Here is a 115,343-nt window from a genome sequence, read left to right on the forward strand (position 1 = left end):
CGCGGCGAACGCGATCATCGGACCGGACACCACCCTGACCGACTGCGAGGTCGGCGAGGGGGCGCACATCCGACGCAGCGAGGCGAGCCTCGCGGTCATCGCGGCAGCGGCAACCGTGGGACCCTTCGCCTACATCCGGCCCGGCACCGAGCTCGGTGCCGGCGGCAAGATCGGGGCCTTCGTCGAGGCGAAGAACGCGAAGATCGGCGACGGCAGCAAGGTGCCGCACCTCAGCTACGTGGGCGACGCGACGATCGGGACCGACAGCAATATCGGTGCGGGAACCATCTTTGCCAATTACGATGGCGTGCAGAAGCATCAGGCAACGGTGGGAGATGGGGTGCGCGTGGGGTCAAAGAACGTCCTGATCGCGCCCGTTACCATTGCAGACGGGACCTACACGGCAGCGGGTACGGTCGTCCGGAAGAACGTTCCCTCGGGGGCGCTGGCGCTGAACGTAGCGCCGCAGCGCAACATCGAGGGATGGGTGGCCGAGCATCGGCCGGGGACGAGCACCGCGGACGCGGCTGAACGCTCCGGTCGCGCGAACGCCGAATAAGCGCGGAACCGCGGGAGAACAACGAGTGAGGACGAATCAGCACTGATGAGCACGATCGAGATGGCGGGGCAGAAGAAGCTCGTCTTGATTTCGGGCCGGGCATACCCCGAGCTCGCCGAGCAGGTGGCCGCCGAACTCGGCGCCGAGCTCGTTCCGACCGACGCACGCACCTTCGCCAACGGTGAGCTGTACGCGCGGTTCGACGAGAGCGTGCGCGGATCCGACGCCTTCGTCATCCAGTCGCACACGAACCCGATCAACGAGTGGCTCATGGAGCAGCTCATCATCGTCGATGCGCTGAAGCGCGCCTCGGCGAAGCGGATCACCGTCGTGGCGCCGTTCTACCCCTACTCGCGTCAGGACAAGAAGGGACGCGGCCGCGAGCCGATCTCGGCACGCCTGGTCGCGGACCTCTTCAAGACCGCCGGCGCGGACCGCATCATGTCGGTCGACCTGCACGCCCCGCAGATCCAGGGCTTCTTCGACGGCCCGCTCGATCACCTCTTCGCGATGCCCGTGCTGCTCGATCACTTCGAGAAGCACCTGAACCGTGACGACCTCACCGTCGTCTCGCCCGACATGGGCCGTGTGCGCGTCGCCGACGTGTGTAGCGACCGCCTCGGTGCCCCGCTCGCGATCATCCACAAGCGCCGCGACCCGTCGGTGGCCAACCAGGCCTCGGTGCACGGCATCGTGGGCGATGTGAAGGACCGGTGGTGCGTCATGGTCGACGACATGATCGACACGGGCGGCACGATCTCGAAGGCCGCGATGGCGCTCAAGGAGGCGGGTGCGCGCGGCGTGACCATCGCCGCCACCCACGCGATCTTCTCCGGCCAGGCGACCACGCACCTCTCCGCGGACTTCATCGACCAGGTCGTCGTCACCGACACGCTGCCGGTGCCCGAGGAGAAGCGCTTCGACAAGCTCACCGTGCTCTCGATCGCACCGCTGCTCGCGAAGGCGATCCACGAGGTCTTCGAGGACGGCTCCGTGACCTCGATGTTCGAGGGCGCCGCCTAAGCGCCTCGGCCGCGGCCCCGCGCCGCGCACGCCACCTCCCGGACGGGACCCGACGCCCTGCGTTGGCCCGGCCGGGAGGTGTCGTCGTTTTCGGGCCCCGCGGTCCGGCGCGCCGGCCCGGCCGCCCGGCCCTGCCGCTGCCGCCTGCCGCTGCCGCCCGGCGCCTGCCGCTGCCGCCCGGCTGCATCTCAACCGACGCAATTTATCCAGCGGGAGCCATTTTCTGCCGCATTTGGGTCGGTCCAGATAATTTGACTCGGTTTCGGTGGGGGATCGGGGGTGGGGTGGCACCGGGGCTGGGGTGGTGCTGGGGCTGGGGCGTACGCCGGATCCCGGATCCCGGGGCGCGCAGAAATGTCGACGGCCCCGCCTCCCGCGCGGTGCGGGGAGGCGGGGCCGTACGTGAGTACCCGCTACGGGCGTTCGAGCTCCACGACATCGACAAGCTCCGTGCCGTACGCGCCGGGCTCGGTACCGTGCCCGATCTGCGCGTAGGTCGCGGGCTTTCGCGCCTTGATCGCCAACGCCCAGATCACGCCGATAATACCGGCCGCGAAGATGAGCCCCGGAAGCACGAAGGTGGACGCGCTGGGCTCGTCCTGGTCGAGCATCAGCTGGAAGTTCATCAGGATCATGACGAACACCCAGAGCAGCGCGATGCCAGACACGAGCGGAGCGACCACGGTGGTCCACACGCTGAGGCCCCGACGGTTCCGCCGGAAGAAGCCGATCACGGCGGCGGCGATCACTGCCATGAGGAGCACGAGCCCCATCGCGCCGGTGTTCGTGAGCCAGGTGAACATGGTCAGCACCGGGTAGAGGAATGCGGCGTCCCCGAGCGCCGCGGCACCGCCGAAGGCATCCGCCGCGAGCGCGAAACCGATCACCACCACGAGCGCGATGATGGTCTGCGCGACCGAGCCAGCCCACGGGGCACCGGCGCGGCTGGTGCGTCCAAACCACGCGGGGAGCACCCCCTCGCGTCCGAGGGAGAAGAAGTAGCGCGCGACCGCGTTGTGGAACGACTGCTGCGCGGCGAAGAGGCTCGTCAGGAACAGCAGCGTCATGATGTCGGAGAACAGTACCCCTACATGGTCGGTCATGAACACGAACATGAGATCGGGGCCGAACTCCTGCGACGACGCGACGATCTCGGAGGGCCCGATGCCCACGGAGAACGCCCACGCGCTGAACGCGTAGAAGACGCCAATGATGGCGACCGCGGCGTAGGTTGCGCGCGGCACGGTCCGCTTCGGGTCCTTGGCTTCCTCGCCGTAGATCGCGGCACCCTCGAAGCCCATGAAGGCGGCGACGCCGAACACGAGGATGATGCCGAGCGACGGGCCGAACAGGGCGCTCGGGTTGAGGGTCGCGGTCGAGACGCCCTCGGGAGCCGCGGCGATCGCGACGATGTCGAAGATGATGACCACGAGGAACTCGAGCCCGACCAGGATGCCGAGCACCTTCGCGGAGAGATCCACTCGGTTGACGCCGAGCACGCCCACGACGACGATGCAGAGCAGGATCCAGAGCCACCACGGCGAGGCGAAGCCGAACTTCGCCTCGAGGAACATGGAGAGCTGGAAGCCGAAGAGACCGTAGATGCCGATCTGCATGGCGTTGTAGGACACGAGGGCGATCAGCGAGGCCCCGACGCCGAGGGGTCGGCTCAGGCCCTGCGACACGTAGGCGTAGAACGCGCCCGCGTTCGTAATGTGGCGGCCCATCGCGGTGAAGCCGACCGCGAAGACGGTGAGGATCACGGCGATGAGGAGGAAGCCGAGGGGCACACCCAGCGACTTGGTGACCGCGAAGGACGTGGTGACGCCGCCCGCCACGACGGTGAGCGGCGCGGACGCGGCGATGATCATCAGGGTGATGGCCGGCACGCCGAGCGTGCGACGACTGAGGCCCGGAGCCTGTCCGGCCTCGGGCGTTGAAGCGGTGGTGGTCATGTGGATTCCCTCCCGGTCTTGCGGCGTTGCCGACCTTGCCAGCGACCCTTGCTGGCAGCACATGCGACTTGAGTCTAGGTACGGGAACGGGGGAGGTGAAGCGAGAAGCTGTGCCGTGCGCGCACGGGACATGACCGCGCGCGCACGGCTATCCAAATGGACAGTGCGTGCAGCTGAGTGCCTCGGTGGTGAGGGCTGAGTGGAATCGCGCTAATTGCCGCCGAATGCCGCGCGCACCTCTCCGTGTGGGAGCGCAAAACTCGTGTGTCCGGCACGGCCGACCGTGTCACGCGCCGCGACCAGCGCGTTCACCACGGCCTCCTCGGTGGCCTCGACAACAGCGGCGAAGAACGGGTCGATGCTGCCCCATGCGACATGCTCCACGGACTCGGTGATCACCGCATCGGACCCCATGCGCGAGCCGAGCCCACCCACGTTGGCGGTCGAGAATGCCAGGAAGATGTCGCCCGAGAAATGGCTGCCGGTGGTCCCCGTGCGCGCCAGCCCGAGTGGCACACGGCGAGCGAGGGCGCGGCACTGGTCGGGGAGCAGGGGGGCGTCCGTCGCGACGATCACGATCACGCTGCCCGCGCCCGGGGTGGCGCGTGCGACCGGCAAGCTGCCGGGTTCTGCGGTGCCGGATCCGGCACCCTGCAGATCCAGCTGGAACCAGTTCTCGGTCTCCATCGGATTGGGGACCTGCGATTCCCGCCCGAGTGGGCGGCCCTGCACGCGAAGCTCGGTGCGGGAACCGAAGTTTGCCTGGAGGAGGACGCCGACGGTCCAGTGCTGCGACCCGGAGCGGACCACGCGCGAGGCGGTGCCCGTGCCGCCCTTGAAGCCGTAGCAATTCATGCCCGTGCCGCCCCCGACATTGCCCTCCGCCAGCGGCCCCCCGCGCGCGTCGTCCAGGGCGCGCGCCGCGTGCTCGGGGTGGACCGTGTTCGCGTTGATGGAGTTCAGGTAGCCGTCCCAGGTCTCGCCCACCACGGGGAGCATCCAGGCGGCGGCGCTCTCCGGGTGATGCTCGGCCATCCACGCGTCCACGCCGCGATGCACGGCGCCGACGGCGTGCGAGTTGGTGAGCGCAATCGGGGCCTGGAGCTGCCCGGACTCCTCGATCCAGCTGCGGCCGGTGAGTTCGCCATTGCCGTTCAAGACCGCGACGCCCGCGGCGCAGGGGCTGCCCGCTCGTTCGCGGCCGCGCGGCAGGATCGCCGTGACGCCGGTGCGGACAGTGACGGGGGAGTCCTCGATGAGTGTGACGAACCCCACCTCGAGGCCGGGCACATCGGTGATCGCGTTCCAGGCCCCCGGAGTGCCGTCGAAGGGGACACCGAGCTCGCGAGCCCGTGGTGCGGGGGTGCGGCGTTCATCATTGAACATTGTTCTATCCGTTCACTCGTGCCTAAACTACGGAACACAAAAGTTCCGCGGTGAAATTCGATCGTTGTTCAAACATTACCCGGATCTCGTGGAGAGACAAAGGAGTCCGTATGTCCAGCTCACCCGCACCACCGATTTCCTCCGACGTGGGGTCGGCGGCGAGCTCCACCCAGCTCGCCGCCGGCCGCCTCGGCACCTGGGACATCATCTTCTTCGTGGTGTCCGCGGCCGCGCCGCTCACCGTTGTCGTGAGCGGTGCCGCGACCTCATTCCGGCTCGGCGGGCTCGGCGCCCCGGGCGCGATGGTGTTTAGCGGGATCGTCCTCATCCTCTTCGCGCTGGGGTTCACCGCGATGTCCAAGAGCGTGCGCAACGCCGGGGCCTTTTACGCCTACGTGTCCCGCGGCCTCGGAAAACCATTCGGACTCGGAGCCTCCTCGGTCACCGTGTTCGCCTATATCGCGCTCGTGATCTCCTTCTACGGTTTCATCGGCTTCTTCGCCCAGTTCACCTTCGCCGAACTGCTCGGCATCGACCTGCCCTGGGGTGTGTGGTCACTGATCGCGGTCGCCATCGTCGCGTTCCTGGGCTACCGCAAGATCGACGTCGGCGCGAAGGTTCTCGCGGTCCTGCTCACGCTGGAGGTCGGGATCCTGCTCGTGCTCGCGATCGCGACGATCGCAAACGGCGGCCCCGAGCCCTGGAGCGCCGCGCCGTTCAGCCTGGACAACGTGTTCTTCGCGCCCACCGCGGGGGCACTGTTTGTGGTCGGATTCGGCGCCTACCTCGGCTTCGAGAGCACCGCGATCTACGCCGAGGAAGCGAAACGTCCGGAGCGCACCGTGCCGCGCGCCACGATCATCGCGGTGGTGTTCCTCGCCGTGTTCTACGGCTTTACGTTCTGGATTCTCACCGTCGCCTTCGGCGTCGACGGGATCCTGCAGCTCGCCGCGAGCGACTCCTTCGAGACGATGGTGATCGACGGCACCGAGCAGATCGCGGGAGCCTGGGCGAGCTATGTGATGAAGATCCTCATCGTCACGAGCTTCTTCGCGTGCGTGCTGTCCTTCCACAACGCGAGCACGCGCTACCTGTTCGCCCTCGGCCGGGAGGGCCTGCTGCCGCGGGCGCTCGGCCGCACCACTGCGCGGACGCAATCGCCGGCGGTCGCCAGCCTCACGCTCTCCGTGTTCTCCGCGATCGGAGTGCTGATCGCGATCATCCTCGGCGCGGACCCGTTCCTCGGGCTTGCGCTCTGGACCTACGCGACGGGGGTGCAAGGCCTGGTGTTCGCGCAGGCGCTCGCGGCGATTGCCGTGGTGTGGTACTTCCTGCGGGATCGCCGCGGCCACAGCATCTTCCGGGTGGTCATCGCCCCCATCCTGGGTGCGATCGGGCTGGTGGTCGGCTTCACCCTGATCGTCACGAACTTCGAAGTCGTAACCGGCCTCGAGGGCCCGATCAATCAGGTGCTCCTGTTGCCAACGCCGATCCTCTTCATCGCCGGGATCATCGTGGGGCTCGTCATCAAGGCGCGCCGCCCCGAATACTACGCCGGGCTCACCGAGTCGGTCACGGTGCCCGTCGAGGCGCTGCCTGAGGAGCGAAGCTAGTGCCGTATGCGGGGCCGGTCGTGGGTTCTCGATCCGGCCGACCCCGGTGACGCGCCGGATCCTCTAGGCTGAGCCTCATGAATGCGACCGCGCGACGCCGACTGGAGCGCCGAGACGAGATCGTCCAGGCCTTCTGGCGGGTCGCGCGGACGCGGCCGCGCGGGGGCGTCAACGTCCGGGCCGTCGCAGCCGAGGCAACGATGAGCCCCGCGAACGTGCTGCACTATTTCGGCAGTTTGAACGAGCTGCAGATCACCGCGCTCGCCGGGGCGATGGAAGAATTCGCGGAGCGGCGGCAGGCGATCCTCGACCGTTCCGAAAGCGCGTCGGCCCGGGTCGCCGCCATGATCGAGGCTGGCGTCCCGGACGAGATCAGCGACGAGTTGCGGCACGTCTACGAGAGCGTCGCGATCCTGGCCGATCACCCGGAGTACCGGCCGGCGCACCGCGCGCTCGTGGAACGCCAGATCATGCTCTACCGCACCCTGATCGAGATCGGCGCGGGCACGGGGGAGTTCACGCTCGCCTCGCCGCCCGGCGTGATCTCCCGGAACCTGGTCGCACTCGAAGACGCCTACGACCTGTACCCGTTGATCGGCGACCGGACCCCGCGCGAAGAGTGCCGCGCCGCGGTGCGCAGCTACGCGGAACTCGCCCTGGGGCTCGCCCCGGGCGCTCTCCCCGCGGCGGCGAGTCGGCCGTAGCCGCCCGCCCGGGGCCGAGCTCCCGGCCCCGGACTCCCGGCCCCGGACTCCCGGCCCCGAGCTCCCGGCCCCGAGCTCCCGGCTCCGGCCCCAAGCCACTGCCCAAACCGAGTCAATTTCGCCAACACGAGCTGTTTTCGGCGGAATTATCATCGTCCTAGATAATTTGCCTCAGTTTGGGCGAGCCGGCCGGCCAGTGCGGCCAGGATTGGGTGCGCCCGGGAAGCCGGCGCCCGGTGCCCGGGTGGCCGGTGGCCGGCCCCGGCACACCTGGGCAGCCTCCCCGAGGCATTTTCCCCAGACCGAGCGATTTTCCGCGGTATTTTGCTCGGGAGAGATAAATTGGCTCAGTATGGGTGGGGGCGCTCAGCCGTGGCCCGCGAGCATCGCGAGCAGCATTGCGGCCATACCCCCGGCCTCCGCGGCGGAGAGGGCACGCCGGTCCCGGATGGCGAGCATCCCCAGCCCGAGGAGCGCGGCCACCAACATGACGACCGCTGCGAGGGGGAGTGCCGCGGTGAGTGTCGCCGCACCGTGATGCCCCGGAACTGCGGCCGCACCAGGAGAGGACCCCGCGCCGTCGCCGTGGCCGAGCACGAGCCAGGCGGTTGCGGGATATGCGAGTGCCGCGGCAACCATCACCGAGCGTGGCAGCCATGCGTACCGCCGAATCGGCGCTGACTTCCGCGCGGAGGGCAGGCGCGGATGGCGGATCAGCGCAGACCCCGGCGCTGGTACGGTTCCCGCTGCCCCCGGCCCCGGCCCCGCCGCCGGCCCCGCCGGCCCCGGCCCCTGCACCGCTGCCCCCGGCACCGCCGGCCCCGGCACCGCCACCCCCGGCACCGCCGCCGCATGAACCGGTGTGGAATCCGGCCTCACCGCACCGTCGCGCCGCAGCCCGAGACCCAGCAGCACCGCCGCCGCGATCAGAGCCCCAGCCCAGAGCACCGGCGCAACGATCCGGCTCACGGTGAGGTCGATCATGGCGAGCAACATGACGGTCGAGGCCAGGATCCCGATCCACCGCCTTCCGATGACGGCGCCGCCGAGGCAGAGCGCCCCGGCGGCGACCATCACGACCCCTGGGAGGAGCCCCACGGGTTACCCCTGGATGACCTGCGGCTGCGACACCGACTTCAACCCGGCGGTCCCGAACTCCTGGCCGTAGCCCGACTGCTTGGCACCGCCGAACGGGACCGCCGGGTGGATGCTGCCGTGCGAGTTGATCCACACCGTGCCCGCGGTAATGCGGGCGGCCACCTCGCGCGCGCGGTTCTTGTCCGCGGACCACACGGAGCCGCCGAGGCCCACGTCCAGCGCGTTGGCGAGCCGCACGGCCTCGTCGAGGTCGGTGTACCGCACGATGGGCAGGGCCGGGCCGAACTGCTCTTCGACCACGAGCGCGGCCGCGGGATCGATGTCGGCGACGAGGGTCGTCGGGTAAAAGAAGCCGGTCGCGTCCCGATCCGGCGTCCCGCCCATGACGACGCGGGCACCGGACGCCTTCGCCGACTCGACCAGGCGATCCACGACATCGAACTGCATCTGGTTCTGCAGCGGCCCCAGGAGATTCTCCTCCGACAGGCCGACACCCATGGGGACATTCGCGGCGAACTCCGCGAGCGCCGCGACGACCTCGTCGTAGATCGCGTTGGGAACGTAGAGCCGTTTCAGCGCCGCACAGGTCTGTCCCGTGTTGATGAACGCGCCCCAGAACAGGCCCTCGGCGATCGCCTTCGGATCGACGTCGTCGAGCACGATGCCGGCGTCGTTGCCGCCGAGCTCCAGGGTGAGGCGTTTCAGGTTGCCGGAGCTCGCCTCGACGATGCGCTTGCCGGTACGGGTTGACCCCGTGAACATGATCTTGTCGATGCGCTCGCTCGCGACGATCCGCGCCCCCAGCTCGCCGCCGCCGGAGACGGCGGTGAGGACGCCCGCGGGCAGCTCGGTGTTCAGCACGTGCACGAGGGCGAGCCCCGACAGCGGGGTGTACTCGGACGGTTTCTGCACCACGGTGTTCCCCATCCGGAGGGAGGGCGCGATCTGCCAGATCGCGATCATCATGGGCCAGTTCCAGGGGGTGATCGCACCGACGGTGCCGAGCGGGCGATAGTGCATCTCCGCGTAGGTGTCGCCGTCGTCAATGACGGTCTCCACGGGCAGTGGGGTGTCGGCGGTGACGCGGAGCCAGGTGACACACGCGCCCACCTCGAAGCGGGCGTTCGGGCCGTTGAGCGGCTTGCCTTGCTCGCGCGACAGGATCTCGACGAGCGCCTCGGCGTTCGCCTCGACCGCGTCAGCCGCGCGGTGCAGGATCGCCACGCGCTCGTCATTGCTGAGGCCGGCCCAGGATGCCTGCGCGGCGACCGCGGTGTCGATGGCCCGGTCGACGTCGGCATCGGTGTTGACGGGGGCGCGCCCGATCAGTTCGCCCGTCGCCGGGTCGAAGATCTCGCGGGAGTCGGGGCCGTCCGCGGTGATGGCGGCGAGCAGGGTGGAAGCGGTAAACATGAGGGATCCTTTCGGTCAGTCTCTGGGTAGGGGTGGAACGGCTACTTGCCGCACCCGCAGCTCGGGCTGCCGCAGGCGCAGCGCTCGCCGCCGCAGCAGCCGCAGCCGCCGCTCGAACAGCAGCCGTCCTCGTCCATCGCGCAGGAGGAGCGGGATTCGGCGGGCAGATCGAGGGTCGGATTCTGATCAAAGAAGCCCTGCGGCTTGAACCAGAACCCGGAGTAGTCCACGGGCATCACCGGCCAGTCCTCGGTGCGCGGGAAGTGCGTGAGCCCGAAGGAGTGCCACATGACGATGTCTTCGCCGTCGAGGCTGCGATCCGCTTTCGTCCAGGTGGGGAGGCCGTCCCAGCCCGAGCTCTGGTTCGGGTACAGGCCCGCCGGGTACAGCTCACCCTCCGCGAACTGGGTGCCCCACAGGTGCTTCGTGGCAAACGCGGCGCGCGCGTACACAGACGACCCCGGCTGCGCGAGGAGCAGCGATTTCTCCTCGGGGATCAGCCAGTACGCGGTGGGCTTGCCCACGATGTTCGTGCGATGGGCGCTCGCGACCTGCCAGACGCGGCTCATCGGTCCGTTGGCGAGGCGCTGAGCGCCCTGCTCGGTCGTCAGCTGAGTGTTCGACCAGGTGAAGGCATTGCCGTAGGGGTTGTCGGGACCCATGGGAATCTGCACCGCCTCGATCTCGTGCAGCGTGTTGTCTTCGCCGTCGATCGCGACGTCGAGCCGCGCGGAGAAGATGTGCTGGTGGATCGGCGTGAAGATCCCGGGGGAGATCTCGGTGTTGTGGGCGTTCGGGGTGCCCGGGATCCCGGCACCGGGGAACACGATGCCGGTGGCCTTGGCCTCGAACTGGATCGCGCCATCGAGGTAGAAGTACCAGAAGAAGCCGTAGTCGTAGTTGCCGATCGTCGCAAAGTAGCTGATGACCAGGCGGCGGCTGCGACGGGTCTCGGTCTCACCGTCGTCGTTCGTGTGCTTCCACTGGATCCCGTAATCTTCCTCGTGCATGCAGATCACCTGCGGAATCTTGACCGCGTGCCCGTGGTCGTCGTTCACGAAGCCGTCGAAGTAGTGGATCACCCCGAGGCAGTCGCAGCCGAGCGCGAGGGAGTTGGCGCAGCGGCTGAGCAGGTACTCGCCCGCGTCGAAGTAGCTGATCCAGTACCGGGTTTCGTCGGTGTCCCCGTAGGGGACGACCATCTCGGGCACGCTGGCGCGGGTCAGAATGGGGCGAAGCTCCTCGCCCTGGTGCCAGCCGATGTTGTTCAGGACGAGGCCCTCGCGGGAGTTGAAGCCGACGTGAAGGTCCCAGTTTTCCCACCGGACCCGGTTGCCGTCGACGGAAAAGCTCGGCCCCTCCGGCATCGTGATGTCGATGGGCTTCAGCGTGGTGCGGGCGGGGCCGTGCGCGTCGAGGCCGTAGTTGCCGTTGCGCATCGGCGTCGGGACATCGCCCTCGTCGAAGACGTCGATGACGCGCTGCGTGGTGAGATCGACCCGCACCAGCATGCCCTCGACCGGGTGCGCCCAGGGGCTGTCGCCCTCGTTGGGGGTGAGGTATACGAGCGAGCGCACGAAGCGGCGTCCCTGCTCGTCCTCCCGGCCGAAGTAGCCGGGCGCGAGCGGGGAGCAGTACGCGGTGTCGATGTACTCGCCCAGGCCGCGGCGCTCCATCGCGGCGCGCCACTCGGGGGACGCCTTCACGATGTCGCCGACGCCCGTGAACTCTTCCATGAGCACGGCGGCCTGGCCGTAGGGGGCTTCGGTCGTGGGGAGCGTTCGGGAGGATTCGATCTGCTCGGTGACGAGGGACACCACCACCTCGGTGTGCTCGATGGTGGCGCGATCGAGCAGTGTGAAGACCACTCGGCGCGGGATCGGATCACCCGGCTTCCACGCCGCGAGTTCGGGCTTCGGCGGCTCCTGCAGAAGGAGCATCGCGACGCGGACGTGCTCGGTGAGGAGGCCTGCCGCCTCGATCACGCGGCGGGCCGCCGTAATCTCCGCCTCGTTCAGCGGGTCGAGGGGATGCATCGCCGTGACGGGCGTGCTCACCCGCTTCCCGTGGGTGTGCGTCGTGTCGGGTGCGTGCGTCATGGGGTCCCTCACTCTTCATTGATGATCCGGATGGTCCCAGTATCGAGGTGACGCTGCCTCGGGGCGCGCGGTTCTGCACGCTCGTGCGCCGGGAGTCAAGAGCATCACGCCAGGAGGTGACTCCGGAACTGTCGGTGTCGGATCCTGCGCCGGCGCCACCTGCAAGCGCTCAGTCGGCAGACCGCCGCCAGCCGCCAGTTGCCCTCAGCTGTCGGCTGTCAGCCGACGGCTTCCGACAGCCGCCACCCGCGAGCTGTGAGCCGCCACCCGCGAGCTGTGAGCCGTCAGCCGCCGTGAGCCGGCCCCGGCCTCGCCGCTACCCCGCGGCCGCCTCCGTGCGCAGCTGCCGCGGGGAGACGCCGTACGCGGCTCGGAAATTCCGGCTGAAGTGGGCCGCATCCGGAAACCCCCAGGAGGCGGCGATCGCGGCAATCCCCGTGCCGGCGTGCGCGGGATCCAGCAGATCCGCCCGGCATTTTTCGAGCCGGCGCTCCTTGATCCACGCGGAGACGGAGGTGCCCGTCTTCTGGAACAGCGTGTGCAGGTGACGGGTGGAGATGAAGTGCGCCGCGGCGATCTCGTCGGGGGAGAGCGAGGGGGAGCGCAGGCGCGCCAGGATGAAGCCCGTGATCTCGCGCAGCAGCGCCTGATGCGGGTCCACCGTGGGGGCGTCGACGTCGAACACCGCGGCGAGCGCGGAGTTCAGGAGTTCGATGCTGGTGTGCGCGAGCTTGGTGCGGGCGGGCGCGGTGAGCTCGTGCAGGTGCGGTGCCGCGTTGGTGATGAACGTGGCCACCGCATCCGCGAGCGGGTGCTGGTCGCCGAGCGATACCGCGGTCAGCGAGTCGGTGAATCCGGCGGGGAACTCCAGGCGCTGCTTCGGGAACATCATGATCAGGTTGCTGAACGGGGTATCGAACAGCAGCGAGTACTCCTGCGAGGTGTCGTAGAAGCAGATGTCGCCGGGCCGCATCACGGCCTCGCGACCGTTCTGAATCAGGACGCCGGATCCGGCGAGCAGCAGACTCACCTTGATGTAGCCCGCGCCGCCGCGGGCGATGCCCCCGGCCGTCCGCTCAACGAGCTGCGGCCGGGCCCGGACCTCCGTGAACGCGACCTCGTCGGCGTTGACGCCGCGGAGCGCCCCCGCGAACGGGCCGGGGCCGGTCGGCGTGATCCTGAGCGGCACGAACGATTCGTCAACGGTGCGCTGGTACGCGTCGATATCGTGTGTGCGCGTTGGCAGTGACGCTGCCGTGCGTGAACTCTGCATTGCTGTTCCCTCAGGGCGGACCCGGACTCCTGTGTCGGCGGTGTGCGCCTGAGCTTAGCCCATGTTGCGGCGCGCGGCTATCCGCTTGGCAAGCGCGGTGCCCGTGGCACACGGCCTGCCGATCTTGCGCTGCGGTGTAGAAAACCCGCGGCGAACTTGTCTCTCCGCGCTCGATGGCCCGGGGCGGGCGCGCGATCCGGCACCGCGTGTGAGGATCTGCGTCAGGCTTCGCGGCGACGAGAGACGGTCGCGCCGAGCCCGCCCGGACGGCAACGACGCCGCCCGGACCCACCGGACAAAGGAGTTCCTCGTGACTGATCCTTCCCCAGGCGGCCTTGCGAAAAACCAGCTCGGCGTCGCTTCGATCGTGTTCCTCGTGCTGGCCGCGGTGGCACCCGTGACCGTGGGCATCGTCGTGCTCCCGCTCGCGATCTCCCACGGCAACGGCGGCGGCGTTCCGGTCGCGGTCATCATTGTCGCGCTCGCACTGCTCCTCTTCGCCGTCGGCTACGCGCAGATGACGAAAGAACTCACGAACGCTGGCGGTTTCTACGCGATCGTCGTCAAAGGGCTGGGCCGTGCGGCGGGCCTCATCACCGGCATCATCGCGACGATCGGCTACAACGTGTTCGTCGCGGGCGCACTCGGCACGATCGGGTTCTTCACCGGCGCGGTCGCCTTCCCCATGATCTTCGGCTTCGAGGTGAACTGGTTCCTGTGCGGATTCGTGCTGTTCACGATCGTGTTCCTGCTCGCCCGATCCGGCATTCACCTGAGTGCCGTGGTGCTCGGGGTCGCGCTCGTGCTGGAGATCCTGCTCCTCCTCGCGTTCGCGGTCTCGGTGCTCGTCCAGACGGGCTTTAGCGTCGAGGCGTTCACGCTCGCGTTCAGCCCGGAGATCCTGGTCGGCGGGTCGGTCTGGATCGGACTGTTGCTCGTGGCGACCGCCTTCATCGGCTTCGAAGCGACCGCGCTCTTCGGCGAGGAGGCGCGGGATCCGCGCCGCACGGTGCCCCGCGCGACCTATGTGGCGATCATCGTGATCGGGCTGCTGCACGCCTTCGCCGCCTGGGCGATCGTCAGCGCGCTCGGCGTGCGGGACGCGCAGGCCGCGGGCCTCGCACACGAGGAAGACGGCGACCTGACCCTCGCGCTGATCGGCGACTACCTCGGACCCTTCATGGGAATCGTGGCCGTGATTCTCCTGGTGATCAGCCTCTTCGCCGCGCAGCTCGCGTTCCACAATTCGGCGGCGCGCTACCTGTACGCGCTCGGCCGCGCGCACGTGCTCCCGCGGTGGCTGGCCCGCACCAATGCGCACGGCGCGCCGCAGCGCGGATTGTTCGTGAACTATGTCTTCGGGCTGATCGTTGCGGCGATCTTCGCGTTTGCCGTCGACACGGATCTGCCGCCGATCTTCACGCTCGTGCCCGTGGGACTCGGAATCGGCACGCTCTCCGTGATGATCGTGCAGGCGATCGCGGCCCTCGCGGTGGTCGTGTATTTCCGGCGCAGGCGCGATCCGCGGTGGTGGCGCACCTGCATCGCGCCCGGGCTCGGCTTCCTCGCGCTGCTCACGTTCAGCATCATGGCGCTCGCGAACTTCGACCTCGTGGCCGGATCCGACGCCGGGTATGTGCTTGCCCTGCCGGGGGTGCTGGTCGCCGCGATCGTGGGCGGGCTCGCGTATGCCTGGTACTTGCGAGCCCGACGCCCGGATACCTACGCGAGCCTGGTGCGCGATCTGGAGGACTTCACGGAGCTCCCGAGCTAGTCCTGGCGTGGCACCCGGCCGATTCCGGTCCCCGGGCGATTCCGGGCCCCGGCCGGTTCCGGGCCCCGGGCGATTCCGGCCTGGCCGCCGTCCGGCTGTCTCGCTGTCTGGCTGTCGCCTGGCTGTCTGGCTGTCGCCGAGCTGCTTGGCTGGCCGTCCTTACCGAGCCAATTTCGCCCAAACGACCCATTTTCTGCCAAATTTCCATCGCCGTAGATAATTTGGCTCGATTTGGGCGAGCCGGGGAGCCACGCCACGCCACGCCGCGCACGCAACGCAGTGAGGGGGTCGGGGCGCTCGCGCCCCGACCCCCTCACGGGTGATCCCGCCTTACAGCGTGTTGCCGAGCTTGAAGCCCTTCTCGCCGTCCTCGTCACGCGTGTACGAGAAGCCGTCGGCGCCGATGGTCACGGCCATCTCCGACGCGTCGGTGCGCGCGATCACGGGCTGCGGGTTGCCGTCGAGATCGAGCACGAGCGACGCCTCCGTGTACCAGGACGGCACAACCGGGTTGCCCCACCAGTCGCGGCGCTGGTTGTCGTGCACGTCCCAGGTGACGACCGGGTTGTCCGGGTCGCCGGTGTAGTAATCCTGGGTGTAGATCTCGACGCGGTGGCCGTCCGGGTCCAGGATGTAGAGGTAGAACGCGTTCGAGACGCCGTGGCGGCCGGGGCCGCGCTCGATCCGGTCCGACATGCGCAGCGCGCCGAGCTTGTCGCAGATCGCGAGGATGTTGTGCTTCTCGTGCGTGGAGAACGCGACGTGGTGCATGCGGGGGCCGTCGCCGCCCGTGGCTGCCGTGTCGTGCACGGTCGGCTTGCGGCGCAGCCACGCCGCGTAGACGGTGCCCTCCTCGTCCTGGATATCCTCCGTGACGCGGAAGCCGAGATCCTGGTAGTGGCGCACGGCGCGGGGCACGTCGGGGGTGACCTGGTTGAAGTGGTCGAGACGCACGAGCGCGCCCGGCGTGTAGAGGTCGTAGCGCCAAGCGAGCCGCTCGACGTGCTCGACGTCGTAGAAGAACTCGTAGGGGAAGCCCAGCGGATCCTCGACGCGCACCGAATCGCCGATGCCCTTGGTGAAGCCCTCGGCGCGACGCTCAACGCGGCAGCCCAGCTCCGTGTAGAACGCGACGGCCTTGTCGAGGTCCTCGGGGGTGCGCACGCGGTACGAGAACGCGGCGACCGCGGCGACGGGGCCCTTGCGGAGCACCAGGTTGTGGTGGATGAACTCCTCGAGCGAGCGGAGGTAGATCGTGGTGTCGTCCTCCTCGGTCACGGTCAGGCCGAGCACGTCCACGTAGAACGCACGCGAGGCCGCAAGGTCGGTGACCACGAGCTCCATGTACGCGCAGCGCAGGATGTCCGGTGCCGGTGCCGACGGGGTCGGGATCGGGTTCGCGGCGTTGATGGGGGCTTCCTTGGTGACGTAGAAGCCGGATGAGGTCTTTTCACGACCTGCGAGTTCAGACATATCGTTGTCCTTCAATCAATCTTCGGATGGATCCGCGCGACGGAGCGCGGTCGGGGGAAAGGGTCTTGCGAAAATCGTGGCCAGCGGGCTGGCGGTGGGGATCCGGCACCGGCCGCGAACGGTGCGCCGCCGGTGCCGGATCCCGGGCCGGTTACTTGCCGGCGCCGAAGCGCGGCGAATGCGCCTCGTTGAGGGTGATCTGGATCGACTGCGCGGTCGTGTAGAAGTCGACCGAGCGGTAGCCGCCCTCGCGGCCGAGGCCTGAGGCCTTGACGCCACCGAACGGGGTGCGCAGGTCGCGCACGTTGTTCGAGTTGAGCCACACCATGCCCGATTCGATGCCGTGCGCGAAGTTGTGGGCGCGCTTCAGGTTCGAGGTCCACACGTAGGCGGCGAGGCCGTACTTCGTGTTGTTCGCGAGCTCGAGTGCTTCTTCGTCGGTGTCGAAGGGGGTGATCGCGACGACCGGGCCGAAGATCTCCTCCTGGAAGATGCGCGCGTCGGGGGCGACGTCCGCGAACACGGTCGGAGCGACGTAGTTGCCCTCGGGGAAGCCCTCGGGGCGACCGCCGCCGGCGACGAGGCGGCCCTCGCTCTTGCCGATCTCGACGTAGCTCATGACCTTCTCGAAGTGGCTCGGGTGCACGAGCGCGCCGACCTCGGTGCCCGGATCGGAGGGCAGGCCGACGACGATGTTCTTCGCACGCTCCGCGTAGCGGGCCACGAAGTCGTCGTAGATCGAGCGCTCGACGAGCACGCGGCTGCCCGCGGTGCAGCGCTCGCCGTTCAGGCTGAACACGCTGAACACGGTGGCGTCGAGCGCCTCTTCGAGGTCAGCGTCGGCGAAGACCACCGAGGGGCTCTTGCCGCCGAGCTCGAGCGACAGGCCCTTGAGGAAGGGGGCCGCGTTCGTGGAGATCATCGCGCCGGTGGAGCTGTCGCCGGTGAAGGAGATCAGGGGCACGTCGGGGTGCTTGACGAGCGCGTCGCCGGCGACGCTGCCCGAGCCGAGGATCAGGTTGAACACGCCCTCGGGCACGCCGGCCTCGCGGAAGATCTCGGGCCACAGGGCCGCCGACAGCGGCGTGTAGCTCGCGGGCTTCAGCACGACGGTGTTGCCGGTCGCGATGGCCGGGGCCAGCTTCCAGGACTCCTGCATGAACGGCACGTTCCAGGGCGTGATCAGGCCCGCAACGCCCTTGGGCTTGCGGTTCACGTAGTTGATCTGGCGGCCCGGCACCTTGGTGACGTTGTCGTGCTCGGCGACGATCAGGTCGGCGAAGAAGCGGAAGTTCTCGGCCGCGCGACGCGCCTGGCCCTTGGCCTGGGTGATGGGCAGGCCGGAGTCCCAGCTCTCGATGAGCGCGAGCTGCTCGTCGCGGGACTCGACGATGTCGGCGACCTTGTGGAGGATCCGCGAGCGCTCGCGGGGGAGCATCGTCGGCCAGGGGCCCTCATCGAAGGCGCGCTTCGCTGCGGCGACGGCGAGATCGACGTCTTCCTTCTGGGCGGACGCGGCCGTGATGTAGACCTCGTTGGTGACGGGCTCGATCACGTCGAACTCTGCACCACTGATGGCGTCGACGAACTCGCCGTCGATGAAGAGCTGAATCTTCTCGGGCAGGCCTTCGGGCTTCTGGTGGGTCATGATCTCTGCTTTCTGAGGTGATACTGCGGGATTCGGATGGTTGGGGAGGATCCGGGCCGGGGGCGCCGGATCAGGCGGCCGGGGCCGCGCTCGGGTGCGCGGCCCCGGGCTGCGCGTGCTGGTGGTCGATGACCGCGTCGAGCGTGGCGGTGCGGTGCGCGCGGGCGGCCAGCTCGATCTCGAGGGCGGACGCGCCCTGCTCGATGAGCTGGAGGAGCCGCTCGTGTTCGTCCACCGATTCGCTGGCGCGGCCGGGGACGAAGCTGAACGACGAGTTGCGCAGCACCTTCATGCGGTTCCAGCCGCGGTGCACCAGGTCGAGGATGTGGGGGTTCGGGCAGGTCTCGAACAGCACGCTGTGAAACTCGAGGTTGAGCTCCGTGAAGCGCTGCGGATCAAAGGCGCTGAGCGACTCCCGCATCGTCTGGTTGACGGCGCGGGCACGGGCGACCTGGTCGGCCGTGATGAACGGCGCAGCGAGCCCGGTGGCGGATCCCTCGACGAGGGCGAGCGTCTGCATCGTGTGCAGGTACTCGGTCTCCTTGACGAGGGCGACCTGTGCGCCGACGTTGCGCTCGAACGTGACGAGCTGTTCGGCCTCGAGCCGGCGAATCGCCTCGCGCACCGGCACCACTGACATGTCGAGCTCCGCCGCAATCGGGGCGAGGACGAGCCGGTAGCCCGGCACGTACTGGCCGCTGTCGATCCGCTCGCGGATCAGGCGATACGCGCGTTCAGACTTCGACTCGGCGGACACGATTACGCCTGCGTTCCGGCCGTGCCGCGCGACGCCTCGTACTTGGCGCGCCACTCGGCGTTCATCGGGAACAGGCCGTCGACGGCGTGGCCCTCGGCGACGCGGTCCGCAACCCAGGCGTCCGCGAGCTCCTGCTCCGCGGCCTCAGCAGCGACCTCGGCGAGCAGGAACGGGGGGATCACGATCACGCCGTCGCGGTCGCCCATGATGACGTCGCCGGGCTGCACCGCGGCACCGCCGCAGGCGATCGTCACGTCGGTCTCCCACGGCACGTGGCGGCGGCCGAGCACGCTCGGGTGCGCGCCCTGTGAGAACACGGGGATGTCGAACTCCTGGACGGCCGCGAAGTCGCGCACGCCGCCGTCGGTGACGACCCCCGCCGCGCCGCGCACCTGGGCGCGGAGCGCGAGCACGTCGCCGACCGTGCCGGTCGAGGGGATGCCGCGCGCCTCGACGACGAGCACCTCGCCCGGGTTCACCGTGTCGAAGGCGCGCTTCTGGGCGTTGAAACCGCCGGCGTGCGCCGTGAACAAATCGGGGCGGAACGGGATGAAGCGCAGGGTCTTGGCCGTGCCGAGGATCCGGTCACCCTCGTGGTTCGGGTGCACCCCGTCGATGAAGATGTCGACGTAGCCGCGCTTGCGCAGTGCCGCGGAGACCGTCGCGACGGCGACGCCGTCGAGCAGCTCGCGGATCTCGTCGGTGAGCGGGCCGCTGGCGGCCGCATCGCCGTCGAGCGGCGTGGCGCGGCCCGCGGCCACGGCGGCGGCGTGCTCCTCCTCGCTGCCCCAGGCTTCGATGCGCTGCAGGTCGTCGGTCTTCGGGGTGTTGCCGAAGTCGCCGAAGGCCGTGGTGCCCTGGGTGACGGTGGTCACGAGCCGCCCGGTCGTCGGGGCGCCGGGGGCACCCGGGGCGTCGACCTCGACCTCGACCACATCGCCCGGGAGGACCACGGAGGATCCGGCGGGCGTGCCGGTGAGGATCACGTCGCCCGGCTCGAGGGTCATGTGCTGCGAGAGGTCGGCGACGAGCTGGCCGAAGGGGAACTTCAGCGTGTCGCTGGTGTCGTCCTGGACGAGCGAGCCGTTGACCCAGGTGCGTACGCGCCACGCGTCCTGACCGATGCCCTCGGTCGGGATCGCGGCGGGGCCGATGGGGGTGAAGCCGTCGCCGCCCTTGTTGCGCACGTTCGAGCCCTTGTCGGCGGCGCGCAGGTCGTAGAGGCCGAAGTCATTCGCGGCGGTGACCTGGGAGACGTAGTCCCAGCCGGCTTCGGGGGAGACCCAGCGTGCGGTCTTGCCGATCACGAGGGCGATCTCGCCCTCGAATGCGAGGAGCTCGGTGCCGGCGGGGCGTTCAATGGTGCCGCCGGTGGGGGCGAGCGAAGACGCCGGCTTGAAGAAGTAGGACGGGAACGCGGGCGTGCGGCCGCGCTGCGCGATCCTCGACGGATAGTTCAGGTGAACGGCAATGATCTTGCCGGGGGTGTCGATTCCGTACGTCATGGCAACCTCGCTCATCTCGTTGTATTTCTTATCGTATACGATCCGCGGGGATTTGGGAAGCGGACCCGGATCCCGCGGCTGGGGCAGGCCTGCCGCGAGTGCTGGGGTGCGTCTGTCGCGGGTGCTGGGCCAAGTCTGTCGCGGGTGCTGGGTCAGGTCTGTCGCGGGTGCTGGGCCAGTTCTGTCGCGGGTTCGGGGGCCTGCTTCCCGCGAGCCCCGCCCGCACAGCCATCCGGTTGCCCAGTCACCCGGCGCCTCGGCCACCCGCACCCGCGCGACCGCCCACCCGCGCTCACCAAAACCTCGGAGATCCTGCACCCATGCCCGGTTTCGGGCGGCACATCTCCTCGATCTTCGTGAATCTCCTGTGGTTTGGGTGATGTGGGACCGGGGTGAGCCGCGCGATCCCGCATCGATGCCGAGGCTGATTGCGTCGACCTCTGCGAATGCCAGTGCCCGTGCAGTTGCCGGGCAGCACCGAGGCCCACCCGGCGCTTCAGCCACCCACGCCCGCGCAGTCGCACGCACCCGCGCAGCCGCCCGCACCTGCGCAACCGCCCACCCGCCCTCACCAAAACCTCGGAGATCCTGCGCCCATGTCCGGTTTCGGGCAGCACATATCCTCGATTTTCGTGAATCTCCTGTGGTTTGGGTGACGCGGGTCCGCGTGTGCCGCGCGATCCCGCACCGATGCCGAGGCTGATTGTGTCGACCGGTGCGAGTGCCACTGCCCGTGCAGTCGCCCGGGAGCATCGATGCCCAGCCGGAGCCTCAGCCACCGACGCCCACGCAGCCGCCCGCACCTGCGCAACCGCCCGCACCCGCGCGACCGCCCACCCGCGCTTACCAAAACCTCGGAGATCCTGCGCCGATGTTCGGTTTCCGGGAGTGAATCTCCTCGATTTCGGTGAATCTCCTGCGGTTTGGGTGACGCGGGGCGGGGGAGGCCACGGGTTCCCGCACCCGCGCGCCCACGAACGGGCCGACGGACCGAGGCTACGACGGGACATCAACGTGACCCCACCTCCACCCCGCACCGCGCCACCCCGCACCATCGCACAGGCGCGTCTTAGTAGCTCGCGCGCGGGCCGTCAGCCGAATCGACCGCCCCGACGAAGCGCTCCACGAGCGCCTCCGTCTGGCGGGCGAGGATCGCGACGTCCGCGCCGACCGCGACAAACGACGCACCGGCGGCGATGTAGCGCTCGGCGTCGGCCGGCACAAACGCGTTGACGCCGACGGGTTTCCCCGCCGCAACGCCGGCCGCGATGGCGCGCAGTACGCCCGCGACCACGTCCGGGTGTCCCTGCTGGCCCAGCAGGCCCATCGAGGCGGCGAGGTCTGACGGCCCGACGAAGATCGCATCCACCCCGTCAACCGCGACAATCCGCTCCACGTCGGCGACGGCGGCCGCGGACTCGATCTGCACGGTCAGGCTGATCGTCTCGTTGGCGCGGCCGAGGTAGCCCTCGACCCGGTTCCAGCGTGCCGAGCGCGCAAGGGCCGAGCCCACGCCGCGGACGCCGCCGCCGGCGGTGCCGTCCGGGTAGCGCACCGCGCGCACGATCTGCTCGGCTTGCTCGGCGGAGTCCACCATCGGGATCAGGAGATTCTGTGCCCCGAGGTCCAGGAACTGCTTGATGGTGACCGTGTCGCCGAACGGGGGGCGCACGAGCGGGGCAACCGGATACGCCGACATGGCGTAGAGCTGTGCCAGCACGGACTCGAGCCCGTTGGGGGAGTGCTCGGCGTCGAGGAGGACCCAGTCGCAGCCGCTGCCAGCGACGATCTCCGCGGTGACGGGGCTCCCCGCGCACGCCCAGAGGCCGATCAGGGGGCGCTCGCTCGCGGCGAGGCGTTCGCGCAGGGTCGCGGGGAGCTCTACACGAATCGGCATGTCACCGAACCCAGCTCGTTGTAGTCGGCGTGGATCGTGTCGCCGCGCTCCACCCACATGGGCTTCGTGAACGATCCGGCGAGAATGATCTCCCCGGCCTCGAGGCTCTGCCCGTGCTGGGCGAGCTTGTTCGCGAGCCAGGCGACGCCCATCGCCGGGTGGCCCAGGATCGCGCCGGCCACGCCGGAGTCCTCGATCGTCTGGTTCCGGTACAGCAGTGCGGGGACCCAGCTGAGATCCACCTCGTCGACCTTGACCGGGCGGCCGCCGATGACCATGGCGCCCATCGCGGCGTTGTCGCTGATGGTGTCGACGATCGTGCGGCCCTCGAGCTCGAGGTGGGAGTTGAGGACCTCGAGCGCCGGAACGACGTAGGCCGTGGCGTCGAGGACGTCGAAGATGGTCACGCCCGGGCCCGCGAGGGGCTTGTCGAGCACGAACGCGAGCTCCACCTCGATGCGCACGTTGGAGTAGCGGTCGAACTCGAGGACGGATCCGGACTCGAAGACCATGTCATCGTGGATCACGCCGTAATCGGGTTCGGAGATGCCGGTGGCGAGCTGCATCACCTTCGAGGTGAGGCCGATCTTGTGGCCCACGAGCTTCGCTCCCTGTGCGATCCGACGATCCGACCACACCTTTTGGATCGCGTAGGAATCTTCGATCACCATGTCCGGGTAGCGTGCGGTGAGCTTCGGCAGAATCGCGCGGTCAATGTCCGCCTGCACGAGTTCATCGGCGATGGCGTCAATCTGTGTCTGGTCGAGCACGGGGCCTCCTTTGGTCGTGATTCAGATCGTATATGATCCGCCCCGAGACCTGCCAGTCCGGGGCCGGGGAATCGCGCAGATCCGGGGCTGTGGCGGCCCGGGCGAAATTGTTATTCTCGGGACGTAGACGATAGTTTGCTTTTTTAGTCAACGTTCGTAGAATGAAAACCGACGGCACACCGACGTGACGTCCATCACACTCCCGGAGCCCGGATCTTCGGCCGGACGTGCGGTGGAACAGCAACGGAGCCTCACCCCATCACACATGTCCAAAGACCGAGAGAAGCAGACATGATGAAGAAAACCCTCACGGGTGTCGCGGCGCTGGCCGCCGCGGCCCTGGCACTGACCGCGTGTTCCGGTGGCGGCGAATCGGCTGGTGGTGGCGACGAAGCCACCGGGGCCGCGAAACCCTTGAGCATCGGCAACTTCCTCGACGTCACCTCCTGGGATCCGTCCCTCGCCGACGTCGGTTTCGACGGCCCGTACCTGTCCGCGATCTACGACCCCCTGCTCGCCATCGATGAGGACGGCACGCCGCAGCCGGCGCTCGCGACCGACTGGGAGGTCTCGGACGACTTCACCACGATCACCATGAACCTCCGCACCGACGCGGTGTTCTCCGATGGCGAGCCCTTCAACGCCGACGCGGCCGTCGCGAGCCTGGACTACCTGAAGCAGGGCGCACGCTCCCAGGAGGCATATCCGAAGGTCGAGAGCTTCGAAGCGATCGACGAGGACACCATCGCGATCCACCTCACCGAGCGCGACGACACGATCCTGTACTTCATGGCGCTGGGACGCAGCTACATGATGTCGCCCGCCGCGATCGACGCGGGAACGCTCGCCGAGCAGCCGGTCGGCTCCGGCCCGTACACGCTGAACGACTCCTCGATTACCGGTGCCGAGTACCACTTCGACAAGGTCCCCGAGCACTGGGCCGCCGATGAATTCCCGTTCGACCCCCTCACGGTGAGCCCCCTCTCTGACGCGACCGCAATGCTCAACGGCATGGAGAGCGGCCAGTTCAACATCATCTACGGCGACAAGACCGCCACCGACCTGGCAGAGGAGCGCGGCTGGAACGTCGCCTCGGGCCTCTCCACCTGGGTGGGCCTCCAGTTCAGCGACCGCGCCGGCGCGACCGAGATGGGCAAGCCGATCGGCGACCTCAAGGTGCGCCAGGCCCTGAACCTCGCCTTCAACGGCCCCGAGATGGTCGAGACGATCGCGCAGGGCGTGGGCGAGGCGACGAACCAGGTGTTCCCCGTGGGGACCCCGGGCTACGTGCCCGCGCTGACCGAGAAGTCGAAGCCGGATCTCGCCGCCGCGAAGGCCCTCCTCGCCGAGGCCGGCTACGCCGACGGCTTCGACGTGACGATGCCGATGGCACCCCCGTTCCAGCCGTGGCAGGCCATCATCGAGCAGACCTTCGGCGAGCTGGGGATCGGCCTCACCTGGAAGGAGACCGACTTCATGCAGTACATGTCGGTCGCCCCGGACTACCCGATGTTTGTCGGCGTGATCGCGATGGACTCGAACCCGATCGCGACCGTGGAACGGCAGATCTCGAAGCCGCAGTGGTACAACCCCACGCCCGGCCTCGAGGCGTTCCCCGAGGTGCAGGCGCAGGTGGACAAGGTCCTCACCGCCGCGCCCGGCGACGCTCAGCTCGCCGAGGTGGAAAAGCTCAACGAGCTGGTCACCGAGCAGGCCTTCTACTCGGTCTGGGCCCAGTCCACGAACTCCTACGTGTCGGCCGCAGAATTCACCGTGACCCCCGTCACCGGCATGATGTTCCCGACGCTGCGGCAGATCTCCCTCCAGGGCTAGTCGCCACCGCGGGGCCGGATCATCCGGCCCCGCGGTGTCGCCACCCCTCCTGACTCACTCCACGGAGACCCCATGCTTACCTTTACCCTGAAACGGCTCATTTCCGGGGTGATCCTGCTCGTCGCCGTCGCGACCGGCACGTTCTTCCTCGCGCACGCCGCGATTCCGGACCCCACCCTGGGCCTGCTCGGCAGCGCCGCAACACCCGAGGCGCAGACCGTGCTCGCCGAGAAGATCGGGACCGACCGGCCCGTCCTCGTTCAGTTCGGCGAGTGGGTCGCGAACCTCCTGCGCGGCGACTTCGGTGTCTCCTGGAAAAACTTCCAGCCGGTCGGCGCGCAGCTCGCGGTGAAGCTCCCCGTGACCCTGTCGGTCGTGACCACCGCGATCCTGCTCTCCGCGGTGCTGGGGGCCATCTTCGGCACCCTCGCCGGGCTCCGCCCAAACAGCTGGATCGACCGGATCGTGAAGGCCGCATCCGTGATTCTGTTTGCCCTCCCCGGGTTCTGGGTCGCGCTGGTCCTCGTCATGGTGTTCGCCGTGAATCTGCGCCTCTTCCCCGCGGTGGGGTACGTGCAGCCCGAACAATCGGTGGGCGGCTGGATCCAGTCGATCACCCTGCCCGCGATCGCCCTCGCACTCGGCGCGATCGTGATGATCGCGGAGCAGCTCCGGAACGCCATCATCCAGGCCGACGGCCAGGACTACGTGCGAACGCTGCGCAGCCGCGGGCTCCCGGCCTGGCGCGTGGTGATGCACCTCCTGCGCAACGCCGCGCCCGCCTCCCTGACCGTGCTCGCGCTGATGTTCGTCGGCTTGCTGTCCGGAGCGATCATCGTGGAACAGATCTTCGCGCTGCCCGGCATCGGGCCGCTCACGCAGTCGTCCTCACAAAACGGCGACATCCCCATGCTGCTCGGCATCACGGTCATCACCGTCGTGTTCGTCGTCATCGTCAACTTCCTGCTCGACATCCTGCTCGGCTGGATCAACCCGAAAGCGCGTGTGAAATGACCGCCCCGCTCACCGAATCGCTCGATACGCGCGGCGGTCGCCGTGGCTCCCTATTTGCGCGCCTCCTGCGCCGCCCGGCCGGGGTGATCTCCCTCGGCGTCCTCGCCCTGGTCGTGCTGGTCGGGGTGTTCGCGCCCTGGATCGCGCCCTACGACCCGAACCTCGTGGACCTGTCGCAGACGCGCGCGCTCCCGAGCGCCGCACACTGGCTCGGCGGAGACACCACCGGCCGCGACGTGGCAAGCCGGCTGATCTGGGGCACCCAGACCACGCTCTGGGGTGCGCTGGTCGCGATCTGCACGGCGCTCATCATCGGCGTGCCCTCCGGCCTCGCCGCCGGCTATTACGGCGGCACGATCGACCGGATCTCCGCGTGGATCAGCGACGGCCTCCAGTCGATCCCCGGCATGGTGATCCTGCTCATCGTGGGAGCCAACACCGGGAACAACTTCAACATCCTGATGATCACGGTCGGCGTGTTCATGGCACCCGGCTACTTCCGGCTCACCCGATCCACCGTCCTCTCCGTGCGCGGCGAAGCCTACGTCGACGCCGCCCGCGTCTCGGGTCTCTCCGATGCCCGCATCATGTCGCGGCACGTGATCACGCAGGTCACCGCCCCGATCGTGATCCAGTCCGCCCTCACCGCGGGCATCGCGATGGGCATGCAAGCCGGGCTGCAGTTCCTCGGCATCGGCGGCGGCACCACCCCGGGCTGGGGCGCCGCGATGAACGAGGGCTTCAAGGTGATGCGGACCGACCCGCTCCTGCTGCTGTGGCCCTCGATCGCGCTCGGCATCACGATCGCGGCCCTCGCGGTGCTCGGCTCCACGCTGGCCGACGTGATCCGCGTCAAGCAGCCCACCCTCTCGCGCCGAGAGCGCAAGCGGATCGCGGCCGAGAACGCGGCGAAACTGCCCGCCGGGGCGACGACCACCACCACGGGCACCATCTCCGTGGCCGCCGTGGACTCGGCCGTGCGCCTGGAGAATCTGCGCGTCACGTATGAAACGCCGGACGGCGAGGTGGAAGTGGTGCACGGCATCACCCTTGATGTCTCGCCGGGCGAGGTGCTCGGGATCGTGGGGGAGTCCGGATCCGGAAAATCCCAGACCGTGTTCTCGATGCTCGACCTGCTGCCGAAGTCCGGCTACTACACCGCCGACGCGATCTGGATCGGGGGCGAGGACGTGACCACGCTGTCCCGCCGCGACCGCGCCCAGCTGCTCGGGCACGAGATCGGCTATATCCCGCAGGAGCCGATGACCAACCTCGACCCCTCGTTCACGATCGGCTTCCAGCTGACCGAACCACTTCGCGCCGTGCACGGGATGAGCCGGGCCGACGCGCGGGATCGCGCCCTCGCCATGCTCGCCCGCGTCGGCATCGTCGACCCCGAACGCGTCATGCGCGCCTACCCGCACGAACTCTCCGGCGGCATGGCCCAGCGCGTGCTCATCGCGGGAGCGATCTCCGGGAAACCGTCGGTGCTCGTCGCGGATGAGCCGACCACGGCGCTCGACGTGACCGTGCAGGCCGAGGTCCTCGAACTGCTGCGCGAACTCCAGCAGGAGTACCAGATGGCGCTCGTCATCGTGACCCACAACTTCGGCGTCGTCGCGGACATCTGCGACCGCGTCGTGGTGATGCGCTCGGGCTCAATCGTGGAGATCGACGACGTGGACCGGATCTTCCGGGACGCCGAGCACCCCTACACCCGCGAGCTCATCGCCGCGTCCCTCGACGGCGCGCAGAGCCGCACGCAACTCGACGCGGCAGCTGAGACCGCCCCGTCCGTCTCGGAAGGAACCCGATGACCGAGCTCCGCCCCCTGCTGACCGCCGAGAACGTGGTCGTCGAATACGGCTCCCGCCGGCACCCGAATCGCGTGCTCCACGAGGTCTCACTGGAGGTCGGCGCCGGCGAGTGCGTCGGGCTCGTCGGCGAGTCCGGATCCGGCAAATCCACGCTCGGGAAGGCGATCCTCGGCCTCGTCCCCGTCACGAGCGGCACGATCACCTTCGACGGGCAGGACATTACCCACCTGAAACGGCGGGAACGCCGCGCGCTCGCCGCCGACATCCAGGTGGTGTTCCAGGACCCCTACGGCTCGCTGAACCCGATGCTCACCATCGGGGAGATCCTCACGGAACCGCTGTCGACCGCGGGGATCGGCACGAGCGACGCGCGGCGTGCGGTGGGGGAGATGCTCGACCGGGTGAGTCTGCCGGCGAACGTCCTCGACCGCTATCCGAGCGAGTTCTCGGGCGGCCAGCGGCAGCGCATCGCCATCGCCCGGGCGCTCGTGCGCAAGCCGCGCCTCATCATCTGTGACGAACCGGTGAGCGCCCTCGACCTCACCACCCAGGCGACGGTGCTCGAACTCTTGATCGAGCTGCAACGCGACACGGGCGTGTCGTACCTGTTCGTGTCGCACGACCTGGGGGTGGTGCGGAGCATCTGCCACCGCGTTGCCGTGATGTACCGCGGCAACCTCGTGGAGGTGGGCGAGAGCGAGGAAATCACCCGCGCACCCGAGCACCCGTATAGCCAGCGGCTGCTCGCGGCCTCGCCCGTGGCGGATCCGGCCCGGCAGGCGGAACGGCGCCGGGCCTGGCTCGACATGCGCGAACCGCCGGCCAGCTAACACCGTGGGTCGTGGGATGGCTCGGACCGGGGTAGAATAGTATGATGACCTCTTCTGAGAACACCGAACCCACAGGCGCTGCCGAAACTCCGGCCGCTGTGGTCGGTGACACCGAGACCACTGACGTTGCCGAAACCCCGGCCGCGGTGACCGGTGACACCGCTGCTCCCACCGACACCCAGGGTGAGCGCGCCAGCTTTGCCGATCTTGGCCTGCCCGCCGAAGTCCTCCGCGCCGTGACCGGCCTGGGCTATGAAACCCCCTCCGCGATCCAGGCGGCCACGATCCCGACCCTCCTCGAGGGGCGCGACGTGGTCGGCCTGGCCCAGACCGGCACCGGCAAGACCGCCGCATTCGCGCTGCCGATCCTGTCTCGCATCCAGCCCGGATCGGGTGCGCCGCAGGCTATCGTGCTCGCTCCCACCCGTGAGCTGGCGCTCCAGGTGTGCGAAGCGTTCGAAAGCTACGCAGCGCACCTGCCCGAGGTGCACCTGCTGCCCGTCTACGGCGGTCAGGCGTACGGCCAGCAGCTCTCCGCGCTGCGCCGCGGCGTGGACATCGTGGTCGGCACCCCCGGCCGCATCATGGACCACATGAAGCGCGGCTCGCTCGACCTGAGCCAGATCAAGTACCTCGTGCTCGACGAGGCCGATGAGATGCTCAAGATGGGCTTCGCCGAGGACGTCGAGACGATCCTCGCCGACACCCCGGAGGAGAAGCAGGTCGCCCTGTTCTCCGCGACCATGCCGTCGCAGATCCGTCGCATCTCGAAGCAGTACCTGCGCGATCCCGAGGAGATCAAGATCGCCGGGAAGACGCAGACGAGCTCGAACATCACGCAGCGCTACATCGTCGTGTCCTACACGCAGAAGCTCGACGCCCTCACCCGCGTGCTCGAGGTCGAAGACTTCGACGGGCTGATCGTGTTCACGCGTACGCGTGGCGACTCGGAGCAGGTGGCTGAGAAGCTGCGCGCCCGCGGCTACTCGGCAGCCGCCATCAACGGCGACATCCCGCAGAACCAGCGCGAGCGCACCGTGCAGTCGCTGAAGGACGGCACCCTCGACATCCTCGTGGCGACCGACGTCGCGGCGCGTGGCCTCGACGTGGAGCGCATCAGCCACGTCGTGAACTACGATCTGCCGATCGACACCGAGTCCTACGTGCACCGCATCGGCCGCACCGGCCGCGCCGGCCGCACGGGCGACGCGATCAGCTTCGTCACGCCGCGCGAGCGCCGCCTGCTCGGCGCGATCGAGAAGGCCACGAAGCAGCCCCTCACGCAGATGCCGCTGCCCGGCGTCGAAGAGGTCAACGCGACGCGCCTGTCCCGCTTCGACGACGCGATCACGACCGCGCTCGGCGAGACCGCGCGCATCGACCGCTTCCGCGACATCATCGCCCACTACGTGCGCCACCACGACGTGCCGGAGACCGACGTGGCCGCCGCCCTCGCCGTCGTCGCGCAGGGCGAAACGCCGCTGCTGCTCACCGACGCCGACGACCGCAAGTTCGAGCGCGATCGCAAGCAGGCCGCTCGCTTCCTCGAGGAGGGCGTGAGCGGCGGGCGCGAGCGCCCGGCTCGCGAGGACCGCGGCCCGCGCGAGCGGCGCTCGGACCTCAAGATGTACCGCATCGAGGTCGGCCACCGGCAGAAGATCAACCCCGGCCAGATCATCGGGGCGATCGCGAACGAGGGCGGGCTGACCCGCGACGACTTCGGCCGCATCCAGGTGCGCGACGACTTCTCGCTGGTTGAGCTCCCCGCGTCCCTCCCCGCGAGCACGCTCGAGAAGCTCGCGGATACCCGGATCAGCGGCAAGCTCATCGAGCTGGCCGAGGACCGCGGCCCCGCCCCGCGCGGCAAGGGCTGGGAAGACCGCGGCTCGCGCGGCGGCGACCGGGGCGGCCGCGGTGGCTACGATCGTGGCGGCGATCGCGGTGGACGCGGCGGCTACGGCAACGACCGCGGCTACGGCGGCGACCGCAACGACCGCGGCGACCGCGGCTACGGCCGCGACCAGGGCGACAACCGCGCCGACGGCAAGCGCAAGCCCCGCTGGTAACCCGCCCGGCGCGCTCCGCAGTGGCAACATGACCACGTAGCGACGAGACGACCCTCATGACGCAGTATTTCCTGCACCATGAGGGTCGTTTCGTTCAAATGGGGTCATACCGGCGAGTGGGGATGGGCGCGACGGGTTAGCGCAGCCGCCGCAGTACCGCCGCGGTTTCTGGGCGGAGCCGGTGCGAGGGCGTCCCAGGGACGGGCACGCCGAATGTGCGGAGTCTTCGTGCAAACGCCTCGGTCGTCATCACGTCCGCGGCACCCCAGCGCACACATCGCCGTCGAGTTGAACCCACGATCCAGTCTTCGCGCCGTTTTTCCCGGTACACGATCTCGTCAGCACGTCGACCGCCGTGGAGGCTGGAGTCTGTGTATTTTGCTTTCCCATCGCACTCTCCAAAGAAGGGCGAGTCCGTAAACCAGAAATCGGTGTAGTAGGTACCACCGCGCTCAGAACGCACCGCAAACTGCGGCTCCACGTCGATGCCGAGCTGGACGAGCCGAAGTCGACTCACGCTTTCGAGTGGGGAATCGCTCCGCGGATCGGCAAGGGCGAGCAACGCCCGCGCAAAGGTAATGCCGGGGACCCGAGGTGCCCGGTCGAGGCGTTTCGCGAACAGAGCTTGCCAGTCCCACCAGCGCGCTATATCGACGTGTGGCCCCGCGCGCAGAGTGTGTCGAAGGTACTGATCTGCACAGGCAAGGGCAACGGGAAAAGGCTCGTCCCGCGCAAGGTCGAAGAGTGTGCGCTCCGGCGACGTCACCGAAAAGCCCGCAACTTCGGTGACATCATCAGGGGGCAGCTCGGCCTGTCGATATCGCGCATAGGGACTGCGAGATGCACGGAACCCGAGCGGCACGAGGTGGTCAGTGACCTGTAGCTCAGAAGGCGAAGTCTTGGGGAGTCCAGGCGTGGGCACTGCGCGACTTCCGGGTGCTGGAGGCCGTGCATTCTGCAGCTCGGGATGCCCGACACGGTGCAGCCAGGGGGACCACACCGGCAATCCATGTGCGGTCGCCGCGGAGCGATGCCCGAAGACAGTCTTCGTCCGCGACGTCCGCTGCGCCGTCAGCATCGAGGCGAGGTGTTGCACCTCGGGTGGGACCGCTTCCAGCGCGGCGCGGTCGGCGTACCAGCCGCGCCGGAGCCGTACGAGCGAGCCGGTGCCGAGCTGGTCGGTGATCTGGCGCGGCGAGGTGCCACCGCGAAGCAATTCATCCCGAGAGCGCAGGAGCGCGTCGGCGCGTGCAAGAAATGAATTCTGGATCATGTCTTCGAGTCTGCACGCCGGAGCGGCTCCGTGGGGGCGCGAGTGAACATCTGTGGACACTGCGGGCCCGGTGCCCACCCTGTTGAAACGGGTGGGCACCGGGCCCGCGTGGTGCCGCGGCGGCGGCGGCGCGCTTAGCCGCTGATGACGTGCGGCTCGGCGACGGCCTTGAGGCCCTCGACGCCGAACTCGCGGCCGTAGCCGGACTGCTTCGCCCCGCCGAACGGGATCATCGGGTGCAGCGCGCCGTGCGAGTTGATCCACGTCGTGCCGGCCTGCAGGCGTGCGGCGACCTCGAGTGCCTTCGCGCGGTCGCTCGACCACACCGAGGAGCCGAGGCCCACCTCGAGCTCGTTGGCGAGACGCACGGCCTCGTCGAGCTCCGAGTAGCGGATGATCGGCAGCGCCGGCCCGAACTGCTCCTCCATGACGAGCTCCTGGTGGGGGTCGATGTCGGCGATCAGCGTGGCCGGGTAGAAGTAGCCGACGGCGTCGCGGTCCGGGTTGCCGCCGACCACGACGCGCGCGCCGGACGCCTTCGCGGACTCGACCAGGCGATCCACGATGTCGAACTGCGACTTGTTCTGCAGCGGGCCGAGCACATTCTGCTCCTCAAGGCCCACGCCCATCGGCACGTTCGCCGCGACCTTGGCCAGCTCGTCGACGACGGCGTCGTAGATCGAATCGTGCACGTAGAGCCGCTTGAGCGCCGCGCAGGTCTGACCCGTGTTGATGAACGCGCCCCAGAACAGGTCCTCGGCGATCTTCGCGGGATCCGCGTCGGGCAGGACGATCCCGGCGTCGTTGCCGCCGAGTTCGAGGGTCAGGCGGGTCACGTTCGGGGCCGAGGCCTCGATGATCTTCTTGCCGACCGGGGTGGAACCCGTGAACATGATCTTCTTGATCTTCGGGCTGCGGGTCAGCGCATCGCCGACCGTGCTGCCCTTGCCCGGGACGATGTTCAGGACGCCGGCGGGCAGCACCTGATTCATCACCGCGACGAGCGCGAGCACGGAGAGGGTGGTGTTCTCGGCGGGCTTGATGACCACGGTGTTGCCCATGCGCAGGGCGGGGGCGATCTGCCAGATCGAGATCATCATGGGCCAGTTCCACGGCGAGATCGCGCCGACCACGCCGAGGGGGCGATAGTGCATCTCGGCGTATCCGGACTCGTCGTCGACGATAACCTCGACGGGGAGCGGCGTGTCCGCGGGGGTGCGCGTCCAAGCGACGCAGGCCCCGACCTCGAAGCGAGCGTTCGGGCCGTTCAGGGGCTTGCCCTGTTCGCGCGACAGGAGCTCGGCGAGCGCCTCGGACGAGGCTTCGATGGCGTCGGCGGCCTTGTGGAGCAGCGCGCTGCGCTCGGCGTCGGGGAGCGCGGCCCATGCGGGTTGCGCGGCCTCGGCGGTGTCGATCGCGGCCTCCAGCGCGGGGACGTCCGCCATGGGTGCGCGGCCGATCAGCTCGCCCGTGGCGGGGTCGAACACCTCGCGCGTCTCACCGCCTGTGGCGACAACGGCTGCAAGCAGGCTTTCGTAGGTGTTCATGGATCCTCCACTCCGAGTCCGGACAGTCTTCCCAGGGTACGGGGCGGGCCGAGCGCCGCGCTTGTCTCGCGCGGCAGCCCGGTTGTGTTTGCGCGATCACTCGATCACCGCCCCGCACTGCGAGGAGCTTACGCCCGAGCGCCGCCCCGCGGCACCCAGCGCCGCACGGCGAGCAACGCGACGAGGGCGGCAGCGCCGGATCCCGCGGCGATACTCGCGACCATCGTCACGGCGGAGGTCCCGGCGAGCGCGGAGACGAGGGGTGCCGCCACCGCGCCCGCTGTGAACATCGCCATGCCGAGCAACGCCGAGGCGGTGCCGGCCCGACCGCCGTGGTGCCCGAGCGCGAGCGTCGTGCCGTTGGGCCCGCCGAGCCCGTTCGCCCCCAGGAACATCGCGAGCAGCACGATCACCACGACTGCGGGTGCCCCGGCGAGGGTCGCCGCGAGCAACACGAGCGCGGCGCTTGCCCCGGCGAGCTGCCCGACGAGGTACATCCGCGCGGTGCCGACGCGCGCCACGAACACTCGGCTGACCTGCGCGCCCGCGAGCTGGGAGAGCGCGTTGATCGCGAACACGATGCTGAACAGCTGCGGGGTGAGCCCGTACTGATCCTGCATCACGAAGCTCGACATCGACAGGTACGAGAAGAACGCGGCCCCGCCGAGGCACGCCGCGATCATGAGCGCCACAAACAGCGGATCCCGCAGGATCTCCCGAGTGTGCCGCACGGTCGTGCCGAGCAGGCTGCCGGAGTGGCGCCCCTCGCCGAGAGTCTCCCGGAGCCCGAACTGCGCCACGAACACGAGTACCGTCCCCACGCCGGCGAGCACCAGGAAGATGCCGCGCCAGTCCATGATGCGCGCGAGCTGCCCGCCGATCACGGGGGCAATGATCGGCGTGAGCGAGGTGACGAGCGCGAGGAGCGACAGCATCCGCGACAGCTCCACGCCGTGGAACAGATCCCGCGCGACGGCCATGCTGATCACGACGCCCGCGGATCCGGCGAGGCCCTGCAGGAAGCGCGCCGCGAGCAGCACCTCGATGGACGGCGCGAACGCGCAGGCCGCGGAGAGCAGGGCGAACAGGATCACCCCGGCGACGAGCGGGCGTTTCCGCCCGAAGTGATCCGAGAGCGGCCCCGCGATGAGCTGGCCGAGCCCGAGCCCGATCATGCACACCGACATTGTGGCCTGCGCGAGTGCGTCGGTGGTGTCGAGCGTGCGCGCAAGCTGCGGCAGTTGCGGCAGGTACAGATCCATCGAGAGGGGGCCGAACGCCTCGAGCGCGCCGAGCACGAGGGTGATGCGGAGCAGCCCCATCGGGCGCGGGGTCGCGCCCGATGGGGATCGTGCCGCGCTCATTGCGCGAGGATCCGGCGCCACCAGCTGTCGCGGGCCGCGTTCGCCGCGTGCGAGACGATCGCGTCGGGGGAGAAGCCGCTGAACCCGTGGTACGCCCCCGACCAGACGTGGAGCTCTGCCTGGCCGCCCGCCGCCCAGATGCGGCTCGCATACGCGATCGTTTCGTCCCGGAACACCTCGGCGGCCCCGACCTCGAGGAAGGCCGGGGCGAGCCCCGCGAGATCCGTGGCGCGGGCCGGGGCGCGCACCGCGTCGACGCGATCGGTGCCGCGATCCTCGCCGAGGGCCGCGTCCCAGCCGACGTCGTTGTTGCCGCGATCCCAGGCACCCACGCCCACGTACTGCCACGAGGAGACGGTGGTGTTGCGGTCGTCGATCATCGGGGTGTTCAGGAGCTGGCCCGCGAGCGCCGGCCCGCCGCGATCCCGCGCCAGCAGCGCGACCGCTGCGGCGAGCCCGCCCCCGGCGGACGCTCCGGAGACCACCATCCGCGCCGGATCGACGCCGAGCTCCGCGGCGTGCGCCGCGAGCCACACGAGAGCCGCATAGCAGTCCTCCGCGGCGGCGGGGGCCGGGTGCTCCGGCGCGAGCCGGTACTCGACGGCCACGCCGACGGTGCCGTGCCGCTCCGCGAGCTCGATCAGTTCCCCGGTGCCGAAGAAGCGGGTGCCGAGCACGTAGCCGCCGCCGTGGATCCCGAGGACGGCGGGGGCGGGACGCGGGGCGGTGGGATTCGGCGCGGCAGGATCCGGCGCCGCGGGGCGGATGATCGTGACGGCGATGTCGGGTGCCCCGGGCGGGCCCGGGATGACCCGGTCCTCCCAGGTCACGGCGCGGCCCGCGGTCTGCGTGGCCATGTCCTGGGTGATGGACGCGAGGTGCGCCCGATTCGCCGCGATCGTGTCCGCCGTGAGGGGGATCGGCTCGACGAGCTCGCGGAAGAACGCGAGCCCGGGGAGCAGCTCCGGATCGTAGGGCACCGGGACCGGGAGATTCGCGGGCGCGTCAGCCACGATCGCCTCCGCCCAGGATCCGGCGAAGCCACGAGTCGCGGCTTGCGAGCGCGGCCCGCGTGATCTCGGCCTCCGGCGCGTACATATCGAAGCCGTGGCAGCCGCCCGCCCACACGTGCAGTTCGGCCTGCCCGCCCGTCGCCCAGATCCGCCGGGCGTATTCGGTGTCCTCGTCGCGGAACATCTCGGCGGCCCCCACCTCGATGAAGGCTGGCGGGAGCCCCGAGAGATCGGCCGCCCGTGCGGGTGCCGCGTATGCGGGAGCGTCCGCCGAGGAGGCCAGTTCCGGCCCGAGCACGCAGCGCCAGGCGAGCAGGTTCGCGTCCCGCTGCCACGTGCCGATGCCGTCGTACTGCCGACTCGACACCGTGGCATTGGTGTTGTCGAGCATGGGGCACAGCAGGAGCTGTCCGGCGATGCGCGGGCCGCCACGATCCCGCGCCATGAGCGCCACGGCCGCGGCGAAACCGCCGCCCGCGCTCCCGCCCATCACGACGAGCCGCGCCGGATCCGCGCCGAGCTCGGCCGCGTGATCCGCCACCCAGCAGGTCGCCGCGTAGGTGTCCTCGGCGCCGGCGGGAAACGGATCCTCGGGGGCGAGCCGGTACTCGACGTTCACGCCGATGACGCCGTGCCGGGCAACGAGTTCCGCGACGCGGGCGTGCTCCCAGCTGCGGTGGCCGACGATCATGCCGCCGCCGTGGAAGTTCACGAGCACCGGGAGCGTGGTGCCGGATCCAGCGTCGGATCCGGCACTCGAACCGGCCGGGCGGAACACCGTGATCTCCAGTTCAGGGGCACCCGCGGGCCCGGGGATCCGAAGTTCCTCGGCACTGACACCGAGCTCCGCCGCAACCGCGGCACCGCCCGGGAACGCGGGACCGCCGCCACCGCGCATCGCCGCGAGCGTCTCCTCGGTCAGGGGCGGCTGGGCGCTCGCCGCGAGGGCATCGAGCATCGGGACGAGCTCGGGGTCGAAGGGCACCGGGGTGAGCGCGGGGTGCCCCAGTGCGACGGGCGCGGGGGCACTGGTGGGAGTCGACTCGGTCACGGTTACGGGCCCTCCGGATCCACGAGGCCGCGATCGGCACAGAACGGCTCGACCCGGGCGCGAAGCTCGTCCGCACCGACACGATCCAGCAGCTCCAGGCTCCCGAGGTTCGCCTCGAGCTGGGCGACGCTCGACGCGCCAAAGAGCGTGTTCGCGGTCGCCGGGTGGGTCAGCGTGAACGCGATCGCGAGCTGCGCGGGGGTCGCCCCCAGCTCTTCCGCGAGCGCCACAAACTCTGGCACATCGTCGATGATGCGCTGGCGGATCCCGCCGGGATCCCGCCCCACCTCGCGATCCGTCGCGACCTTGCCCGCGAGGTAGCCGCCCTCCATTACGTCGGAGGCCTGCATCGAGAGCCCCTGCTCCCAGAGCTTCGCGAACGGCGCGCCGTCGGGGATGGAACGGCGAGACACGCTGTACTTCAGCTGCGCCATCGCGGGGCCGGGGAGCCGCTCCGCCGTGGCGATGTCGATGAGCTCTTGCACGTGGGACGCCGACCAGTTGTTCACGCCCCAGGCACGGATGAGCCCGTCGCGCGTGAGCTCCCCAAGGTTCACGACGATGTCGCGGAGGGCAACGTCATCGCGACGGAGATCGCCGAGCACCACCAGGTCGGCGTGCTCGGCACCGACGCGGAACAGCGCGCCGTCGAGCTGGCTGCGGAACCCGGTGTCATCGTCCCAGCCCTCGAGCCAGAGTTTTTCGGAGAGCAGGTACTCGTCGCGTGCGACGCCCGCGGCGCGAATGATCGCCGAGAACAGCACGTCGGTGAATGCGGGCGGGCTGCCGGGGGCGGCGTACACGCCCACGTCGAAGAGCGTGATCCCGCGGTCGATGGCGGTGCGCACCATCGCGACGGAGTCCTCGAAGTGCATGCGGTCGTAGATGTGCCAGGATCCGAGCGCGAACACCGAGGAGGTGAGCTCGCTCTGGCCGATCCGGCGCTGGGGGACAGGTGAGTGCGTCATTGCGTTCCGTTCGCTGGAGGGATGTGGCTTAGGGGCGTGCGGTGAGGCGCGGATCGATGACGGCCTTCACCTCGCCGAGCTCGTGCATGTTCGCGATCCGCGCGGACGCCTCCTCGAGGCCGCAGGGGGCTGAGAACAGCTCGTCCCAGGGGAAGCGGTCGGCGAAGCTGCGGAAGAACTCGATCGAGCGGTAATAGTCGGCGACGTCCCCGTTGAGCGATCCCACGACGGTGAGTTCCTTGCCCATGATCGCGGAGAGGGGGAACGGGTCGCCGACGGGGCCGGTGGATCCGACGATCGCGATGGTGCCGCGCTGGGCGGCCATGCCGACCGCCTCGGGGCCGATGCTCGGGGCCCCCGCGAAGTCGAGGATCAGGTCCGCGCCCTGGCCGTCGGTGAGTTCGTGGGCGCGCGCGATGGTCGCCTCGGAGCCGCCCGCAATGTCAATCGTGTACGTGGCGCCGAAACGCTGCGCGAGTTCCAGCCGGGCGGCGGGAGCGCCCGCGGTGATCACGGTGGCGGCTCCCGAGATGCTGGCCACGGCGGTCGCGAACAGCCCGAGCGCCCCCGAGCCCTGGACGATCACCCGCGAGCCGGGCCGGACCCCACCCGCTCGGTCGAAGGCGCGCAGCACCGTCTTCGCCGCGCACCCCGCCGCGGAGGCCCAGGTGTCTTTCACCTCGTCGGGCAGGCGAAGCTTTTGCGCGCCGGGGGTGACGTAGGCGATTTGGGCAAGCCCCGCGGTCGCGAACGGGTGCACCTGGGTGCTCTGCAGGAACCCGTAGCCGCGGTTGCTGCACGCCACGGGCTGCCGTAGCACGGTGCAGCCGAAGCATTCTCCGCACACGGACTCGGACCACCCGATGCGGTCGCCGATCGCGAGCGGTGCGCCGAGCGCGTCGGTCGTGCCCTCGCCCACGGCGATGACCTCACCCACCATTTCGTGGCCCAGCACCATGGGGAGCATGCCGGGGAACGTCATCTTGCCCGCCCAGATCTCGATGTCGGTGCCGCAGAGCGTGGTGCAGGTGATGCGGACCAGCGCCGCTCCGGGTTCGATGCGCTCGGGGAGCGGGAGTTCCTGCAGTTCGAGGGGCGCGCCGTGCGCCGTGAGGACCGCGGCGAGCGTTGATGTGGGGATCGTCATTGAAGGCTCCGTTCCGGTGGGATCGGCGCGGCCTCGTTGCCCGGGGCGCCGATCATGTAGTTTTATTCTACATACGTTGACCATAAGCGTGAAGCTCTCACTGGAGGGCGCGACCCAAGCGGGTCGCAGGAAGGGGACCATGGAGGAGACTGAGGCGCGCGATGCGCCAGAGCGCGCGGAGCTGATCCTGCACGGCGGGACGGTGCTCGTGCTGGATCGTGCCGGAACGACCGCGGGCAGTGTGGCCGTCGCGGGAGGCCGGATCGTCGCGGTGGGGGGAGGCGAGGTGCTAGCGCGCTGGCGCGGGCCCCACACCCGCGTGATCGAGCTCGCCGGCCGGGCGGTGCTGCCCGGCATCAACGACGCGCACCTGCACGGTTCGTGGTTGGGGGCGCGCTGGCCCCATACGCTGTTCGACGCGGCGGACCCGGAGGCGGCCGCGGCCCTCTCCGGCACGCTCGTGCACGACCGGGCCGAGCGGCGCGACGCGATCCTCCGAGCCGGTGTCCTCCTGAGTGAGCTCGGCATCACGAGCTTCACCGAGCCCGGGATCGGCCCCGGTGAGGACTTCGGCGAAACGGGGAGCTTTCACAGTGAGGTGATCGAGATCTACCGCGAACTCGCGGCGGCCGGTGAGCTGCGGCAGCGCGTGACGCTCCTCGCGCTGCACGGCATCCTGGACGGCCCGAGCGACGTCGCCGACGTCGTGGCGGGAATTCGCGCCCACGCCGAACTCGCGGGTGACAGCGACCCCGCGTGGCTCGCGATCCCCGGCGTGAAGATCTTCGGCGACCTCATCCCGCTCTCGCGTCAGGCCTGGACGGACCACGCCTACGACGACGGCACGCACGGGGACCTCCTCGTGCGCGGCGACACGATCGAGGCGAAAGCGGCGGGGCTGCGGGAGATGCTCGTCACCGCCCACGCGGCCGGGCTGCAGGTCGGGATCCACGCGACCGGGGATCGGACCATTCAGCTCGCCCTCGACGCGTTCGCGGACGCCGCGGCCGAACCCGGCGCGCCCAGTGTGCCTGAGCTCGGGCACGTCATCATTCACGGCGACCTCGCCACGCCCGCGCAGGTCGCGCGGATGGCCGAGCTGGGGGTGTGGCTCAACACCCAGGCCGGGATCGCCGCGCACGCCGGGACCTGGCTCGCGGCCATGCTGGGGGAGGATGTCGCGGAGGCCGCCTGGCCGCTCGCCGCCGCGCTCGAGGCGGGCGCCCTGGTGCTGTCCTCCGACGCGCCGGTGCTCGACTTCGACTGGCGGCGCGGGATCGCGGCGGCCGAGGCGCGAATCCTCGCGACGGGCGGCACCGCCGCCGCGGACCCGGGTGTGGCTCGGGAACGGTTGCTCGGATTGCTGCGGTGCTACACCGCGGTGCCGGCGGCGCAGGATCGCGCGGCGGACTGGAAGGGCACCGTCGAGGTGGGCAAGGTTGCGGACCTCGTGGTGCTCGAACGCGACCCGTTCGACGTGGGTGCCGCGGGTCTGCCCGGGGTCGCCGTGGACCTCACCATTCTCGACGGGAACGTCGTGTTCGAGCGGGAGAGGTAGCCGGCCGGCCGGGGGCCCGGCGTCCGGCCCACCCCGTCATCGCCGCCCGCCCCGCTCCGCTCGCCCCACCCGAGGCAATTTATCCAAACCGAGGGTTTTTCCGCCAAGTTTGGCTCGGTTTGGATAAATTGCCTCGTGCGGGAGGCCGAGAGGCCGGGAGGCCTGGGGGCTTGGGGGTGGGGTGCGCGTGGGGCCTCGCGTGAGCCTCGGCGGGCGGGCGGGCGGGGGCGAGGCAGGGCTGGGGCCGCGGCTAGGTGAGCAGCTGGCCGCCGTCGACGGGGAGGCTGACACCGGTGATGTGCGCGGCCCCCGGGCCCGCCAGGAACACCGCGGCCGCGGCGATGTCGGAGATGTGGGCGAGATCGCCGAGCGGGATCCGGCTGGCCCACGCGGTGCGTGCGGGCGATCCCTCCGGCATGCCCGCCGCGAGCATCTCCGTCAGGACGGGCCCCGGGGCCACCGCGTTGACCCGGATCCCGTGGCTCGCGAGCTCGATCGCTGCCCACCGTGTCACCGAGTCGACCGCCGCCTTGCTCGACTCGTAGGCACCCATGCCCGGGGTCGGCTGCCGGCCCCCGATTGACGAGATGTTGACGACAGCCCCGCCGCCCGTCGCAATCCGGTGCCGGGCGAACGCCTGCGTCATCGCGAAGGTGCCGATCACGTTCACCTCGAGGATGCTGCGGTACGCCTCGGGTGTGAGCTCGGTGACGCTGCCGTGCACCGAGAGGATACCCGCGTTGTTGACGAGCACGTCGACGCCGCCGGTGGTTTCCAGATCGGCGAACAGTGCGGCGATGGCGGTCGGTTCGGTGATGTCGAGCTCGGCCGCGGTCGCGCCGAGTCGCAGCGCGGCCGCCTGTACCGCCGTCGCGTCTCGGTCCGCGAGAACGACGCGGTCCCCGGCGTCGATGAAGGCCTGAGCGAGGCCCTGGCCAATTCCGCCGGCCCCGCCGGTGATGAGAACGGTGCGTGCTGTGGTCACGGTGACTCCTATGTCTGAGGGTGCTCGGTGGTGCCTGATCTGGAACCCACCCGGTTTATATTATACGATTGTAGAAAATAGCACGGTGGGCGCCCGCGACGTTCCGCGAGCGGCGACCTTCGGCTGCGAGGAGGCAGTGATGAATGCAGGAATTGATGCGGCGCGCGATGCCGGTTCACCCGCGGGGGCCCCGGTGCCGCGCCGTCGGCTGGGCCCGGGCGGGCCGGAAGTACCGGTGTTCGCGCTCGGTTCCTGGAACATCTGGGACCGGATGGAGGCGGAGGATCGCCGCGCGCTCATTGCGCGGGCGGTGGAGGCCGGTGCCGGGTTCTTCGATGTCGCCTACTACAACATGGGGCCGCACGCCGAGGCGTCCCGCACCGACCTCCTGTTCGGCGAGGCGCTCCGGGAGCTCGGCCTTCCGCGCAGCGCGATCCAGCTCTGCGGCAAGCTCTGGTTGTGGGAGTATCCGCAGACGGGTTTCGCCGAGCAGATGCGGGTCTCGCTCGACCGCCTCGGGGCGGGGCGGGGCGGTCCGGAATCATTCGACACCGTGGTCGTCGGCGACTTCATGGGCGAGATCGATATCCCGCAGGTCGTCCGCGACGTGCAGGCGGAGATTGACCGCGGGAGTTTCGCGAGCTGGGGGGTCAACAACTGGCCCGCTCAGGCGCTGCAGCTCGCCCTCGAGACCGCCGCGCGTGAGGGGGTGACGCCGCCGAGCTTCGCGCAGTTGAAGTATGGACTCGTGCGGCGGAGCATGGCCGAGGGGGAGTTCTATGGCGGCTGGTTCGAGGATGGCACTCTTGCCCTGCAGGCTTCGGACGCCTTCGAGGGCGGCATCCTGGTGGGCAAGCTGGCCCCCACGCGCAAGATCGGAGCGGACGTGGGGGACATCCGCGAGCGCATCGTCGCCGCCTACCCGGAGGTCGAGCGCATCGCCGCCGGATATGGGGCGAGCCCGGCGCAGCTCGGGCTGGCGTTCTGCCTCGCGAACCCGGCGACCGCGAACGTGCTGTTCGGCGCGTCCAGCGTGCGGCAGTTCGACGACAACCTGGGCGCGATCGAACTCCTGGAGCGCGTGGGGGCAGCGGAGCTCCGCGCGGCAACGGCCGCGCTCTGGCTGGATCGCGAGGTGCGCGCAGACGGTGTGTGGTCGCCCTAGCGACCGCCGGCACAGATCCGACCCGTTCCTTGTATGCGGCCCGAACAACGGGCGGAAATTCTGCGAGTAACGGGTCGGATCTGCATGTGCGGGTCGGTTGTGGGCGGGGTGCGGCCCCGCGGCCCCGCGGCCCCGCGGCCCCGCGGCCCTGCGGCTACCCGGCGAGGAACTCGATCGCGGCCGCCCGGAACTCTGCGCTGTCGAGCGCACCGCGGTGGTCGCCGGGCACGCGGCGCAGCGTGCCGCCTCTGAGTAGTGCGGCCAGTTCCGCGATCCCCTCGGTCATGGGGTCGGCCTCGCCCGCGACCAGGAGCGTGGGGTGTGGCGGCGCGCTCGTGGCCGGGGTGAAGGGTTCGCTCGCGAGCCCCGGAATGAGTCGGGCGAGGGAGGCGGTGTCTTGGCCCGGGGCGGAGATCATGGCCGCCATCATGCCGACGAGTGGATTCTCGGCGGGCGTGCCGCCCAAGGCCTCGGCGAGCGCCGCCGGGTCTACGGCGCTGAACGGTTCGAATGGGCTCACGCCGCCGAGCACGAGTCGGCGCACGCGGTCGCTGTGCTGGGGGAGATCCCAGGCGAGTCGCCCGCCGAGCGAGTACCCGATGACGTCGATCGGCCCGCTCGGGCTCACTGCGGTGACGGTGTCGGCGATAGCTCGGAGGACGCCCGACGTCGTGGCCTGCTCCGCCGCGGAAATGGCGGCGCTGCGGCCGTGGCCGGGCAGGTCGACCGCGATCACTGACCGGCCCGCCTCGTGGAGCGCCTCGACCCAGCCGGTGCCAAGGAAGTCGGCGTCGGCGCTCGAGGTGAAGCCGTGGAGCAGGAGTATCGGGGGAGTGTCGGGCCGTGGCGTGGGTGCAGGGAGGTGGTGGTGTGCGAGCGTCATGGGGGTCCTTTCGGCGCTGAATGGGGCGGAGTGCCGGGGCGCGGGAACCCGGGTCGGGGGCTCCGGCCCGGTAAATCTATTTTCTATGTTAGTAGAAAATAAGAAGCGGGGCGGCTGGACTTTATTTGTCTACGCTTGTAGAGTTTCCGCAGGCCACTACCGGACACCGCCGTCCCGTGAGCTGCGGGCGGCCCAACACAGAAGGACGCGTTCATGACTGCAACTCCGGATCGCATTGTTGACATCGCCATTGGGTTCATGGGGGCGAAGCAACTCGCCGCCGCGAGCCGTATCGGGCTCTTCGCCGCGCTCGCCGATGGCGGCAAGACCAGTGCCGAACTGGCGACGGCTACCGGTCGCTCCGAGCGTCAGGTTCGCACCCTCGCGGACGCTATGAACAGCCTCGGTCTGTTGGATCGCGAGGCGGGCAGCTACACCCTCGCGGCGGATTCTGCCGCGTATCTTGCGGGCACTGGCGACGTGGATCTCACCCCGTTCCTGGCGTTCCTCGGGGGCATCAGTTACCGACAGTGGCTCGGCTACGACGCGACGGTCGACAGCGACGAGGCCGGCACGCTCGAGCTCGACGAGGCCGGTTGGGCCGATTTCATGGCGGGCGTCATGACGTATAACGCGCTGCACGCCGAGCAGTTTGGTGCGGCGTTCGACTTCTCGAGCTACCGTTCAGCGCTCGACTTCGGTGGTCTCGCCGCCGGGTTCTCGCTTGCGGCCATGGCCCAGAACCCCGAGCTGCGCACGCGCTTCGTCTACGCCCCCGGCTTCACCGACTCAATTGCCGAGGCCGGGGCCGCTGCCGGTGTGAGCGACCGCATCACGGTCGAAGAAGGCGACACCGAATCGACGACGCCGGGCGGCGAGCACGACCTGGTGCTGCTCACCCACGTGTTGCACCGCTTCACCGCGGAGCAGAATCAGGCGATCCTGGAGGCCGCCCGCGCCTCGGCCGCGCCCGGTGCGACGCTCATGCTGCTCGACTTCTTCCTCGACCAGGATCCGACGCAGCGCCGGATCGATGCGCTGCACGCCGGCGAATACTTCAATATCGATGGCACGGTGGTCTTCCCGATCACTGAGGTCGAGGCCTGGCTCGCGGCTACGGGGTGGGAGACCGAGCGCGTTGTGGCGCTGCCCGGCAGCCCGCGCGTGCTCGTCGCCCGCGCCGTCTGAGTCGCGCCGTGACTGCCGTGAGCGCGGGCCCGTCGCGGGTGATCGGGATGATCCAGGGAATCGACGGGCCGCTCGCGCCCGCGGCAGTCGGCGCGGTGCTCGCCGCAGAGACGCTGGTGCGCCCCGCGGCCACGCCCACGGGAAACATTGGCCAGGCGGCCAGCGTGAGCGCGTTCGAGCGCGCCCCCGTGACCATGGGGATCCTGGGGCGGTTGCTCCTCGGGGCCACAAACCGGGACGATCGGAGCCTCTCCGAAGCCGACGCCGAGGCGGCGCTCCGCGCCATCCCCGCCGGCGACGCGCTACCGCTGGTGGTGGTGCTTGCGGATCCGGTCACGGGTGTTGCGGCGGATCCCGCGGTGCTCCGTCGCCTCGCCCGGACCACGGGGGTCGCGCTCGTGTGGGGTGTCTCTGCTGGGGGCAGTCCGGGGGACCCGGCGGTGCCGGATCCAGCATCGCCGGATCAGGCATTGCCGGATCCGGCACCGGGGCACACGGCTGCCATGCTGCCAGAGGTGCCCGACGCTGCCGGCATCGTCGGCGCGATTGCGCCCGGCGACGTCGATGGGGTGGCCGCGGCCGCGCGTGCGGCCGCTCAGGCCGGACTTCCGCTGGCGCTGGGCCCCGCGTCCAGCCTTGAGGAGCTCGCCGCGGCGCTGGCCTCGGCCCGCGCCGCGGGGCTTTCCGGCGCGCGGATCCTCGTCACCGGACCCACGCCGCTGATCGCGGCTCCGGGAGTCGGCGTCGACCCCGCCCGCCTGGACGCGCTGATCGACCTCCTCGTCGCGAGCGGGGCGTGGCTCTGCGTCGACGATCTTGGCCGCATTCCCACGGTGCGGACCGTCGTGTCGGATCACGATGTCGCGGGCGCGATCCTGCGCTGCGTGGCGCGGGGCCTCGGCGATCGGATCGTCCTGAGCGTGGGGATCCGGAACAAACACCGGCTCACGGCGTTCGGCGGAAACGGCCTGGAATTTCTCGCCGAGCAGTATCTGCCCTATCTGGGGATGCTCGGGATCACGGAGCCGGTGCGGCGGGGCCTCGCCGGAGCGAACGCCGCGCGGTTGTTGTCACGCATCGAAGGGGGAGCGGCATGACGCAACGGTGGATCGCGGAGCTGGGAATCGCGCGCCCACGGGGCCCGGTCTCCCTCGATGCCCTGGAAATCCCCGAACGCACGGGGCTGGTCCAGACCGTGCTGGGGCCCGTGGATCCCGCCGAGCTCGGGCCGACGCTCATGCACGAGCACATCTTTCTCGATATTCGGCGCCCGGCACACACCCCGAACCCGCGAACGGGCGAGTGGGATGCGGCGGGCGACGCGCCCCTCGAACTCGCGACCTTGGCCGCCGCTCGACGAGGGCGGGTGAGCGCGGAGAACGATATCCTCGGCGACGAAGCGCTGATGCTGGCGGAGGTGTCCGACTTCGTACAGCAGGGCGGCGGCACCATGGTCGAGGTGACCCCCTCCGGCGTGGGGCGCGATCCACGCGCCCTCGCGCGGCTGAGCCGGGCGTCCGGGCTGCACCTCGTGATGGGGGCGGGCTGGTACCAGAAGGACCTGCACCCGGCGGGTTTCGCCGACCGTTCGGTGGAGGAGCTGACCGCGGAGATCGTCGCCGACCTGGTGCTCGGTGCCGAGGGGACCGGAGTGCGTGCCGGGATCATCGGTGAGGTCGGTGCCGAGGGGGCTCCCGTGCACCCGGAGGAACTGCGGAGCGTTCGTGCGGCCGGCCGCGCCGCCGCCCTCACCGGGGCGCCGTTGACGCTCCACATGGGTGGGATGGGCGAGGAGAAACTGCGTGTGCTCGACGTGCTGGAGGCCGAAGGTGCGGATCCTGCGGCGGTGGTGTTCGGTCACGCGGGCACCATCGCCGACGATATGGGGCTCGCGCGGCGGCTCCTCGCACGCGGCGTGAGTGTCGAGGCGGACTTTCTCGGCACCACCGGCAGTCCGTGGGGGACCCTGTTCCCGTTCACCGACCGCAGCGTGGCGCGGGGCTTCGCGGAGCTCGTTGCGGACGGGTGGGAAGCGCAGCTTGTGCTCGGCGGCGACGTGTGCCAACGCGTGCAACTGCGTCGTTACGGCGGGCATGGCTACGGGTATATTGTCGACCACTTCCTGCCGACGCTCGCCGAATTCGGGGTGCCGGAGGAGGCCCTGTCGCGGATCATGATCGACAACCCGCGGCGGATCCTCGCGTTTCGCGCCCCCGGGCCTCGCCGCTAGTCCGCGCGCCCGAGCCGCGCGACGAAGTCGCTGACCTGGGCGTCGAGGATGCGTTCGTTCAGGTGGTTGGGGCTGACGACCTGCACGACCGTGGCGCCGATATTCATCATCACGATCTCCTCGACGAGTTGCTCGTCCGGGGTGCTCGTGACGATGTCGCCGTCCGCGCGGCCCTCGGCGAGATGCGTCATATAGCTGGCCTTCCAGCTGACGAGGTGCTCGTCGTAGCCGCCGGAGAGCTCGGTGCTGAATGCGCAGCGTTCCCAGCAGGAGAGCAGCACGCGCGCCGCGGTGGCGTCCTCCGCGCCGATCGGGAGGGTGTTCCGCATCCAGAGTTCGACGGCTTCAATGCCGCGAGTGCCGGAGACCTTCTTCACCAGGTTGTCGCGGATCCGGTTCAGCGAGCGCTCGTAGGCCCCCTGAATGATCTGGTCTTTGCCCGAGAAGTAGTGCTTCAGTGCGCCGTTTGCGAAGCCGGCGCGCGTGGCGATCTCGCGCATCGTCGCGGCTTCGATCCCACCCTCGACGATCAGCTGCCAGGTGACATCGACGATGTCTTTTCGCCGCTGATCGTGGTCGATAATCTTTGGCATTGCCGGGCCCTCTCGCCGTGATGAGCTTTTATCCTCCATTGTAGACGAAAAACCTCCCGGGGGCCTGGAGACCGCAAAATTGTCTGACACAGCACCACTCTTGACTGTGGCGGAGCTGTTCCCCGGGTCCGCTCGACTCGGATACGGCGGTGCTGGGAACCTCGAATCGTTCGGCACGCGCGACGACGCCGTGTCAGAGAGGAGCAGAGCATGTCCGAGCAGCATCGTCCCGAGGGGCGACCTGAACGAGTACTCGTCGTGGGGGCGGGATCGGCGGGATCCGTGCTCGCCCGCCGCCTCACCGATGCCGGGGTGGCGGTGACGCTCGTGGAGGCGGGCGGCGAGGATACGAACCCCGCGATCCACGACCTCAGCCGCATGCCCGAGCTCTGGCACAGCCCCGACGATTGGGACTACTTCACGACCCCGCAGCCGGGGGCGCTGGGACGCCAGCTTCACCTGCCGCGTGGCAAGGTGCTTGGTGGATCCCACGCACTGAACGCGACGATCTGGGTGCGCTGCGCCCCGCAGGACTTCGACGACTGGGCGGCGCTCGGCAACGACGGCTGGAGCTGGGCGGACGTGCTGCCCGTCTACCGGGACATCGAGCGCTACTCCGGCGGGGCCAGCGAACTGCGAGGCGGGGATGGGCTGCTCGACGTCACTGACGACTACGAGCTGACGCCGATCCAGCGGTCCATTCTCGAGGCGGGCGTGCAGGAGGGGCTGGAACGGAACCCGGACTACAACGGGGAACAGCTCGACGGCATCTCCCAGCAGCAGATCACGCTGCGCGATCACGAGCGATTCAACACCTACATGGCGTACGCGAAGCCGGTGCGCGATCAGCTGACGATCGAAACCGGGTGCCGGGTCGATGAGCTGATCTTTGCGGAGGATCAGGCAGCGAGCGCGCAGCCCCGGGTGATCGGCGTGCGCGTGACGCAGGGGGATGCGGTGCGCGAGCTCTTCGCCGACGAGGTGATCCTCGCGAGTGGTGCGATCGATTCGCCGCGCGTGCTGCTGCGCTCGGGGATCGGGCCCGCGGCCGAGCTCGCCGAGGTGGGGATCGCGGCGCGCGTGGACCTTCCCGGCGTGGGGAAGAACCTGCACGACCACCTCCTGTCGCCGGTGATCTACGCCACCGAGACGCCCGTCGGGCCGCCGCAGAAGAACGTGTCCGTGACGCAGACGCACCACTTCTGGAAGAGCCGGCCGGAGCTGGATCGGCCGGACACGCAGCCGATCCACTTCTCCGTGCCCATGTACGGCGACAACCTCGAACCGCGCGGTGCCGACGGCTTCTCGCTGCTCGGCGGTATCTTGACGCCGAAGTCTCGGGGCTCGATCACGCTGAGCGGTCCCGGCGCGGACGACCCGATCCGGATCGATCTCGCCGCGCTCGAGCACGAGGACGACATCGCCGCGCTCGTCGCCTCGGTGCGCCAGTGCCGGTCGATGGGCGCGCAGGCCGCGCTCGCCGCGGACCCGGCCGACGGCGGGTGGGGTGCCACCGAGATCTACCCGGGGCCCGGGGTCGGCGACGGCGCCGACCTGGAGGAATACGTGCGGGCGACGGTGGCGACCTACCACCACCAAGTCGGCACCTGCAAGATGGGTGTGGACGCGCTCGCCGTCGTCTCGCCGCGGCTCGCGGTGCACGGCGTCACCGGGCTGCGGGTGATCGACGCCTCGATCATGCCCCAGATCACGACGGGCAACACGAACGCCCCGGCGGTGCTCATCGGCGAGATGGGCGCGAAGTTCGTGCTCGCGGGCGAGCGCTAGCCGCGGGCCGGAGCCGCGGGCCGGAGCCGCGGGCCGAAGCCGCGCCCGCGCGGGATCCGTGAGAACACCATCCCGCGCGGGACCCGCGGGACCACGATCCCGCGCGGCGTGGTGCTATCCCGCCTGCCCGGGGCCGCCGTCCTCGACTGGGTCGAGCGAGACGGTGCGGAATCCCGCGTTCCCCATCGCCGAGTCCGGCGTATTTCGGGATCGGGCCGAGTTCCGGTAGCGATTGCAGTAGGAGGGGTGGCACAGGTAGCTGCCCCCGCGCAGCACCCGCTCGGGCGCGGTCTCGGGTCCTCGTGGATCGTGCGCCGTGTGCGTCGCGTACGCCGCCGCGTCGAAGCCGTCGGCGCACCATTCCCACACGTTCCCCACGGTCTGCCATAGCCCGAAGCGATTCGGCGCGTAGCTGCGAACGGGGGCGGTACCGATCCAGCCGTCGCGTGCGGTGTTGTGGGCGGGGAAGGTGCCCTGCCAGACGTTCGCCCGCCAGGTGCCGTCGCTGCCGTCAATCGGTTCGTCGCCCCACGGGAAGCAGGCACCGTCGAGCCCGCCCCGGGAGGCCCGTTCCCACTCGGCCTCGCTCGGCAAGCGGCGTCCCGCCCACGCGCAGTAGGCGATGGCGTCGTGCCAGCTGACGTGGACGACGGGGTGCTCGGCGAGCCCGTGGAGCGTGCTCGCCCGCCCGCCGGGGTGCCGCCAGCTCGCCCCGCGCACCCCGATCCACCACGGCGTGCCCGAGACCGGGCCGGCGATATCTGCGGTCGGGGTGTCGACCAGCAGGTGGAAGACCGCCGAAGCGCCGAGCTGTTCGGCGCTCGTGACGTACCCCGTATCGGCGACGAAGCGGGCAAATTGCGCGTTGGTGACCGCCGTCGCGTCGATCGAGAACGCGTCGAGCGAGACCTCGTGCACCGGCCGCTCGCCGTCGGCTTCGAGGCCGTCTCCGGTGCTGTCGCCCATTGCGAAGCTGCCCGCCGGAATCGCGCACTGGGTGGTGTCGTGGCGGAATTCGCCCGCGACGGTGCGACCCGGGGCTGACGGGACCGTCGCTGACCGCGCTGGTGTGCGATCCTGATGAACCGAGTCTGCGCGCGGCCCGCAGCACGATGCGCCCTCCCCGGGGCGCGCGTGGAGCTCAGAACTCACCGGACGGTTCCCGGCTGCGCCCTGAGGCTCATGAGCAGCGCGTCCAGTGCGGCGATCATTCGCTCATCCGTCGCAAACTCGGGCATCAGTAGCCGGATGGTCTGCCACCCCATGTTGGCGGCTGCGATCTCGTCGGAGGCGGTCACGAGGTTGGTCTCGGGCGAGACCTCGCCGTCTTCCGCAGCCTCGGCGAGAAACTGCGTAATGCGCGCCCGCCACTGCACCGCGTGTTCGCGCTGCGTGACCCAGAACGCGGGATCCTGCGCCGCATGATTCCAAAAGGCGAGCGCGACCCGTGCGTGCTGCGTACCAGCGTCCCCGAGGGGGAGCACCACGAGGCACATGGCGCGGAGAGCGGCGAGCCCCCGTTGCTCCGCCGTCGCCGCGGCGATCGCGGCATCGGCCTCACTGCGAGTGCGGAGGAATGCGGCCAGGAGCAGGCTTTCTTTGTCGGGGAAGTATCGCGCGAACGCGCTGTGCGCGTACCCGGCTTCGGCGGCGATGTTTCGCATGGTGAGTCGTTCGAAGCCGTCTCGGGCGATGACCTTCCAGGCGGCACTCGCGATCTCATCCCTGCGGGCATCGTGGTCGACAATTCTGGGCATCGAGCGCTCTCGGGTTGGGGGACGGGGTGCCCCTCAGTGTACGTGATTCTCCGATTGTAGAAAGTTATCTTTCTGTGACATTCGGAGGCCTGGCTCCTGATTATTCTTTAGAGACCAAGTGTTCTCGAAAAAGGGAAGAGGCGTCAGTGCGCGATCAGGATGAGGCCCGCGGATACGAAAACTTCCGCGGGATCGTGGACGAGGTCGCCTCGAACTCCACGCCGTGGTACCCAGCTCGCGTTCGCGCCCCGGAAGGATCTCCCAACGTCGTCGTGGTGCTCATCGACGATCTCGGATTTAGCGACCTCGGTCCCTTCGGGAGCGAGATTCCCACCCCGCATATCGACGGCGTGGCTCGCCGCGGCCTGACATTCACGAACTACCACACGGCCCCGGTGTGTTCCCCGGCCCGCGCCGCGCTCATGACCGGGCTGAACCCGCACCGAGCCGGGTTCGGGACCGTGGCGCATGTGGACCCGGGGTACCCCGGGTTCAGCTGCGAACTCCCCGCAACCGCCGCAACGCTTGCGGAATCGCTGCGTGCAGGAGGGTACGCGACCCTCATGGTGGGCAAGTGGCACTTGACGGGTGAATCGCAGATGCACGATGCGGGGGATCGGTCCTCATGGCCGATCCAGCGCGGTTTTGACCGGTACTACGGCTGCATGGACGGATTCACCTCGATGCATCATCCGCACCGTTTGGTGCGCGACAACTCGGTGGTGGAACGGGACGAGTTTGAGCCGGACTACTACCTGACCGACGATCTCACCCGTGAGGCTGTCGCGATGATCGACGAGCTCCGCGCGAACGATACAGCGAAGCCGTTTTTCCTGTACTTCGCGCATGCCGCCGTGCACGGGCCGCTGCAGGCGAAGGCCGCCGATATCGCCGCTCACCGGGGACGCTATGAGGCTGGGTGGGATGCGATTCGACGCGAGCGCTTCGCGCGTCAGCAAGACCTGGGGATCGTGCCGGGGAGCACGGTCCTCTCCGGCGGGGATCTCCCCGGCGACGCAGACATTCCGTCCTGGGAAGAACTCAGTCCCGAAGACCGGGAGCTCTGTGCTCGGCACATGGAAGTGTATGCGGCCACGGTCACGGCCGTGGACGAGAGCGTCGGGACGCTCGTCGCCCGTCTCCGAGAGTTGGGCGAGCTCGAGAACACCATCATCGTGATTGCGAGTGACAACGGCGGCACGGCGGAGGGTGGCCCGAACGGGACCCGGAGTTACTTCTCCCAATTCGTTGCCGGGCTCCCGCTCCCGGAAGATTGGGTCCGGGACGTCCCGCGCGAGCTTGAGCTGATCGGGGGTCCGAGGGTGCACAGCCACTACCCGAGTGGCTGGGCGAGAGCATCCAACACCCCGTTCCGGTCGTTCAAGGGATCCCTCTACGAGGGTGGGGTGCATGCACCACTGATCGTGTCGTGGCCGGGACGGGCCGACCAGAACGGGGAAACCGGTGTCCGGTCGCAGCGCGTCTTCGTGTCGGACCTCACGCCCACCATCCTGGAGCTGACCGGCGTGCCACCGCTCCAGACGCGACACGGGCACCCCGCACTGTCGTTCGACGGGTCAAGCTTTGCCGCGGCACTCGACGATCCGGCGGCACCTGGCCGCGCGCTGCAGTACTTCGAGTGCTTTGGATCGCGCTCGCTCGTGTCGCAAGGGATGAAGGCGATTGCCCCGGCGCCTCCGGCGGCCACCGAGGGCGCAGCCGGGGGGACCTGGGAACTCTACGATCTTGACGGCGATGCCGGGGAAACTCGCGACCTTGCCGAAGAACAGCCAGAGCTCGTGCAGGAGCTTGCGGAGACCTGGCGGCGCGAAGCCTGGCGGAATACCGTATTCCCCCTCAACGACGACGGCTCGCTCTTTGCGACACGACCTGAAACAGAGCTCGCACTGAGCGAGCCGGTTGTGGTGCCCCCCTTCCGTCCGCCGCTCGAACGCTTCCGCGCCTCCCGGCTGACCGTGCTGCGTTCCTTCGAGATCCAGATCTCCGTGGACACTCGAACCGACACGGCAGGCGTGATCGTCGCGCATGGGGATCAGGGCGGCGGGTATCTGGTTGCGGTTGAGATGGGCCGCCTGTCCCTCACCTACAACGCCTACGGAGAGATGCACCGTGCGCACAGTGGCGTGCTCGAACCCGGATCGCATCAGATCGTCGTTGAGTTCACCGAACTCCCGGAGTTGCGCTGGCGGGTGCGGCTGCGCGTGCTCGGCGGAGGTACTGCAGAGATCCCAGCGGTGCCCATGCTGCTCGGAATGGCCCCGTTTACCGGAATCAGCGTCGGCTACGACTACGGCGGGCCCGTGGACTGGGAGCTGTACGAACGACACGGCTCCTTCCGGTTCGAGGGCGGGACGCTGCATCGCGTGCGCTACGTCCCCGGGGAGCGCTCCCGGTACGACCACACCGTGATCCGGCGCATCGATCAGGCCGTGCTCGCAATCGCGGATTGACCTCGCGGTGCCCGCCCGGGCACCGCGCCTGGACCCAACGAAGGGAAACCCATGAAACATCAGGTGGCCGCGGTCGCGGCCCTCGCAGCGACGGCGCTGCTGCTCACCTCCTGCAGCGGCTCCTCGCACACGGGCTCGGATGAGGCACCCACGGAGCTCCGGATCGGCAACTTCGTCGATCTAACCTCGTGGGACACGGCGATCGCAGACATTGGATTCAATGCGCCCTACCTGTCCGCGGTGTACGATCCGCTCGTCGCGATTGATGGTTCCGGAGAGCCGCAGCCCGCGCTCGCAACGGACTGGGAGTACTCGGACGATCGACTCACACTGACGATGCACCTCCGCGACGATGCCGTCTTCTCGGACGGCACCGCTTTTGACGCGGACGCGGCCGTCGCCAACCTCGAGTATTTGCAGGACGGGGCCGTGTCGCGTGAAGCGTACCTCAACGTCTCAGGGGTCATCGCGGTCGACCCCGACACCATCGAGATCGCGCTTTCGGCCCGCGACGACCGCCTGCTCTACTTCATGGGTATTGGCCGCAGCTATATGGTCGCCCCGAGCGCGCTCGCCGCAGGCACGCTCGCCGATGCACCCGTCGGTTCGGGGCCGTACGTGCTCGCTGCGGACACGGTCGCCGGCTCTGAATACCATTTCGACCGCGTGGCGGGACACTGGGCAGATGCTGAGTTCCCGTTTGAGCGCGTCTCGGTGATGCCGATGCAGGATCCGAGCGCACGCAACAACGCGTTCGAGGCTGGTCAGATCGATGTGAGCTATGGCGATGCCACGACGGCCAAGCTCGCCGACGACAACGGGTGGAACGTCGTGTCACAAACCGCTTCCTGGGTGGGGCTTCGGATCAACGATCATACGGGGGAGCAGCTCGCCCCGCTCGGCGATGTTCGTGTGCGCCAGGCGTTGAGTTATGCATTCGACGGACACGCGTTGCTCGACAGCGTGGGTGAGGGGCAGGGGACGGCCACGAACCAGTTGTTCGCGGCGGGCTTCACCGGTAACGACCCAGACCTCAACGATCGCTACGCGCCGGACCTCGCGAAGGCCAAGCAGCTCCTCGCCGAGGCAGGCTATGCCGACGGATTTGAGGTGACGATGCCGATGGCCCCGCCCTTCCAAGTGTGGCAGCCTGCGGTCGAGCAGGTGTTCGCAGACCTGGGCATTCGCGTCACCTGGGACGAGTTCCAGTATGCGGACTACCAGTCCAACGCGCCGAGCTATCCGATGTTTATCGCCGTCCTGGCCGTCGACTCCAATCCGATCGCGACGATCGCGCGGCAACTCACGGTGCCGCAGTGGTACATGCCGGAACCGGACATCGCCGAGTTCCCTGAACTGCAGTCGCAGGTTGAGGAGGTGCTCGCGGCCCCGCAGGGCGCCGAACAAGATGCCGCGATCGCGAAGCTCAATGCGGAGCTGACCGAGCAGGCGTGGCACGTCGTGTGGTACCAGTCGAACAATATCTACGCGAGCGTGCCGGAGGTCACCGTTGAACCGGTGACCGGGATGATGTTCCCCGCCCTCCGGCAGATTCAGCCGTCCGCGTAGCGTGCGGTTGCGATGAACCACCGGTCGGTGCGGGGACTCGGCCCCGCGCCGAACGGTGAGTTTCGGTGGCCCCGTGAGGTCCCGGCGTACTCCGGGACCTCACGGGGCCACCGTGCTCCCCCAGGCCCACCTCTGCCACGGGGAAACGGAGGACCTGTGCTCCACCGGTCGCGTAGTTCGGGACGTCGGTCTCGACGGCTCGGCCCTGGGGCGAGGCGAGCGCCGCCAGCAGGGCCGCCTCGCTCGCAAACTCCGCCTCGAAGATCCCGAAGTAGGGGCCGTCGCCGGGCTCGGAGATGCCGAGCGCATAGCTGATGCGTTGCACTCCGGGCAGGGCCGCGCAGAGGGGCAGATGGACCGACTCGTAGTATGCGGTGAAGGCCGTGCGATCCTGCGGCTCCGGGTACAGCACCATGAGCTTGTGCATGACTATGCCTGCTCGGCGGCGTACACGCGGCGGCCCGAGAACCAGGTTTCCGCGACGACAGTCTGCACCAGCTCGGTGGCGGGGTGGGCGAAAGGATCGCGGTTCAGCACCACGAAGTCCGCGGACTTGCCGACGGTGAGCGACCCGGTCTCGGCGCCGAGGCCCATCGCTTCCGCCCCGTTGATGGTGAACGCGGCGATGGCCTCCTCGAGGCCGATCGCCTGCTCGGGCCACAGCGTGCCCGGGTAGGTGCCGCTCGGGTCCTCCCGAGTCACGAGCCCGTGAATCCCTTCCCACGCGTTGGGCGACGGCGACACCGGCCAGTCGGATCCGCCGGCGACGATGGCACCCGCGTCGAGCAGCGAGCGGTTCGGTTGCATCTGATCGGCGCGTTCCCGGGGGAGCACCTCGCGGATCGCCTCGACGATCGGGCCGGGGACCCAGATGAACGGCGAGATATCGGCGGCGACGCCGAGTGCAGCGAATCGCGGCACGTCATCGGCGTGCACGAACTGGCCGTGCGCCACCTGGTAGCGGGTGTCCGTGATCCCCTCGCCGCGGATCACCTCGACGGCGTTCAGCACGGCGTGCACCGATGCGTCGCCGGTGCAGTGGATCTTTGCGGAGAGCCCGGCCTGCGCGACCCGGCGCAGCCAGCCGACGAGCTCCTCGGGATCGAGCAGCGTGTCGCCGTGGTGATGCGCGCCGTGGACGTCGTCCGGCAGGTAGGGCTCCAAGAACGCGCCGGTCCGGGTCGGCGGGACCCCGTCGAGGAAGATCTTCACGAAATCGGGGCGGTGGTGCTCCGTGCGGTATGGCTCACCATCGAACACGAGCGCCTCGCCGACCCGATCGAACCCGAAGATCTCATCGTTGATGAGCATGGAACTCACGACCCACGCGTTGAGCTCGCCGTCGGTGTCGAGCGCCCGCAGCGCTTCGAGGATGTGGGTGGAAACGCCCGCGTCCTGGAAGCAGGTCACGCCGTGGGCGTTCAGGATCTCCACGCCGCGCCGAGACGCCGCGCGTTCCTGCGCGGGGGTGAGCCCGCCCGCAGCCGCCTGGGTCTGCGCGACCGGGATGCCCGCGGCTTCAAGGAGCACGCCCGTGGGGCGCTCGCCGTCGAGCAGCACGCCCTCGGTGCCCGCGGTCACGCCGGCGAGCGCGAGTGCGCGGCTGCTCGCCCAGCGGTTGTGGTGGGAATCGTCGGTGAGCATCACGGGCCGTCCGCCCGCAGCGTCGTCGAGCCGGTCCAGCGCCGCGGCGGTGTTCACGTCGCCGAGCCGGTCGCTCGCCCAGGGGCCGCCCACCACCCAGGCATCCGCGGGTAGTGCCGCGGCGTGGACGCGCACCGCTTCGATGATGCTGTCGAGGGTCGCGCCGACCGGAATCTGCAGCTCGAACAGGTCTTCCTTGCCGGCGAGAAAGTGGTGATTGTGGACGTCGACGAGCCCGGGCATCACGAACGCTCCGGCGAGGTCACGGCGCACGGTTGCGGGCCCGGCGAGGGCGGCGACCTCGGTGCTCGTGCCGATGGCGCTGATCCGGCCGTGGGTGACCGCGAAGGCCTCGGCGCGGGGCTGCGCGGGATCGACGGTGTACACGGATCCGCCGGTCACGACGAGATCGGGGGCGGGCTGGGTCATCGGTGACTCCAATCGTCGGTGGGGGGCGACGCGCGTGCGGATGGTGGCGGCGGCGCCGGAGGGCGGATGCGGTGCGCGAACCGGGCCGGCTGTGGCACGAGTTCGGCGCATCCTCCGCTCAGTATCCCAGTGCGCTTCGGGGGCGGGTTGATCCTGCGTGCTGCGCTCTTGTCGCAGCGGGCGGGAAGCCGACTGGTGATGCCGAACTCCGGCAGACTTGCGGAACCCGGTGCGACGCAGCGCGGGTGAGGCCCCCGGTTGCTCCGCCACCGAATCGGCTGCGGTGCCGGGTGCTCAGCGACTCACAGAGGAGACGGACGATGACAGAGCAGACCGACGCGACACCGCGCTCGAGCCTTCACGGGCGCACGATCGTGATCACGGGCGGCGGCACCGGGATCGGAGCCGCGATCGCGGAGCGCTACGCGTCGGAGGGCGCGAACGTCGTGGTCGTGGGGCGGCGGAGGGAACCGCTGCAGATCGTTGCCGAGCGGACGGGTGCCACGCCCGTCGTGGCGGACGCCGCCGACGGCGACTCCGCGGCCGCCGCGGTCACGGAGATTGTGGCGCAGTTCGGCCGGATCGACGTGCTGGTTCTCAACGCCGGCGGCCACGGCTTCGCCGCAGTGGGGGATACGAGCGACGCCGCGTGGGCCGCCGCGATCACGGCGAACCTTTCGACGGGCTTTGTGATGGCGCGCGAGGCCCTGCCCGCGCTGCTGGACGGTGCCGCGGCCACCGGCGGCAGTGAGATCGTGATCGTCTCCTCGCTCGCGGGACTCTTCGCCGGCCCCTCGGTGGCGGGGTACACGGTGGGCAAGCACGCGCTCATCGGGCTGACCCGCAGCCTCGCCCGCGACTACAGCCGGCGCGGGGTCCGGGTCAACGCGGTGTGCCCCGGGTGGGTGCGCACGCCGATGGCGGACGAAGAAATGGACGAGTTCGCGGCGCACGCCCCGGAGATCACGGATCGCGAAGCGGGGTATGCGGCGGTCACCCGCGACGTCCCGCTGGGTCGCGCCGCCGAGCCCGCGGAGATCGCGTCGATCGTCCGATTCCTGGGATCCGCCGAGTCCTCCTATATGACGGGTGCCGTGCTCGTGGCCGACGGCGGCGCGCATATCGTGGATCTCCCGACCCTGGCCTTCGAACACGCGGGCATGTAGTCGCGGCGAAAAGTCCCAGGGCTCCGCAGGAAAGTCCCTGTCCTCCGTGCGACACCGGATCTCGCGAGGAGTCGCGCGCCCGAGATTCGGGCGGAGGATCCGAATGGAGTCGATGATGACCACCACTCACGAGCACCTGTTCGTGCGGATTATGACGAGCACCGCGTCGGATCTCGTGTATGAGGGGCAGGCCGCCGGGACACCGCTGCCGCCCAACGTCACGGAGCCGCTCGGGCTCACGCGCCCCGCCGATGGCGCAGAGCGCCCGATCCACATGAGTGACAACTGCATCATGCCCACGGCCACTCCCGTGCACTGGGTGGACGGCCACGTACACGATTACGACGAGGTGCTCGTCTGGACGGGCAGCGATCCGGATTATCCGGGGGATCTCGGCGCGGTCGTTCGCTTCGAAATGGACGGCGTGCCCTGCACCTTCACCGCCTCGGGTTCGGTGTTCATCCCCGCCGGCATGCCGCACTGCCCGCTCGGCTTCGAGAGCGTCACCCGGCCGTTCACGTGTAGCGCGCGCTCGCTGACCTCCGAGTACACGAAGGAACGCGCGGGGGCCTGAGCCGCCGGGCTGGGCCGGGCCGGGCTGGGCTGGGCTGGGCTGGGCTGGGCTGGGCTGGGCCGGGCCGGTGGCGCTGGCGGTGCGGATCCGGCGCGGTACGCTCGGCCCCAGGTCGGGGGAGCGGCGAGAGGAGCCACCGCGTGAGCCCGGGAGTCAGTGAGCCGCGACGAGTCTGCGGGCCGCAGCCCGAGCCGCAGACTCACGGCCCGGCCGTCAAGCAATTGGGGCCGGAATCTCTGACCGTGTTCCGCCCGAAGCCGCACCGGCACGATGACAGCACCGTGCTCGTGCTCGCCGCGGGCGAGGGGCAGCACCGCGTCGACGGCATCGAACATCAGCTCCGACCACCACAGATGATCCTGCTGGGCGAACGGCAGACACACGTCGGCGGGTCCCGGCACCGCCGCAGGGGCTCGCGGTGCGGTTCACCCCGAGCGAGTGGGACGCCGTGGTGAGGCTTCCCAACTCGGTGCGCGCCGGGACCACGCTCGGACTCGAGCCGGTCCGGCCGACCGCGCGGAGTTGGTCGCGGCTTTCCGCGTTGCTGCGCCTGATCGGGGTCGCGGGCGTTGGAGACGCGGGCCGTGTCGAGTCGGCCGCGCGTCGTTCCGGAAGCCTCCTCCTGGGCGCGCTGCTCTGGGAAGCGTATGGGGATGGCGGCGCGCGGGTACTGACCGCGCCGCAGCGCGACGCGGATCCGCATCACGCCCTCGTCCGGCGGTTTCGGCTCGCGGTGCGGGCTGAACCCAACGCGACCCACGGGGTCGCGTGGCACGCACGCGCGCTCGGGGTGTCGCCGCGGACCCTCACCGAATTGGTGCGCGATGCGAGCGACGCAATTCCCGGGACACTCGTGCGCGCGGGGATCGCGGCGGAGGCGGCCCGACTCCTCCGCGCATCGGACGACCCGATCCATCGCGTGGCGACGCGGCTGGGGTGCTCCGACGCGGCCTACTTCTCGCGCTGTGTCCGGCGAGAGCTGGGTGTCGCGCCCGGGCAATTGCGCGCGGCCCGGTGAATCGGTCCCGGCGGCCGCGCGTGCACACGAAACGACCCCGAAATCTCCAAACGACCCCGAAAATACACCGGAGAGGGTGTTTTCGGGGTCGTTTGGAGAGGAAAGGGTCAGATGGTGGATCGGCGAGTGCGGAGCCTGGCCGCTATCCGCCGAGATAGGCGCGTCGTAGCAGCTCCGCGTCATTCTCGAGGTCCCGGGACGGGCCCTGGGGGTAGCTCACACGTCCACTCGCGACGACCATTGCCTCGCTCGCGATCCCGAGTGCGAGGTGCGTGAATTGCTCCACGAGGAGCACCCCCACGCCGGAGGCCGCGATCCGCTCGACGATCGGCAACAGCCGCATGAAGACCACCGGCGCGAGACCCAGTGACATCTCATCGATCAACAGGAATCGCGGGTGTGACGCGAACGCTCGAGCGAGGACCACCATCTGTTGCTCGCCCCCGGACAGCAGAGCGGACTGGGCATCGATCCGTTTCTCGAGCTCCGGGAAGGACGCGATCACCTCGTCGAGCGCTGCGGGGGTCCCCGCGGTGAGCATGATGTTCTCGCGCACGGTGAGCGAGGGGAAGATCGCGCGCCCCTGCTCGATGTGCGCGAGTCCGAGACGGGATCGTTGCACCCGGCTGCGCTTCGCGATCGAGTCCCCGTCGACACGGATATCGCCCTTGGAGTGGGCGATCACCCCCGACACCGACTCGAGCAGGCTCGTCTTGCCAGCCCCGTTCGGTCCGACGAGTGCCAGGATCCCCCCGGCGCGGAGCACCAGGTTGACGTCGGAGATGACCGGCCCCGCGCCGCGGGTCACCGTGACTCCATCGAGTTCGAGTGCGCTCATGAATTGATCTCCGCATCTCCCATGTAGGCCGCGATGACGGCCGGGTTCTCGAGGACCTCCTGCTGGGGGCCCTGGGCGAGGACTTTGCCGAAGTCGAGCACGGTGATCTCGGTGCACACGGAGCGCACCAGGTCGAGGTCGTGCTCGATGAGCACGATCGCGGTGTCGAAGCGCGACGGGATCCGGGTCAGCCGGTGTCCGAACTGGACGTGCTCCTCGTGTGAGAGTCCGGCAGCCGGCTCGTCGAGGATCAGTACCTTCGGGCCCGAGAGTACGGCCGCCGCGACCTCGATCAGGCGACGGGTGCCCACGTCGACGTTGGTAAGGTGCTCCTCCGGGGGTGGGCATCCGAGGAACGCCAGCGCATCGGCGAGTTCGTCGTGCTCCAGACGGCGGCGGGCCACGAAGCGCACATACGCCTCGACGGTGAGCTGCGGGGGCACGCGGTCCTGCTGGAAGGTGCGGCGCAGTCCGCGCCGGGCGCGCTGAGCGGGGGTGAGCGTGCTGATGTCCGCACCATCGAGAGAGACGCTGCCGGTATGTTGCGGGAGAAACCCGCTTACCGCGTCGACGAAGGTTGACTTTCCGGCACCGTTCGGTCCGATGAGCCCCATAATCGAGCGGGGCTGCACCGCAAAAGATACATCGCTCAACGCCGCGAGCGCCCCGAACTGGACCCCGAGACCGGAGACTTCAAACACCGGGAGCGCGTCGGCTGGGATCGGCTTGGCAGCCTCGGGTACAGCGAACACATCCAGCACATTTGTTGCAACGTCCGCACGCGTGCCCGTAGTTTTCGTGCCGCCTCGTGCGGTGCGCCGCCGAAGCGCAGCGCGAATGCCCTCGCCTAGGTTGGATCCGCTCGTGAGCGCCTGAAGGCCCAGTACGCCAAATACCACGAAGCCCCAGTCCTGAGGCACTCCCCATTTCCTGAGGAGCTCGGGAATAACGACCCAGAGGATGCCCCCCAGAACGGCCATATCGATGAGGTACGCACCGCTCATCACCGCGAGGATATAGAGCGCGAGTGATTGGAGCGGTGTGAAACTTGACGCAAATGGCAACTGCACCTGCCCAGCGAGGAGGCCCCCCGAAATGCCGCCGAGTGTGGCGCTCACTGCAAACGCTGACAGCTTTGCAGCGGACACGCTCTGGCCCACGGCAGCGGTCCCGCGTTCAGAGAACGCAACGGCTTTCCAACTGCTACCCATGCGACTGGCTTGGAGCCAGGAAACGAGGAGCGCACACACGATCATCACGACGGCGGCAAAGAAAAAGAACTCGCGATCGCTCGCGAAGGCAGTCGGACGAGTCACCGGAATGCCGTCAACGGATCCTGGGAACTGGATTTGCACGAGCATTACATCGAATGCCGCGGCAAATCCCAGGGTTACGACCGCAAGGTTGACACCGCGGAGGCGGAGTGCGGGAAGGCCAATGAGTACCCCTGCAAGGCCGCCTGCGAGACCGCCGAGTAGTAGCCACGCAATGAATCCGCCGGGTGCTTCGTGGGTGCTGAGCCAGGCGACCACCCACGCACCGATTGCGGCGAATGTAAGTTGCGAGAGCGCAATAATGCCGGCCGAACCGGTCACCACGCCAAGACCAAGTACCGCGATGATCGCCGTGAGCGCGCTGATGCCGAGGAACACGTAGTACCCAGACATTCCAAGGCTGAGCGCCCAGGCGAGACCGACCCCAACGAGGGCAGTCGCAATGGGGACCGCTGCGCGGAGACGGCGATTAGCGAGCAGCATCCCACACCTCCTTCCGCTGCGACCAGAGCAGCAAGACGACGATGAAAAGGAACGGGATGAAATTGCGCACGAACGATAGCGATGGGATCTGGGCGACCACGCCAGAGACTATGCCGAGCAGCAAGCCCCCAGCTACCGCGAGATCGAGGCGACGAAAGCCGCCGAGCAACGCGGCAGCAGAAGCCGGAATAATGAGCATCGAGAGGCTGGTGGCATCATTGGACTGCGATGGGGCAATCACCATCACCGTGATTGCCGAGATGGCTCCTGTCACTCCCCACACGCTGATTGATAGTGGCTTTGCGGCTATACCGATGAGCTCTGCGGTCGTGGGTCGTTCCGAGAGCGCTCGGAGCTGCGTGCCCACCGTGGTGTGACGAAGCACGACGGCACAACCCGTTGCAACGAACACCGCGAGTAGCACCATCACGACGGTAACCCAGCTGACCACGACGCCAGCGACGCGGAATGCGGGCCCTTGAAGAAGCGGGGCGAACGGTTGCGGTTTGTTGCCGAAGAGGATGAATGACAATGAGATGAGCATGAGGAAGGGGGCCACCGTCATCGCGGAGCGGAGCGTTACGGACGCCTCGGAGAGCCAGGTTGCAGCGATCCAACCGATCGTGCCGTTGAGCAACGCACCGACAACGACGCCAATGATTGTTGCTGCCCACACTGGTAAACCAAGTGAGTTGGCACCCCAAACGGCGGCGAACGCTGCGAACATGCCGGTGGCGGCCTGTGCGAAGTTGACGACTCGCACGAGACGGCTCATCAGGGTGAGCGTCACGGCGAGCACTGCGTAGAGACCCCCGGAGGCAAGGCCCGCAAGAGCACCTTGCGCCAGGGCACCACCGTTCACGTGGCGACTCCACGGCGTTGTGGGAGTATGGCGAATAACACGTGGGACTCCTTATTGATGGGAAAGGTGGAGGCCCGGTACGGTCGCTGACCGCGCCGGGCCTCGGAGGGAATCTAGCCCGCGGGAAGTAGCCAGTCTTCTGCAGACTTTTCCCAGGACTTCGTGCCCGACCGCAAGACGACGGGCCAACCGCCGGGCGTGTACTCCTGTTTCGCGATCTCGTCGAACTGATAGGAATATGCCATCATCGGGCTCTCGATAGGTGTCATCTCGTGGAGCGCCTGTGAGACCGACTCGCGGTCATAGTTTCCTTCCATGCTCTGCAGCACCTCAACGAAATTCATGGCCGCGAGATAGCCGCCCTGGCTGAATGACGTCAGATCGATCCCGTTCTCCTCCATCAATCCCCGCCAGTCGGCGTTGATTTCCGAGACCTCCGTGAAGGGATAGAACTCAGCGGGAATATGGGCCCCCGCACCGGCCCATTCCAGTGCCGAGGCAAAGTTCTCGCTGTAGACGCTGGTGAGAAATAGGAACGTAACGTCTTCCCAACCCTGCGCCTGCGCCGCCTTCACTTGGCCGATAGCGTCAGGCTCCATCGCATTGACGGCGATCGCGTCGCAGCCGGCGTTCTTCGCCTTCACCATGTAGGAGCTATAGTCAGAGCCTCCGTACGGCAAGGTGTCGTCGACGTAGTGCGGTTCCTTGCCGGTTATCTCTGCCCACCGATCGACGCCTGCTTGGTATGCCGGGGTTGTAGAGCCTGCGATCTCGAGGAGCACACAAATGTTCTCCAGTCCGAGGTTCTCGGAGCCGTTGAGCAACGTGAGTGTCATGTCGTTGAACGGGCCGAGATTCACCGGGGCAATGCTTTCGGTATTGAAGCACCCAGCATCGACTCCAATACCTGGCATTGACAGTACGTCCTCTTGGGCGTAGTAGTCCTGGTTGATGTCACACTCGATGAGCGAAGCACCGCCCACCAACGCGACGACCTCGTCGCTGCCAACAAGTTCGCGTGCGGCCGCAGTTGCTGAAGCCGGATCGCCCTTATCGTCAATGGTCTTGTAATCGATCATGTGGCCGTTGACGCCGCCTTCTGCGTTGACACGATCGAACACAGCCTGCGCGGCCTCACTGGATTCAGCGAATGTCGCGGCACCGCTGAGGGTGCTCACCGAACCAATTCTGATCGGGGCAGTGTCGCCGCCGCCGGCGCACCCGCTGAGCGCGAGTGCCCCCGCGACTCCGAGCGCCACGACTCCGAGATAGCGATTATTCATGGGAAAGTCCTTTCGCAAGGGAGCGAATCATGCGGGCAGGAAAACGGAGTTAGATCGGTTCGACATCGGGATACGAGACCGCACCGAGCGGGTATACATGGCCACCGGCCCGGGAGTGCTTTGCGTTCCCGTCTTCCGCGAGCCCGAGGAAGACTCCGGTCGTTCGGAGCGCGTAGCTGAGATCGTGGAGCCACACACTCGCGACAGGGATCCGAAACTCACGGAAGCAGAAGAGATAGAGTCCATCCGCAAACTTCCAAGTTGTGGTCATTTCCGTGTCGCCGTGGCCGCGCTGAACTCCCTGAACACACTGCCAGGCGTAGCGCTCGCTTGAGATATAGATGTGCTCGTAGAGGTGATGGGGGCTGTATCGGTAGAGATTGCGCTTGCCGATGAGATCCCGGCTCGGAGCAGGAACCTCCCCGCTCGGGCGCCCGCCTCCGGTGACACCAGCCCAGAACTCTTGGCCCACCTGGGGCACGCCCTCTGTGGGCGCATCCGCAATGCGTGATCGCACAACCAAGGCACGGTGCGTAGTCTCGGAATACACGACCGTAATCGCCATGTGTGAGCTCGACTCGAGTGGGAGATGCACGAACACGACATCGTCCCTCACGCGGACCGCATCATACGGGTCGGTGAGTTCGGCCTCGGTTGCGAGTGGGCCTGTCGCTTTCCAACGCACGTGATCTGACGCGAATGCGAGTGACAACTTTGCGCCCTCTGCATAGCTCACATCGAGGTGGACGCCAGACAGGCTGCTGCTCGCAGCTCTGTACGTGTCGATACCGGCCGCGAAGTCGTCGTAACTGAGCCACTCGTCCGACTTGGCTGGCGTCAGATCATTGCTGGGAATCGTTTCCATGGGAGAACACTCCTTTGTGCCGCGATGTATTTTGTTCAGCGGAGGCCCGGCTCAGGAGAGCGCATTTCTGGGCGACGCTGCCCCGTCCTTCGCTCAGGAGCGTACGCAGCATGCAGGGCTTTTTACACGGCCTCTAAGGCGGGCCTGCCGTCTGAGACAACGGCCGTGCCCTCCGAGTCATCTCGCGTCACGGAATGGTTGCAATTGCAGCGCGTCCGGTCCGCTTCTCCCGAGAACCCAGACGGGCGGGGTTGAGGAGGTGAGCACCATGTCAGAGCTCGGTGGATCATTTCTTCCGCAGAGTACGTCCTACGAGTGGGCATAGTCGGCTTTTTTGAGACTCTGAGATATTCATACGGGTACGGAATACGTGGCCCCCACTCGAAGACGCCCGCCCGATGGCGAGGAGCGCGGATCCGGCATGGTGTCGTCAACCTCGACTTGCGGAGGGAGATCGCGAGTGCGTCGTGGATGAGTGGTGAGACACATGTTCGCGCCCTGCACATGTGCGCAGTCGGTGTGCTCAGCATCGGGCGTGAAACCGAGCCGTCCCGGGCAGGGCGCGGTCTCCCCGCGTGCTTCCTACCTGCCCGGGCAAGGAGGGATCCGTATCAGGTGTGCGTCATCACGCGCTGCGCACGATTCGTGATTCCGCCGTAGGCGCTCTGAGGGGTCCCGCGGTGGTGGCGCGTGATCACGAATGCATACCGGGACCGCGACGGGGTGCTGCGTGGCGGCCCCGACGCGTCCCCGGGACGCGGGCCGAACGGGCGGATCAGCCGAGCCGGAGCACGCTGGGGGAGACGCCGTAGGCGGACTTGAAGACGCGGCTGAAGTGTGCGGCGTCGGAGAAGCCCCAGCGGCTCGCAATCGCCGAGACGGTGCGGTCCGCGAGCACAGGGTCGAGGAGGTCGGCGCGGCAGCGCTCGAGCCGGCGCTCACGGATCCAGGCGGAAACCGTGGTGTCGGCCTGGCGGAAGAGCGCGTGCAGGTGCCGGGTCGAAATGAAGTGCGCCGCCGCGATGGATCCGGGGCTGAGCTCGGGCGACGCGAGATGCTGGTCGATGTGCGCCGTGATCTTCTGGAGCAGGATCTGGTGCGGATCCCGGCGTGCGGGATCCGTGTCGAGGATGCTCGAAAAGAGCGTGCCCATGAGATCGAGGCTCGTGTGGGCAAGCTTCGCGCGGATCCGCCCGTCGAGGGGTTTCAGCTGCGCGGGGAACTGCGACAGGAACGCGGTGATCACGGGGGCGAGGCCCTGATGCTCGCGCCCGAGCGACACCGCGGTGAGCTGCTCGGTGAACGGAATCGGGAGTTCGAGGCGATCTTTCGGGAACATCATGATGAGGTTGCGGAAGTCCTCGCCGAACAGGAGGGAGTAGGGGCGCGAGGTGTCGTACACGGACAGGTCTCCGGCGCGCATCACAACCTCGCGGCCGTCCTGCACCAGAATGCTGCTGCCGGAGAGGAGCAGGCTCACCTTGTAATAGCCACTTCCGCCGTCCGCGATGTTCTCCGGCGTGCGCTCGACGAGATGGGGGCGCGCGGTGACCTCGGTGAAGACGACGTCATCCGCTTCGGCGGAATCGGTGCGGCCGGCGAACGGTTCGTCGTTTTCCGTGGTGACGCGCAGTGGGACAAACGAGGAGCTCACGAGGCTTCGGAACTCGGTGATCCCGTGGGCCAGATGCGATGCCGGCTGTGCGTGGTTCAGATCTCGCGGGTCCGCGGTCCGCATGCCTCATCACCTCACTGCTTCAGTCCAGCGGATCGGCCCGTGGCGCTTCGGGCAACGACGCCGCTCTTTCCGAGAGAATACACCCTAGACCTCCGAGAGTGTGTCGTCGAGGGCGTCGAGCAGGATCGGAAGTTCCGTGGCACCGAAGGCGAGCGGCGGCCGCACCTTCAGCACGTTGCTGTCGCGCCCGATGCGGGAGATCAGGACTCCGCGGGATTTCATCCCCTCGACGACCTGCTTCGCGATCTGCGGGGCAGCCGCCCCGGCGACGGCGAAGTCGAGCCCGAGAAACATGCCCGTCCCCTTCGCGGAGCGCACGAAGTCGTGACGTTCCGCGAGCGCGCGGAAGCGGGCGAGTGCCACCGCGCCCAGTTCGCCCGCTCGCTCCTGGAGCCGCTCGGCGGTCATCTCTGCGAGCACCGCTTCGCCGACGGCGGCGGAGACCGGGTTCCCGGCGAAGGTGTTAAAGAACTCGTTGTGCGCGCCGAACTGGTCGAGCACGGCCTCGCTCGTCACCACCGCGGACATCGGGTGTCCGTTGCCCATGGGCTTGCCCATCGTGACCAGATCCGGCTCCATCCCTACCGCGGCGTGCCCCCACATGTGGCTGCCCGTGCGGCCGAAGCCGCTCTGCACCTCGTCGGCGATCACGAGCCCGCCAGCGGCGCGGACACGCTGCACGATGCCGTCCACGAGCCCCGCGGGAATCCGCGGCATCCCTTCCGTGGAGAACAACGGGTCGAAGAGCGCGGCGGCGACTCCGAACCCGGCCTCCTGGAGGGAGCGGATCGCGGTGTCCAGTTCGGCCAGCGTGGTGGCGAGCACCTCGGACTCCGGGCGCGAGTCGGTGTCCAGGTCCGGGATGCGGAACGCGCGGATGTGCGGTGCGAGGGGCTCGCGGGTCTGCAGCCCGGTGGTGAGCTCCGCGAGCGTGATCGTGGTGCCGTGGTAGCTGAAGTCGGACACGATCATGCCGACCGCCCCGGTCTGTTGGCGGGCGATTCGGATCGCGAGCTCGTTGGCCTCGGAGCCGGAGTTGCCGTAGAGCACGCGGTCCAACCCCGGAGCGAACGTGGCGAGCAGCTGTTCGGAGTAGTCGATGACGCGATCGTTGAGGTAGCGGGTGTGGATGTTGAGTCGCGCCGCCTGATCGGCCATCGCCGCGACCACCCGGGGGTTTGCGTGCCCCACGTGCGGCACGTTGTTGTAGCCGTCCAGGTAGCGTCGCCCCGAGGCCTCGGTGAGCCAGGCACCGCTGCCCGAGACGAACTGCAGCGGCTCGTCGTAGAACAGGGGGGAGTAGGGGCCGATCGTGCGGTTGCGGCGGGCGATGAGCGCGGCGTTCGAGGTCATGCGGGTCTCCTGAGGGTCGGGCGCGGACGGGTCGGGCGGGTGTATCAGGTGGCGGCGGGTGTTGCGAGCAGACCGCGCGCGAGGCCGACGACGTGGGGGAGCACGTCGGTCGCGAGCCACTCGGGCGTCGCTTCACCGCGGCGATCGGCCGCCCAGCCGAGATAGGTGAGGCCGCGGGCGAGCAGGATCGCGGGAAAGGCGGCGTGGTCGGCGGCATCGAGGGGGCGGACGGCTTCGTAGCCGGAGAACAGCGCGGCCCGATACTCGGCCGCGCGCGGGTGCGGGGTGAAGAAGAACACCGCGGTCGCGAGGTCGAAGAGGTGCCAGCCCGCGGCGAAGTCGTCGAAGTCGATGAGCACGAGGCCCGCGGGCGTCCGCAGGACGTTCTCGGGGGTGAGGTCGGCGTGGATCGGGCCGAAGCGGTGGGCGGGGGTGCCGTAGTCGAGCAGCATGGCGCGCACCCGGTCGAGCGCGGCGATCACGGTCTCGCGGTCCTCGCCCGCGAGCTCGGCGATCCGGAGCGGATCCCCCCACGCGAAGTTTGGCCCGACGAGGCCCTCGAGGTCCCAGTCGTCGCGCGGCACGGACATGCGGTACCCGGAGCGCTCGCTCGCCGCGTGGACCTCGGCGGCGAGCCGGCCGAGCTGGACGAAGTCGGCGGGGTCGAGCTCGGCGGTGCCGTCGACCGCGGTGTGCTCGTTCCCGAAGTTGCCGTAGTTCTCCAGCCTGAGCTGCAGGTCGACCTGGTGGGGACCGGCGGCGGTGTCTCCTCCGACGACGCAGAACTCCCGACCGTCCGCGGTCTGCACGAAGGAGGGGACGGCCACGCCCTCGCCCTCGAGTGCGCGGACGAACTCGAGCTCGCAGGACAGCTCGGCGTCGCTATGGTACCCCCGGCGGTGCACCCGGAGGACGTAGTTCGTGTCGTTGGCGCGCAGCGCAAACACGATGTTTTCGCGGTGTTTCAGGAGGCTGAGCTCGGTGTCCGGGGAGATCCCGTAGTGCGGCAGCGCGGCGCGGGCCAGGGCAATTCCTGCGGCGAGTTCGGCGTTCGGCATGCGCGTCCTTTCGGGGGTCGGACACGGCCGTCGTTGGCGCGTGCCGCGAAGTTCTGTACTCGGAGTATAGAAAATATACGCAGCGTTCACAAGCGTCCACGGCTCCGCCTAGACTGGGGGGTATGACCGTCGACGCCGCACCCCCTCAGATGACGTTGCGCGAGCGGCGGCAGCACCGCACGCGGCGCGAACTCGTGGACGCGCTGCTCCACGTCATTGCCGAGGGCGGCGTCGACGCGGCCACGATCGAACGGGTCTCCGCGCAGTCGGGGATCTCGCGCGGGACCGTGTACGCCCACTTTCCCGGCGGGCGCGACGAGCTCCTCCGGGCGGCGTATGCGGCGCTCGGCGAGCGCCTCGTTGCCCGCTCCCGCGCCGCCGTGCTCGCCGCGGACGATTGGCGGGGCCAGCTCGCGGCCCTCGCCCGCGAGATGTTCACGCTCGCCGCGGACGCGCACACGGGACACTTCTTCAACGTGTCGGGGCCGACGCTCATCACCGGCGGATCGGAACGCGGAATCGGGTCCGGGGCCAGCGTCGTGATGATCGAGGAGGCCATCGCGCTTGCTCAGGCGGACGGTGGCGTGGACCCGCGCGTGGACGCCGCGGCGACGGCCGTGCTCCTGGTGGGCGCGCTCCGGGAGGCCGCGATGCGGGTAGCGGCGGGCCTCGACTCCGCTGATCGGGCCACGGCCGCGTTCGACCGGCTCGTGGCGGGTCTGGCCGCCACGGCGTAGCTCGCGCTCGCGACGCCCTGGATCGTGCGCTGCGAGTCGGTGCAGACGGCTACGCGGGGGAGGGGTGCGCCACGGTGGACTCGCGAGCACCCGCCGCGGCGAGCTCGGCCGAGCGGATGAGTGTCTCGATTCCCAGGAGGTACGTCTCGTGGTCGTCGAGATCGGCGAGCGGGCCCGTGAAGCGCGCGATCTGCGGGTAGACCCGCGGATCCGCGAGGATGGGGCCATCGAGCCAGGGCGAGCCCTCCGTCGCCGTCTGCTCGTCGCCGCTCTCGATTCGTGCGCGGGCGATTCCTGACGCGGTTGAGAGGAGGTAGGAGGAGAAGAGCGCGTAGTGGCGCACCACGTCATCGGGGGTGAGGCCGGCGCGGTCCAGGGCGTCAAGGATGAGTTCAATGGCGCGGAGCTCGCCCGGCCCGTGCGTGGTCAGCACCATCGATTCCGCCGCGATGGAGGGGTGTGCGCAGTACTCCACGAGCGTGCCCAGCGCGAGCTGCCGGATCCGGTTGCGCCAGTCCTCGGGCGGGGCGGTGACCCCGTCCATGGCGCGGACGTGCAGTTCGTCGAGGAGGGCCTCCATGAGGTGGGACTTGCTCCGGAAGTGGCGGTAGATCGCGGAGGGGTCGACGCCGAGCCGCAGTCCGAGGGCCTTCGCGGAAAACTCGTTGGAGCGGGTTTCGGCGGCGACGGCGAGACCCGTGGTGACGATCAGCTCGGTGTCGAGCTTGATCTTCCGGGCACCCCCGCGGCGGCGGGTGGACGATGCGGCGGGTGTCGCTGCGGACGGCGCGGACATGGGGCTCCTCTCCAGCGCCCAGCGTAGAGCATCGGTGCGGCTTCGCAGCGCGCGAGGCGTCAAGTTCACGACAATGACAAACGCTTTGTCAAAGGCTTTGACAAAGTGCATAGACCTCGATTACGCTCCAGATCAGCTTGATTCAGAGTCGAACGAGGAGCGTCATGGCCAGCAAGATTCCACACGAGGTGCTGTTCTCCGGAGGGGCCGTATTTACGGGACGCGGTGCGCCGCTGCACGGCATGTCCGTGATGGTGAGCGGAGGCACGATCGTCGCGGTGCTGCCCGACGCCGACGCCGCAGCGCTCGCGGGCCCCGAGACCACCCGCGTCGACCTGGCCGGGGCACTGCTCTCACCGGGGTTCCAAGACGCGCACATTCACCCCATCAGCGGCGGGGTCGAAGCGCTCCAGTGCGACCTCACCGAATCCGAGGACGCGTCCGACGCGGTGCGTCGCATCGCCGAGTATGCGGCGGCGCATCCCGAGGAGCCGTGGATTCTCGGGGGCGGCTGGTCCATGGACCATTTCCCGGGCGGGGCCCCGACTCGGGCGCTCATCGACGCGGTGGTGCCGGACCGGCCCGTGCTGCTCATGAGCCGCGACCATCACAGCAGCTGGGCGAATACCGCGGCGATCCGCGCGGCGGGCCTCGACGGGGCCACCCCGGATCCGGCGGACGGCCGGATCGAACGCGAGGAGGGCGGATTCCCCGCGGGGACCTTCCACGAGGGTGCCGGGGATCTGTTCGCCGGCGTCACACCCGAGAACTCCCCGGAGCTGAACTACCGGGGACTCCTCCACGCGCAGGACAAGCTCATGGCGCTCGGGATCACCGGCTGGCAGGACGCCTGGGTGGGTGCCGCCGGCACCGCGTACGGGTCGGTCGACATCTACGAGCGCGCCGTGGCCGAGGACACACTCCGGGTGCACGTGGTCGGCGCGCAGTGGTGGGAGCGCGATCGGGGCCTCGAACAGATCGAAGAGAAGCTCGCGCTCCGGGACGAGCGCCGGGCGAGCGGCACCGCCGACCGATTCGACCTCGGCACCGTCAAGATGATGCTCGACGGGGTCGCGGAGAACTTCACCGCCGCAATGATCGAACCGTACCGGGACGCGCAGGGCCACGACACCTGCAACCACGGCATTTCCTTTGTCGATCCCGAGATCCTCACCGAGGCCGTCACCCGCTTCGATGCGGCCGGGATGCAGGTGCATTTCCACGCGCTCGGCGACCGCGCCGTTGCGGGTGCCCTCGACGCTGTCACCGCTGCCCGCGCAACCAACGGCCCGAGCGAGGCGCGACACCATCTCGCACACCTGCAGGTGGTGACCGAGGCCGACGCCGCCCGCTTTGCGGAGTCAGGCGCCACCGCGAATCTGCAGATGCTCTGGGCCACCCACGAGGATCAGCTCGATACGCTCACGCTGCCCTTCCTGCAGGAGGGCGCCGTGCGCCGGCAGTACCCGTTTGGGGACCTGCAGCGCGGCGGTGCCCGGCTTGCCGCGGGCAGTGACTGGCCGGTGTCCTCGGCCGATCCGCTCGCCGCGATCCACATCGGGGTCACCCGCGTCGGTCCGGACGTCGCCGCGGGGCCGCTCGGCGGGGAACGCCAGCGCCTCGACCTCGAAACGGCGCTCGCCGCGTACACCTCGGGGAGCGCCTACGTGAACCACCGGGACCACGACACCGGCACGATTGCGTCCGGGTATCTCGCGAACCTCGTGGTGATCGAGCCCGATCCGTTCACGCTCGCCCCCGACGAGCTGCACCGCGCGCGCGTGCGCGAAACCTGGATCTCGGGCGAGCGTGTGTACGCCCGACCGCAATAAGCCACCACGTCCTGCCACCCATCCCAAAGGAGAACACCGTTGTTCACGACACCGAAACGCCGCCGCGGCGCGGCCCTTATTGCGGGCCTCACGATCGCGGGCCTCACCCTCACTGGCTGCTCCGGTGGCGGATCCAGCGCCGGATCCGCGCCGCTCGACTGGGAGATTACCGACCAGACGGCCGCGCCCTCGGGTGATATCGACCAGATCACCTGGGCCAGCTATGCCGAACCGTTCTCGCTCGACTACGCCTACGCATTTGACTACTCCGATAACCAGGTACTCGCGAACGTGTGCGAATCGCTGCTGCGGCTGAACCCCGACTTCACGTTGGAACCCGCCCTCGCGGAGTCGTTTGCGAACCCGACCCCGACGACCTGGGTGTACCAGATTCGCGACGGCGTGAAGTTCCACGACGGCACCGTGATGACCGCCGCTGATGTCGTGGCGTCCATGCAGCGCCACATCACCCCCGAGCTCGGATCCTCCTGGTTCAGTGTGTATCAGAACGTCGCCTCGATCGAGCAGACCGGCGCGCGCGAGGTGACCGTGACCACCACGATCCCTGACTCCCAGTTCAACCTGGGAATGGGCGGCTCCGCCGGCGTCATCGAATCCGCGGCCACGCTGGCCGAGGCCGGCGCGGACTACGGCAACTCCAGCACGGGCGTCAACTGCACGGGACCCATGCAGTTCGACTCCTGGAAGTCCGGCGAGAAGATCTCGCTGAGCCGCTTCGCCGACTACTGGAATCCTGAGCTCGCGGCAAAGTCTGAGCGCTTCGACTTCGTGTTCATGACCGACGCAACGGCGCGCAGCAACGCGCTGAAGTCGGGCGAGGTGGACGGCACCTGGCTGCTGCCCATGGACGCCGCACAGAACCTGCAGGGAGCGGGCGGCGATGTGCTCTACGGCATGAACACCGCCGTCTCTAACCTCATCGTCTCCGACATGACGGGCCCGCTCGGTGATGTGCGTGTGCGCCGGGCGCTGCTCATGGCGCTGGATCGCCCGGGCATTCTCGAAGCCATGAACAAGGGTGTGGGAGAGGTCACCGACGTGCTCACGACCCCATCGGTGTGGGGTGATGCGGATCCGACCGTGGCGGACGCGGCATTCACCGAAATCGAGTCGTACCCGCACGACGTCGAGGCCGCGAAGGCGCTCGTCGAGGAGGCCGGGGCAACCGGGGCGAGCGTGAAACTCGTCACCGCGCCGATCAACCAGGACTTCGCGGTGGTCTCCCAGGCCACCGCCGCCGCCGGCAAGTCGATTGGGCTCGACGTACAGATCGAGACGGTCACCCCCGCCGCCTACACCACCCTGTTCGCGGACCCCGATGCCCGAGCGGGCGTCGACCTGTTCTACACGCAGTGGTATCTCTCGAGCCCGGACCCGCTCGAGATGTACTCCGTGCTCCGCACCGGCGAGTTCTCGAACTACGGCAACTGGTCGAACCCGGAGTACGACGCGCTCGTCACCGAGGCGGTCTCGACGATGGATCCGCGGGCGCGCAGCGAGCTCACCGCCCAGGCTCAGCAGCTGGCCAACGCGGAGCTCCCGTGGCTGCCGCTCGTGACCGCCCCCAATGCCATGTACCTGGGGGAGCGCGTCACGGGACTCTCGCCCTCGATCAACTTCCTCTACTACCCCTGGGCGGCGACCCTGGGCGCGCGCTAAGCGCCCCGGCTCTCGACCCACTGCATACTCGCTGGCCGGCGGGCATCTCCGCCGGCCAGCACCACGATTTGGAGACCCCACGATGACCTACGTGCGGCGCATTGCATCCAAGCTGGGCGCGCTCCTGCTCACGCTGTTCCTCGCTTCGCTCCTGGTGTTCTTCTCGCGCTTCATCGTTCCGGGCGATCCGGTCCGATTCTTGCTGCGCGGGCGGAAGCCCAGTCCCGAAGCGGTGGCCGCCGTGACCGAGCAGTTCGGCCTCGACCTGCCCCCGTGGGAGCAATACCTGAACTGGGTGTTCGGGATCTTCCGCGGCGACTTCGGCCGATCCCTACAGTTTCGGCAGGACGTCGCGACCGTGATCGGTGACCGGCTTCCCGTCACCCTGGGACTGGTGGTGCTGGCCGGTGCGATGATCGCGGTCGTCGGTATTGGCGCGGGCGTCATTGCCGCGCTGAACCGCGGCAAGCTCGCTGACCGGGCCACCCTGATCTTCCTCACGGTGCTCGGCGCGATCCCCTCTTTCGTGGGGGCGATTGTGCTGATCGCGGTGTTCGCGGTGACCCTCGGCTGGTTCCCGACGTTCGGCACGGGCGAGGGATTCTGGGATTCGCTCTGGCATCTCTTCCTCCCGGCGCTCGCGCTCGCGATCTCGTTTGTGGTGCTGATCGGGAAGGTGACGCGAAGCTCCATGGTCGAACAGATCGGCAAGGAGCACGTGGAGGTGGCAACGAGTCGCGGTCTGAAGCGCGGCACCGTGATCCGTCGCCACGTGTTCCGCAACGCGATCGGCCCGATCGCGACGGTCAGCGGCGTGCTCGTCGCCGGGCTGCTCGTGGCGAGCACCATCGTCGAATCCGCGTTCGGGATCTCCGGACTCGGCTCGCTGCTCGTGCAGTCCGTGGACCGCCTCGATTTCCCCGTCGTGCAGATGATCGTGCTGCTCGTGGTGACCGCCTTTGTGGTGGTCAACGCGGTGGTCGATCTGCTCGAACCCCTCATTGACCCCCGGGCCGCGGCAGGAGCTGATGCACGATGACTGTTCCCAACCCCACGACCGCGGTGCGCGTGATGCGTGCGCCGCGCGCCCGCCGCTCGACCACACTCTTCACCGTCAGCGTGATCGTGCTCGCCGCGGTCACCCTGGCCGCCGCGTTCGCGCCGTTCGTCGCGCCGTACGATCCGGACGCCGTCGACTTCCTCGCCTTCAACGGCGGCCCGACGGCCGCGCACTGGCTCGGCACCGACGGCCTCGGCCGTGACATCCTCAGCCGGATGATCTGGGGCGCGCGGACGGCGCTCCTCGGGCCCCTGCTCGTCGTGGTGTTCTCCACGATCGTCGGGATCCTGCTCGGCCTGCTCGCGGGCTGGCGTGGCGGCTGGATCGATGCCGTGCTCAGCCGGGTTTTCGACGTGATCTTCGCGTTCCCGGCGCTGCTCATCGCGATCATGGCGGTCGCACTGTTTGGCAAGGGCCTCGTCGCCCCGGTGATCGCCATGAGCCTCGCGTACGCCCCCTACGTCGCGCGGCTCACCCGCTCGCTCGTCACCGCGGAACGGAACCGACCGTACGTGTCCGCGTATCGCGTGCAGGGCTTCGGCGGGGCGTGGATCGCGCTGCGCCGGGTCCTGCCGAACGTGGTCCCGATCGTCGGCGCGCAGTCGACGCTGAACTTTGGCTACGTGCTCGCGGAGCTCGCGGGCCTCTCCTTCCTCGGGCTCGGCGTGCAGGCACCCGCGTCCGACTGGGGCGCGATGATCAACGAGGCGCAGCCCGGGATCGCCGGCGGCCACTTCCTGCCGGCCGTCGTCCCCGCGATCGCCGTGGTGATCGTCGTGGTTGCCGTCAACATCATCGGCGAGGAACTTTCGGAACGAATCGGAGGGGGTGTGTCCGCATGACACTGCTCAACATCACAAATCTCACACTCGATCTCCCCAACGGCACGCGCCTGCTCGATGGGATCTCGCTGCGCGTCGAAGCGGGCGAGACGGTGGGCCTCGTTGGCGAGTCGGGATCGGGCAAGTCGCTCACGGCCCGCTCCGTGCTCGGCCTGCTGCCCGGCGGTGCGAGCATGGGCGGCAGCGTGGTCTGCGAGGGGCACGACGTGCTCACGGCGGGCCGGGCGGAACTCCTCCGCGTGCGGCGTTCGAGCGCCGCGATGATCTTCCAGGACCCGCGTGCCGGCATCAACCCCATGCGCACGATCGGCGATCACATGACGGAATCGCTGCGGCTGTGCCAGGGGGTTCCGGCCCCGCAGGCCCGGGCCGCCGCCACGGAGCTGCTCCGGGCCGTGCGCCTGCCGCGCCCGGTGGATCATCTGAGCCAGTACCCGCACGAGTTCTCCGGCGGCATGCTGCAGCGGGTCATGATCGCCGGGGCGCTCACCAGCGCTCCGAAACTGCTGATCTGCGACGAGCCGACCACCGCGCTCGATGTGACGACCCAGGCAGAGATCGTCGAGGTGCTGCGCGAACAGCGGGCGGCGCGCGGCATGGGCATGCTGTTTATCACGCACGACCTGAATCTGGCCGCATCGATCTGTGATCGGGTCGTCGTCATGGCCGGGGGTCGGGTGGTCGAGCAGGGGAGCGCGCGCGAGATCTTCACCACCCCGGGCGCGGACTATACGAAGCGCTTGATCGCCGCAACCCCGAGCGTGACCGTGTCGGATCCGGCACCCGCTCATCCGGCACCCGCTGATTCTGCCGCGTCTGCCGCGTCTGCCGCGTCTGCTGAGCCCGCCGAGCCGCTGGTGCTCGTCCGCGAGCTCTCGAAAACCTACCACCCGCGCGGCCGCGAGGCCGTGCACGCGGTGCGGGGCGCATCGCTCGCGATCCCGCGCGGCGGATCGCTCGGTGTGGTCGGGGAGTCCGGATCCGGAAAATCTACCCTCGCGCGCATGATCATCGGGCTCGAACAGCCGGACGCGGGCGAGTTGCGGATCGCGGGTGTCACCCGAACGGACGTGCCGCGCGGCAAGGCCGAGCGTCTCGCCCGTGCCCGCAGCGCGCAGATGGTGTTCCAGGATCCCTACCTGTCGCTCGATCCTCGCATCCCCGTGGGGCAGACCGTCGAGGACGCGCTGCGTTTGCACGCCCGGCTGACCGGGGCCGCCTGCGCCGAGCGGGCGCTGCAACTCCTCGACGACGTGGGCCTGAGCCGGGACCACGCCCAGGCGTTGCCGCGCACGCTGTCCGGCGGCCAGCGCCAGCGCGTCGCGATCGCCCGGGCCATCGCGATCGAACCGGAACTGCTGGTCATGGACGAGGCGACGAGCGCGCTCGACGTGTCGGTGCAAGCGCAGGTGCTCGATCTGCTGGCCCGGGTGCGCGCTGAGCAGGGGCTCACGATCCTGTTCATCAGTCATGACCTCGGCGTGGTGCGGCGGGTGTGCGACGACACGCTCGTGATGCGCCGCGGAGAGATCGTCGAGAGCGGGCCCACCGAAGGCCTGCTCAGCGACCCGCAGCACGAGTACACGCGCATGCTGCTCGATTTGGTGCCGCGTCCGGCGTGGGCGTAGCCGGCAGTCATACTCACGCAGCACCCCACGCCCCTATCACTCCTGGGAGAACACACATGCAGACCCTCATCATCGGTGCCGGAATCGGCGGCCTCGTCACCGCCCTCAGCCTCGCCGACGCTGGCCACCGGGACATCGTCGTGGCCGAGCGCAGCTCGGAGATCCGCGGCCTCGGCGTCGGACTCAACCTGCTGCCGCACGCCGCACGAGAACTCGACGAGCTCGGGGTGCTCGACCGGGTCGCCGCGCTCGGCGTCGAACCCGCGACGCTGGCGTACTACACGCGCCGCGGGCAGCTCATCTGGTCGGAACCACGTGGCACGCACGCGGGGTATCGCTGGCCGCAGCTGTCCGTGCACCGTGGACGCCTCCAGTTACTCCTCAGGGACCTCGTCCAGGAGCGACTCGGCGACGTGATCCGGCTCGGGCATCGACTCGAGCGGGTCGCGGAAGACGGGCGCTCGGCCCAGTTCGTGCTCGCCGACGGGGCAACCGTAGAGTTCCATGCCGACCTGATCGTGGCCGCCGACGGAATCCACTCCGCGGCACGCGCGCAGCGCTACCCGGAGGAGGGCGGGCCCGTGTGGGGCGGGCTCACCCTGTGGCGTGGCACGGCCACGGTGCCCGCACTGCTCGACGGCCGCACCATGTTCATGATGGGAGACGCGGACCAGAAGTTCGTGGCCTACCCGCTGGAAGCCCCGGGCCCGGACGGGCGCCAGCGCATCAACTTCATCGCGGAGCGCCGCGCCGCGGGCTCGCCGGGCGCGGACTGGAACCGCCAGGCCGCACGAGCCCCCATCGCCGAGCTCTTCACCGGCTGGACCACCGAGTGGCTCGACGTTCCCGCGATCATCCGTGACGCGGAGGAGCTGCTCGAATACCCCATGGTGGATCGCGAGGCGATTCCGCAGTGGACGTTTGGCCGCGCCACCCTGCTCGGGGACGCCGCCCACGCGATGTACCCCAACGGGTCGAACGGCGGCTCGCAGGCGATCCTGGACGCGCGCACCCTCGTGCACCGGATCGCGACCGAGCCGTCGCTCGACGCGGCGCTCGCCGCGTACGAAGCGGAGCGCCGGCCGGCGACCGCGCGGCTGCTTGAGATGACGCGGCAGACCGGGCCGGAGCGGGTGATGCAGCTCGCCTCCGAGCGCGCCCCGGAGGGCTTCGCCGACGTCACCGACGTGATCCCGCAGGCTGAACTCGAGGACATCGCCGCCGCGTACAAGCGCGCCGCCGGGTTCGACCCGGCACGGCTCAACACCCGTGCCTCGCTGAGCGCCCGGCCGGGTGCGGGGTCGTGAGCCCGGTCGACGGCGCAGGACCGGCAGCCCCCGGACTGGTCCCGGTCGGGGAGATCGTCGTGCAGTTGGGGACGACCCGGGTGTACGGCACCACCCGGGAGGGCGACCGCCGCGTCACGCCGATCGTCGGCGGCACGGTGCGGATCGTGGATCCGGGCGGGGACGTGCCCCCGGTCGTGGCGGAGATCCTGCCCGGCGGGGCCGACTGGCAGCGGGTGCGAGCCGACGGCGTGATCGAGATCGACGCCCGCTATGAGGCGGCGACGGCGGGCGGGGACGGCCTGATCCTGCACGTCCGTGGGCTGCGCCGCGCCGCCCCCGGGGGTGCCTATTTCCGGGCGGGATGCACGGTCGAGGCGGGGGCACCGGGGCTCGCCGAACTCGAGCGCGTGCTGCTCCTCGTCGACGGCGTGCGCGACGCGGACCGGGTGCGCCACACGCTCTACCGCGTGACGTAGCGCGCGCCGCGCCGTGCTCGCGCCGCGCCGCGCCGTGCTCGCGCCGGCCGCGCCGCGCCGCGCACACGTTCATGGGTGAGTTTCTGGGGCTTCACCGGCGCGAAGCCCCAGAAACTCACCCATGGATGCGCGTTCGCGGCGCGCGTGCCCCCCCCCTGCGGCCTCGAAGTTTCGCTCGATAGGCTCGAGGGGAACGGCGGAAGGGGTCACGTATGACGAAGACATGGCTGACACAAGCCGGGGCGGTCGCCGCACTGGTGCTCCTGCTCGCGGGCTGTGCGCCCGCCCCGGCACCGAATACCGGGGTGAACTCCGGGGACTCCGGGGTCCCCTCTGAGGCGGCACCCTCGGGCGCCGACCTGCAGAAACTTATCAACGACGGCACGCTGCCCGCGGACTTCCCCGCGGACGCTGAGCGCGTTCGGCTCATCGAGCAGGGGAAGAAGCTCGCGGCCTCGTGGACCGGGGAAGCGCTGAGCGCTGACTGCGCCGCCGCCGAATCCTCGCCCGGATCGATTGCGGCGATCCTGCTCTTGCAGGACGCACCGTTGACCGACATCGAGCGCTGCGGCGACGTGTGGCAGGCCACCCAGGCCGACGGCTCGCACGTGCTCTGGAACACGGAGCGCTAGCGCCCGATCCGGCACCGCGCGCGAGCGCCCGATCCGGCACAGCCCGCGAGCGCCCGATCCGGCACCGCAGCGCTGTGGCCCCGCACCCTCGAAGGGGTGCGGGGCCACAGTCGGTCCGGCACGCGGGTGCCGGACCGGTCCGGTGCGGGCTACGCCTCGGGAACGTCCAGGCCGTTCACGCGCTGAATCTCGCGCTGGTACTCGGCCACAACGCTGCGGGAGACGCGGCAGTCGAGCACGATCGTGCCCTGCGCCCCCGCGGCGGTCCACTCGCCCAGCGCGTCGAGGTCGGCAAGGGTGCGGACCTGCACACCCTGCGCGCCGAGCGCCGCGGAAACCCCGGCGAAGTCCACGTCCGGGATGAGCATGGGGCCCTCGTCGAGACCCATCACGCCGTAGAGGTGCACCTCGGCCCCGTAGGCGCCGTCGTTCCACACCACGATCACGGTGCTCGGGGAGGTCCGGATCGCGGTCTCGAGATCGGCGAGGGCCATCAGCCCACCACCGTCACCCGTGCTGAGGACGGCGGTCGTGCCGGGCGCGGCGGCGGCGACACCCGCGACCGTCGGGAAGCCGAGCCCGATGGTCTGGTAGGCGGTGCCGACCATGATCATCCGCTCGGGCGAGGCGACGGGCCAGTACATGTTGGCCCAGCCGATGAAGTGGCCGCCGTCGGTCGTGACGTGGCGGTTCTCGGGCAACAGCTCGCCAATGCGCGCAGCGACGGCACGCGGATCGAGGCGGCCGTCCGCGCACAGGCCTTCGGCGGTCGCGCCCGTGCCCGTGTCGCGGACGCGGAGCGATCCACCCGCTTCAAGTCCCGCCACGCGCGTGCGCCAGCCGGCGGTGCGCGGCTCGGCGGACTCGATCGCGCCGAGCATGGTGGCGAGGGTTGCCCGGGCGTCGCCCTGGAGCAGCAGGTGCGTGATCGGGTGGTTCGACTTCGGCGGGGCCACCTGCTCGGTGTCGATCCGGATCACGGTGGTGCCCGCGCTGAACAGCTCACCGAAGCGCATGGTGAACTGGTTCAGGCTCGCGCCCACCACGAGCACCACATCGGCCTCGTGAAGCACCTCCATGGCGGGGATCTGTCCGAATCCGCCGGTGATCCCGAGATCGTACTGCTGCGCGGGGAAGATTCCGCGCGCGAGCGCCGTGCTCGAGGTGAGCGCGCCGAGCGCGTCGGCCACTCGCCCGAGTTCTGCGGCGGCACCCGACACGTGGGCACCCCGGCCCGCGAGGATCAGGGGGCGCTCGGCCTCGAGGAGCGCCAGCACGGCGGCCTCGAGCTGGTGCGCGGCGAGGCCCGCGATCGGCTCGCTGCTCGGGGTTGCCGGCGCGGGAACGGCGGAGTCGGCGACGGAGGCGCTCAGCGCGGCGAGCACCGCGGGATCGTTCAGGTCGATACCGCCCGCGGCGGCCTGCTCAGGCTGGGCCGGGGCGACGGCGGGTGCCGTGACGAGGTCGTAGGGGATCCCGAGCACGACGGGGCGGCGGAAGCGCTGCGCGTAGGAGACTGCGCGCTCCACGGTGCGGTCGATGTTCGTCACCGTGAGCATGTGCGTGCGGACGCCGAGCGCCGCGGCGAGCATCTCCTGGTCGACGTCCCAGGGGCGGGGGCCCGAGCTTGGCGCGTCGCCCACGACGACGAGCATCGGGGTGCGGGCCTGGGCCGCCTCGGCGAGCGCGGTGAGGGTGTTCGTGAATCCCGCACCGTAGGTGGTGGTGGCGATCGCGAGCTTGCCGCTCACGCGGGAGTACGCGTCAGCGGCCGCGACGGTGCCCGCCTCGTGGCGTACCGCCGTGTACGCGACGCCGGCCTCGGCGAGGCTCTCGATGAGGTGCGCGTTCCCGTTCCCCATGAGGCCGAAGCTGTGGTCGGCGTGACGGGCGAGCGAGGCGGCCAGGGTGCGCGTGAGCGTGGATGGAGTGGACATCACAGAAATCCTTATGCGAAAAGACGAATGGATTGAAACCGTGTATGTCTCGCCGGGCATCAATGCCGCGGCAGCAGCGCCCCTTTTTCGCGCGCCTTAGCCGGCCGGGTCGGAGTACCTCCCAACCGAGCTGGACCTCTCCATCATAGGGGGTGCCGGATCGGACGTGGGGCAGGGGTGCGCGATGCGCGGCGTGCGGTGCGCGGCGTGCGAGGTGTGCCCGTCGTCCGAGGTGTGCGCGGCGTACGAGGTGTGACCGCCGTCCGAGATCTGCGCGCTGTCCGAGGTATGCCCGTCGTCCGAGGTGCGCTCGTTGTTCGCGGTGTGCCGGCAGAGCAGCGACCAACGCACCGGACATCCTGCGGCCGCGTCGTGATTCCCGGGGAAAATCTCCTGTGCAATCGTGGATCTCCGCCGCGATGGTCGGTGCCCGCGCACCTCGCCCCGAGCACCGGGCCCCGCCGCAGGCCCGCCGCAGCCCTGCCGCAGGCCCTGCCGCGGGCGCTGCCGCGGGCGCTGCCTCCGCGGGGTGCTAGCGGTAGTTCTGGGAGATCCGCTCGGCGGCGTGCCGCAGCGCCACCACGACGTCGTCGACGGAGTCCGGGTGGTTGAAGTGCACGACGGCGATTGCCGCGGGGGCCTCGCCTTCGAGGCGCAACGGCACGGCGATGGCGGTGACCCCGTCGATCACCTCGTTGCGGCTGAGGGCGTAGCCGTCGCGCTGCGTCGCGGCCGCGGCCTCGCTGAGTTCCTCGTGCCCGAACGCTGCCGCGCGCTCGGCGCGGCTGAGGCTCGACTCGATCGCGTGACCGGGGGCGCCGCGATCGAGCGGATGGCGGACGCCCGGGTTTCGGGCGATCGTCGCGGACACGTTCGACGGTTCCACCGACACCAGGGTGACCACCTCGTCAGCGTCGAGGATCGTGACGAACGCGGTCATGCCGAGCGTGTAGGCGAGTTCAGACACGGGCTGCATCGCGGCTGTGTGGAGCATGGGCGCGACGCCGCGGGCCAGCACGGTGAGCTTGGGGCCGAGGCGGATCCGCCCGCCGGAATCCCGTGCGACGAAGCGGTGCTGCTCCAGGGTGCGCAGGATCCGGTAGGCGTTCGATCGGTGCACGCCGAGGCCCTCGGCGAGCTCGGTGATCGTCATTGGGATCTCGGCTTCGGCCAGGATTTCGAGGGCACGCAGGCCGCGGGCCAGGGTCTGGGAGCCGGCCGGCGGGGCGGGCGCCTCGGTGTGCTCAGTCATATTCTCTCTATTCTGGCCGAAACTTGGCTGCCGTGGTGTTGTGCGAACGCGCGTCTCGCTCTATCCTGAGTGTGCGATATTCAAACTTCGTGTTCAATTATAGAACACGGCCTGGCGTGAGTGCCAGGGAGTGAGGAGAAACAGTGCAGTTCCACCACCACGGATATGTCTCCACGGATCCGCGCGTCCAGCCGGCCGCCGGAATTGGGCTCGATCGGCCGGACGAGCTGCCGAGCGAGATGGACGTCTTGATCGTCGGATCGGGTCCCGCCGGCATTGTCGCCGCCGCGCAGCTGGCCCAGTTCCCGAACGTCGTCACCCGCGTCGTCGAGCGCCGGGACTCGCGTCTGGTGCTCGGCCAGGCCGACGGGATTCAGGCGCGCAGCGTCGAGACCTTCCAGGCGTTCGGCTTTGCCCAGCAGATCATCCAGGAGGCGTACCAGATCACGGAGACGAGCTTCTGGACGCCGGATCCGGCCAACCCGAAGAACATCGTCCGCAGTTCCGTCACGCCGGACGATCCCCAGGGCATCTCCGAGTTCCCGCACCTGATCGTGAACCAGGCCCGGGTCATCGACTACTTCGCGGAATACGCCCGCAGGGCACCCGCCCGCGGCGACATCGACTACGGCTACGAGTTTGTCGGCCTCGAGGTCGGCGAGGGGGAGTACCCCGTCGCGGTGACCCTCCGCAAGGTGTCCGGCCAGACCGGTGCGGGCATCAACGCCGCCGCCGCGGCGGACGCCGAGCAGGGCGAGACCGTCGTGGTGCACACGAAGTACGTGATCGGGGCCGATGGCGCACGGTCCACGGTGCGCCGAGCTATCGGCGGCTCCCTGAGCGGCGACCAGGCGTTCCACGCCTGGGGCGTGATGGACGTGCTCTCGGTCACGGACTTCCCCGACATCCGCAAGAAGTGCATCATCCACTCCGAGGCGGGCAGCATCCTGCACATCCCGCGTGAGGGGAACCACCTCGCCCGGATCTACGTCGACCTCGGCGAGGTGGACGAGCAGGACGGGGGCAAGGTGCGCGACACCCCGCTCGAGGACGTCATTGCGCAGGCCAACGCGATCATGCACCCCTACACCCTCGACGTGCGCAACGTGGCCTGGCACAGCGTCTACGAGGTCGCGCACCGTCTCACGGATCGCTTTGACGACGCCGAGACCTCGCCCGACGGCAAGCAGCGCGTATTCCTGATGGGCGACGCCTGCCACACGCACAGCGCGAAGGCGGGCCAGGGTATGAACGTGTCCATGCAGGACGGGTGGAACCTGGGCTGGAAGCTCGGCTACGTGATCGAGGGCCGCAGCCCCGAGTCCCTGCTCCAGACGTACTCCGACGAGCGCCGCGTCACCGCGAAGAACCTCATCGACTTCGACAAAGAGTGGTCCACGCTCATGGCGAAGAAGCCCGAGGAGTTCGATTCCCCGGGGCAGCTCGAGGAGTTCTACGTGCAGACGGCCGAGTTCCCGGCCGGCTTCATGACCGAGTACACGGAGTCGATGCTCACGGGCACCGGGGAGCACCAGGCTCTCGCACCCGGCTTCCCCCTGGGCAAGCGCTTCAAGTCGGTCATGACGACGCGCGTGTCCGACGCGGTCGATGTGCACCTCGGACACCATCACCGCGCGGACGGCCGGTTCCGCGTGTACGCGTTCGCCGACGCCTCGGGCGAGCGGCTGAACGCCTGGGCCGAGTGGCTGCTCTCGAACACCGCGTCTCCGCTGCAGCGCTTCACGCCGCTCGGCGGCGACCTCGACGCGATCTTCGACGTCAAGGCCGTCTACCAGCAGGAGCACCACAGCGTCGACATCATGCAAGCATCGAAGCTGTTTCTCCCGCTCACGGGGCCCTTCCAGCTCGTGGACTACGAAAAGATCTACGCGGCGAAGCCGGGCGAGGATATCTTCGACGAGCGCGGGATCAGCCGCGACGGTGCCGTGGTGATCGTGCGCCCGGACCAGTACGTGTCCGCCGTGCTGCCGCTCACCGATCCCGAGGCGGTGGCGCGCTTCTTCGAGCCGATCTTCCTGACGCCGTAGCGCGCGCCGCACAGTGTGTGGCCGGGACCCCGCGTGGGGCCCCGGCCACACGCGTTTCTGGCCACGCGTTCCGGACACGGTACGCTCCGCGCCACGCTCCGTCTCGCTGCGCTGCGCCGCCGCAACCGCCGGACCCGAAGATCGTCGGCGTCACCCCCGGGCACCCGGGAATGGCGCTGCCGCTCGTGTCATCTCCCGCGGGCATCGGCCGAACGGCCGAGGGACCCCGGATCCATATGGATCCGGGGCCCCTCAGTCGCGGGTGGCGGAGTACTTACTTCGCGGCGAAGCGGAAGAGCTTCTTGTTCGCGAACTCCAGCATGCCGACCTTGCCCAGCTCGCGGCCGTAGCCCGACTTCTTGACGCCACCGAAGGGCACGTCAGCGCCCTCGAGGCCGGCGCCACCGATGAAGACCATGCCCACGTCGAGCTGGTTGCCGACGCGCTCGGCGCGATCCAGGTCGTCGCAGATCACGACGGAGCCCAGGCCGTACGGCGAGGAGTTGGCGAGCGAGATCGCCTCTTCGTCGCTCGAGACCTTGTACAGCTGTGCGACGGGGCCGAAGAGCTCCTGGCTGTACACGTCCATCGCCGGGGTGATGTTCGTCAGCACCGAGGGGGTGTAGAGGTTGCCCTCGGGGCTGTTGTCGCCCACGAGGATCTCGGCACCCTGATCCACGGCACCCTGCACCTGCGCGGAGAGGGTCTTGGTCGCGGCGTCCGAGGACATCGGGCCGAAGTCGCCCGACTCGTAGGACTGCCCGGCGATGGCGGCCTTGAACTTCTCCGTGAACTCGTCGAAGTACTTGTCCATGACCACGATGCGCTTGGAGCCGTTGCAGGCCTGGCCCGTGTTCTCCATGCGGCCGCCCACGGCGTGCTCGACCGCGTGGTCCAGATCGTCGGTGTCGAGGACGAGGAAGACGTCCGAGCCGCCGAGCTCGAGCACGCACTTCTTGAGTGCGCGGCCGGCCTGCTCAGCGACGATCGCGCCCGCGCGCTCCGAGCCGGTCAGCGAGACGCCCTGGATGCGATCGTCGGCAATGATGTCCGAGATCTGATCGTGCGTCGCGAAGACGTTGACGTACGCACCCTTCGGGAAGCCTGCGTCGAGGAACAGCTGCTCGAGGGCGAGCGCCGACTCGGGGCACTGTGCCGCGTGCTTCAGGATGATCGTGTTGCCGAGGATCAGGTTCGGGACGGCGAAGCGTGCGACCTGGTAGTAGGGGTAGTTCCAGGGCATGATGCCCAGGATGACGCCCGTGCCCTGGAAGCGGAAGAAGCTCTTCAGGCCGTCCTCGACCTCGAGCTGCTCGTCCGCGAGCCAGTTCTCAGCGTTCTTCGCGAACGCAGCCGTGATCGCACCCGAGAACTCAGCCTCGCCGATCGACTGGTCGAGCGGCTTGCCCATCTCGCGGTTGATGATCGCGCCGAGCTCGTCCTTGCGCTCGTCGAACAGCTCCGCCGCGCGCTGTGCCAGCGCCGCGCGCTCGGCGACGGTGGTCTTGCGCGCCCAGTCGGTGTAGGCCTGCTGCGCAGCGGCCAGTGACGCCTCGATCTCCTCCGAGGTTGCATCGGGGTAGGTGGCGAGGGTCTCGCCCGTAGCCGGGTTAATGACGGCAAACGTGCTCATAAATGACTCACTCCTTAGTGGCTGTGTCGAAATAGTGACGCTTCCCAGTCTCGCACACCGCGGTGCGCGGCACTAGCTCGGCGCGCTCCGAGTTTTCGAATGCTCTGTGGGGTCGGACCATGGATTTCGTAGCAAAGTCGACTCTTGGCAACGGAATCGGTCGAGTTTGGGGCGTGCGTCACGGCGCGTCGCGCGGTGGGTGAACGTTGGCTGAGCATCCTGTCTCCGCTGGGCCGTGCGCGGGGCTTCCCGCGCACGCGGGTGTGTCCGGGCAGGTTCGACGCGCGGACCTGCGATCCTGCGCAGAATGAGGCAGAATGTCAGTACGCATGACAATGCCATTGAGGCGAGTGATGCGCACCGCAACGAAGCACGCGGCGAGGACGCCGGAACCGAGAAGAGCACTGCAGTATGGCGAAGCACACCCTGTCGAACGCGACAGAAACCGGCCACATCCACGTGGGCAAGGGACTCAATGAGGGCACCCTGGGGGTCGTCGGGTCGACGATGATCGGGCTCGCCTCAACGGCGCCGCTCTACTCCCTCGCCGCGACGCTCGGCTACGTGATCGTCGCGGTCGGGGCGCAGGCGCCACTCGTGTTCATCGTGGCGTGCATCCCCATGGTGTTCGCCGCGTTCGCCTACCAGGAGCTCAACCGCGAGATCCCCGACTGCGGCACCACCTTCGTCTGGGGGACCAAAGCATTCGGCCCGGTCACCGGGTGGATCGGCGGCTGGGCCGTGGCCGTGGCCTCCATCATGGTCCTCGCGAACGTCGGGGAGATCACCGGACAGTACTTCTGGCTCCTGCTCGGCAACACGGAGTTCGCCGAGAACCGCGCGATCGTGATCGGCACCTCGGTGGTGTTCATGGCGATCATGACGCTCATCAGCACGGTCGGGGTGCAGATCGGGGAGCGCCTGCAGAAGATCCTCGTGGGCATCCAGATCCTCGCGATGGTGCTCTTCGGCGTGCTCGCGCTCGTCAACGCCGGCTCGGGCATGAACCCCGACTCCATCGCCTTCGACTGGAACTGGTTCAATCCGGCCGAGCTGACCTCCTGGTCCGGCTTCATGCAGGCCGTCCTGCTCGCACTCTTCATCTACTGGGGCTGGGACACCTGCCTCGCGCTGAACGAGGAGACGAAGAACCCGCGCACCACCCCCGGTCGCGCCGCGCTCTCCAGCATCGTGGTGCTGATCGTGCTCTACGTCGGGGTGTCCGTCGCCGTGATGATGTTCGCGGGCTTCGGGGACACCGGATTCGGGCTCACCAACGCGGAGAACCTCGACGACGTCTTCACCGTGCTCGGCGGCGCGCTCTTCGGCCCGTGGGGCTGGTTCCTGATCCTGGGCGTGCTCTTGTCCGCCGCCTCCTCCACGCAGACCACGATCCTCCCGACCGCCCGCGGCACCCTCTCCATGGCGGTGTACCGCGCTCTCCCCGCGAAGTTCGCGGAGCTGCACCCGAAGTTCAAGACGCCCTGGTTCTCCACCACGGTGATGGGCGTCGCGGCGATCATCTACTACGTGGGCATGTCGATCCTCTCCGAGGATATGCTCGCCGACTCGCTCACCTCGATGGGCCTGGCGGTCGCGCTCTACTACGCCATCACCTCGTTCGCGTGCGTCTGGTACTTCCGGGACACGCTCCGCGACAGCGCACGCAACCTCTGGATGCGCGGGATCCTCCCCGCACTTGGCGGCCTCATGCTCGGCTACGCCTTTGTGCAGTCCGCGATCGACATGTGGGCGACGGACTACGGCGAGACCGTCCTGCTGGGTGTGGGCGGCGCGTTCGTGATCGGGGTCGGCGCGATCCTGCTCGGCTTCGTGTTCATGGGCCTGTGGTGGCTGCGCCCCAACTCGCGCCCGTTCTTCCGCGGTGAGAGCCTGAACCGGGACACCGAGGTGCTCGTCCCGGACGAGTAGGCCAGCGTCCGGCCGTCGCCCCGTCCGGCCGCGCTCCGTCCGGCCGCGCTCCGTCCGGCCGCGCTCCGTCCGGCCGCGCTCCGTCCGGCCGTCGCCCCACAGCCGCCCTGCATCCAGCCGCCGCACCCACATGAATAGGACCCCCGCATGACGCAGCACACCTCGAACTTCGACACCATCGTGGTCGGCGCGGGCATCGCCGGACTTACCGCGGCTCGGCTCCTGGCCCGCGCCGGGCAGCGCGTGGTGGTCCTCGAAGCGCGCGACCGGATCGGCGGCCGCGTGCACTCGGAACGTGCCGCGGGCCGCGTCACCGACCTCGGCGCCTCCTGGATCCACGGCATCACGGACAGCCCGGTGCACGTCGCCACCCGAGCGCTCGGGATGCCCGAGGTCGAGTTCACGATGGGGAGCTTCCAGGCGGGCGGCAGGCCCGTCGCCTACTACGGCCCGGACGGCGCGCGGCTGAGCGATGCGGCGGCGGCGGGGTTCATCGCGGACGTCGCCGCCGGCGATGTCCGTCTGGCCGAGACGATCGCGGGAATCGCGCCCGGGGCCTCCTACGCAGACGCGGTCGAGGAGATGCTCGCGGGGACGGGCTGGGACACCGAGCGTGCGGAGCGCGTCCGCGAGTATCTGCGCCACCGCACCGAGGAGCAGTACGGTGCGTGGATCGCGGATCTGGACGCGCACGGCCTCGACGACGACGCCGTCGAGGGCGACGAAGTGGTCTTCCCCGAGGGGTACGACCGGCTCGCCGCCGGGCTGGCGACCGGCCTCGACATTCGGCGGGACACCCCCGTGGCCGCGGTCACCTGGGACCCCGCCGCGGGCGTCACGGTGCGGACCGCCTCCGGGCGGGCATGGACGGCGGATCGTGCGGTGGTCACGGTGCCCGTCGGGGTACTGAAATCCGGCGACCTCGCGATCGATCCGCCGCTGCCGGACCCCGTCGCGGGGGCGCTCGGCCGCCTCGAAATGAACGCGTTCGAGAAGGTGTTTCTGCGCTTCCCCGAGCGCTTCTGGGACGCCGGGGTCGCCGCGATCCGCCGCCAGGGCGAGGCCGGGCAGTGGTGGCACTCCTGGTACGACGTGACCGCGGCCCACGGCGAGCCGACGCTCCTGACGTTTGCGGCCGGGCCGTGCGCGCGGGAGATCCGGGAGTGGCCCGAGGAGCGCGTGGTCGGCTCCGTCCTCGCGGCGCTCCGCGAGATCTACGGCGACGCGGTCATCGAACCCGCCGCGAGCCACGTCACGCACTGGCAGGACGACCCGTGGTCGCACGGCTCGTACGCCTACATGACGGTCGGCTCCGTGCCCGAGGATCACGAGGTGCTGGCCGCCCCCGTCGGCGGAGTGCTCCACCTTGCCGGGGAAGCGACGTGGCAGGAGGATCCGGCCACGGTCACCGCGGCCCTCTGCTCGGGGCACCGCGCCGCCGAGCGCATCCTCGGCGCGGCGATTCCGATCGAGGCGCTCGTCTCCTAGGGGCTGTCTGCCGCTGCGGTGGCCCGGTGTGCTCCGCGTGTCCCCGCCGGGGTGCCCGAGCGCAGTGCTGTGCCGCCCGCCGCGCCGCCCGCCGTGCCGCCCGCCGTGCCGCCCGCCGCGCAGGTCCCCGGCCGCGCAAGCCCCCGGCCGCGCAAGCCCCCGGCCGTGCAGGGCCCCGGCCGCGTTAACCAATACCTCGGAGATCCTGCGCCCAGGTCGGATTTCGAGAGAAAATCTCCGTGGATTTCGTGAATCTCCTGCTGGTTGATCGTGGTGCGCACGGGGTGAACCACGCGATTCCGCATCGATGTCGGGCGCTGAGTGCCTGACCCGGCACCCGCGCGTCCGCGCGTCCGCGAACGAGCGCCCGTTTTTTCGGTCGGGCCACACGTCCGAGCAGGGCCGGGATCGCGCCACATCACCAACGGTCCAAATTCCGCGCGCTGTGACGCAGCGGCGTTAGCTGTCGCTGCGCTCCGGACCGGGGTGCGCGTGATCCGAAGCGGGAAGGCGTGAGGCGACCGGACCTGACGGTGCCGGACCTGACGGTGCCGGACCTGACGGTGCCGGACCTGACGGTGCGTGGTCGGAACGTGCCGGATCGGACCGTACCGGATCGGACCCTGCCGGGTCGGACCATGCCGGATCGGCGGCCCCCGGCTCCGCCGGCGTGTGTGGGGGCGTCGCGGTCGCACGTCGCGGCACACGCCGACGGCGTACTGCGCGGACGATCCACACGACAAGCCCCGCGATGATCCCGCCCAGCACGAGCCAGGGGAGCAGCACGCCGAGCACCACGAGCGCCCCGGCCCCTACCGTCCCGAGGGACTGGAAGCCGGAGACGACCCCGTCCCAGAACGTGGCCGGCCCGCCGCCCGGCAGCACCTGCTCGGGCGAGAGGGTGACCCAGATGGTGGCCTCCGCAACCTGATCCTCGAGCGCGGTGAGCTGTGCGCGGAGGCCGTCGAGTTCCTGCTGGCGGTTCGTGAGCGCCGTCTCCGCCTCGATCAGGTCCGCCGTGGTCGACGCGTCCGCGATGAGTGCGTTCAGACGCTGGACCGAGGCCTCGAGTGCGGCGACGCGGGCGTCGAGGTCCACGTGCACCGTGGTGACGTCCGCCGCGGAACGGCTCTGCGACTGCACCTTCCCGATCCCGCTCAGCAGCGCGAACGCCTCGTCGAGCCGCTCGGCGGGGACCCGGACGGTGAGATTCGCGGAGTCCTGCGCGAGCGTCTCGGAGTCGATGCTGCCGCCGAGCTCGTTGGCTGCGGCAGTGACCCGCTCGCTCGCGGCCGCCAGATCGCCCACGATGAGGCTGAGGTCCCCGGACCGGATGATGGCGCGATCGGCGAGGGCATCGGCACCGGTGCCGTCCTCAGCCCGCTGCGCGCCGGCCGCGCCGCCCTCGGGGAGCGCCGCATCGGTGAGCGGCCCCTCGCTGCCGATCTGCGGCGGGGAAACGGCAGACTCCGCGGAGCGCGCGCACGCCGAGATCGGGGCCAGGAACAGCACGGCGGCCGCGGTCAGCGCGAGAATTCGTCGACGGGACATGCCCACACCCTAATCCGCGGGAGTTCGAGCCGCGCCGGTGACGGGCTGGGCCTTCCCTGAGTGTGCCGCAATCGTGATCCGCCACCCCACACCGCATCGATGGGTGAGTTTCGGGGGCTTCCCGCACGGCAAGCCCCCGAAACTCACCCATCGGTGGAGCGGGTGGCCTCGCGCCCCTGCTAGTTCAGGGGGATCGTGACGGTGCCGGTCTCGGGCGGCGGCTCGATCGAACGGCCCCGCAGATCCGGGATCCAGCGGATGGTGGCGGCGGCGACGATCGCGCAGATCAGGAGCAGCGCGGCCGACACCACGATGGCGCCGTGGGCACCCGCGATGTCGATCGCGATTCCCGCGAGCGCCGAGCCGGTCGCGACTCCGACGAGCTGGCCGGTGCCGACCCAGCCGAACGCTTCCGCCGTCTCCGAGAACTTCACGGTCGAGCTGACGATGCTCGAGATCGCGGCGAAGGCCGGGGCGGTGCCCAGGCCGCCCAGGAAGAGGACCGTGCCCAACCACCACATGTTGAGGCTCACGAGGCTCGCGAGTGTGCCCGCGAGCACCACGAGGATACGGAGCAGGAGCGAGGTGGACCGCATTTCGCGGTGCCCGATCAGCAGGCCGCCCACCAGTGATCCGCCCGCGAAAAGCGCGAGCACGATGCCCGACTCCATGCTGCCGTGCCCGCCGCCGGGTCCCGCGAACGCGGCGACCACGCCGGCCTCGATCGCGGCGAACGAGGCGACGAAGAAGAAGCCGACGACGGTTGAGATGATCACCGTGGGATGGCGAAGGACGGCACCGAAACCGCGCCTCGAGCGGAGCAACTGCACCCGGCCCACGGCGGGGCTGAGAATGAACCAGGCACCGCCGAGCAGCATGAACCCGGCGGCCACGAGGAGGCCGGTCGAGGTACCGAACTGCGACGTGACAAATACGGCGACCACGGGGCCGAGCACCCAGATGAGTTCCTGCGCGGCGGCGTCGAGGGAGAACAGGGCCGAGAGCTGCGAGCTCGGGACCAGCTTCGGGTAGATCGTGCGCACGGCCGGGGTCACCGGCGGCGTGGAGAGCCCGATCAGCAGCGCGATCCCGGCGACGATCAGGAGCGGCAGGTGCACCAGGGCGATCGTGAACAGCAGGATGGAGCACACGAGCGAGGTGACGGACAGCACCGGGCGCATGCCGAGTCGCCCCATCAGGCGGCTGCTCATGGGCCCGGAAATCGCCTGACCGATGCTCTGCGTGGCGAGCACGAGGCCCGCCGAGGTGTAATCACCGTAGGCCTGCTGGATGTGCAGCAGCAGGATGATCGAGAGCATCCCGAACGGAAATCGAGCCAGCAGCTGCGAACCCAAGACTCGAAAAACGCCCGGATTCTTGCTCAGCTGCCCGTAAATGCCCATCAGGCGATTATATGACTGAGATCGTTACCCACGCTAGCGATGCGGGCACGATTTCGCGGAGGATTTCGGCGCAAACCACGGATTTCGTTGTGCGGGGGTGGGGTGTGTCTCAGCTCTCAGCGGACGCGGCCGCGCCGCCGTGGACAGCCGTGTGTGAGAGCGCTACCGTGAGGCCATGAATGATGTCGTGAATACCCCTGGTCCCACGTCCGATTCCCCGGTCAGTGCCGCGCCGGATCTCGCCGCGACTGCCGCGTCGGTGGTGCCGGTCTCCGGGGCGGAGGAGTTCGAAGAGCAGGAGGCCGAGCTGGCCGCCGACCTCGAAGAACTCTGGCAAGAGGAATCCCCCGACACGGCGCGGCGCACAGAGTTCGCCGAGCAGGTCGACGGGGATCCGGACACCCGCGAGGTCCTCGACGAGGCGTAGTGGCGCGTCGGGTCCGACCCACACGCGAAAACGCCAGGGGCGGCGATGCGCAGTGCATCGCCGCCCCTGGCGTTTCACGACGTGTTCAGGCCGAGGCTATGCGCCCGGCGAGCTCGTCGAGTAGACGGTGCCGCCGCCCTGTGCGCGACGCCCGGTGCGACGCTGACCGCCGCCCTCGCCCTGCGCACGGCTGCGCTGCTGACCCTGGCCGGCACCCTGCCCGCGGCCGCTGCCCTGGCCGCGACGCTGCTCGCCGCCCTGGCCCTGGCCGCCGCGTCCACCCTGGCCGCCGGAACGCTGTCCGCCCTGTCCGCCACGGCCCTGGCCGCCGCCCTGCGAGGTGCCATCGCCGGCACCGCGGCCGCGGCCCCCACGGGAGCGCTTGCGCTTGGCGTTCGCGCCGGTGGAGCTGCCCTGGCCGGCCGGGTTGTGGCCCGCGGCACGCTGCTGGGCGGCCTGCGCCTCGGCGCGGCGACGTTCGGTCTCCTTCGGGTCGACGCGGGGGGCGACCTCGCCGATGAGCGCGAGAACCTCGGGATCCACGCTCGCCGCGCTCGGGTTGACCTGACGGGGCGCGACGTTGATCTTCGCGGCGCGCATGATCTGGCGCATCTCACCGCGCTGTTCGGGCAGCACGATCGTGACGACGTCGCCCTCGTTCCCCGCGCGCGCCGTGCGGCCGGAGCGGTGCAGGTACGCCTTGTGCTCGACGGGGGGATCGATGTGGACCACGAGCTCAACGCCGTCGACGTGGACGCCGCGCGCGGCGACGTCGGTCGCGACGAGCACCTTGGCCTCGCCGCTCACGAACTCGGCGAGGTTGCGATCGCGCGCATTCTGCGACAGGTTGCCCTGCAGCTCGACCGCCGGAATCCCGGCGGCGGTGAGCGATTTCGCGAGGCGCTTGGCCTGGTGCTTCATGCGCGTGAAGAAGATGCGGCGGCTCGTGCCCGAGGCGAGCGCCTCGATGAGCGCGTCCTTCTGGCCCTTGCCCGCGACCTCGAACACGTGGTGCGTGAGCTGCGGCACGGGCGACTCGGCGGAATCGACCGAGTGCAGGATCGGGTTGTGCAGGTACTTCTTGACGATGTTGTCGACCCCGTTGTCGAGGGTCGCGCTGAACAGCAGGCGCTGGCCGACCTTCGGGGTCTTGTTCAGGATGCGGGTGACGACGGGGAGGAAGCCCATGTCGGCCATGTGGTCGGCCTCGTCGAGCACCGTGACCTCGACGCCGTCGAGCGAGACGACGCCCTGCTTCATCAGGTCATCGAGGCGCCCGGGGGCCGCGACCACGACGTCGACGCCGCCCTCGAGTGCGACCTCCTGGCGGCGCTGCGGGATCCCGCCGAAGATGGTGGTGACCTTGACGCCGACGGGATCGGCGAGCATCTTGATCGTCTCGGCGATCTGGGTGACCAGCTCGCGGGTGGGGGCGAGCACGATCGCGCGGGGCCGGCTCGGGCGGCGCTTCGCGACGACGTCCTCGGCCAGGCGCGCGACGAGGGGGATGCCGAACGCAATGGTCTTCCCGGAGCCCGTGCGGCCGCGGCCGAGCACATCGCGACCGGCGAGGGTGTCGGGGAGGGTGTCGCGCTGGATCGGGAACGGCGCGGTCTTGCCGTTGCGGGCAAGCGCGTCGGCGATGGGTGCCGGGACGCCGAGCGCCTCGAACGTGGGGGTGATGGTCTCGGTCACAGGGACCTTTCTGCATACGTGCAGCGCGCGGCGGGCCGGGTTCGGCGAAAGCGTCGCGATGCTGCGGGTTCGGCGAGTGCGCGGGATCGCGCAGTCGTTCGCCGCGAAAGTTCTGGTGGCCTGCCGTCGGGGGCGGGCGACTGAAAGTCAGCGACGCGGGGCGGGATGAACACGCCCTGTGCGCACCAGTCTAGCGCCCCCGGGCTGATCAGCCGCCAATTGTGCGCAGAATCGGCGGAATGTCTGTGGTACCCGATAACGTCGAGAGCGTTCATTTCGTGGCCCCCGTCGCGGAATCCACCCGAGGAACGGAGCGCCCGTGTTTCTGCAACAACGGCCGAGCGGCGGCGAGCGGATCGTCACGAGCGCGAGCGATCTGACCGCCGCGAGCGCCTGTGAGTTCGCGTTCCTGCGGCGCGCGGACGCGCGCTTCGGGCGCAACGTCAGCGTGCCGCCGGATGACGACCCGATGCTGGCGCGCGCCGCGCGGCTGGGCGACGCGCACGAGGAGCGCACGCTCGCGGCGTATCGGGACGAGCTGGGGGTCTGGGGGCCCGCAACTCCGGGTGGCGTGGCGGAGATTCCGCGACCCGCGTCGATGTCCGAGGCGGACCTCCTGGCGGTGAGCGCCCAGACGGAGTCGGCGCTCGCGGCGCGGGCCGGCGTCGTGTTTCAAGCCACCTTCTTCGATCCGGCGCAGCGCCCCGGCACCGCCGAGGAGCCCGAGCTCGCGTTTGTGGGCTTCGCGGACTTCCTGCGCCTCACCGAGACGGGGGAGTACGAGGTCGAGGATACGAAGCTGGCCCGCCGGGCCCGGGTGTCTGCGCTGATGCAGCTCGCCGCGTACGCCGAGCAACTGGAGCGAATCGGCATGCCGGTCGCGGCGCAGGCCACCCTGATCCTCGGCGACGGGGCCCGGTCCACGCACCGAATCGCCGATATTGCTCCCGTGTTCCGGGCGCGCAGGCGGCGGCTCCACCGCATCCTGACCGAGCGTGCCATCGCCGTCGGGGCGGATGGCCGGCGCGAGAGTGCGGCTCCGGTCGCCTGGGGCGATCCGGAGGTCACCGCGTGCGGCCGCTGCGAGGTGTGCGCGCCCGAGATCGAGCGCACCCGTGACCCGCTGCTGATCGCCGGCCTGCGCACCACGCAGCGCTCCGCTCTGGCGGCGGCCGGGCTCACCACGATTGACACCATCGCCGACGCGCTCCCGGGCATCGTCGCGGGTGACACCGAGGTTCCCAGGATCGCGCCGGCGGTGCTCACCCGGCTCAGCGCGCAGGCCGCGGCCCAGATCGGGGCGGTGGGGAACGGCCCGCCCCCGGTGCGGGTCATCGACGCGGCGGCGCTCGCCGCGATCCCCGCCCCCAATCCCGGAGACCTGTTCTTCGATTTCGAGGGCGACCCGCTCTACCGGGAGCCCGGCACCGACGCGTCCGCGCGGTGGGGGATCGACTACCTGTTCGGCTTCGTCGACACGCGGGAGGAATTCACCGCGTTGTGGGCCCACGATCTCGCCGCGGAGAAAGCCGCGCTGCTGCACTTCCTGGAGATCGTCGCGGAGCGCCGCGCGCAGTTCCCGGGGATGCGGATTTACCACTACGCCGCCTACGAACGGACGCACCTGCTGAGCATCGCCGCCCGTCACGGTGTGGGTGAGGCCGAGGTCGACGGGTTGCTGCGCGATCAGGTGCTCGTCGACCTGTACCCAATCGAGCGCCGGGCGCTGCTCGTCGGCTCCCGGTCCTACTCGATCAAGAAGCTCGAACCGCTGTACATGGGGGAAGAGCTCCGAGCCGAAGACGGCGTCACGACGGCGGCGCAGTCGGTGACGGAGTACGCGGACGCGACCGCCCAGCTTGCCGACCCCGATCCGGCGCAGCAGGCCTCGGGGCACGCGCGGCTTGCCGCGATCGCCGACTACAACCGCTACGACTGCGTCTCGACCCTGCGCCTGCGCGACTGGCTGCTGGGCATCGCCGCGGAACACGGGGTCGCCCCAGCGCCTTCATTCGTGCCCGAGGCCACGCAGCCCTTCGAGATCAGCGCGCTCGGGGCGCGGCTCGCGGAGCTGGCGGAGGCCGCAACGGACCCGCACGAGCGCACGGCCGCGGCCCTCGCCGGAAGCGCGATCGACTACCACGCGCGCGAGCAGAAGTCGTTCTGGTGGGCGCACTTCGCGCGGCTCACCGACCCCATCGAGGAGTGGGCGGACACCCGGGACGTGCTCGTCGTGGATCCCGCGCAGACTCGGATCCTGGAGGACTGGCATCTTCCGGGGCGGGCGCGCGTGGAGCGCCGGCACGTTCGGCTCGGCGGCGAGCTCGCGCCGGGGAGCTCCGCCAAGGCGGGCGGCGAGGCCTACGTGCTGTACGCGCCGCCGGCACCCTTCGCCGACCCGCGGACCTTCCCGGGGCAGCGGACCGCGCAGCGCGTGAAGATCGTGGAACGCGACGAGCACGGCATCGTGATCGAGGAGATGCTGCCGCGGGATGCGACCCCGTACGACACGCTCCCCGTTGCGCTTGTGCCGGGCCCGCCACCGAACGCCGGCCGGCAGCGGAGCGCGATCGAGGAGTGGGGAGAGGCGCTCGCCGACGGCCTCGCCGCGGGGGCCGCGCCGGCGGATCCCGTGGTGGATCTGCTGCGACGCGATGCCCCACGGCTCGTGGGCGGGGGACCGCTCGTGGATCCCGCATCACAGCTCGCGCTCGACACGGTCGGCGGCGACCCCGAGGCGCGCACGATTGGCGCGGTGGTCGCGAGCGTGCGACGGCTGGATCGCTCCGCGCTCGCCGTCCAGGGGCCGCCGGGCACCGGGAAGACCTATCTGGCGTCCCGGGTCATCAAACGGCTCGTCGAGGAGAACGGCTGGCGGGTCGGGGTCGTCGCCCAGTCTCATCGGGTCGTGGAGAACGTGCTCGACGGGGTGATCTCCGCCGGCGTCGACCCCGCGGTGGTGGGCAAGGTCCCGCAGGGCGGTCGCCTCGATCCCGACGCCGTGCCACCCGAGTACACCGTGCTCGGGGTGGGCGGCCAGGCCGGATTCTTGCGTGACCACGGCGAGGCGGGCCGCGGCTGCGTCGTCGGGGGCACCGCCTGGGACTTCAGCCACGAGGAGCGGTTCCCTCGGCGCAGCCTCGACCTGCTCGTGATCGACGAGGCCGGACAGTTCTCGTTGGCGCCCACGATCGCGGCGTCGGTATCCGCGGAGCGTCTGCTGCTGCTCGGCGACCCGCAGCAGCTCCCGCAGGTCTCCCAAGGCAGCCACCCGGAGCCGGTCGACACCTCGGCGCTCGCCTGGGTCATCGGAGAACACGACACGCTCCCGCCGGAGCTCGGCTACTTCCTCGCCGAAACGCGTCGCCTCCACCCAGAACTGGCCGGGGTAGTGTCCGAACTGTCCTATGAGGGGCGGCTCAGCGCGCACCCCGCGGCGGGCACCCGTGACGTCGTCGGCTGCGGGCCCGCGGGGCTCGTGTGGCACCCGGTCGCGCACCGGGGCAACGCCACCCATTCGCCCGAGGAAGCGGCCGCGGCGGTGCACCTGGCGCAGCAGGTCCTCGCCGGCACGGTCCGCGTCGGCGCGGCGCCCGCGCGGGCGCTGACGCCCGCCGACATCATCGTGGTCGCCGCCTACAACGCGCAGGTCGAGACCGTCTCCGACGCGCTCGCGGCGGCGGGGCTCGCGGAGATTCGCGTTGGCACCGTCGATCGCTTCCAAGGACTCGAAGCCGTGATTGCGATTGTCACCCTCGCCGCGTCGAGCGCCGAAGACGTGCCGCGCGGGCTGGAGTTTCTGCTGATGCGCAATCGTCTGAACGTGGCCATCAGCCGCGCGCAGTGGGCGGCGCACCTCGTGTCTTCGGACCGGCTGGGCGAGGGGCTCCCGCAGTCCGCCGAGGGCCTCAGCGCCCTCTCCGGGTACCTCCGGCTCACCGAGCGTGCCGCCGTGGGAGGTGACCTCGCGCCTCCTACACTGAGCGCATGACCCCTCCCGCGTCAGCGTCATCAGCATCGTCGAGCCCCGCGACCCCATCGGATCCATCAGCTCGATCAGCCCAGCCAGCCCAGCCGGCCCGTCACGCGCCGCGGTCCCGGCTGCATCGCGCCGTTGACGCGCTGTTCGCGCTGCTCTACCCGGGGGCGGAGAGCGTGCGGGACTCTTCGGGAAGCCGGCGCGAAGTTCGGGCCTTCGCTGCCGCGGCGATCGCGGCGGTGGTCGCCGCGGTGACCGGCCTGATCGCATTTCACGACGCGGTGCCGCTGTGGGGGCCGGTGTCGCCGGGCAGCGTCGGGCTGGTGCTCGCCACGGTCACCGCGAGTATCGCCGCGGTGGTCGAGTATCTGCGTGCGCCGCTTCCGCCCATCCCGGGCTGGCCGCGCTGGGCGGTGCGGACCCAAGCGGTGATCAACGCCCTGGCAATCGCGCTCGTGCACGCCGGGATCACGCTGCTCGTGGTGGGACTGCTCACCTCGGTGCTGGTGCGTGGCTTCCTCGGTCTCGAGGTCGACGCGTTCACGAGCATCATGATCACGGTCCTGCTCGGTGCCGCCGCGGGCTACGTGGGAACGCTCTCCGGCGGGGACCTCACCACCTCCCGGCTCTCCGGGCTGTTCTCCGTGTTCATGATCGGTGGGATCGTGGTCGCCATGCTCACCACCAGCGACGCGGAGTGGTGGCAGCTCCACTTCAGCGAGCTGGGCGCGGGCAGCGGTATCAGCGTGCTGGTCTTCAACTTCACCCTGGTCGTGGGCGGCATGCTGCTGGCGGCACTGGCCTCGCTGATGGCGCCGGCGCTTGACGCGTGGGCGAGTGCCGCGCCCCCGAGTCGGACCCGGAAGCCGGCGATCGTCGGGTGGGCGTTCGTGGCGATCGGGGCGTGCCTCGCCGGCGTCGGGCTCGTCCCCGTCGATCAGAGCCTGATCATCCACAACACTTTCGCCACCGGGATGGCCGTCGTGTTTGGGGGTGTGCTCATCGGGCTGCGCTGGATCCTGGACGGTTTCTCTCGCGCGTTCCTGCTGTTCTCCGACATCGTGTTGATCGGGATCGCGTTCTCCGCGATTCTGTTCTGGCCGGTGCAGTACTACAACCTTGCCGCCTTTGAACTTGTCGCCGCCGGCATCATCTTCGCCTGGCTCATCATCTTTCTGCGCCACCTCGACGCTGCCGCCCCGCGGCCCGCTAACGTGGAGGCATGATCACACCAGGCGGACCGTTCAAGACTCCGCCTTCCCGCAGGCTCGGGGAGGCACCCAGCATCGCGCCGCTCGCGGCGTCCCAGCGATCGAAGATCCCCGCCTTCGAGGTGATGCGGATCACCGATGAGATTGCGCGCCGCCGCGCCGACGGCCACGATGTGGTGTCGCTGTGCGCGGGGGAGCCGAGCGCGCGTCCGGCACCGGGCACCCTGAAGCCCGCCGGCTACACGGGTCCGCTCGGTACGACGCCGTTGCGCGAGGCGATCGCGGGCCACTACCGGGCCTGGTACGACGTGGAGGTCGATCCGGCCACGGTCGCCGTGACGACCGGATCGTCCGGGGCGTTTCAGCTGGTGTTCCTCGCCGCATTCGACCCGGGCGACCGGGTCGCGCTCGCGAGCCCGGGCTACCCGGCGTACCGCAACATCCTGACCGCGCTGGGGGTGCAGGTCATCGAGATCCCGACCGGCCCGGAGACGCGGTACCAGCCGAGCCCTGAGCTGCTCGCGGCCGCCGTTCGGGAGCACGGCCCGCTCAACGGGCTGATTCTCGCCTCGCCCGCGAACCCGACGGGGACCATGCTCGATCGGCCGGCGCTGACCGCGCTCGTCGCGTGGTGTGTCGCACACGAGGTGCGCATCATCAGCGACGAGATCTACCACGGCATCACCTTCCCCGAGCCCGGGGCCGCGGATCCGCGCGGGATTACGCTGCGGGAACTCGACCCCGAGGCCGTGGTGATCAACTCGTTCTCGAAGTACTGGGGCATGACCGGCTGGCGGCTGGGGTGGGCGATTCTGCCCCAGGCGCTGGTGGCACCCGTCGAGGCGCTGGCCTCAAACTTCGCGCTGTCGCCGCCCGCGCCCGCCCAGGAACTCGCGATGCGCTCCTTCAGCGCGGAGGCGTACGGGGAACGGGACGCGGTGGTCGCGGGGTTCGGGCGCGCCCGCGCGCTGATCCTGGACGCCGAGCCGCAGCTGCAGTGGGGCGTGGCGGCGCCCTCGGACGGGGCGTTCTACTACTACTCGGAGCTGGGGCCGCAACTGGAGCGGTTCGCGGATTCCTCCGGCTACGCCCGGGCGCTGCTCGAGGGCGCAAACGTCGCGGTCGTGCCCGGGACGGACTTCGACTCTGCCGCGGGGCACCGCGCCGTGCGCCTGTCCTACGCGGCGGGGGAGAGCGCGGTGGCGGAGGCGCTCGAGCGAATCATCCGCTTCCAAGCCACGCTGTAGGGCCAGGGTCGCGGCCAGGGCCAAGGCTGAGGTCAGGGCCGGGGCCGGGGCCGGGGCCGGGGCCGGGGCCGGGGCCGAGGCCGGGGGCAGGGCCAGGGCCCCGGCCAAGGTCAGGGCCAAGGCCAAGGGCGGGCACGAGGGCGACACCCGTCCCGAGCCCCGCCCGAACTGAGGCATTTTCTCCAGCACGAGGCATTTTCCACGGAAAATCCCTCGGGCTGGAGAAAATGCCTCGAGCTGGACCGTGCGCGCGGGCATGACGGCGCGTTCGGGCCCGTCGTGAGCACGCACGCGCGGCGCACGCACGCACGCACGCGGGGCGCACGCACGCGGGGCGCGCGGGCGGCCGGCGTACGATCGGCGCGGCACGGCGTACGGCCGGAGCGGCGTACGGCCGGTCGGTCAGCTCGGGTCAGTCGGCGACGCGGACCGGCGTGCCCATGGCGATCCCCGAGCGGCGCTGCAGTGCGGCATCAACGACCGGGTCTGCGAGGTTGATCCCGAGCGCGGTGATGAGCGCAACGGAATCGGTTCCGAGGTCGACCACGACGGCGGTGACGGATTCCGACATGGGCCCCTCGAGCTCGGCCACCGCGCGAGAGATCGCCGAGCGTGCGGCCTTCGCGAGCGCTTCGGGGGCCGGTTCGGGCGCTGTGTCCACCTCGGCGCGAGCATAAGTTACGCCGTCACCGGAGACCGCCTCGGCGACGAGTGTCGCGCCGGTGCGGCGCAGCACAATGTCGAGCGAGCTGCTCGCCGGGCCGAGCGAGACGGGCTTTGCGGTCAGGGGGAGGGAAACGCCCGAAGGGGCGCCACCGTGATCGTGATGATCCGGTGACGCCCCTCCGAAGCTGAACTTCAGATCCATAGGATCTAGCGTACGCCCTCTGCTTACGCGTTGGCTGCGAGCACGTCCGAGACGGTCGAGAACGGCAGGCCGTCGAACGCGTCGGCGACACCCTTGAAAGTGACCACGCCGTCGTGTGCGTTGAGGCCCTTTGCGAGCGCCTCGTCAGCGTTCAGCGCGGCAACCCAGCCCTTGTCGGCGAGCGACACGACGTAGGGGAGGGTGGCGTTGGTGAGCGCCGCGGTCGAGGTCTCGGGGACCGCGCCGGGCATGTTTGCCACGCAGTAGTAGATCGAGTTGTGCACCGGGAAGGTGGGATCGTCGTGCGTGGTGGGGCGCGAGTTCTCGAAGCAGCCGCCCTGGTCGATCGCGATGTCGACGAGCACCGAGCCCGGCTTCATCTGCGCAACCATCTCGTCGGTGACGAGCTTCGGTGCCTTCTCGCCCGGGATCAGCACGGAGCCGATGACCAGGTCCGCGTCCTTGAGCGCCTCGGTGATGTTGTGCGCGTTCGAGGTGCGCGTCTGGATGCGACCGTTGAACTCGTCCTCCAGCTGCTTCAGGCGGGGGATGAAGATGTCGATGACGGTCACCTCTGCGCCCATGCCGTACGCAATGCGAGCGGCCTGCTCGCCGGCGGCACCGCCGCCGATGACGACAACCTTGCCGCGACGGGTCGCGGTGACGCCGCCGAGGAGGACGCCGCGGCCACCGTTTGCCTTCATCAGCGAGTATGCGCCGACCTGCACCGAGAGACGGCCAGCGACCTCGGACATCGGGGCGAGCAGCGGCAGGCCGCGGTTCGCGAGCTGCACGGTCTCGTACGCAATGGCGGTGGTGCCGGACTTCAGGACGGCGTCCGTCAGGGTGCGGTCAGCTGCGAGGTGCAGGTAGGTGAAGAGCACCTGGCCCTTGCGCATCTTGTCGTACTCGGAGGCGATGGGCTCCTTGACCTTGAGGATCATGTCGGAGTCAGCCCAGACCTGGTCCGCCCCCTCGACGATGGTGGCACCGGCGGCGATGTACTCCGCGTCGGTGATTGCCGAGCCCAGGCCGGCACCGGCCTGGACGAAGACCTCGTGACCGCGGCGGGTCAGCTCGACGACGCCGGCCTGAGTGATGGCGACGCGGTTCTCGTTGTTCTTGATCTCGGTGGGAATACCGACGCGCATGACATGCTCCAAAGAAATCGGTGGGTAATGGTGTGCAGATGGAACCACCCAACCCCGACCCAACGTGACGTCGCAGGATGCGGTGGAACCTACTAATAGTGCAGTATATTCGTAATCAGTAGCAAATAGTTGAATTCTCTTCGGATTTAGTCGTGTGAGTGGGAATTCTGCGAGTGAGAGTGGTGGCCGATGTCAGAGGTATCGAAGAATCTGCACCCTGAACTGGAATTAGACGATGTTGACCGCAAGATCGTCGAAGAACTGCAGTCCAATGGTCGCATCACCAATGCGGAGCTCGCTGAGCGTGTGGGGGTGGCCGCATCGACGTGCATCGCCCGGGTGCGCAGCCTCGTGTCGCGCCGGATCATCACCGGGTTCACGGCAAGTGTCGATCCCCGTGCAATGGGCCTCGGCCTGCAGGTGCTCATCAGCGTGACCGTGCGTTCCGGCGCCCGGCAGCGGATCTCCGAGATGAGCGACGCGCTTCGGAGCCTGCCCGAGGTGATGCAGTTGTACTTCCTGGGTGGTGTCGAGGACTTCATCATTCACCTGGCGGCCCGGGATTCCGATCACGTCCGCGATTTCGTGATGGAACATCTCTCGGCCCACCCCGCCGTGTCAGCCACTCGGACGAGCATCGTGTTCAGTCATCACCAGAATCCCGTCCGTTCGGCGTAGGCTGGCAAGCGTTCCGTTCCAGTTCCACTCTTGGAGGGCGCATGAGCCGGGCCTTGCTGATCGTTGACGTGCAGAATGATTTCACGGAGGGCGGAGCGCTCGGAGTTACGGGCGGGGCCGCGGTCGCCGCGGGCCTCGAGCCGCTCCTTGATGCGGTGCCGGATCGCTACGCGCTCGTCGTCGCTTCCCGCGATTGGCACGATGCCGACAGTGTCAACGGCGGGCACTTCGCCGCTCCGGGCACTGAGCCGGACTTCGTCACCAGCTGGCCGGTGCACTGCGTCGCGGGGACGTTCGGGGCCGCGTACCACCCGCGGGTGCCGCTCGGGCGCATCGACGTGCACCTGCGCAAAGGGATGGGGAACGACGGGTACTCGGCGTTTGAAGGGGTGACCGGAGACGGCCGAAGCCTTGCCGAGATCCTTCTGGACCAGGGGGTGGACGCGCTGGACGTCGTCGGGATCGCGACGGACTATTGCGTGCGAGCGTCCGCGCTCGACGCCCGTGCGGCCGGGCTCGACGTGCGAGTGCTCTCGGAGCACATCGCCGGCGTGGCGCCGGAGAGTTCCGCCGCGGCGCTCCGCGAGCTCGCAGCGGCCGGTGTCGAGATTCGCTAGGTCCGCGTCTCCGGGTGATGCCCCGTTTCGGAAGGGCTGCCCCGGCTCTCGCTTTTCGCTCACCCAGCTATAGGCAATTTATCGAGACAGGCGCGTTTTCGCCGGAAAATGGCTCGGTTTGGCGAAAAACCCTCGTGTGGGGCGTGAGTGCATGGGGCGTCGGTGTGGGCGCGGGGTGCCGGTGCGCGAGGTGCGGGGCGCGAGGTGCCGGTGCGCGGGGCGCGGGTGTGCGGGGCGCGAGGTGCCGGGTGCGCGTCAACGTGGGAGCCATAGGCGTTCTTCTGCGGGGTTCGGCAGGCGACAGGCTGCGGGCGGAACACCGCGACGGAGCACCGCTTCCTGGCGGCGTCATCGGGACCTCTTGCCGAGGCTCCGGGGAGAACAGCCGGAGGTCCGGCGTCACCGCCTCCCGCTACTCCGCGCCGGGCGGGGTGAGGCGGGTCTCGTGCGCGTCGAGCGCGAGCTCCGCGGCGCGCAACGCGGGGGAGCTGTAGCGGCCGAGCGCGCGTTCGTCGAGCAGGGCCGTGCGTTGGGCTTCGAGGGCCACGCGGCTCAGCCGAATGAAGGCGCGCGCGGGGGTCTCTTCGCTGGGCAGCAGCAGCCCGCCCGTGGCCCCGTGGCTCAGGGTGATCGGCGTGAGGCTGTTGCGGGCGCTGGCGCGTGCGCGCTTCACGATCTCCTCGGGAACGGGGCGCTGGTCCTCATCGGCGCTGGCCAGGGCGTCGTCGATCGCGGAGTCGGCGGCCTCCATGAGGTCGCCCTTGAGCGCGGTGAGTTCAGCGGAGCTCGCGCCGGATTTCGAACCGTTCGGCCACAGCTTGTTGATGACGAACGGCAGGGTGAGGCCGTGCAACAACAGGGTGATGACGGCGACCGCAAAGGCGATCAGGATAACTTGGGCGCGGTAGGGGACGCCGACGGGGATCGATTGCGCCGCAGCGAGCGTGACCACACCTCGCATCCCGCTCCAGGAGAGTACCGCGCCGTCGCGCCAGCCGAGTCGTTGCGAGCGCTCGTGCTCGAGATCGGCGAGGGTGCGTTCTGCGAGTCGTTCGGCGCGTTCAGCCCGTCGCAGGTCGGGGCGCTCTTCCGCTCGGGCCCGGCGCGCCAGCCGCGTGAAGCCATTGCTCCGCTGCTCGTACCGGTCCACGGAACCACGCATGGATGCAATGAGCGGCACCATGAAGAGCGCGCGGCAGCCGATGAGTACGGCAACGAGGCCGAGCGAGATGAGGGCGAGGTGCGGGAGTCGCAGGGGGCTTTCGCCCACGTGTTCGACGAGGGCGTGCAATTGCAGGCCCATGACCAGGAACACCCCGTTCTCCATCGCGAACTGCACGGTGCGCCAGTTCAGTCGCTCGTTCATGCGCGCGGTCGCGCTGAAGCGGCGCGCGGCGTGGTGTCCCGTGTACAGGCCGGTGACCACGACCGCGAGGACACCGGAGGCGTGCATGGCCTCGGCCGGGATGAATGAGACGAAGGGAACCGTGAAGGAGATGAGCGTGTCGTAGACCGGGTTCCGAAGTTTCGAGCGGATCCAGACGGTGATGACGCCGATCAGGCCGCCGACCACGATGGCCGCCGTCACTGAGAAGGCGAAGGATCCGGCGGCGTCCCAGAACATGAAGCCGCCCGCGACCGCGGCGATCGCGGTTTTGAGGAGCACGAGGGAACTGGCGTCGTTCACGAGGCTTTCGCCCTCGAGGATGGCCACGACGCGATCCGGCATGCCGAGTCGCTTGCCGATGGAGGTCGCGGCGACGGCGTCCGTCGGGCTGATCACGGCCCCGAGGGCAATTGCCACCGGCAACGGGATCGTGGGCACCGCGAAGTGGAGGACCGCGCCGACCACCACCGCGGTGATGATCACGAGCAACACGGAGAGGCCGACGACTGGGCGGATGTTGCGTCGGAAGTCGACGAGCGGTACGTTGACCGCTGCCGCGTAGAGCAGGGGTGGCAGAACGCCGAGCAGGATCACCTCGGGGTCGATCTCGACGAGCGGCACGAACGGGAGATATCCGACCCCGATGCCGGTGACGACGAGCACGAGGGGTGCCGCGATGCCAATCCGGCCGCCCAGGATCGAGGCGCCGACGAGGACGACGACGGCGATGACCGCGATCAGGGCAACTTCCATGGGTCTAGGTTCTCATTTCTTGGCGGATCGGGGTGCGGTCGCGGACGGAGTTTCGCCAGCGGGCCGCAGGCTCGGGGGCAGCGGTTCACTCCCGTGGAAGGCATGCCACGCGGCGAGTGGCGCGGTGATGGCCGCGGCGTCGATGCGGTCCCCGGGAAACGGCGAAACCTCGACGCCGCTGCGGGCTCGGGTGCCGCGCTTCCAGGTGCCGCGCACGCGGCCGGCCTCGACCACGGTCGCGAGAAACATTCCGTTGCGGCCCGGAACGATACGGTCGGCGTGCTCCGGCGCGAGGTGGGCCTCACGGTCGGTGTAGCCGAGGAGATGCTCGTCGAAGGCGGGCAGGAGCTGCCACCCGGAGGCGGACACGCGCGGTGAAGCATGCGGCGGTGCCGGATCGAGCGGTGCGGGACCGAGCGGTGCGGGATCGAGCGGTGCCGGGTCGAGCGGTGCCGGATCGAGCTGTGCGGGATCGAGCCACAGCATCGGTCCGTCGGTCGCCCCGAGCGTCGCGGTGGTGACGTCGCCCGTGTCCTGTGCCAGGGCGAGACCGTGCCGGACTTCGCGAAGGGTGAGGCCCGTCCACCAGGCGAGGTCGCGATCCCGCACCGGCCCGCGCGCCTGAACGTAGCGCGTGGCCAGCGTCGTCAGCGCTTCGTCTCCGACGAGGGTGCGCGGCGCCGTGATCCATTCGTCCGCGCGCACGAGCATCGGCTCGCCGGAATCCCGGACCGGCCCGAAGGTGGCGAGCCCGTTCTGGCACAGCCACCAGATCACGTGATAGCGCCACCCGTTCTGCCAGTCGATGCCGGCCTCCGTCCAGGCGGTCGAGAGCGCATCGCGATCGAGGGCGGCGCCACCGTGGAGGGCCGCGAGCGAGACGTCGATGAGACGCTCGAGCATCGCATCGGTGAGCCCCAGCATCCGGCGCCTCGCTGGCGCACCCGCGAGCACGCGGTGATTCGTGACCCCCTGCATCCATCCGATGTCCTCCGCGGGCACGATGTGCAGCGTGCCGCGCATCGGCCAGGACCGCACGATCTGACCCGCGGCGAAGGCGGCGTGTACATCGCCGACCGTGGTTCCCGGCGCGCGGACCCCGAGGGCCCAGCGCGCCGAGCGCCAGTCCTGCCCCTGCGTTGCGAGCATGTGCCGGGCGACCGCGGCAATGCGCTCGGTGCCGGATCCGGCACCCTCGTTCGCGCCCGATCCGGCACCGCTGTCGCGCAGCCACTGAGCGCGGAGGCGGAGCGCGCGCACGTCCGCGGGCTGGAGGATCTGAGTCATGTGGCGAGTGTAGCGGGCACCTCGGACAGCGCTTCGGTCAGCGTCGCCCGGTCGCGCTGCCGCCTACAATCGGGCGCGGTGGTACTGCGGTGGGAGCAGGGATTCCGCGGCGGGCGCGCGCAGTTCGCGCGCCCAGCGCAGCGGGAGGTGCGGGTCCCCGAGGAGCGGCCGGCCGAGCGAGACGATGTCGGCTTGCCCGGTTGCGAGGATCGTTTCGGCCTGGACGGCGCTCGTGATCATCCCGACGGCGCCGACCGGGAGCGGGCCGTCGCGGAGCGCGGACGCGAGGGGCACCTGGTATCCGGGGCCGACCGGGATCGGGGCCTGCGGCAGGTTTGCGGCGGAGGACACGTCGACGAGATCGGCCCCGTCCGCGGCGAGCCAATCGACGAGCTGACGCGCGTCCGTGAGGTCGAACCCGCCGTCCACCCACTCCGTCGCGGAGATGCGGACCACGAGGGGAACGGTGGGATGTGCCGCGCGTACGGCGCGCGTTGCCTCGCGCAGTAGGCGCGCCCTGCTGGGAAGGTCGCCGCCGTAGCCGTCCTCGCGCCGGTTCGAGAAGGGCGAGAGGAAGGAGTGGAGGAGGTAGCCGTGGGCGGCGTGCAGTTCGAGCACATCGAAGCCCGCGGACACGGCGCGGTTCGCGGCCGCGACGAATGCCGCGACGATGCCGGGCAGCTCGGCGGCGTCGAGTGCCCGCGGCGGCGCATACTCCCCGAATGCAAGCGCCGACGGCCCGACGGTGTCCCAGCCGCCCGCGGCGGCCGGCTGCGTCCCGCCCGGGAAGCCCGGCAGCCACGGATAGGTCGAGGCCTTGCGCCCCGCGTGAGCCAGTTGCACGCCGATGCGGGCACCGTGCGCGTGCACGATCTCCGCGAGTCGCGCGAAGGCCGGGATGTGTGCGTCGTCCCAGAGCCCCAGGTCACGGGGTGAGATCCGGCCCTGCGGCACGACCGCGGTGGCCTCGACCATCACGAGCCCTGCCCCGCCGCGGGCGAGTCCGCCGAGATGCTGCAGGTGCCAGTCGCGCGGCACCCCGTCGTGTTCGGACACCGAGTACTGGCACATGGGAGAGACCCAGAGGCGGTTGCGGACTTCGACGTCGCGCAGCGTGATCGGGCGGAAGAGGTGCGGATTCGCCATGTCGGAAGTCTACTGGCGCGCAACCGGGCACCGCTGGGCCCGGCTCGCGTCCCTCGGGGCGGCGAGACCGCAAGAATGCACACGTATTGCGGGGATACGGTGCGGCATTGAACTCTCGCGGGCAGATCCGCCGCGGCCTCGGGGTCTGGCGGGATTCCAACACCCCATGTCAAGGTCGCTTGACATCGCGCTGCGCGGCCCGGCAGACTGTCAGTATGACAAGTGAACTTGACAGCACGAAGCTCGGTCCCAGCGAACGGCGTAGGCTGCGTCGCTATTTCTGGGGCTTCGGGATCAGTATGCTCGCCTACCTGGTGGTGCTGTTTGTCGCGATGCCCGCCCAGGAAAACGTCGACTCGGCCTGGCGCATCCCGATCCTGCTCGCGCCGATCGTGCCCGTCGGGTTCGCCTTTGCCGCCGTGCTCCAGTTCATCCGCGGCCTCGACGAGTACCAGACCCGCACGCTGACCATGGCCCTGAGCTGGGGCTTCGCGGTCGCGATGCTCACGGCGGTCGTCGTAGGATTCCTCGACTTCGTGTGGGAGGTTCCCATTCCGAGCTGGATCATCTTCGTCGCCGGCATGTCGGGCTGGGTGGTGGCCGCGGTGGCCACGTCCCGCCGGTAGGCGTCGGCGTGAAGAACACGATTCGCAGCCTGCGCGAGGGGCGCGGCCTGACTCAGGGGGCGCTGGCCGAGGCGCTGGGGGTGTCTCGCCAGACCGTCAACGCCCTCGAAACGGGCAAGTACGATCCCTCGCTCCCGCTCGCGTTCCGCCTCTCCGCGCTGTTCGGTCGGCCCATCGAGGAGATGTTCGATCCCGAACTACCGGATCTGCCCGGGCGCTGAGCCGCCACGTCACCCCCACCCCGAGGAGCCTCCCATGCACTCCGCACTGAGCCTGCACGAGCTGTCCGTGTGCTTCCCCGCAAAAACGGCCCTCGAGGGCCTCAGCCTGACGGTCGCTCCGGGAGAGGTGTTCGGCCTCTTGGGGCCGAACGGTGCCGGGAAATCCACCGCGATCGACTGCATCGCCGGGCTGCGAACGCCGGATCGCGGGACCGTGCGCGTGCTGGGCCATGACCCGGCGCGCGAGCGGGAGGCGGTGACCCGCCGGCTCGCCCTGCAGCCGCAGCGGTCGAGCCTGTTCGAGTTCCTCACCGTTGCCGAGACCATTCGGCTCTTTGCGGCCTTCCACGCGGCACCGCTGGACGTGGACTCGGTGATAGCCCGCACCGGCCTCGAGGAGTGCCGAGATCGCCGGGTGCACGCGCTCTCCGGCGGCGAGGAACGCCGGGTGCTGCTCGCCGTGGCGCTCATCGGTGATCCCGAGATCCTGGTGCTTGACGAACCGTCGGCCGGGCTGGACCCCGCGGCGCGGCGCGGCGTTGCCGACATTATCCGGGATCTGCGCACCTCGGGACGCACGGTGCTGCTGACCACGCACCATATGGACGAGGCCGAGACGCTCTGTGATCGCGTGGGCATCCTCGTGGCGGGCCGCTTGGTGGCAACGGGCACCCCGGGCGAACTTGCGCGACGTCGCGCCGCCGAGAGCCGGGTCGAGTTCACCCTCGAGTCGGGTGCGGATCTGGGGCTTCTTGCGCAACTCGTCCCGCTCGGCCGCGTCAGCCACGTATCCGACGCTCGCGGCCACCGCGTCACCGTGGTGACCGCGGATCCGGACACCGTGGTGCGCCGGATCACGTTCATCCCGGGCCTCGTGCCGCGGGAGATCGACGTGCACCGCGGCAGCCTGGAGGACTATTTCTTGAGTGTTGCTGACGATCCGGCGCGGGAACCAGCCCAGGATCCGGGGCTCGACCCGGGTCCCGATCCGGATCCGGATCCGATCCATCGTAGCGGGGAGCAGCGATGACCGCGTTTTGGGCGCTCAGCCGAGCATACGCACTCGCGCTCCTGCGTGATCGCCGCCAGATATTCCTGATGTGCACCTGGTTCGTCATGATGTTCGTGGCTTTCGCGGCGGCGCAGTTCATGGTGAGCGGCGGTGCCGAGCCCCCGGTCGTGTCGGTGATCGCCGAGCCAGCCGGGCGGGCGGACGCGACGGCGGCGGTCGAACGCGCGGGTGTCGCGCTCGCGTCAGCGGACGCACCCGCGACCCTGGAACTGCGGCTCGGGGAGGACGGCGCCGTGCTCCAGTTGCTGACCACGCCGGGCGCGTCCTGGAGCGGCACGGCGCGGGCGCTGGAGAGCATCGGGATCCCATTCGGCCAGATCACCGCGCTCGACGCGGAGGGCACCATCATGCCGGAACTCTTGCGGAGCAACCTCAGTGCGGTGCTGCTCGTCGGGGTCCAGTCGGTGCTGCTCGTCGGCGGATCCGTGCCCTTCGTGCGGCTGCGCAGCCGTGGGACGCTGCGGCACCTGCGCACCGTGCCGCTGAGCCCCGGCGTGGCGCTCGCCGCGTTCATGCCGGTGCGCGTGGCGCTCTGCGCGGCGATGGGCCTCGTCGTGGTGGCCACCTCGGTGGTCCTGGGCTCGCCGCTCGGGCCGCCGACCCTGCGGCTGGGGGTCACCGCGCTCGTCGCGATCCTGTGTGCGACCGCGCTCGCCGCGCTCTTCGCCGCCCGGAGCGAGAGCCCGGACACCATGGAGAACCTGATGCCGCTCGCGATCATGGGCGCGTATGGGCTGCTGCTCACCGCGACCTTCATGCCTGCGATGAGCCCGGGCTGGCAGTGGGTAGTGCGCGCTCTTCCCACGACGTGGTTTGTGGAGGCGGCGAACGCGGACCTCATTGGGACGACGCCGTTCCTGCCGGTTCCGGTGCTGTGGGTCCTGTTGCTCGCGGTGGGGGCGGGGCTCGCAGCCCTCGCGGTGCGCCGGTTCCGCTGGTAACCCCCGGCCCGCGCGGCGGCGTTCCCGATTGTCGGCGGTGTGTGCCAGGGTACTTACGGGGCCCTCACCGACCGCTCAGAAGGAGTCACGCATGCACGAGATCCAGTGCCCGCACTGCGGCAAGGCATTCACCGTCGACGAGGCGGGCTATGCCGACATCCTGAAGCAGGTCCGGGACCGCGATTTCGAGGCGCAGTTGCACGAGCGGCTGCAGCTGGCCGAGGAGGAGAAACAGACAGCCCTGCGGCTGGCCGAGGCCACCGCGGCCACGGAGCGCGAGCGTGCGGCGGCGGAGAAAGATCGCGAGATCCAGCGCCTCACCGCGGAGATCGGTGCGGGGGAGGTGGCGCAGCGGCTCGCCGTCGCCGAGGCCCTCGGAACCATCGAGAAGGAACGGGACACCCTGGCCGGCCAGCTGGAGCAGGCCCGCAAGGACCAGGCGGCCGCCGTGGAGCTCGCGGAGGCGAAGCTGACGCGGGAGATGCAGGAGGCCGTTGCCGCGCAGGAGGCCGCGGCGCAGCGCCTGCGCGCGCAGCTCGAGGCCGCCGAGATGGCGCGCAAGCTCGAGGTCACGGAGGCCGTCGGCGAGGTGCAGCAGGAACGGGACCGCTACAAGAGCGAGCTCGAGCGCGCCGAGCTCGAGAAGCAGCTCGCGGAACGCTCGCTGAAGGAACGCTACGAGGTGCAGCTGAAGGACCGCGATGAGGCGATCGAGCGGCTCCGAGACATGAAAGCCCGGCTCTCGACGAAGATGATCGGGGAGACCCTCGAGCAGCACTGCGAGAACACCTTCAACCAGATCCGGGCCACCGCATTCCCGAACGCGTACTTCGAGAAGGACAACGACGTGCGCACCGGCAGCAAGGGCGACTTCATCTTCCGGGACTTCGATCTCGCCGGGATTGAGATCGTGTCGATCATGTTCGACATGAAAAACGAGGCGGACGGGACCGCGACGAAACAAAAGAACGAGGACTTCCTCAAGGAACTCGACAAGGACCGCCGCGAGAAGGGCTGCGAGTACGCGGTGCTCGTCTCCTTGCTCGAGCCGGAAAGCGAGCTCTACAACGGCGGTATTGTGGACGTATCGCACCGCTTCCCCAAGATGTACGTGATTCGGCCGCAGTTCTTTATTCCGCTCATCACTCTGCTGCGCAACGCGGCGATGAACGCGATGAAGGTCAAGGCCGAGCTCGAACTCGTGAAGTCGCAGAACATCGACATCACCCACTTCGAGGACGAACTCGACGCGTTCAAGAGCGCCTTCGGGCGAAACTTCGAGCTCGCCTCGAACCAGTTCAAGGAAGCGATCAAGCGAATCGATACCTCGATCCGTGAGATGGAAAAGGTGCGGGAGCAGCTCCTCAAATCCGAGAACAACCTGCGCCTCGCGAACGACAAGGCGCAGGGGGTGACGGTGAAGAAGTTGACCCGAAACAACGTCACGATGCAGGCCCGCTTTGCGGAGCTGGAAGGCACCGCGGCAGCCGAGCCGCCGCACGAGAAGGAGACCCCGAACACATGAGCCTGGAGCAGGCGCTCGCCGCCGCACACGAGAACGGCGGCGGCGCCGACGAAGCGTTCGCCGCGTTCGAGGAGTGGGCGTGGGAGGATCGCGGCCTGCGCCTGTACCCGGCTCAGGAGGAGGCGGTGCTCGGCATCACGCTCGGCAGCAACGTGATCCTGGCCACCCCGACGGGGACCGGGAAGTCGCTCGTCGCGATGGGGGCCCACTTCGTCGCCCTGGTGGAGGGCCGCCGCACGGTCTACACGGCACCGATCAAGGCACTCGTGAGCGAGAAGTTCTTCGACCTGGTGGGCGTGTTCGGCGCGGAGCGGGTCGGCATGATCACGGGGGACACCTCGATCAACCCGGACGCACCGATCCTGTGCTGCACCGCCGAGATCCTCGCGAACCTGGCGATCCGCGACAAGAACGTCGACAACCCGGACACCGGGGGGATCACGCAGGTGGTCATGGACGAGTTCCACTATTACGCGGACGCCGATCGGGGCTGGGCGTGGCAGGTGCCGCTGCTGCTGATGCACGACGCGCAGTTCCTGCTCATGTCCGCGACCCTCGGCGACGTGACGGAGCTCGCCGCGGATCTGAGCGAGGCGACGGGCCGCGACACCGCGCTCGTCACGGGGGTCGAACGGCCCGTACCGCTGAGCTTCC

At 69.4% G+C, this 115,343-nt stretch carries 93 protein-coding genes (2 of these 93 only partly in view); 46 read left to right on the forward strand and 47 right to left on the reverse strand.

What is annotated here, in order from left to right; all coding sequences use genetic code 11:
* Both glmU and D3230_RS11920 read left to right on the forward strand, forming a co-directional pair.
* Window positions 1-559, forward strand: partial view of a bifunctional UDP-N-acetylglucosamine diphosphorylase/glucosamine-1-phosphate N-acetyltransferase GlmU gene (gene glmU / locus D3230_RS11915; protein WP_202345268.1) — the end only. It extends 878 nt beyond the left edge of the window; 559 of the gene's 1,437 nt are visible here — the last part of the coding sequence; its start codon lies beyond the left edge, outside the window; its stop codon occupies window positions 557-559.
* Window positions 560-604: 45 nt separating this feature from the next.
* Window positions 605-1,582 carry a ribose-phosphate diphosphokinase gene (locus D3230_RS11920; RefSeq protein ID WP_202345269.1) on the forward strand — a complete coding sequence of 326 codons (978 nt, stop codon included), beginning with the start codon at window positions 605-607 and terminating at the stop codon, window positions 1,580-1,582.
* Window positions 1,583-1,995: 413 nt separating this feature from the next.
* On the opposite strand, the gene D3230_RS11925 is transcribed toward D3230_RS11920, so the two are convergent.
* Both D3230_RS11925 and D3230_RS11930 read right to left on the reverse strand, forming a co-directional pair.
* Window positions 1,996-3,537, reverse strand: coding sequence for an APC family permease (locus tag D3230_RS11925; protein ID WP_237467477.1), 1,542 nt, complete (start codon window positions 3,535-3,537; stop codon window positions 1,996-1,998).
* Window positions 3,538-3,747: 210 nt separating this feature from the next.
* Complete coding sequence (locus D3230_RS11930) at window positions 3,748-4,923, reverse strand: DmpA family aminopeptidase (RefSeq protein ID WP_202345270.1); 1,176 nt, start codon at window positions 4,921-4,923, stop codon at window positions 3,748-3,750.
* 110 nt (window positions 4,924-5,033) lie between these two features.
* Between D3230_RS11930 and D3230_RS11935 the strand changes: the two genes are divergently transcribed.
* Both D3230_RS11935 and D3230_RS11940 read left to right on the forward strand, forming a co-directional pair.
* The gene (locus tag D3230_RS11935) at window positions 5,034-6,536 is read left to right on the forward strand and encodes an APC family permease (RefSeq protein WP_202345271.1); all 1,503 of its coding nucleotides are present in this window, start codon (window positions 5,034-5,036) and stop codon (window positions 6,534-6,536) included.
* A gap of 77 nt (window positions 6,537-6,613) precedes the next feature.
* A complete protein-coding gene (locus D3230_RS11940; protein WP_202345272.1) occupies window positions 6,614-7,240 on the forward strand; it encodes a hypothetical protein in 627 nt (208 codons plus the stop codon).
* A gap of 366 nt (window positions 7,241-7,606) precedes the next feature.
* On the opposite strand, the gene D3230_RS11945 is transcribed toward D3230_RS11940, so the two are convergent.
* From D3230_RS11945 to D3230_RS11960, 4 genes are all read right to left on the reverse strand, one after another.
* Window positions 7,607-8,338, reverse strand: a complete 732-nt coding sequence (locus tag D3230_RS11945; RefSeq protein ID WP_202345273.1) for a hypothetical protein — start codon at window positions 8,336-8,338, stop codon at window positions 7,607-7,609.
* Between the two features lie 3 nt (window positions 8,339-8,341).
* Complete coding sequence (locus tag D3230_RS11950; protein WP_202345274.1) at window positions 8,342-9,751, reverse strand: aldehyde dehydrogenase family protein; 1,410 nt, start codon at window positions 9,749-9,751, stop codon at window positions 8,342-8,344.
* Window positions 9,752-9,792: 41 nt separating this feature from the next.
* Window positions 9,793-11,850, reverse strand: coding sequence for a primary-amine oxidase (locus tag D3230_RS11955; protein WP_202345275.1), 2,058 nt, complete (start codon window positions 11,848-11,850; stop codon window positions 9,793-9,795).
* Between the two features lie 316 nt (window positions 11,851-12,166).
* Window positions 12,167-13,123, reverse strand: coding sequence for an AraC-like ligand-binding domain-containing protein (locus D3230_RS11960; RefSeq protein WP_202345276.1), 957 nt, complete (start codon window positions 13,121-13,123; stop codon window positions 12,167-12,169).
* 310 nt (window positions 13,124-13,433) lie between these two features.
* Between D3230_RS11960 and D3230_RS11965 the strand changes: the two genes are divergently transcribed.
* The gene (locus D3230_RS11965; protein ID WP_202345277.1) at window positions 13,434-14,897 is read left to right on the forward strand and encodes an amino acid permease; all 1,464 of its coding nucleotides are present in this window, start codon (window positions 13,434-13,436) and stop codon (window positions 14,895-14,897) included.
* Between the two features lie 330 nt (window positions 14,898-15,227).
* On the opposite strand, the gene hpaD is transcribed toward D3230_RS11965, so the two are convergent.
* The 6 genes from hpaD to D3230_RS11995 all read right to left on the reverse strand — a co-directional run bounded on the left by hpaD (window position 15,228) and on the right by D3230_RS11995 (window position 22,947).
* The gene (gene hpaD, locus D3230_RS11970; protein WP_202345278.1) at window positions 15,228-16,370 is read right to left on the reverse strand and encodes a 3,4-dihydroxyphenylacetate 2,3-dioxygenase; all 1,143 of its coding nucleotides are present in this window, start codon (window positions 16,368-16,370) and stop codon (window positions 15,228-15,230) included.
* Window positions 16,371-16,521: 151 nt separating this feature from the next.
* A complete protein-coding gene (locus D3230_RS11975; protein ID WP_202345279.1) occupies window positions 16,522-18,018 on the reverse strand; it encodes an aldehyde dehydrogenase in 1,497 nt (498 codons plus the stop codon).
* A gap of 70 nt (window positions 18,019-18,088) precedes the next feature.
* Window positions 18,089-18,775 (reverse strand): FCD domain-containing protein, encoded by a 687-nt coding sequence (locus D3230_RS11980; RefSeq protein ID WP_202345280.1) that lies wholly within the window; start codon window positions 18,773-18,775, stop codon window positions 18,089-18,091.
* A 2-nt stretch (window positions 18,776-18,777) separates the two neighbouring features.
* Window positions 18,778-20,280, reverse strand: a complete 1,503-nt coding sequence (locus D3230_RS11985; protein ID WP_202345436.1) for a fumarylacetoacetate hydrolase family protein — start codon at window positions 20,278-20,280, stop codon at window positions 18,778-18,780.
* Window positions 20,281-21,349: 1,069 nt separating this feature from the next.
* A complete protein-coding gene (locus tag D3230_RS11990; protein ID WP_202345281.1) occupies window positions 21,350-22,177 on the reverse strand; it encodes an HpcH/HpaI aldolase family protein in 828 nt (275 codons plus the stop codon).
* Complete coding sequence (locus D3230_RS11995; RefSeq protein ID WP_202345282.1) at window positions 22,162-22,947, reverse strand: fumarylacetoacetate hydrolase family protein; 786 nt, start codon at window positions 22,945-22,947, stop codon at window positions 22,162-22,164. The genes D3230_RS11990 and D3230_RS11995 overlap by 16 nt, the downstream gene beginning before the upstream one ends.
* Window positions 22,948-23,238: 291 nt before the next feature.
* Between D3230_RS11995 and D3230_RS12000 the strand changes: the two genes are divergently transcribed.
* The 5 genes from D3230_RS12000 (at window position 23,239) to D3230_RS12020 (ending at window position 30,507) form a co-directional block, all read left to right on the forward strand.
* Complete coding sequence (locus D3230_RS12000) at window positions 23,239-24,780, forward strand: ABC transporter substrate-binding protein (RefSeq protein ID WP_237467481.1); 1,542 nt, start codon at window positions 23,239-23,241, stop codon at window positions 24,778-24,780.
* Between the two features lie 72 nt (window positions 24,781-24,852).
* On the forward strand, window positions 24,853-25,794 hold the full coding sequence (locus D3230_RS12005; RefSeq protein WP_202345283.1) for an ABC transporter permease: 942 nt from the start codon (window positions 24,853-24,855) through the stop codon (window positions 25,792-25,794).
* Entirely contained in the window at window positions 25,791-27,611 is a 1,821-nt protein-coding gene (locus D3230_RS12010; protein WP_202345284.1) for a dipeptide/oligopeptide/nickel ABC transporter permease/ATP-binding protein, read from the forward strand. Before D3230_RS12005 ends, D3230_RS12010 begins: the two co-directional genes overlap by 4 nt.
* A complete protein-coding gene (locus D3230_RS12015) occupies window positions 27,608-28,441 on the forward strand; it encodes an ABC transporter ATP-binding protein (RefSeq protein WP_202345285.1) in 834 nt (277 codons plus the stop codon). The genes D3230_RS12010 and D3230_RS12015 overlap by 4 nt, the downstream gene beginning before the upstream one ends.
* 44 nt (window positions 28,442-28,485) lie before the next feature.
* Complete coding sequence (locus D3230_RS12020) at window positions 28,486-30,507, forward strand: DEAD/DEAH box helicase (protein ID WP_202345286.1); 2,022 nt, start codon at window positions 28,486-28,488, stop codon at window positions 30,505-30,507.
* 136 nt (window positions 30,508-30,643) lie between these two features.
* Here the strand turns inward: D3230_RS12020 and D3230_RS12025 are convergent, their stop codons facing one another.
* The 7 genes from D3230_RS12025 to D3230_RS12055 form a co-directional block, all read right to left on the reverse strand.
* The gene (locus D3230_RS12025) at window positions 30,644-31,780 is read right to left on the reverse strand and encodes a hypothetical protein (RefSeq protein ID WP_202345287.1); all 1,137 of its coding nucleotides are present in this window, start codon (window positions 31,778-31,780) and stop codon (window positions 30,644-30,646) included.
* Window positions 31,781-31,914: 134 nt separating this feature from the next.
* Complete coding sequence (locus D3230_RS12030; protein ID WP_202345288.1) at window positions 31,915-33,327, reverse strand: aldehyde dehydrogenase family protein; 1,413 nt, start codon at window positions 33,325-33,327, stop codon at window positions 31,915-31,917.
* A 128-nt stretch (window positions 33,328-33,455) separates the two neighbouring features.
* Entirely contained in the window at window positions 33,456-34,691 is a 1,236-nt protein-coding gene (locus D3230_RS12035) for a multidrug effflux MFS transporter (RefSeq protein WP_237467482.1), read from the reverse strand.
* Window positions 34,688-35,704, reverse strand: coding sequence for an alpha/beta hydrolase fold domain-containing protein (locus D3230_RS12040; protein ID WP_202345289.1), 1,017 nt, complete (start codon window positions 35,702-35,704; stop codon window positions 34,688-34,690). The genes D3230_RS12035 and D3230_RS12040 overlap by 4 nt, the downstream gene beginning before the upstream one ends.
* Window positions 35,697-36,755 (reverse strand): alpha/beta hydrolase, encoded by a 1,059-nt coding sequence (locus tag D3230_RS12045; RefSeq protein ID WP_337249169.1) that lies wholly within the window; start codon window positions 36,753-36,755, stop codon window positions 35,697-35,699. Before D3230_RS12045 ends, D3230_RS12040 begins: the two co-directional genes overlap by 8 nt.
* 2 nt (window positions 36,756-36,757) lie before the next feature.
* Window positions 36,758-37,723 (reverse strand): aldo/keto reductase, encoded by a 966-nt coding sequence (locus tag D3230_RS12050; protein ID WP_202345290.1) that lies wholly within the window; start codon window positions 37,721-37,723, stop codon window positions 36,758-36,760.
* A gap of 28 nt (window positions 37,724-37,751) precedes the next feature.
* On the reverse strand, window positions 37,752-38,870 hold the full coding sequence (locus tag D3230_RS12055; RefSeq protein WP_202345291.1) for a zinc-binding dehydrogenase: 1,119 nt from the start codon (window positions 38,868-38,870) through the stop codon (window positions 37,752-37,754).
* A gap of 139 nt (window positions 38,871-39,009) precedes the next feature.
* Here D3230_RS12055 and D3230_RS12060 point away from each other — a divergent pair, with 139 nt between their 5' ends.
* On the forward strand, window positions 39,010-40,428 hold the full coding sequence (locus tag D3230_RS12060; RefSeq protein ID WP_202345292.1) for an amidohydrolase family protein: 1,419 nt from the start codon (window positions 39,010-39,012) through the stop codon (window positions 40,426-40,428).
* Window positions 40,429-40,678: 250 nt separating this feature from the next.
* Here the strand turns inward: D3230_RS12060 and D3230_RS12065 are convergent, their stop codons facing one another.
* Entirely contained in the window at window positions 40,679-41,413 is a 735-nt protein-coding gene (locus D3230_RS12065; protein ID WP_202345293.1) for a glucose 1-dehydrogenase, read from the reverse strand.
* A gap of 139 nt (window positions 41,414-41,552) precedes the next feature.
* On the opposite strand from D3230_RS12065, the gene D3230_RS12070 reads away from it, so the two are divergent.
* Window positions 41,553-42,578, forward strand: coding sequence for an aldo/keto reductase (locus D3230_RS12070; RefSeq protein WP_202345294.1), 1,026 nt, complete (start codon window positions 41,553-41,555; stop codon window positions 42,576-42,578).
* Between the two features lie 154 nt (window positions 42,579-42,732).
* On the opposite strand, the gene D3230_RS12075 is transcribed toward D3230_RS12070, so the two are convergent.
* Window positions 42,733-43,461, reverse strand: a complete 729-nt coding sequence (locus D3230_RS12075; protein WP_202345295.1) for an alpha/beta fold hydrolase — start codon at window positions 43,459-43,461, stop codon at window positions 42,733-42,735.
* Between the two features lie 213 nt (window positions 43,462-43,674).
* Between D3230_RS12075 and D3230_RS12080 the strand changes: the two genes are divergently transcribed.
* From D3230_RS12080 to D3230_RS12090, 3 genes are read left to right on the forward strand one after another with little or no spacing between them, the layout of a single operon-like run.
* Complete coding sequence (locus D3230_RS12080) at window positions 43,675-44,649, forward strand: methyltransferase (protein WP_202345296.1); 975 nt, start codon at window positions 43,675-43,677, stop codon at window positions 44,647-44,649.
* 8 nt (window positions 44,650-44,657) lie between these two features.
* Window positions 44,658-45,746, forward strand: coding sequence for a phosphotriesterase family protein (locus D3230_RS12085; protein ID WP_202345297.1), 1,089 nt, complete (start codon window positions 44,658-44,660; stop codon window positions 45,744-45,746).
* A complete protein-coding gene (locus D3230_RS12090) occupies window positions 45,743-46,879 on the forward strand; it encodes a phosphotriesterase family protein (RefSeq protein ID WP_202345298.1) in 1,137 nt (378 codons plus the stop codon). The genes D3230_RS12085 and D3230_RS12090 overlap by 4 nt, the downstream gene beginning before the upstream one ends.
* On the opposite strand, the gene D3230_RS12095 is transcribed toward D3230_RS12090, so the two are convergent.
* Entirely contained in the window at window positions 46,876-47,472 is a 597-nt protein-coding gene (locus D3230_RS12095; RefSeq protein ID WP_202345299.1) for a TetR/AcrR family transcriptional regulator, read from the reverse strand. The genes D3230_RS12090 and D3230_RS12095 overlap by 4 nt on opposite strands.
* Before the next feature lie 210 nt (window positions 47,473-47,682).
* Between D3230_RS12095 and D3230_RS12100 the strand changes: the two genes are divergently transcribed.
* Entirely contained in the window at window positions 47,683-49,260 is a 1,578-nt protein-coding gene (locus tag D3230_RS12100) for a GMC family oxidoreductase (protein WP_202345300.1), read from the forward strand.
* A gap of 114 nt (window positions 49,261-49,374) precedes the next feature.
* Here the strand turns inward: D3230_RS12100 and D3230_RS12105 are convergent, their stop codons facing one another.
* Window positions 49,375-50,412: a formylglycine-generating enzyme family protein gene (locus tag D3230_RS12105; protein WP_420029036.1), complete on the reverse strand. Its 1,038-nt coding sequence runs from the start codon at window positions 50,410-50,412 to the stop codon at window positions 49,375-49,377.
* On the reverse strand, window positions 50,409-51,017 hold the full coding sequence (locus tag D3230_RS12110; protein ID WP_202345301.1) for a TetR/AcrR family transcriptional regulator: 609 nt from the start codon (window positions 51,015-51,017) through the stop codon (window positions 50,409-50,411). Before D3230_RS12110 ends, D3230_RS12105 begins: the two co-directional genes overlap by 4 nt.
* A gap of 146 nt (window positions 51,018-51,163) precedes the next feature.
* On the opposite strand from D3230_RS12110, the gene D3230_RS12115 reads away from it, so the two are divergent.
* Both D3230_RS12115 and D3230_RS12120 read left to right on the forward strand, forming a co-directional pair.
* Window positions 51,164-53,488, forward strand: a complete 2,325-nt coding sequence (locus tag D3230_RS12115) for a sulfatase-like hydrolase/transferase (RefSeq protein WP_202345302.1) — start codon at window positions 51,164-51,166, stop codon at window positions 53,486-53,488.
* Window positions 53,489-53,539: 51 nt separating this feature from the next.
* Window positions 53,540-55,057, forward strand: coding sequence for an ABC transporter substrate-binding protein (locus D3230_RS12120; RefSeq protein WP_202345303.1), 1,518 nt, complete (start codon window positions 53,540-53,542; stop codon window positions 55,055-55,057).
* On the opposite strand, the gene D3230_RS12125 is transcribed toward D3230_RS12120, so the two are convergent.
* On the reverse strand, window positions 54,993-55,484 hold the full coding sequence (locus D3230_RS12125; RefSeq protein ID WP_202345304.1) for an EthD family reductase: 492 nt from the start codon (window positions 55,482-55,484) through the stop codon (window positions 54,993-54,995). The two genes, D3230_RS12120 and D3230_RS12125, sit on opposite strands and share 65 nt — an antisense overlap.
* Before the next feature lie 2 nt (window positions 55,485-55,486).
* Window positions 55,487-57,130 (reverse strand): amidohydrolase, encoded by a 1,644-nt coding sequence (locus D3230_RS12130; RefSeq protein WP_202345305.1) that lies wholly within the window; start codon window positions 57,128-57,130, stop codon window positions 55,487-55,489.
* A gap of 320 nt (window positions 57,131-57,450) precedes the next feature.
* Between D3230_RS12130 and D3230_RS12135 the strand changes: the two genes are divergently transcribed.
* The 4 genes from D3230_RS12135 (at window position 57,451) to D3230_RS16235 (ending at window position 59,888) form a co-directional block, all read left to right on the forward strand.
* Window positions 57,451-58,296 (forward strand): SDR family NAD(P)-dependent oxidoreductase, encoded by an 846-nt coding sequence (locus D3230_RS12135; RefSeq protein ID WP_202345306.1) that lies wholly within the window; start codon window positions 57,451-57,453, stop codon window positions 58,294-58,296.
* Window positions 58,297-58,411: 115 nt separating this feature from the next.
* On the forward strand, window positions 58,412-58,870 hold the full coding sequence (locus D3230_RS12140) for a hypothetical protein (RefSeq protein WP_202345307.1): 459 nt from the start codon (window positions 58,412-58,414) through the stop codon (window positions 58,868-58,870).
* Between the two features lie 242 nt (window positions 58,871-59,112).
* Complete coding sequence (locus D3230_RS16510; RefSeq protein ID WP_420029037.1) at window positions 59,113-59,325, forward strand: AraC family ligand binding domain-containing protein; 213 nt, start codon at window positions 59,113-59,115, stop codon at window positions 59,323-59,325.
* Entirely contained in the window at window positions 59,289-59,888 is a 600-nt protein-coding gene (locus D3230_RS16235; RefSeq protein WP_337249170.1) for a helix-turn-helix domain-containing protein, read from the forward strand. Before D3230_RS16510 ends, D3230_RS16235 begins: the two co-directional genes overlap by 37 nt.
* Before the next feature lie 142 nt (window positions 59,889-60,030).
* Here D3230_RS16235 and D3230_RS12155 read toward each other — a convergent pair whose 3' ends face one another.
* The 8 genes from D3230_RS12155 to D3230_RS12190 form a co-directional block, all read right to left on the reverse strand.
* Entirely contained in the window at window positions 60,031-60,726 is a 696-nt protein-coding gene (locus D3230_RS12155) for an ABC transporter ATP-binding protein (RefSeq protein ID WP_202345310.1), read from the reverse strand.
* Complete coding sequence (locus tag D3230_RS12160; RefSeq protein WP_202345311.1) at window positions 60,723-62,483, reverse strand: branched-chain amino acid ABC transporter ATP-binding protein/permease; 1,761 nt, start codon at window positions 62,481-62,483, stop codon at window positions 60,723-60,725. Before D3230_RS12160 ends, D3230_RS12155 begins: the two co-directional genes overlap by 4 nt.
* The gene (locus D3230_RS12165) at window positions 62,470-63,345 is read right to left on the reverse strand and encodes an ABC transporter permease subunit (protein WP_202345312.1); all 876 of its coding nucleotides are present in this window, start codon (window positions 63,343-63,345) and stop codon (window positions 62,470-62,472) included. Before D3230_RS12165 ends, D3230_RS12160 begins: the two co-directional genes overlap by 14 nt.
* 113 nt (window positions 63,346-63,458) lie before the next feature.
* Window positions 63,459-64,628 (reverse strand): ABC transporter substrate-binding protein, encoded by a 1,170-nt coding sequence (locus D3230_RS12170; protein WP_202345313.1) that lies wholly within the window; start codon window positions 64,626-64,628, stop codon window positions 63,459-63,461.
* Between the two features lie 49 nt (window positions 64,629-64,677).
* The gene (locus D3230_RS12175) at window positions 64,678-65,493 is read right to left on the reverse strand and encodes a MoaF C-terminal domain-containing protein (RefSeq protein ID WP_202345314.1); all 816 of its coding nucleotides are present in this window, start codon (window positions 65,491-65,493) and stop codon (window positions 64,678-64,680) included.
* Between the two features lie 775 nt (window positions 65,494-66,268).
* Entirely contained in the window at window positions 66,269-67,231 is a 963-nt protein-coding gene (locus tag D3230_RS12180; RefSeq protein WP_202345315.1) for an AraC-like ligand-binding domain-containing protein, read from the reverse strand.
* 84 nt (window positions 67,232-67,315) lie between these two features.
* Complete coding sequence (locus D3230_RS12185) at window positions 67,316-68,584, reverse strand: aspartate aminotransferase family protein (protein ID WP_202345316.1); 1,269 nt, start codon at window positions 68,582-68,584, stop codon at window positions 67,316-67,318.
* Window positions 68,585-68,628: 44 nt separating this feature from the next.
* Entirely contained in the window at window positions 68,629-69,642 is a 1,014-nt protein-coding gene (locus tag D3230_RS12190; RefSeq protein ID WP_202345317.1) for a phosphotransferase enzyme family protein, read from the reverse strand.
* A 122-nt stretch (window positions 69,643-69,764) separates the two neighbouring features.
* Here D3230_RS12190 and D3230_RS12195 point away from each other — a divergent pair, with 122 nt between their 5' ends.
* Entirely contained in the window at window positions 69,765-70,379 is a 615-nt protein-coding gene (locus tag D3230_RS12195; protein ID WP_202345318.1) for a TetR/AcrR family transcriptional regulator, read from the forward strand.
* A 49-nt stretch (window positions 70,380-70,428) separates the two neighbouring features.
* On the opposite strand, the gene D3230_RS12200 is transcribed toward D3230_RS12195, so the two are convergent.
* Complete coding sequence (locus tag D3230_RS12200; RefSeq protein ID WP_237467485.1) at window positions 70,429-71,175, reverse strand: TetR/AcrR family transcriptional regulator; 747 nt, start codon at window positions 71,173-71,175, stop codon at window positions 70,429-70,431.
* Between the two features lie 164 nt (window positions 71,176-71,339).
* On the opposite strand from D3230_RS12200, the gene D3230_RS12205 reads away from it, so the two are divergent.
* The 8 genes from D3230_RS12205 to D3230_RS12240 all read left to right on the forward strand — a co-directional run bounded on the left by D3230_RS12205 (window position 71,340) and on the right by D3230_RS12240 (window position 80,614).
* Window positions 71,340-73,007 carry an amidohydrolase gene (locus tag D3230_RS12205; protein ID WP_202345319.1) on the forward strand — a complete coding sequence of 556 codons (1,668 nt, stop codon included), beginning with the start codon at window positions 71,340-71,342 and terminating at the stop codon, window positions 73,005-73,007.
* 39 nt (window positions 73,008-73,046) lie between these two features.
* Window positions 73,047-74,687, forward strand: a complete 1,641-nt coding sequence (locus D3230_RS12210; RefSeq protein WP_202345320.1) for an ABC transporter substrate-binding protein — start codon at window positions 73,047-73,049, stop codon at window positions 74,685-74,687.
* Window positions 74,688-74,769: 82 nt separating this feature from the next.
* Window positions 74,770-75,726, forward strand: coding sequence for an ABC transporter permease (locus tag D3230_RS12215; protein ID WP_087012105.1), 957 nt, complete (start codon window positions 74,770-74,772; stop codon window positions 75,724-75,726).
* Complete coding sequence (locus tag D3230_RS12220) at window positions 75,723-76,589, forward strand: ABC transporter permease (protein WP_202345321.1); 867 nt, start codon at window positions 75,723-75,725, stop codon at window positions 76,587-76,589. The genes D3230_RS12215 and D3230_RS12220 overlap by 4 nt, the downstream gene beginning before the upstream one ends.
* Entirely contained in the window at window positions 76,586-78,217 is a 1,632-nt protein-coding gene (locus D3230_RS12225) for a dipeptide ABC transporter ATP-binding protein (RefSeq protein WP_202345322.1), read from the forward strand. Before D3230_RS12220 ends, D3230_RS12225 begins: the two co-directional genes overlap by 4 nt.
* 56 nt (window positions 78,218-78,273) lie before the next feature.
* Window positions 78,274-79,524, forward strand: coding sequence for a flavin-dependent oxidoreductase (locus tag D3230_RS12230; RefSeq protein ID WP_202345323.1), 1,251 nt, complete (start codon window positions 78,274-78,276; stop codon window positions 79,522-79,524).
* Window positions 79,521-79,982, forward strand: a complete 462-nt coding sequence (locus tag D3230_RS12235) for a DUF3237 family protein (protein WP_202345324.1) — start codon at window positions 79,521-79,523, stop codon at window positions 79,980-79,982. Before D3230_RS12230 ends, D3230_RS12235 begins: the two co-directional genes overlap by 4 nt.
* 212 nt (window positions 79,983-80,194) lie before the next feature.
* Window positions 80,195-80,614: a hypothetical protein gene (locus D3230_RS12240; RefSeq protein ID WP_202345325.1), complete on the forward strand. Its 420-nt coding sequence runs from the start codon at window positions 80,195-80,197 to the stop codon at window positions 80,612-80,614.
* Between the two features lie 149 nt (window positions 80,615-80,763).
* Here the strand turns inward: D3230_RS12240 and D3230_RS12245 are convergent, their stop codons facing one another.
* The 3 genes from D3230_RS12245 to D3230_RS12255 all read right to left on the reverse strand — a co-directional run bounded on the left by D3230_RS12245 (window position 80,764) and on the right by D3230_RS12255 (window position 83,803).
* A complete protein-coding gene (locus D3230_RS12245) occupies window positions 80,764-82,551 on the reverse strand; it encodes a thiamine pyrophosphate-binding protein (RefSeq protein WP_202345326.1) in 1,788 nt (595 codons plus the stop codon).
* 96 nt (window positions 82,552-82,647) lie between these two features.
* Complete coding sequence (locus D3230_RS12250; RefSeq protein ID WP_202345327.1) at window positions 82,648-82,902, reverse strand: hypothetical protein; 255 nt, start codon at window positions 82,900-82,902, stop codon at window positions 82,648-82,650.
* A gap of 181 nt (window positions 82,903-83,083) precedes the next feature.
* Window positions 83,084-83,803, reverse strand: a complete 720-nt coding sequence (locus D3230_RS12255; RefSeq protein ID WP_202345328.1) for an IclR family transcriptional regulator — start codon at window positions 83,801-83,803, stop codon at window positions 83,084-83,086.
* Between the two features lie 143 nt (window positions 83,804-83,946).
* Between D3230_RS12255 and D3230_RS12260 the strand changes: the two genes are divergently transcribed.
* Window positions 83,947-85,851, forward strand: coding sequence for an FAD-dependent monooxygenase (locus tag D3230_RS12260; protein ID WP_202345329.1), 1,905 nt, complete (start codon window positions 83,947-83,949; stop codon window positions 85,849-85,851).
* A gap of 274 nt (window positions 85,852-86,125) precedes the next feature.
* Here D3230_RS12260 and D3230_RS12265 read toward each other — a convergent pair whose 3' ends face one another.
* A complete protein-coding gene (locus D3230_RS12265; RefSeq protein ID WP_202345330.1) occupies window positions 86,126-87,484 on the reverse strand; it encodes an NAD-dependent succinate-semialdehyde dehydrogenase in 1,359 nt (452 codons plus the stop codon).
* A 411-nt stretch (window positions 87,485-87,895) separates the two neighbouring features.
* On the opposite strand from D3230_RS12265, the gene D3230_RS12270 reads away from it, so the two are divergent.
* Both D3230_RS12270 and D3230_RS12275 read left to right on the forward strand, forming a co-directional pair.
* Window positions 87,896-89,416, forward strand: coding sequence for an APC family permease (locus D3230_RS12270; RefSeq protein ID WP_202345331.1), 1,521 nt, complete (start codon window positions 87,896-87,898; stop codon window positions 89,414-89,416).
* 147 nt (window positions 89,417-89,563) lie between these two features.
* A complete protein-coding gene (locus D3230_RS12275; RefSeq protein ID WP_202345332.1) occupies window positions 89,564-90,904 on the forward strand; it encodes a flavin monoamine oxidase family protein in 1,341 nt (446 codons plus the stop codon).
* Window positions 90,905-91,363: 459 nt separating this feature from the next.
* Here D3230_RS12275 and D3230_RS12280 read toward each other — a convergent pair whose 3' ends face one another.
* The gene (locus D3230_RS12280) at window positions 91,364-92,455 is read right to left on the reverse strand and encodes a DUF4349 domain-containing protein (RefSeq protein WP_202345333.1); all 1,092 of its coding nucleotides are present in this window, start codon (window positions 92,453-92,455) and stop codon (window positions 91,364-91,366) included.
* 179 nt (window positions 92,456-92,634) lie between these two features.
* The gene (locus tag D3230_RS12285; RefSeq protein WP_202345334.1) at window positions 92,635-93,858 is read right to left on the reverse strand and encodes an MFS transporter; all 1,224 of its coding nucleotides are present in this window, start codon (window positions 93,856-93,858) and stop codon (window positions 92,635-92,637) included.
* A 175-nt stretch (window positions 93,859-94,033) separates the two neighbouring features.
* On the opposite strand from D3230_RS12285, the gene D3230_RS12290 reads away from it, so the two are divergent.
* Window positions 94,034-94,285 carry a hypothetical protein gene (locus D3230_RS12290; protein WP_202345335.1) on the forward strand — a complete coding sequence of 84 codons (252 nt, stop codon included), beginning with the start codon at window positions 94,034-94,036 and terminating at the stop codon, window positions 94,283-94,285.
* 96 nt (window positions 94,286-94,381) lie between these two features.
* Here the strand turns inward: D3230_RS12290 and D3230_RS12295 are convergent, their stop codons facing one another.
* The gene (locus D3230_RS12295) at window positions 94,382-95,980 is read right to left on the reverse strand and encodes a DEAD/DEAH box helicase (protein WP_202345336.1); all 1,599 of its coding nucleotides are present in this window, start codon (window positions 95,978-95,980) and stop codon (window positions 94,382-94,384) included.
* Window positions 95,981-96,299: 319 nt separating this feature from the next.
* On the opposite strand from D3230_RS12295, the gene D3230_RS12300 reads away from it, so the two are divergent.
* From D3230_RS12300 to D3230_RS12310, 3 genes are read left to right on the forward strand one after another with little or no spacing between them, the layout of a single operon-like run.
* Window positions 96,300-99,971 (forward strand): TM0106 family RecB-like putative nuclease, encoded by a 3,672-nt coding sequence (locus tag D3230_RS12300; RefSeq protein WP_202345337.1) that lies wholly within the window; start codon window positions 96,300-96,302, stop codon window positions 99,969-99,971.
* Window positions 99,968-101,185, forward strand: a complete 1,218-nt coding sequence (locus D3230_RS12305; protein WP_202345338.1) for a DUF998 domain-containing protein — start codon at window positions 99,968-99,970, stop codon at window positions 101,183-101,185. The genes D3230_RS12300 and D3230_RS12305 overlap by 4 nt, the downstream gene beginning before the upstream one ends.
* Window positions 101,182-102,417: a pyridoxal phosphate-dependent aminotransferase gene (locus D3230_RS12310; protein ID WP_202345339.1), complete on the forward strand. Its 1,236-nt coding sequence runs from the start codon at window positions 101,182-101,184 to the stop codon at window positions 102,415-102,417. The genes D3230_RS12305 and D3230_RS12310 overlap by 4 nt, the downstream gene beginning before the upstream one ends.
* A 412-nt stretch (window positions 102,418-102,829) precedes the next feature.
* Here D3230_RS12310 and D3230_RS12315 read toward each other — a convergent pair whose 3' ends face one another.
* Both D3230_RS12315 and ald read right to left on the reverse strand, forming a co-directional pair.
* The gene (locus D3230_RS12315) at window positions 102,830-103,285 is read right to left on the reverse strand and encodes a hypothetical protein (protein WP_202345340.1); all 456 of its coding nucleotides are present in this window, start codon (window positions 103,283-103,285) and stop codon (window positions 102,830-102,832) included.
* A gap of 23 nt (window positions 103,286-103,308) precedes the next feature.
* A complete protein-coding gene (ald, locus tag D3230_RS12320) occupies window positions 103,309-104,436 on the reverse strand; it encodes an alanine dehydrogenase (protein WP_202345341.1) in 1,128 nt (375 codons plus the stop codon).
* Between the two features lie 189 nt (window positions 104,437-104,625).
* On the opposite strand from ald, the gene D3230_RS12325 reads away from it, so the two are divergent.
* Window positions 104,626-105,114, forward strand: coding sequence for an Lrp/AsnC family transcriptional regulator (locus D3230_RS12325; protein ID WP_087012056.1), 489 nt, complete (start codon window positions 104,626-104,628; stop codon window positions 105,112-105,114).
* A gap of 41 nt (window positions 105,115-105,155) precedes the next feature.
* The gene (locus D3230_RS12330) at window positions 105,156-105,731 is read left to right on the forward strand and encodes an isochorismatase family protein (protein ID WP_202345342.1); all 576 of its coding nucleotides are present in this window, start codon (window positions 105,156-105,158) and stop codon (window positions 105,729-105,731) included.
* Between the two features lie 412 nt (window positions 105,732-106,143).
* Here D3230_RS12330 and D3230_RS12335 read toward each other — a convergent pair whose 3' ends face one another.
* The 3 genes from D3230_RS12335 to D3230_RS12345 all read right to left on the reverse strand — a co-directional run bounded on the left by D3230_RS12335 (window position 106,144) and on the right by D3230_RS12345 (window position 110,304).
* Complete coding sequence (locus tag D3230_RS12335) at window positions 106,144-107,871, reverse strand: cation:proton antiporter (protein ID WP_202345343.1); 1,728 nt, start codon at window positions 107,869-107,871, stop codon at window positions 106,144-106,146.
* Window positions 107,872-107,883: 12 nt separating this feature from the next.
* Window positions 107,884-109,158, reverse strand: coding sequence for a winged helix DNA-binding domain-containing protein (locus D3230_RS12340; protein ID WP_202345344.1), 1,275 nt, complete (start codon window positions 109,156-109,158; stop codon window positions 107,884-107,886).
* Window positions 109,159-109,221: 63 nt separating this feature from the next.
* Entirely contained in the window at window positions 109,222-110,304 is a 1,083-nt protein-coding gene (locus D3230_RS12345) for an NADH:flavin oxidoreductase/NADH oxidase (protein ID WP_202345345.1), read from the reverse strand.
* 215 nt (window positions 110,305-110,519) lie between these two features.
* Between D3230_RS12345 and D3230_RS12350 the strand changes: the two genes are divergently transcribed.
* From D3230_RS12350 to D3230_RS12375, 6 genes are all read left to right on the forward strand, one after another.
* Complete coding sequence (locus D3230_RS12350; RefSeq protein ID WP_202345346.1) at window positions 110,520-110,930, forward strand: hypothetical protein; 411 nt, start codon at window positions 110,520-110,522, stop codon at window positions 110,928-110,930.
* A gap of 8 nt (window positions 110,931-110,938) precedes the next feature.
* Window positions 110,939-111,151, forward strand: a complete 213-nt coding sequence (locus tag D3230_RS12355) for a helix-turn-helix domain-containing protein (RefSeq protein WP_202345347.1) — start codon at window positions 110,939-110,941, stop codon at window positions 111,149-111,151.
* A 34-nt stretch (window positions 111,152-111,185) separates the two neighbouring features.
* On the forward strand, window positions 111,186-112,181 hold the full coding sequence (locus D3230_RS12360) for an ABC transporter ATP-binding protein (protein WP_202345348.1): 996 nt from the start codon (window positions 111,186-111,188) through the stop codon (window positions 112,179-112,181).
* On the forward strand, window positions 112,178-113,164 hold the full coding sequence (locus tag D3230_RS12365; RefSeq protein ID WP_202345349.1) for an ABC transporter permease: 987 nt from the start codon (window positions 112,178-112,180) through the stop codon (window positions 113,162-113,164). The genes D3230_RS12360 and D3230_RS12365 overlap by 4 nt, the downstream gene beginning before the upstream one ends.
* A gap of 91 nt (window positions 113,165-113,255) precedes the next feature.
* Window positions 113,256-114,689: a DUF2130 domain-containing protein gene (locus tag D3230_RS12370; protein ID WP_202345350.1), complete on the forward strand. Its 1,434-nt coding sequence runs from the start codon at window positions 113,256-113,258 to the stop codon at window positions 114,687-114,689.
* Window positions 114,686-115,343, forward strand: partial view of a DEAD/DEAH box helicase gene (locus D3230_RS12375; protein WP_202345351.1) — the beginning only. The gene runs 1,949 nt beyond the window's last position; 658 of the gene's 2,607 nt are visible here — the first part of the coding sequence; the start codon lies at window positions 114,686-114,688; its stop codon lies off the right edge, out of view. The genes D3230_RS12370 and D3230_RS12375 overlap by 4 nt, the downstream gene beginning before the upstream one ends.

It is taken from the genome of Leucobacter chromiireducens subsp. solipictus, assembly GCF_016758195.1.
Taxonomy (GTDB): domain Bacteria; phylum Actinomycetota; class Actinomycetes; order Actinomycetales; family Microbacteriaceae; genus Leucobacter; species Leucobacter solipictus.

Bases quoted from the DNA above. Each gene is read 5' to 3' on its own strand.
- D3230_RS12270 (WP_202345331.1), top strand. From the start codon at position 87,896: ATGGCGAAGCACACCCTGTCGAACGCGACAGAAACCGGCCACATCCAC.
- D3230_RS11930 (WP_202345270.1), bottom strand. From the start codon at position 4,923: ATGTTCAATGATGAACGCCGCACCCCCGCACCACGGGCTCGCGAGCTC.
- D3230_RS12160 (WP_202345311.1), bottom strand. From the start codon at position 62,483: ATGCTGCTCGCTAATCGCCGTCTCCGCGCAGCGGTCCCCATTGCGACT.
- D3230_RS12000 (WP_237467481.1), top strand. From the start codon at position 23,239: ATGATGAAGAAAACCCTCACGGGTGTCGCGGCGCTGGCCGCCGCGGCC.
- D3230_RS12135 (WP_202345306.1), top strand. From the start codon at position 57,451: ATGACAGAGCAGACCGACGCGACACCGCGCTCGAGCCTTCACGGGCGC.
- D3230_RS12365 (WP_202345349.1), top strand. From the start codon at position 112,178: ATGACCGCGTTTTGGGCGCTCAGCCGAGCATACGCACTCGCGCTCCTG.
- D3230_RS12060 (WP_202345292.1), top strand. From the start codon at position 39,010: ATGGAGGAGACTGAGGCGCGCGATGCGCCAGAGCGCGCGGAGCTGATC.
- D3230_RS12030 (WP_202345288.1), bottom strand. From the start codon at position 33,327: ATGAACACCTACGAAAGCCTGCTTGCAGCCGTTGTCGCCACAGGCGGT.
- D3230_RS12265 (WP_202345330.1), bottom strand. From the start codon at position 87,484: ATGAGCACGTTTGCCGTCATTAACCCGGCTACGGGCGAGACCCTCGCC.
- D3230_RS12215 (WP_087012105.1), top strand. From the start codon at position 74,770: ATGACCTACGTGCGGCGCATTGCATCCAAGCTGGGCGCGCTCCTGCTC.
- D3230_RS12205 (WP_202345319.1), top strand. From the start codon at position 71,340: ATGGCCAGCAAGATTCCACACGAGGTGCTGTTCTCCGGAGGGGCCGTA.
- D3230_RS12180 (WP_202345315.1), bottom strand. From the start codon at position 67,231: ATGCGGACCGCGGACCCGCGAGATCTGAACCACGCACAGCCGGCATCG.
- D3230_RS12255 (WP_202345328.1), bottom strand. From the start codon at position 83,803: ATGACTGAGCACACCGAGGCGCCCGCCCCGCCGGCCGGCTCCCAGACC.
- D3230_RS12095 (WP_202345299.1), bottom strand. From the start codon at position 47,472: ATGCCAAAGATTATCGACCACGATCAGCGGCGAAAAGACATCGTCGAT.
- D3230_RS12330 (WP_202345342.1), top strand. From the start codon at position 105,156: ATGAGCCGGGCCTTGCTGATCGTTGACGTGCAGAATGATTTCACGGAG.
- D3230_RS12335 (WP_202345343.1), bottom strand. From the start codon at position 107,871: ATGGAAGTTGCCCTGATCGCGGTCATCGCCGTCGTCGTCCTCGTCGGC.
- D3230_RS12100 (WP_202345300.1), top strand. From the start codon at position 47,683: ATGTCCGAGCAGCATCGTCCCGAGGGGCGACCTGAACGAGTACTCGTC.
- D3230_RS11935 (WP_202345271.1), top strand. From the start codon at position 5,034: ATGTCCAGCTCACCCGCACCACCGATTTCCTCCGACGTGGGGTCGGCG.
- D3230_RS12075 (WP_202345295.1), bottom strand. From the start codon at position 43,461: ATGACGCTCGCACACCACCACCTCCCTGCACCCACGCCACGGCCCGAC.
- D3230_RS12230 (WP_202345323.1), top strand. From the start codon at position 78,274: ATGCAGACCCTCATCATCGGTGCCGGAATCGGCGGCCTCGTCACCGCC.
- D3230_RS12370 (WP_202345350.1), top strand. From the start codon at position 113,256: ATGCACGAGATCCAGTGCCCGCACTGCGGCAAGGCATTCACCGTCGAC.
- D3230_RS12315 (WP_202345340.1), bottom strand. From the start codon at position 103,285: ATGGATCTGAAGTTCAGCTTCGGAGGGGCGTCACCGGATCATCACGAT.
- D3230_RS12280 (WP_202345333.1), bottom strand. From the start codon at position 92,455: ATGTCCCGTCGACGAATTCTCGCGCTGACCGCGGCCGCCGTGCTGTTC.
- D3230_RS12285 (WP_202345334.1), bottom strand. From the start codon at position 93,858: ATGGGCATTTACGGGCAGCTGAGCAAGAATCCGGGCGTTTTTCGAGTC.
- D3230_RS12035 (WP_237467482.1), bottom strand. From the start codon at position 34,691: ATGAGCGCGGCACGATCCCCATCGGGCGCGACCCCGCGCCCGATGGGG.
- D3230_RS12245 (WP_202345326.1), bottom strand. From the start codon at position 82,551: ATGTCCACTCCATCCACGCTCACGCGCACCCTGGCCGCCTCGCTCGCC.
- D3230_RS12240 (WP_202345325.1), top strand. From the start codon at position 80,195: ATGACGAAGACATGGCTGACACAAGCCGGGGCGGTCGCCGCACTGGTG.
- D3230_RS12055 (WP_202345291.1), bottom strand. From the start codon at position 38,870: ATGACGATCCCCACATCAACGCTCGCCGCGGTCCTCACGGCGCACGGC.
- D3230_RS12220 (WP_202345321.1), top strand. From the start codon at position 75,723: ATGACTGTTCCCAACCCCACGACCGCGGTGCGCGTGATGCGTGCGCCG.
- D3230_RS12275 (WP_202345332.1), top strand. From the start codon at position 89,564: ATGACGCAGCACACCTCGAACTTCGACACCATCGTGGTCGGCGCGGGC.
- D3230_RS11960 (WP_202345276.1), bottom strand. From the start codon at position 13,123: ATGCAGAGTTCACGCACGGCAGCGTCACTGCCAACGCGCACACACGAT.
- D3230_RS12345 (WP_202345345.1), bottom strand. From the start codon at position 110,304: ATGGCGAATCCGCACCTCTTCCGCCCGATCACGCTGCGCGACGTCGAA.
- D3230_RS12175 (WP_202345314.1), bottom strand. From the start codon at position 65,493: ATGGAAACGATTCCCAGCAATGATCTGACGCCAGCCAAGTCGGACGAG.
- D3230_RS12155 (WP_202345310.1), bottom strand. From the start codon at position 60,726: ATGAGCGCACTCGAACTCGATGGAGTCACGGTGACCCGCGGCGCGGGG.
- D3230_RS12125 (WP_202345304.1), bottom strand. From the start codon at position 55,484: ATGCACAAGCTCATGGTGCTGTACCCGGAGCCGCAGGATCGCACGGCC.
- D3230_RS12010 (WP_202345284.1), top strand. From the start codon at position 25,791: ATGACCGCCCCGCTCACCGAATCGCTCGATACGCGCGGCGGTCGCCGT.
- D3230_RS11975 (WP_202345279.1), bottom strand. From the start codon at position 18,018: ATGACCCACCAGAAGCCCGAAGGCCTGCCCGAGAAGATTCAGCTCTTC.
- D3230_RS12120 (WP_202345303.1), top strand. From the start codon at position 53,540: ATGAAACATCAGGTGGCCGCGGTCGCGGCCCTCGCAGCGACGGCGCTG.
- D3230_RS12170 (WP_202345313.1), bottom strand. From the start codon at position 64,628: ATGAATAATCGCTATCTCGGAGTCGTGGCGCTCGGAGTCGCGGGGGCA.
- D3230_RS11990 (WP_202345281.1), bottom strand. From the start codon at position 22,177: ATGCCGATTCGTGTAGAGCTCCCCGCGACCCTGCGCGAACGCCTCGCC.
- D3230_RS12110 (WP_202345301.1), bottom strand. From the start codon at position 51,017: ATGCCCAGAATTGTCGACCACGATGCCCGCAGGGATGAGATCGCGAGT.
- D3230_RS11920 (WP_202345269.1), top strand. From the start codon at position 605: ATGAGCACGATCGAGATGGCGGGGCAGAAGAAGCTCGTCTTGATTTCG.
- hpaD (WP_202345278.1), bottom strand. From the start codon at position 16,370: ATGTCTGAACTCGCAGGTCGTGAAAAGACCTCATCCGGCTTCTACGTC.
- D3230_RS12025 (WP_202345287.1), bottom strand. From the start codon at position 31,780: ATGATCCAGAATTCATTTCTTGCACGCGCCGACGCGCTCCTGCGCTCT.
- D3230_RS11955 (WP_202345275.1), bottom strand. From the start codon at position 11,850: ATGACGCACGCACCCGACACGACGCACACCCACGGGAAGCGGGTGAGC.
- D3230_RS12015 (WP_202345285.1), top strand. From the start codon at position 27,608: ATGACCGAGCTCCGCCCCCTGCTGACCGCCGAGAACGTGGTCGTCGAA.
- D3230_RS12200 (WP_237467485.1), bottom strand. From the start codon at position 71,175: ATGTCCGCGCCGTCCGCAGCGACACCCGCCGCATCGTCCACCCGCCGC.
- D3230_RS12090 (WP_202345298.1), top strand. From the start codon at position 45,743: ATGACGCAACGGTGGATCGCGGAGCTGGGAATCGCGCGCCCACGGGGC.
- D3230_RS12005 (WP_202345283.1), top strand. From the start codon at position 24,853: ATGCTTACCTTTACCCTGAAACGGCTCATTTCCGGGGTGATCCTGCTC.
- D3230_RS11925 (WP_237467477.1), bottom strand. From the start codon at position 3,537: ATGACCACCACCGCTTCAACGCCCGAGGCCGGACAGGCTCCGGGCCTC.
- D3230_RS12080 (WP_202345296.1), top strand. From the start codon at position 43,675: ATGACTGCAACTCCGGATCGCATTGTTGACATCGCCATTGGGTTCATG.
- D3230_RS12070 (WP_202345294.1), top strand. From the start codon at position 41,553: ATGAATGCAGGAATTGATGCGGCGCGCGATGCCGGTTCACCCGCGGGG.
- D3230_RS12360 (WP_202345348.1), top strand. From the start codon at position 111,186: ATGCACTCCGCACTGAGCCTGCACGAGCTGTCCGTGTGCTTCCCCGCA.
- D3230_RS12305 (WP_202345338.1), top strand. From the start codon at position 99,968: ATGACCCCTCCCGCGTCAGCGTCATCAGCATCGTCGAGCCCCGCGACC.
- D3230_RS12185 (WP_202345316.1), bottom strand. From the start codon at position 68,584: ATGACCTCGAACGCCGCGCTCATCGCCCGCCGCAACCGCACGATCGGC.
- D3230_RS12130 (WP_202345305.1), bottom strand. From the start codon at position 57,130: ATGACCCAGCCCGCCCCCGATCTCGTCGTGACCGGCGGATCCGTGTAC.
- D3230_RS11985 (WP_202345436.1), bottom strand. From the start codon at position 20,280: ATGACGTACGGAATCGACACCCCCGGCAAGATCATTGCCGTTCACCTG.
- D3230_RS12050 (WP_202345290.1), bottom strand. From the start codon at position 37,723: ATGACGCACTCACCTGTCCCCCAGCGCCGGATCGGCCAGAGCGAGCTC.
- D3230_RS11940 (WP_202345272.1), top strand. From the start codon at position 6,614: ATGAATGCGACCGCGCGACGCCGACTGGAGCGCCGAGACGAGATCGTC.
- D3230_RS12310 (WP_202345339.1), top strand. From the start codon at position 101,182: ATGATCACACCAGGCGGACCGTTCAAGACTCCGCCTTCCCGCAGGCTC.
- D3230_RS12290 (WP_202345335.1), top strand. From the start codon at position 94,034: ATGAATGATGTCGTGAATACCCCTGGTCCCACGTCCGATTCCCCGGTC.
- D3230_RS12350 (WP_202345346.1), top strand. From the start codon at position 110,520: ATGACAAGTGAACTTGACAGCACGAAGCTCGGTCCCAGCGAACGGCGT.
- D3230_RS12140 (WP_202345307.1), top strand. From the start codon at position 58,412: ATGACCACCACTCACGAGCACCTGTTCGTGCGGATTATGACGAGCACC.
- ald (WP_202345341.1), bottom strand. From the start codon at position 104,436: ATGCGCGTCGGTATTCCCACCGAGATCAAGAACAACGAGAACCGCGTC.
- D3230_RS12225 (WP_202345322.1), top strand. From the start codon at position 76,586: ATGACACTGCTCAACATCACAAATCTCACACTCGATCTCCCCAACGGC.
- D3230_RS11950 (WP_202345274.1), bottom strand. From the start codon at position 9,751: ATGTTTACCGCTTCCACCCTGCTCGCCGCCATCACCGCGGACGGCCCC.
- D3230_RS12340 (WP_202345344.1), bottom strand. From the start codon at position 109,158: ATGACTCAGATCCTCCAGCCCGCGGACGTGCGCGCGCTCCGCCTCCGC.
- D3230_RS12325 (WP_087012056.1), top strand. From the start codon at position 104,626: ATGTCAGAGGTATCGAAGAATCTGCACCCTGAACTGGAATTAGACGAT.
- D3230_RS12020 (WP_202345286.1), top strand. From the start codon at position 28,486: ATGACCTCTTCTGAGAACACCGAACCCACAGGCGCTGCCGAAACTCCG.
- D3230_RS12190 (WP_202345317.1), bottom strand. From the start codon at position 69,642: ATGCCGAACGCCGAACTCGCCGCAGGAATTGCCCTGGCCCGCGCCGCG.
- D3230_RS12195 (WP_202345318.1), top strand. From the start codon at position 69,765: ATGACCGTCGACGCCGCACCCCCTCAGATGACGTTGCGCGAGCGGCGG.